The organism is Marinobacter sp. 1-3A (assembly GCF_016597775.1).
Lineage (GTDB): Bacteria > Pseudomonadota > Gammaproteobacteria > Pseudomonadales > Oleiphilaceae > Marinobacter > Marinobacter xiaoshiensis.
Window position 1 is genome coordinate 230687 of record NZ_VCGZ01000005.1, and the last position, 113618, is coordinate 344304.

Here is a 113618-nt window from a genome sequence, read left to right on the forward strand (position 1 = left end):
AGGGGGCGATGTGCGCAACGGTTATGTCCTGGCACTGGGCATTGGCATTCAGAATATTCCGGAAGGCCTTGCCGTTGCATTTTCGCTGATTGCCATCCAATACTCGCGAGTTCGCGCCTTTACTATCGCTCTTTTAACAGGATTGGCCGAACCTATCGGTGGTCTGTTCGGTGCTGCACTGGTGTCGCTGGCAGAACCGATAATGCCCTGGACTCTGGGTTTCGCCGCCGGTGCCATGCTGTTCATTATCAGCAACGAAATCATTCCCGAAACCCATCGAAGCCGCTACAAGGCCCAGACCACCTTCGCACTGCTAATCGGTTTTGTGGTGATGATGTTCCTGGATGTCACCCTGGGCTGAGGCGCCTGCCAGCGCAACAATATCCTCATACTGGCGAACCTGAACAACCTGCTCGGCAACCGGTTTGGCCGCCAGGCTGCAGGCCTCGTTAACCATGGCAGATGCAACGGTTTGTGCCTCGATTGCCCGGTACTTTTCCAACGGCCCCAACAACATGCGGTTAATCAGCGGCATGGCCTTGGCACCTATGGCTTCTCCCAAACGGTGATCCGGCCTGTCGCCCAGCAGCAGGCTAGGGTGATATATCGACAAATAAGGGTAACCAAGGCCTTTCACTGCATCTTCCAGTTCGCCTTTAACCCGGTTGTAGAAAATTGTTGAAGAAGATGACGATCCAATGGCAGACATCAAGATGAACGCACCAGCACCACCTGCACGCCCAAGTTCAGCTGCTTCCAGGCAGTAATCGTAATCTACCTTTCTGAATTGTTCCTGAGAGCCTGCCTTTTTAATGGTCGTGCCCAGGCAACAGATAATGACATCCACCTTAAAAAGCTCAGCATGGTCTGCCATGCGGTCAAAATCCATTTCCTGCTGCTGCAGCTTGCCGTGAACAGATTCCAGCGCTTTCCGAACAGGCACTACCACCAGTTCAACCTCGTCACGGGCCAAAAGGCCAGTGAGAACCAATCCACCGGTCAATCCGGTGGCACCCAGCAATAACACTTTCATAAAGTTCTCTTTATTTTGCGAATACTCTACAAATCCTTCAGGTAGTGTAGCCCGGATAGCTGATCCATTTGCCCCCTAATCCAGAAAATACGATCCCGCACATAGGGCGACGGCGAGGTCACACTCAACACTTTCGGATTAGGCAAAACGGCAGCCAGCCGTGCAGACTGGCTGGCCGATAACTGCCGGGCAGATATACCGAAATACGCCTTGCTCGCAGCCTCAACGCCGTAAATTCCGGGACCAAACTCGGCTATATTCAAATACACCTCAAGAATTCGGCGTTTTGGCCAAAGCCCGTCAACCGCGAGCGCAAGCCCGGCCTCCAGAGTTTTACGGACAAAACTTCGGCCATTCCATAGAAACAGGTTTTTTGCGGTTTGCTGTGTGATGGTACTGGCGCCCCTGAGCCCGTCACCTGCATGATACTCAGCCAAGGCTTTGCGAATCGCGACAAAATCAACACCCCAATGATCGGGAAACCGCTGATCCTCGCTGGCCACCACCGCAAGTGGCATCCAGGGCGAGATGTCCGAAAAACTAACCCATTGCTGCTGCACTTCTTTGTGCGGATGAGCAAAGCTGTAACCAAGCATGAACGCCGAGGTGGGTGGATTTACATACCGGAACAAGAGCAGCACCGACAGAAACAGCAGTACCAGCGTAACCAATACCCATGCAACGCTACGAAACAGTCGCTTCGAGAGTGATTTACGAGCCATTTACACCCCCGCTCGCAACTTTTCCAGCCTCACCTGTACGCACTACGGATGCGCCGATCACCCGGAGACAGTGTTTACGACATACAACGTGAAGCGGTGTTTTTCCCGCTTCATCTCCGTCCACCGTAACGATTTTCGGTTTTGACGTATAAATATCGCAGCGCTTGCCCTTCAGGTGCACCACCGTGCTGGTGCGATCAGGAGACTTTCCACTCAGCCGCACCAGCAGGAAGGTAAGCAGCAACTGCAGCAAAGGGCGTGGCTTCACCGCAATAATATCAAGTAGCCCGTCATCCGCTGTTGCTTGCGGAATCTCATTCCCTCCCCCAAAAAATGCGCCGCTGGACACAGCAATCGACAACCAGCGACCCCGCACAAACGCCTTGTCGCATGATATTTCCGCATGAAAACCGCGCTTGGCACTCACCTGCTTCAACAAAGCCACGCCATAGCTGAAACGACCAAAGAATTTTTTGGCTGCACCTTCCGCTTCCCGGGCTGCTACCGCTCCCAGGCCAATGTGCGCGACATTGAGAAAAATCCCATCTCCAAATTCTGCCACATCCACTTTTTGCGTGACCCCTCGCTGAACAAGCTCACACACAGCGGCAGGGTCTTCCGGCAGGGCCAGGTTTCGGGCGAAATCATTGGCTGTACCAGACGGCAACACCGCAAGCACTGCTTTGTGTTCCAGGCATATCTGGGCAACGGCATTAACTGATCCATCACCTCCGGCCACCATCACTATGTCGCCAGGTTGTACCTGCGCAGTCCAACTCTTATCCTGAAGGTCACAACACTCCGGGCCTGTAATACCTGCGCTCGCAAGCCTTTCACGCCAGAACTCCCGCCCTTTCTGGCCATTGCCTGCGCCAGGATTTGCTACCAGCCAATGAGTCATAGCATCACACTCGCTTTAACAACATCAAAAAGCTCCTGAAACCTTAAACCACCAAAGATACCTCATACATGCCATTGTGGTCGTTACCATACGGACACAGGAACTTCTTCCAACTGCTATATTGTCCGACTATAGTTAGCCACTGAACTAAACATCACTATCCGGAAACCTGCAATGATTACAGACCTGATCACGCCAGTGCGCTCCAAAGCGCAACTTGCAGCCCTGAAGCTAATAACAAAACTCATTCCAAGCCAGACTCCCAACATGTTTCTGGGGGCGCAATCCCGGCTAAGGCTGGCTGATCACATGGCGCACTTCGACTTCAAGCGGGTTCTGCTTGTGACAGATGACGTGCTCTTTCAGCTTGGCGTTATCAGTCCAATTGAGGAGCACCTGAACAAGCTGGGGATTAAAACGATTGTGTTCAGCGGTGTAACGCCAGACCCGGGATTTCTGGTTGTAGAACAGGGTCTGGAAGTACTTCAGCAAAATGGCTGTGACGCTGTATTGGCTATTGGGGGAGGTTCTTCTATTGACGCTGCAAAAGTGATGGCACTGGCAGCCACGAACAACAAAACACCCAGAGAGCTGGTTGGCATTCTCAAAGCTCGAAAGTCATCTCTGCCACTGTTTGTTATTCCCACTACCGCAGGTACCGGCTCAGAAGTCACTATAGGGGCGGTTATATCGGATGAAACCACTCACGTAAAACATCTCGTGATCGAGCCAAAGGTGGTCCCTTTGGCGGCCGCGCTGGATCCCGAAATCATGGCCGGCATGCCCAAGTCGGTAACCGCAGACACGGGCATTGATGCGCTAACCCACTGCCTGGAATCCTGGATCAGTGATTTCTCATCACCTGAAACCGAGCTGTACTCCGGTGCCGGCGTGAAACTCGTATTCAAATACCTGGAAAAGGCCTGCGAAAACGGACAAGACTACGAAGCCCGTGACGCCATGGCTCTGGCTGCAAACTACGGTGGCATGGCACTGAACAAAACGGGTCTGGGCTACGTGCACGCCATTGCTCACCAGCTTGGTACCCAATATGGCGTTCCTCACGGCCGGGCCAACGCCATTGTTCTACCGCACATTCTTGAGGTAAACAGGCACAGCGCAAAAACCCGGATGGCAAAATTGGCCAGACTGTGTGGCCTTGCCACAGATGCAGAGGAAGATTCACTGGCAACCGACAAGTTGATCCAGCGTGTTAATACGCTACTTGCAACCTTGCCCATAGCCCGTGAGGTGAAGGGTATTGATGAGAAGCACTTTAACGTCATGGCGCAAGCTGCCATGAAAGAAGCTCACGGAACCTACGCCGTGCCCAAATACCTGAATAAAAGCGAGATAATTCAGGTACTCCGCGTTATAAGCGGACAAACGGCATAACCGGTGCACCTAGGCCCCGTCAGAGCGCCCCTTAACCGGGGCGTTTCTGCGAAACCACCAGAGCAACGCCCGTAATGGAAATGATTCCTCCGGTAATGGCCAATACGCCCAGGCGCTCATCAAACAGCCAAAAGGCTTCCAGAGCGGTTACCGGGGGCACGAGATAGAACAGGCTTGCCACCTGGGAAGCAGCACCCTGGCGAATCAACCACATCAAAAGCAGAATCGCGCCAATAGAAACCCCCAAAACCAGCCAGGCCATAGAAAGTTGGAGTTGCAACGACCAGACTACTTCACGGGTTTCCAGAAGCAGCGCGCCAGCGGCGAAAAACAAGGCTGCGGCGCCGTATTGAATGATGGTGCCAGTCACCAAGTCTGCACCAGTACCGTGGCGTTTCTGATACACCGTACCCAGTGAAATTCCGGCCAACGCCAGCAGTGCCCATATCAGTGTCCACAATGGAAATGCTGCTCCCGGGTTGCCTGCTCCGCCAAACTTTTCCAGCAAAACCAGGGTGACACCCACCAAGCCAAGCCCCAAACCCAGCCACTGCCGCCATGAAATGGCTTCTTTCAATACAAGAACCGCGACACCCGCGGTAACCAGCGGCTGCAAACCCACCACCAGCGACACTATTCCGGAGGGCATACCATCCTGAATGGCATAGTACACACCGCCAAGATAGCAGCCGTGGACCAGCAGGCCTGTAACAGCAAGGTGCCCAGCCGAGCGCCAGCCCGGCCAGCGGGCTTTGAGGAGGCCTGCCAGCACCATAAGCAAACCCAGAGTGAGAAGCATGCGGATAAGCAGGAGGGTGAACGGCTCGGCATAGGGCAGGCCGTATTTTGCGCCGATAAAGCCCGTGCTCCACAGCCAAACAAACAGGGCAGGTACAAAAAACGAATAAAAGAAAGAGCGCATAAACAGCTGCCGGGGTCAGGTATCTGGAACAACGTTCAGTCTAGAGCCTGGTTCGTATACAAAACAGATACAGGCACCCAGCAATGCCACCATTACAGGTGGCATTGAGGGATCAGTCAGAGGCGGTTATGTCGTGAGGATAGACTGCAGTTTCTGTGTCAGCTCGACTGCCTCACTACCCATAGGAGTGAGGTAGCCTCCGTCATCCCGCGTTATCAGGCCTTTGGCAAACAGACGCTCCGCTGCCTGCACGGTCTCGGGTGAGGCACCGCTTTTGTGAACCTTGATTCCAGCCTGCCCTGAAGAGGATTCAAACTGCGACAACAGATTTAGCTCGGCAATAGTGTCTGGAGAAAATGGCATGGTATTTCCTTGTCTGGTTTAGTGGTCAGATGCTTTGATTACGTTTTTCCTGATCAAGGGTCAAATCCCGCTCAGTTTCACTCCACTGCTCGGAAAGTGCATCATAGGCATCGGAGAAACCTTTTTTAGCTCGCTCCCATGCCGATGCCGAACTGGCTTTGAGTTCGTTATACCAGGCTTGCACCCGCTCACGCTGCTCACGCAAGGAGGCCAAACTCTCCTGTGAGCGTTCGCGCGCGACGCTGCTCATGTCGTCCCAGTTTTCTGAAAGCTCTTCCTCCAGTTCTGCAATTCGTTCGTCGAGCGCAGTCAGTGCTCGATTTATGGAGTCTTCCGCTTGGTCCTTCTGGTCGGCACCATATTTCTGTAGCGTTTCGCCAAGCTCCCGGGTTTCTCGCTTGAGCTCATCAACGGTTGAATCTGCTGGTTCAGCATGGAGAGGCCCCACAAGCATAAAGGAAGCTGTAACAAGCAAAGCACCGACACTGTGTTTCAAAGTCATAAATTACTCCAGGACCCGGTTCATAAAGAATAGCAGTAGCGCCACCATAACAATATCCCGACGGCCAGCTTATCTTATAAAAGCTTAATGAGCCGGCAACAAACCCTGTTTAAATCAATAAAAACATAACTTTGAACCCGGAAAATATAGGTAAAAAGCACACAGAAAGGATTCTGCCGCTGCTTGATATTTGTGCCTCCCCCAAACCTGTGTCACTTTTAAGTGGAAGCCAAACAAAGAGGAATGATTATGCTTTATTGGGCTGTAATCTGTCTCATCATAGCCATTATTGCCGGTGTCCTTGGTTTTGGGGGTATCGCGGGTACAGCGGCAGGTATTGCAAAAATTCTGTTCTTTATCTTTCTCATACTTCTGGTGATCTCTCTTGTTGCCAATGCTGTTCGCGGGCGGGGACCAAAGATCTAGCATTCCGGATGAATCTGATCAGAGTTTCGGCCCGGGCAACTGCAGCACGCCCGGGCTTTCTGCCTCTTCCGGTAACATTTCACCGACAAGACGTAATATCATTTCTGCCCGGTAGCGCCGTATAATCTTTAATCTGCCTGATTTAATATAACGAACAGTAAGATTACTGATTACGCTTTCCGTGAGCAGCTGATGATAAGTCCCAAACAATGCATCCTACCCGCACTTATCGCTTTAATCTGGCTCTCTGCACCCGTTGCAGCAGACTCCATCAAGCGTATTGTGCATCCGGATGGAAGAGTTGAGTTTACCAACGTAAAAAGTAACAGCCCCGGGCGAGCTTCAAGCAAAAGCGAAACTGTATTCCGCTACACAGACGACAATGGCGTCGTTGCCTACACCAGTACCCGGCCTTCAGTGGCAGATTTCGATGTTATCAGCTTCCACTGCTACGCCTGCGACCCGGATTCTCATGTGAACTGGCGCACTACCCCACTGTTCGCTGGTCGCTACGAAACAGAAATCAAAACAGCTGCTAAAGAATATGGTGTTGACCCGGCACTGGTGCGTGCGGTGATTCATGCGGAGTCTGCGTTCAATGAAAAGGCAATCTCACCCGTGGGTGCCCAAGGGCTTATGCAATTGATGCCAGGCACAGCTCTGGAGGTGGGCGTGCAGAATGCCATGGTGGCAGCAGATAACATCCGCGGTGGTGTTACCTACCTCGCAAAAATGCTGGAACGCTTTAAGGGTGATACCAGGTTAGCCACTGCGGCATATAATGCCGGCCCAGGTGCCGTAAGCCGTTACGGAGGGGTTCCTCCCTATGCTGAAACCAAGGCTTACGTTGAGCGGGTCGGCATATTACGCGAGCGCTATGCCAGTAATTGATCAGATCACCGGAAGCCCCCTCCCTGAGAGCTTCCGGCCCCATCCTGAGTTTACTCAGACGCCGCAATCAGGCTGGCGTTGCCACCGGCTGCGGTTGTATCCACGCAAAGGTGACGCTCAATCACAAAACGCTGATCGAGTGTGTGCTCGGTGATCAGAGGGATCAATGCGCCATCGCGCTTGGCCAGAGCCTGGCGATACTTGCGCAACAGAGCCTGATTGGCACAGCTCACAACCGCCTCAAAGCCAACAGCGTTTACCAGCACTTCCGGATCCAGAAGCCCGTCAACGCCCACTAACGGCAACCCGGCCGGAGCGGCACGAGCCACAACATCTTCAACACCTGGGGCAATGACCACCACCTTGTTGCCCTGTGACAGTGCCATGGCAGCTTGTGCCAATGCCGTTTCCTTGTCTGGCCCCAAACACAGAACGGTTCCACGGGCGTGATTGGAAAGGCGGTTAAGCTCCCCGGTTGGCCCTGGCAGCTCTTCCGGGTAGGCATCCAGAGGCTCTGGCAACTTACCGAAAATGGGTTCCATGGCCTCAATTCTGGCTTTCGGAGCAGCAACGGAAAGCTTGCCCAGACTGCTGACCAGACCATCCAGTTTCTTACCATCAATGGTTTTCGCACCTGGCTCTGCCGGGCGTTCAACATTGGCACCTTTCAGGAAGCGTCGAACGTACTGTGGACCGCCGGCTTTGGGGCCGGTTCCGGAAAGACCTTCGCCCCCAAATGGCTGGGAGCCAACAATTGCGCCAATCTGGTTACGGTTAACGTAGGTATTGCCAACCTTGATGCGCGCGACAATCTGATCAACACGGTTATCAACCCGGCTGTGGATGCCAAATGTCAGCCCATAGCCTTTGGCGTTTATGGCATCGACAACCTTGTCGATATCTTTGGCTTCAAATGTAGCCACGTGCAGGATCGGACCGAAGATTTCTTCTTCAAGCTCTTCGATCCCGCTGACTCTGAGCACAGCCGGTGAAACATACAGGCCCTTTTCAGGCACCGGAAGTTTTTTCAGCATGCGGCCTTCGCGCTCAAATTTATCGCAGTGATCTATAATTTTCTTGCGGGCTGCCTCATCAATAACCGGCCCTACATCGGTAGAAAGCGCCCAGGGATCGCCTATACCCAATTCTTCCATAGCGCCGTAGAGCATCTCCAGCAGGTTGTCGGCTATGTCCTTCTGCACATACAGCATGCGCAGTGCGGAGCAGCGCTGGCCAGCACTCTGGAACGACGATGCCAGAACATCACGAACCACCTGTTCCGGCAGCGCTGTTGAATCCACAATCATGGCGTTAAGGCCTCCGGTTTCCGCCACCAGCGGTGCGTCCGGCGCCATGTTTTCCGTCATCACTTTATTGATGCGCTGCGCGGTTGCAGTGGAACCAGTAAAGCAGACGCCTGCAACTCTGGAATCAGACGTGAGGGCCGTACCCACGGTAGCACCCGTGCCAGGAAGAAGCTGAATGGCATCTCTTGGAATGCCGGCTTCGTACATCATTTCAACCACACGAACCGCCAATAGCGATGTTTGCTCCGCTGGTTTGGCAACGACTACGTTACCTGCCGCCAGGTTTGCAAGAACCTGCCCTGCGAAGATGGCCACAGGGAAGTTCCAGGGCGAAATGCAGCAAATAATGCCACGAGCTTCGCCATTATCTTTGTTGCGAAGTCCCTCGTTAGCGTAGAACTGAGCAAAATCCACTGCCTCGCGAATTTCAGCAACACCATCCAGCAATGATTTACCGGCTTCCCGGGTCGTCAGCGCAAACAGTTCGTGCGCGTTTTCTTCCAGCAAGTCACCTACTTTGCGCACACACGCAGCGCGATCTTCCGCAGATGTGGCCGACCAACCAGTAAAGCCTTGCTCAGCCGCGGCAATGGCAGCGTTAACATCAGCCTCATTGGCATGGGTAATGTGCCCAACCAGATCTTCCGGGTTGGCCGGGTTTTTGACCTCCAGCACCTCTGTGCCAGTAGTGTCAGCCGCAATCAGCGGGCCACCCACCCATAGATGGGTGCGGAATGCTCCGCGACCGTCATTAATACGGGCAACGGTCACCGGGTCGGTTATATCCCAACCTTTTGAGTTGCGACGTTTGGCTCCGAACAATTCCGTTGGGCGTAAAATTGCCTGGCTGGACAGATTTTTCCCAAGCTTCTGGACCACATCAATCGGGTCCCTCGCAATTTCTTCGGGGGTAATGCTGGTATCCACAATCTGGTTAACAAAGGAACTGTTGGCGCCATTTTCAAGAAGCCGACGTACAAGGTAAGCGAGCAGGTCGCTGTGTTTGCCTACAGGCGCATAGATTCTGCAGGGTACGCCACTTTCGCTGAGAACCTGGTTGTGCAGAGATTCACCCATGCCGTGCAAGCGCTGGAACTCATAGCTCTTCAGGCCCGCAGAGCTGGCCAATTCACGGACAGCCGACACAGAGTGTGCGTTATGGGTGGCAAACTGCGAATAGATGCGGTCACTCATCCCCACCAGTTTTTTGGCGCAGGCTATATAGGCAACGTCACTGCACGCTTTGCGTGTGAACACGGGGAAATCCGTCAGGCCCATAACCTGGGCACGCTTGATCTCCGCATCCCAATAAGCGCCTTTAACCAGGCGCACCATGATACGGCGATCAAGCTTTACAGAGAGCGCGTACAGCCAATCAAGTGTGTGACCCGCACGCTTGGCAAAGGCTTGAACCACAACGCCGAAACCTTCCCAGTTAGCAAGCGTTGGGTCGGACATTATGGCTTCGATAACATCCAGAGAAAGATCCAGCCTGTCCTGTTCTTCAGCATCAATATTGAAGCCCATATTGGCAGCGGCCGCCTTTTTGGCCAACTCAAGGGCGCGGGGGACCAACTCATTCATTACCCGCTCTTTTTGGCCATATTCGTAACGGGCCAGCAGCGCAGAGAGTTTGACCGAGATACCGGGGTTTTTACGCACATCGCCCTTACAGTTTTTGGCAATGCTGTCGATGGCTTGTGAGTAGGACTCGAAATAGCGACGGGCATCGGCATCCGTACGCGCGGCTTCGCCAAGCATGTCGTAGGAGTAGGTGTACCCCTTAGCCATGTAGGATTCGGCTTCACTCTGTGCTTCTTCAATGTCGCGGCCCAAAACAAACTGGCGCCCCATTTCCTTCATGGCCTGGCCAGCAACGGTGCGAACGACGGGTTCACCGAGGCGCTTAACCAACTTGCGCAGCGTGTCACCTACCGTATGGCGATCAGAATCCTTCAACAGGTTACTGGTCATCAACAGCGCAACAGTGGTGGAGTTGATAAATGCCGAGGTAGCTTTGCCTACGTGCGCCCCCCAGTTACCAGAGACAATCTTGTCTTCAATGAGCGCATTAATGGTTGTGTTATCGGGCACTCGCAACAGCGCTTCTGCCAGGCACATAAGCGCAACACCCTCTTTGGTGGTGAGGCCGTATTGCGCAAGGAATTTTTCCATAATGGTGGATTTCGCGCTCTTCCGAACACTACGCACCAAATCAGCCGCTCGGGCAGAAATCATTTTGCGATCGGCTTCAGACAACTGAGCGTCAGCAATCATCTCGTGGATCACTTTGTACTCATCTTCGAGATAGTAATCGCGAACTGCCTGCCGGCTGTTGGCTAGCTCGGGAGCCAATGATTGCTGCGATATCATAGTTGTACCCTCTCAGTTGTTTGTCTTTACCGCATTCTACCGACAACAGCATAGACTGTTTGACTGTAAGCGACGGAATGACCCGCCACTATGGCCATATTTATCGCCATAAATGTATTAATTCTCTGGTATGAAATACAATTTCAGCCAATTCGACCTTAATGGCTGCATTGAAATAGTCCAGAACCCTTGCGGTATATGCCATTCATAGCCTACAGCATAGTGCCCTTGTTCAAGACTTGCCCAAAAGTCGCGGATTTACGTTTGTAGAGGACAGAACAACATGAACGAGCTGGACCGAATAGATCATTCCATCATTCGAGAACTGCAGAAAAATGCGCGTATTACGGTTACTGAGCTTGCGTCGAAGGTGGGTTTATCCAAAACCCCGTGTCAGGTACGCATGCGCCGGCTTGAAGAGCAGGGTTTTATTGCGGGCTACACCGTGCTGGTGGACCAGTCCAAGTTGGGGCAGAGCCATATCGCCTTCGCCCAGGTTACCTTGAACGACACCAGCAGCGAAGCATTGAAAGCGTTCAACACCGCCGTCAAAAAGATATCCGCCATTGAGCAATGCCACATGATTGCCGCCAATTTTGATTACCTGATGAAAGTACGGACCCGCAACATGGCGGAGTACCGGCAGGTATTGGGAGAGCAAATTTCAGCCCTGCCCCATGTGCTGCAAACCAGCACCTTTGTGGTAATGGAGACTGTAAAGGATGCCGGGCTCTAAACGCCCTACTTGTTGACTCTGGCCAAGCCCAGTGCAGACACGGTCAGGCCCAGTTCTCCGCGATACATCGCATTGCCGATACCCAGCACGATGTTCTCCACGGTAAAGTTGGAGGATACAGCACTGGCACCACCGGGCGAGCGTGATTCCAGAACAAGCACCAGACGCAGGAGATCCAGAAGGCGGATAACCAAATCGAGAGTGCCAAAATCTTCCGGGGCCTCGTCGATCTGAGACATTACGTGGGCTTTGGCAGACTCCACAACGAAGGCTTCGTTGTCGGTTAAGTGCTCTATGCCAAGGTATTTGATGGATTCTACACGCTGCTGCCGCTCACGCCTGATTGCCTCCATGCACACCTGCCCGGAGTTTTCCGGCAAATTCCCCTGTCGCAGGATGCGGGCAAGCCGGAAGTCCACCTTGCCCTCGCTCCGCATCTGTTCGTATTCGTTTTTCAGCTTCTCTTTGGCGTGGGGGTAATATCGGCGAACCGCCGTTTCCCGCGCACGCTCCAGGTCTTCAGTTGTGGCCAGGTTCACCAGTGAACTCATCACTCGCACGCAGTGGAGCAAGTGCTCCCAAATAGCTGGTTCAATGGATTCGGGATTATCGGGAAGAACCCGTTTGATAGACACAAACTCGAAATAAAGAGCCGTCACCTTCTGCTCCGAGAAGTCAGAAGTGCGGATAATTCTGCGCAGCCCCAGCTTTTCAATATCGCCCAGCAGGCTGGGAATCAGCATCAGAACGTAATGTTTCGCGCCTTCCGAAATGGGCATGTCCTACAACTACTCCACTTTGATTCTGTCCTTACCATAGCACCATGCCCCCACAACCGCTGCTTCGATTTCGCCATACCCAACCCCTACTCAACTGCCTGGTCGCTCAGTTTTAATAGCCTTTGGCGACCGACATCAGTTAATTTGGCTGTCAGGAATTGTCCCGGACGCAATGCCAGACGGTCAGATGACTCATTCAATGACAAAAAAAGCGACTTATACAACACTCGCCGCATGGCCCTTGGCTATCTGTCAGGCTCTTGAGGCCAGAGGTATCCCGCCTGGCCCCCTTCTCGCAGCTGCACAACTGAACCGGGAAGAGTTCGTCAGTCATCCAGAGGGGCGCCTGGATGTGAGGCTAATGACCCGGTTTTGGGAGGTTGTCCTCGAAGCAACCGGAGATGAAGCGTTCGGGCTGTCCGTTGCTCAGTATGTTCAGCCGATGAATTTTCGCGCTCTCGGTTTACTGATGCATACAGCCGGAAACCTCGAGCAGGCGTTCCTCAAGCTGGGACAATACTCTGCCCTGGTGAGCAACTCGGCCAGCATACGCATCGAACAGACACCTCAAAACCTGGTTTTCTGTATTGACCCCATTCCAGGTGTGACCATCAGTACCATGGCAATCGACAGCTTTTTGGCCACTCTTACACGATTTGCAGATCAACTGGGGGCCGCAAGGCCATTCGTAGACAAAGTAGAGTTCTTGCAGCCCTCCCCACGGCGCCCGGAAGCCTGGTCCCGGTTCTTCGGTGCTCCCGTCGCCTTTGGCGCTGCCCAAAACGCGGTCTGGCTGAACCGTTTACAACTAAAGCGCGCGGAGGTTATGGGTGATTTACAGATGTCGGCCTACAGCGAGTCCCTCGTGCAGTCTTACGTCGGAGGTCTTGGAGACGTACCGCTTACCCACCAGGTGAAGCAACTATTAAACGCGCAACTCGAAAAGAGCGAGCCGAACATTTCCGTGATTGCTCAGAGGCTCAACCTGACAGAACGCAGCCTGCGCCGCCGCTTGAAAGACGAAAACACAACCTACCGGGATCTCGTCCAGCAATGTCGCATGGAGCTGGCCGAACACTATCTGACACACACGAGCCTGAGCATCACTGACATCGCCCTACGGGTCGGTTTCACCGATACCGGCAACTTCTCCAGAGCTTTTACCCGACACTTCGGAAAAACTCCGTCTGGGTTTCGGAATAAAACCTCTCCCCACTGATCAGCGAGGCAGGTCACTGCGGATATGCAAATGTCCGCTCAAGACAAGCGGTGGAACCTGACGACGCTACACTTTCATGATCCGTCCCGCTAATAACAACAGGCCCATCATGAAATCAAAACTCTTTTATCCAAAGCGCATCATTCTGCCAGTGATCGTTGTTGTTCTGAGCATCACTGGTTGCGACTCCGGACCAATCCAAGAGACCGGTGCCAGTGCCACAGGCCATACAGCACCAACAGACATTACCAACCGAATTAACAAGGAAGTGCTTGAACAGCGCCCCTTCAGCAATCGCGAAGACTTCGAGAACGCGCGCCGTGGCCTGATTGCTCAGGATCCAGATCTAATTGTTCAGGGCCAGAACAATAAGGCGATCTGGAATATGCCTGAATATGCGTTTATTGATGAGGATGGCAAAAATGCGCCCGCATCTGTCAATCCAAGCCTGTGGCGTCAGGCTTCGCTCAATAACATCCATGGCCTATTCAAGGTCACCGATGGCCTGTACCAGGTCCGCGGCTACGACCTGGCCAATATGTCGATCATTGAGAGCGACACCGGCTGGATTCTGGTGGATCCGCTGACCTCACGCGAAACCGCAAGCAAGGCGTTTTTGTTCGCGCAGGAACACCTCGGCAAGAAACCACTGAAAGCCATCGTCTTCACCCACAGCCACATCGATCACTTTGGCGGAGTGCAGGGTGTTCTCCAGCATCTTTCCGAAGAAGAAACGCGCGAGCTGAGAATTATCGCACCGGAAGGTTTTGAGGAAGAGGCCACCAGCGAAAACATCATCGCCGGCCCTGCAATGACGCGGCGAGCCATATACATGTATGGGAAGCGGCTCGATCGTGACGAGCGAGGTCACGTGGGGACAGGCCTCGGCAAGGGCCCTGCTTTCGGCAACTTCGGATTTGCCCAACCAACCCAGCTGGTCAGCAAGACAGGCAGTGAACTGACCGTTGATGGTGTCCAAATGATCTTCCAGATCGTCTCCGGCTCCGAAGCCCCCTCTGAGTTCACTTTCTATCTACCCGAATTCAAGGCTTTCTGCGGTGCCGAACTTGTCAGCCGGAACATGCACAACCTTTATACCCTGCGAGGCGCAAAGGTTCGCGATGCCCGCATCTGGAGCGCCTTCATTGATGAGGCCAGAAACCAGTTTTCCGACGCAGACATCTACTTTGCCAGCCATCATTGGCCATTGTGGGGACAAGACAAGATTCAGGACTTCCTGATCAAACAGCGGGACACCTATAAGTTCATTCATGACCAAAGCGTTCGCCTCATGAACCGTGGTTTCACTCCCAACGAAATCGCCGACAGCCTCAAGCTCCCGGCCACTCTAAATGAAGACTTTCACAATCAAGGCTACTACGGAACCCTCTCCCACAATTCAAAAGCGGTGTATCAGCACTATATGGGATGGTTTACCGCCAATCCCGCAAAGCTGGATCCTTTACCGGAGACAGAAGCTGCTGAGCGTTACGTCGAGATGATGGGAGGCGCTGACAGCATCCTGGAAAAGGCACAGGGCAACTTTGACGCGGCAGCTGATATGAACACGAGCGAAGGCAAGAAGACCTATCGTTGGCTGGCAGAACTACTGAATCATGTTGTTTTTGCTCAACCAAACAATGAGCAGGCCACAGCCTTGCTGGCAAAGGTTTACGATCAACTCGGGTATCAGGCCGAATCAGCACCCTGGCGCAATTTTTACCTTACTGGGGCTTATGAGCTACGCCATGGAGGACCTACTGAGGGTATCAAGCCTGTCGCAATGAAAGACGTCTTGCTCAATACGCCGGTTTCGCTGTTCTTCGACAGTATGGCAGTACGCCTGAAAGCAGACGATGCTGAAGGCGAGTCTATGAGCATCAAGGTTACCTTCACTGACCTTAACGAAAGCTACCTGTTAACTCTGGACAACTCGGTTCTGCACAACAGAAGGACTGACAGTGATACGCCCGCAGACGCAACTCTGAAACTGACTCAGCCATTGTTTGTGGACATTCTGATTGGCGAGGCGGGATTGAAAGATATGTTGTTCAGCGACGAGATCAGTTTTGAAGGTAGCAAGCTGGACCTCCTCCGGTTCTTCAGCATGCTGGACAAGCCAGAGGGTAAATTCAACATAGTGACCCCCTGAGCATAGCGCTGGTCCTGCTCGTGTTGACGGCCAGGACCAGCATCAGTCAAATCACGCCCGGCTCAAAAACTTCCGCTCTTCCACGTTGACCTTGATGCGATCACCGGTGGATATGTGCTCAGGAACCTGGATAACCAGACCTGTAGCCATTCTTGCAGGCTTGGTGCGAGCCGTTGCTGACCCACCCTTTACCGACGGGTCCGTCTCCTCGATATCAAGCTCAACGATTGGCGGCAGCACCAGCGCAACCGGCGCATCACTGATCAGAATCACCATAATGCCCTGAGTGTCTTCAGTGATATACAGCAGCTCGTCGACAATCGCTTCCCGGTTCAGGCTGTACTGGGTAAAGTCTTCGCTATCCATGAAGACGTATTCTTCGCCATCGGAATAGGAGAAGGTAGCTGGCCTGCGTACAAGATCGGCAAGGTTCAGCATGTCGGTGTCTTTGAACGTCTCGTCGATCTTGTTACCCGTTACCACATCGTACATACGCATGCGGTAGAGACTGCCGCCAGCACGGCCCTGGGGAACAGAGCGATCAATATCCTTGACGAAATAAACCCGACCTTCGTATTCAACTGCAGAGTTCTTCTTGATTTCACTTGCTCTAGGCATATTTTAAAGCTCCAAAACAGTCTCTAAACGCTTCTATATCAGACCTGAGTCTGCGTGTGTTCCACTCGGTAATTCTACCCGTAGACCCAGCCTGCCGATACAAAACAAGCCAATACTATAAGCCATTCGAAAAAAAAGCTTCTTGAGGCTGCAATCAGATTCACATCAGAAATGGCAATTTGATGTAAGCTGTACAGCATTTGTAGCCAGTGCCTTTGCCCGTTCCGGCATATTAAGGCCTATGCATCGTGTATGGTTAGCCCGCTTACTGCAAAACTGAAAGGTGTTATGAAAGTACCCAAGAGATTACAGCCTCTGGTCGACGACGGCCTGGTGGACGAAGTGCTTTACCAGCTTATGAGCGGAAAAGAAGCGCAGGTTTACGTAGTGCGCAGTGGCGAGCATATTCGCTGCGCCAAGGTATACAAGGAAGCAAAAAAGCGGAGCTTCAAGCAGGCCGTTGAGTATCAGGAAGGCAGAAAGGTGCGCAACACCCGCCGGGCACGGGCCATGAGCAAAAAGACACGCTACGGCCAGAAAGAACAGGAAGACGCATGGCTTAACGCCGAAGTGGATGCCCTGTACCGGCTTGCGGAAGCCGGCGTGCGCGTTCCGGAACCAAAAGGCTTTGTAGACGGCGTGTTGCTGATGGAACTGATTGCCGATGCTGACGGCAAAGCGGCTCCACGACTGGACGACGTAACCCTCACTGCGGAAGAAGCAAGGGACTACCACGGCCGGATTATCGCAGAGATTGTGCGGATGCTGAGTGCCGGGCTGATCCACGGTGACTTGTCAGAATTCAACGTGCTGGTCGACAGCAATGGCCCGGTGATTATTGATCTTCCCCAGGCGGTTAACGCAGCAGGCAACAACAACGCCGAGCGCATGCTGGAGCGGGATGTGGATAACATGCGCCGCTATTTTGCCAAGTTCGCCCCCGATTTGCTTGTGACCGATTATGGCAAAGAAATCTGGGCGCTTTACGAGCGTGGAGATTTGCAGCCCGACAGCAAACTGACGGGATGCTTCGAGCACGACACCGCCAGCGCTGATGTAGAAGAGCTTATGGCTGTAATTGAAGCCGCCAAAGAAGAAGAAAGAGATCGATTGGAGCGCATGCAACTGGACGACGAGGACTAGTTCTCGTCGTCCAGTCATTCACCAGGCAAGCCAGATAACATGCTTTGCGCCTTTGCCAGGACGGTGGGCGCGAACGGTGACTGCCTCTGCCGACAACCCGGCTCGTTTCAAACGCTCCGTAAACGCAGGATCTTGCCCGGCTGACCAATAGGCCAGAATACCCTCAGGCCGCAGGGCTTCCTGCGCGGCAGCAATGCCCGCAGCAGAATACAACCAGTCATTTTCCTTACGAGTTAGCCCTTCAGGGCCATTATCGATGTCCAGCAGGATAGCATCGTAACTGGCAGGCGAATCCTTGATCAGTTGCACCACATCACCGATGTGCACCTTCGCGCGGGGGTCTTGAAGCGGGTAGCCTGAAGCGCTGCCCAAAGGGCCAAGATTCCACTGCTCGACCTCCGGCACCAGTTCGGCAACGGTGACTACTGCGGTGTCACCCAGCGACTGCAAGGCCGCTGCGAGGGTGAAGCCCATACCAAGCCCGCCTATAAGCACTTTTGGTGCAGGATGGTCTGCAATACGCTCACAGGCCAGAGTTGCCAAAGCATCTTCAGAGCCGTGCAAGCGAGTGTTCATCAGCTCACCGCTTGTGCCGGCAATGCGGATAGAGAATTCATCGTTGCGCTGCAGTAGCCGCAACTGGGTGCCCTTACCAGGAATAATTGCAGTGCCTAGCAACTCAAAGCGAGCCATAAAAACCTCTGAAATGGATTCAGGCGCGCTCACCAAGGCGACGCCCAACCCATGAATGATACAGCCTCGCCAGCGTAGGCCGGATCAAGGGTAAGGAAATTAGCCATGCCAAAGGTTTCAGCAAAAAAACTCGCGACATAAGCAGTATGTAGGCATCCATCTCACGGTGAATTTCACCCTGATCATCTTTTACATGCAGCTCGCGGAGCGCCTTGTAGGGGTCTACCCCCTGCTGGCGCAGTTCCTCATCACGGCCGGTGATATCCAGCCATTCAACTGAGTCTCCGGTTCTTCCTGCCAGCTTTTCATACCAGCGCCGATCCCTGACACAAACGGGACATGAGCCGTCATAGAAAACAATCAGTTTACTTTGCGACTTACTCATAAGTGCCCTCCAGTCATAAAGAAAGCCTGGAAGGTACTCTATCACATCAACAGACCCGGCTTTGCTCAGGCGGCAGATTCCGCTCCTGAAGCCGCTGGATCATCCTGGTATTTGCTTTCACTCCGCGCAACGATTGCGGTACCCACCAGGTCTCCGGTCACGTTCAGCCCGGTCGCGCCCATGCCAACCAATGCATCAATGGATACCAGGAGCGCCACGGTTTCAATTGGCAAACCCACTTGGGCAAAAACCGTTGCAATCATTACGATGCCTGCGCCTGGAACTCCCGCTGTACCTATAGACGTAAGCGTACCAATGAGCACTATTTCAGCCATGGTCACCAGATCCAGAGGAATGCCAACCACATTGGCCGCAAACACCGCAGAAATCGCGATACGGATTGCTGCCCCATCCATATTTATGGTGGCACCCAGCGGCAGACTGAAACCGTAAATTCGCTTGGGTATGCCCAGACGTCTTGCAGCATCCAGCGTCAGTGGTAGCGTACCGGAACTGCTCTGAGTGGCGAACGCCGTAGCCATAGGTGTGCGAGCTGCCCGGAAAAACTCGCGAATACCCACGCCATAAAACCGCATCAAAATGCAGTAAACAACCAGATGCACAGCCAGCGCAATATAAAGCACCATCACCATATCGCCCAGAGCCAATATGGTAGATATACCCTGCTCACCCGCCGTCTTGGCTACAATCGCGAATACACCGATGGGGACGTACTGAAGTACGCCAGCCATGACCTTCAAAGTGATCTCGTTAAGCCCTTCAACAACTTTATAAAGATGCTCGCCAAGCTCTGCATGTGCCTCACTCTCTCGCAGCTTCAGGAGCGCAATGCCAAACACAATGGCAGTGAAGATGATTCCCAAAAGGTTCAGCTCGGTGAACGCCGTAAAAATATTGTCGGGCACAATTCTCAGCAGCACACTCACAAACCCGGGGTTGTCCGGTACGTTTACTTCAGCGTTTTCGTCCAGAGCAATGCCGCTTCCCGGCTCAAGCAGAGTTGCCACCACCAAACCGACCACAATGGCCAAGGCTGACGTCATCACGTAGAACCCGAACAACTTTCTCCCAACCCGGCCCATGCTGCCAATATTGGCTTGATTGATGCCAACCATAAGCGTGAACAGTACGATAGGCACAATAAGAAACTTGAGCAGACGCAGCAGAAGCTCCCCGAAAGGCGCCAGCCAATCAGCTGCTTGCTGGCCACCGATCAGGCCCACGGCCACGCCCAACACCAACGCTATGCTTACGCGAAGAATGAGTGAGGAATTCAGGTATTTATTAAAGAGGGCTCTCATCAGATCGCCTTGGGTGAGGTTGATGAGTAGATCAGCATAGTATGAGCTCCTTATCGGGGATGGCGCCGATTGTGGTGGAAATCGTCCGGCGGGTAAACCACAGACCTACGCCTGCAGTTGCCGCACATCCGCCAGAAACTGATCAACCACTGCCGGGGTAGTGGCCCAGGAACACATGAGACGAGCACAACCTCCGATAAAGTTGTAGAAGCGCCACCCTTTTGCCCGCAAAGCCGCCTGCAAAGGCTCGGGCATTTCTACAAAAACACCATTTATTTGCCGTGGGTAGCGGAGCTTGATGCCCGGCAACCCCGCCAGCCCGTCAGCCAGCCTTTTCGCACTGGCATTCGCATGGCGGGCATTGTCCAGCCACACGTTGTTCTCCAGCAAACCACACCAGGGCGCAGAGATATACCGCATTTTGGAGGCCAGCTGCCCTGCCTGCTTGCAGCGCCATTCAAAGTCCTCGGCCAGTGCCTTGTTAAAGAAAACCACCGCTTCGCCAAGGGCCAAACCATTCTTGGTCCCGGAGAAACACAGCACATCAACACCCACCTTCCAGGTGATTTCTGACGGATGCACATCCAGCGCCGCCACCGCATTCGCAAAGCGTGCACCGTCCATGTGGATATTCAGCTTGTATTGATCCGCCAGCATGCGGATCTCCCGAAGCTCATCCGGGGTGTAGATTGTGCCCACTTCCGTTGCCTGAGTGAGGCTTAGTGCCTTGGGTTTGGGGTAGTGAATGTCTGTGCGTTTGGTCACCAGGTGCTCAATGCTTTCGGGGGTCAGCTTTCCGTTTTCGCCCTGCCCCAGTAATAGCTTGGCACCATTGGAGGCGTATTCCGGCCCGCCGCACTCATCAGTTTCAATATGCGCCAACTCATGGCAGATCACGCTATGGAAGGATTGCCCTATGGACGCCAATGCCAACGAGTTGGCAGCCGTACCGTTAAATACAAAGTAGACATCGCAATCTGTATCAAACAAAGATCGCAAACCATCGGCCGCCCGCTGTGTCCAACTGTCCTCACCGTAGGCTGGTTCGTCTACCCGGTTTGCCGCTTCCATGGCCTTCCATGCCTGCGGACAAACACCACTGTAATTATCGCTGGCAAACTGTTCTGACCGTGACACGGCAGCACTCCTTCATCGGATGGCTAAACACTCTGGCTTTTGGTTTCGGCAATACCTTTGGCGGTTCGTTCAAAGGTCAGCGCTATACGCTCGAACATGCCCTCAACGGTTGACGTTTGTGCATCGGGTTCCCTGGCCGAGTGGATCGCCGCCAACAGTTCCGCACTCACCTCTCTGAACCGGGGGTTCTTTTTTCCTTGGGAACTCACAAGGTAGGTATCTGCAAGTACCTGCTGCCACTCGGCGAGTTTCGCATCTACCTCGGCACTTCGATGGTTCTCGATGCGCCTCCTCAGGCGAATGGACATGTGGCCTATGTTCAGACCGGTGAAGCCCAGGTCTGTCATATGGCGACTGGGGTTACCCGACCCTTGATCGTAATTGGCTAACCGCAACAGGCGCTCCCCCATACGCCCGTTAAGCCAGTTCTCCGGCCGATTTTGATAATCAATGCTGGTCAGGTCGCGGGCGGTTGCTTTCAGCAATCGCCGCTGCATGAACTGCCCATCCAACGGGGTGATCAGCTTGAACACCCAGTAGAGAATGCTGATTCCCACAAACAGCCCCAGAGCATTGCTGGTGGCTGTATCGGCATTGAATGCCATGTGGTTGCCAGGCTGAACAATAAGCGTGAAGGGGATACAAATGCCTAAGCCATAAGGCAGGGTCGGGCGTTCGGCAAGGGCAAGCAGGCCGATGAAAAATGGCCCGGCAAGCACCAGCACCAATATCTCGAAATCCCCACTGCTTTTGGCAAGCAACCCCAACCCATAAACCAGTGCCACGAGAATCGCCACCACCACACTGAGTAACAGGCGCCGCAGCATGTTAATCAACACCGCCAGTGAAAACCGGGCAAACACAATAGAAAACACAACCGGCATGATCATCAGCATTATGGCTGCAGGGCTACCTGTGCTCATCCACACCCCTGCCCCAATTGCGAACACCACGGCTGTCCTGAAGCCATTTACTACGCCTATCAGGGGATCCCTGTGGGTTTTCAGCTTGGACGCTTTGAGCAGTGTCTGGTCGCGATTTTCCAGCGCATTATACGCTCGCAGTACCATAACCAGGTCCGCCACCAATTCCACTGCGGTTTGGGTGAGGCGTATAACGATGGCAGATTCGTTTACATAGGCCGCCTTGTGCTCCAGAAGCGCGCGCCTGAGTTCCTGAGCCTGGTTGTAGGATTCTTCGTAACTGGGCGCCTCTGCAATAGCAATGAACAACATCCGCATATCCTTGAGCAGCACACCAAACGCGGGCGAAACCAGTTCCGGATGGTTGCGGGGAAAGCGCCCCATTATCTGTGTGACCGCAAGCAGCGACATCACCTTGTTAACTAACAGGTGTGCTGCCCGGCTGCGTCCCGGCCCTTCGGGCCCTTCATAGGCCACTGCACTGGAGTCATCGTTCAGTACAATCAGCGTTTCCAGAATCTCATCCGCATGCTGGTGGCGCTGTTCATGGGTACTCTTAGGGTCCAGCTCCAGCGAGAGGTATTCAAGCGTTTTGTTGATGACATTCCGGGCGTGATTTCGAAGGCTTTCCTTGACTGTGACCGGCCACAACAGGCGGCTGACCAACATGGCACAGAGGGCCCCCACACTGATTTCGCTGATACGGGACTGGGCAATATCAAAGACCGCACGGCCATCGTTCGCATTGGGGTCCGCCACAACCATAATTACAACAAGGCCAGCCGTCATTCCCGACATGGCAAAGGCGTAGATAAAGTTGGCGTTATGCACCATAGACGAGGCTGCAGAGTTGAGGCCTATCCAGAGAGTGAGGCACGCAAGCGCCAGCAACGGGTATGGCATAAACAGCGCCAGTATTAAAATCCCCGCGCCGCCACCGACCACTGATCCGGAAATCTGGCACAGGGCTTTTTCAATCACCAATCCGCTCTCGGGGCGAATCTGCAGAAAGACAGCAGACACCACCGCCCAGTAGGGCCGATCAAGCTGCAAATACATGGATACAAACAACGCCAGCGCCATGGATATGACCCCTTTCAGGGCGAATATCACCGTGCGCCGGTTTGGGGTAAACAGCTGTGTCGCAAGTTGTGGGAGCGCCAAGGATGCCACGTTGCTACTCTTCTTCCGGAGTGTTTTCCGTGTCTGTTTCCAGATAGATGGAAACCGTCATGCCCGCACTGATATTGAGATTGTCAGGGAATGGGTCAAGTGCAATATCAACAGGTATACGCTGAGCCAGCCGCACCCAGTTAAACGCTGCCTGCACTTTCGGCAACATAAGGCTGTCGCTGGTGGTGTTTGAATCTGCAATTCCGCGGGTAATACTGACCACTTCACCACTCAGCTTTTCCCCGCCAGAAAGCAGAGTAATTCGGGCCTTTTGCCCAACATGCACTTGCTGCAACTTGGTTTCTTCAAAATACCCCGTCACATAAAAGGAGTCATTGTTGATAAGCGATAAAACCGCCTCCCCCCGGGCCACATAGTTGCCTCGCCGCAGGCTGAGGTTATTCACGATACCGCTTTCCGGCGCCAGCACTTGTGTTCGCTCCAAGTCGATTCTGGCCGTATCAAGTTCCGCTTGTGCAAGCTGGTAGCTGGCTTTCGCCGCCTCGGCACGAATACGATAAGCCTCAAGACTTTCCTCACTGATAGACTGAAGGTCAGCCATGCGCTGCCGGCGCTCATACTGATGCCTGGCCAAGTCCCAACCCGTACGCTCTTGAGCAAGCCGCGCATTGCTCTCGGCAAATTTTGCCCGGTAACGGGTGTCGTCAATTGTGAACAGAGGGTCACCCTTATTCACAAGTCGGTTATTTTTAACGCTCAACTCGGTTACCCAGCCCGACACATCGGGAGCGATCGTGATGACGTCTGCGCGAATTCGCCCGTCCCGTGTCCAGGGCGAATAGAGATAGTGATCCCATACCCAGGTTCCGGCAACAACCGCCGCAGCCACCACAAGCAATGTCAGTCCAATACGCCCTAGCCTTCCCATGAGAGCCCTTTAATTCGCAAAAAGATAAACAATAGCAGCCAACCAGCAGACGAACGTTGCCACGTCGAACCAGGCTTTCTTCCAGATGTAGGTGCGCAGGCCTGTATAGTGCAAAACGCCCCGGGTGATGGCCGCCATAACAAATGCAAAGGGCACCAGCACCACAAACGGACTAAACAACATTCCACCAATACTCATCTCGTGAAGCATGTCATCCCTATTACTGCTGCTCTGCCATCGTTTTTTTGCAATCAAGTGTCTGATGATAGGTGCGATTCAAGCTATCAGCCAACTAGCGTATGCTAGCAACGTGATGATTTCTCCGCAGCCTGAATTTGCTCTGCCAAACACGAATGGTTTGAGATTACAGCAAACAGCCGGCACATACGCACGAAGCGAGCTTAAGAACATGTCGTCAGCATCTGTATTTGCACTATTCTCCGCAGCTCTCATTGCACTGGCTGTTTTCTATCTGTTCTTCTACCGCACCTGGCGGCGTGAAAGAGAACTGAAACAGCCCTTCCCAAAAGCCTGGCGAAAACACCTCCAAACAACGGTACCCCTGTATCGCCAATTGCCAACACCACTGCAGAAAACTCTAAGGGATCAGGTTCAGCTCTTCATCGCAGAAAAGAACTTTTACGGATGCGACGGATTTGAAATAGACGATCGCGTTCGGGTAGCCATTGCCGGGCACGCATGCCTTCTCACGGTGAAGCGCTCATATGGGGATTTTGATGACGTTCGCAGCATCCTTGTATACCCGGATGTATACCGGGTGCAGGCATCCGAGCGTGATGGCATGGTGGTTGGCGTGAGCGATCAGATCAGGGCCGGAGAAGCATCCTCACTAGGCCAGGTAGTGTTAGCTTGGTCAGAGTGTGAAAGCGGGGCTATGCGTGCGGGCAGCGAGCACAATGTAATTCTTCACGAATTTGCCCACCAGCTTGATTACCTGGATGGCTCTGCAGACGGCGCTCCGCCTCTTGGTAGCGAGCAAGCAAAAGAATGGCAGGAGATTATGACTACTGCCTTTAACAACCTAAGGCACTCGCTCATGCATCGGAGCACAAGTTGGCTCGATCCTTATGGCGCAACAAAGCCGGCTGAGTTCTTTGCTGTGCTGACAGAAACCTTCTATCAGCAACCGCAACACCTGAAAGAACAACAGCCGGCAGTGTATGATCTGCTTCGGGACTTCTACAGAGTGGATCCTGGAGAGCTGGCCCCGAGCTAGCCCCGCAAGATTGGCGGTTTAACCGTTAAGGCCGAGGCTCTGCGCATCCATCTCGATGCTGCGATCCAGCAACTCAAGATAACCCGCTTTGGTTTTCACCTTGGTTTGGGCGTGGGCTCTCATGTTCAGTTTACGGAAGCCCTGGGCGAGTTCATTCGCACGGCTCATAAGCTGTTCCGGAGCAACCACTTCATCCAGGTATCCTGCAACTACAGCGCCTTCAGGGCTGTATATTTCTGCATTGATCACCGACCGGTAAAAATGTGCCGGCGCCAGACGGTGGCGGGCAATCTCAATGCCTGCATGGTGCATGGTCATGCCGATAGCCACTTCGTTCAGTCCCAGCTTGAAACTGCCCTCAACACCTACACGGTAATCTACAGAGAGCAGAACAAACGCTGCTTTTGCAAGTGCATGGCCGCTGCATGCTCCGATAATCGGATACGGAAATGCGGCCAGACGGCGGGTGAACTTTGAGCCAACAGTCACCAGGGCAGCGGCTTCCTTCATTCCCTTTTGCATTTCTTTCAGATCGTAGCCGCCGGAGAAAATACCAGGTTGCCCGGTCAGGATAACCACTGCTTTATCCTGTTCTGCCTGATCGAGAGCTTTGTGCAACTGTTCAAACACTTCATGGCTCAGGGCATTCACCTTGCCGTTGTTGAGCACTACGGTCGCAACACCGTCATTGAGTGAGTAGCTTACTAGGTCGGTCACCGGCGTTTCCTCTTGGTGGAGATAGGTCTGATTTCGCAGAACTTTGCCAGCTTATGCCTGCAGCCACAAATCATTATTCACCAGGAACCCGTTTCTTGTCTGATTTGTCAGCTTCTACGCCGGAGTTTCACCTGCAATTGGGCCTTGAAACCCTTCTTTGACGCCAGGGGGATCAGATAGTTGTCACCATCCTGCTCGGCCTTACTGCCACCGCGCTCGCTCCACTGTTCATCCGTGGTGACATAACGCAGATTCCATCCGTCTTCAGTGGGCGTCATTTTCAACGTGAGTGTATCCCGATACAGGTATTCCCCTTCCACCCGGTGCTCTGTCCAAGGGGCTCCATCTACAAAATAATCGGTGGCAGAAACGGCAAGCTCGACAGTCATCACCATGGTTCGACCCCGATCAACCGTAATTTTTGAACTATCGAGAAATGCGGAGAACAGCATTGGAGAACGCGCAGAGTCCAGCCCTGCCCGCTTTGGTTTCATCATTTCGTCGAATTTTCGCAATACTGCGCTGAAGGTTTCTTTACGCCTTTCTGTGAGCCTAAAACTGCGAGCGCCCCGGGGGGAAACAGTCGCTTCAAAATAATAGGACGCGCGAACCCGACGACCTTCTTTTCTGGCCTTTTCTACCGAAGGCGGCAGTGGCAAGGATTCCACATTCATCACCCCGTCTACGCGCACATCACCAAACAGAAAGCGTACCAGGTTCTGGTAGCCGTCTTCGGAATTAACAATGCCGTAGGGGCCGCTGTGGCTGCGATATACAAAAGCTCTGGGCGCACCCTGAACGGCCGCATTCTCGATCGCAACCAGCCCATCGCTCATCTTGCCCGCAAGCCACTTGGACACGCCTTTGGCGGCACCATAGTCTTGCTGGTTTGTTCCCACCAGGCAGAAAAACCGGTCCGGATCGAATTTGCCATCCAGGGAATCCACTCTGGAAGGCTTGCCGTCAAACCCAAGATAGTCTGCCATGACTGACCGGTTGAAGTTGTTGATATCCCAAAGCCCGAGAAACTCCGGCACGTTGATACCGGCCATTTCAATACCATTGTGCGGGGTGGCATAGGTAAACACCTTGTCCACTACCTGCCGAACGGCCGGGCTGCTGATTCCACCATTCTGTAAAAGACACCGACACACCAGGCCACCCATGGAGTGCGCCACCAGATTCACCCGGAACTCTGCCCGGCGATCCATATCGTCTCCGCATAGCTGGTCGCGGATATTCAGAATCAAATCACCCAATTGCAGAGCTGCCGCGGGAATTGAAAGTGGCTTTCCTTCGCCGAAATCCCGGTCTGCCTGATCGTAGTAGCGGTATATAACAACGGTTTTAGGCGTGATGTCGCGGTCGACCTCGGCACCATCGGAAAACGCATCTGTGTAGCCGTAGTCTTTCATCAGGCGCATCATGGGCGATTCGAAGACCTGTTTATAAATACTTCCGTCCCAGGATTGACGCACTTTGGTCGCGCCCAGATTGAAGCCCATATAGGGCATGGAAACGGTATCGGCAATTTCGCTGGCGGTCATGGCGTAGCCACGAACGTAGATAATGGGGTGGAACTGGCTCATGAGTCGTGCATCCTTTCAGGCTGATCCTGCATTGATGCATGCGATATTCGTTCCGGAAGATTAATTCTCTGGTAGAGGCGAGGACTTGCGCCCTATCGGCCCAACTGGCTTTGAGGAATGTGTAAAGAAGACTGACGAGGCCGGGCCCAAAAATGCTCTCAGGAAAAGTAGTACCGAACCATTTGGGCAACGATCAAGAGCGCCACCAGCGGAAAGATAAAACGCGTTATGTTGCCATAGTTTCCCGTTTCGTCTTTTGGCGCATATTTCTCGGCCAAAGGCAGAATAATAATCAACGCAATGAACAAAACGGCAAGTATTGTTAGCAGTACGCCCATAAAATACTCCTTAGCTAGCCGACCTTGATGCAATTCCGGCCACTATCCTTGGCAAGATAGAGTGCCCGGTCGGCTCGGTTAAACACCATTTCTTCGGTATCATCGGGGCCAAAGCTTGCCAGACCACCAGAGAACGTAATCGTCAGCCGCTCCCCGCCAAAATGAAATGGCAAAGCACTGACATGGGCTCGAATTTTATCCAGCACAGCATGTGCCTCGTCGGGAAGCGTTTCCGGAAACAGTACGACAAACTCCTCGCCACCAAAGCGGGCCGCAAAATCGGTGGTGCGCACGCGTTTTTTTATCTCCCGGGCTACGACCTGAAGCACTTTGTCGCCAGCCTTGTGGCCATATGAGTCGTTCACGCGTTTGAACAAATCTATATCAAGAATGCTGAGTGTCAGTGGATACTGATAGCGCTGCCAGCGATTCAGCTCAAAGGCCATCCTTTCCCGCCATGCTTCACGATTGGGAAGTTGGGTAAGCTGGTCCGTCATGGCACGCTCGCGTTCCTTACGAACCTGGCCCTGCATCTGACCCGAGTAGGCCTCCATCAGAGCCACCTTCTCACGCATTGCCGCCAGCTCTTGGGATAGCGCTTTTTCCCGTTCGGATTCCTGAGCCTGGAACCGACTAACTACCATGCCGATACCTTCCAGATGGCGGCCAACTGAATCTTTCAATTCCTGCAGATCATCACTGGCTTCGATATGCTGGCTAACCAGCTCGATCTCTTCACGAATTTCCCGCTCAAGGGCTTCTGCAGCTGCCTGACGGCCGGTTTGAGCACTCGACTGAACCGAAAAATGCTGCTTCAGCGCCTCGAGTCGCTCATCCAGACGCTTCAGGAAGCTCTCGAATTCGCGCTGGCCACGGGTGACTGCTGCTATCACCAGATCTGCCACCTGGTTTAGCCCTTCCCTCAACTCTTCCCAGCTGTCACTGGTCAGAAGCGATCTTTGCAAATTCCTTGCATGCGTCTCTGCTTCCGCCTCTAAAGAAACCTGGCTGAGCAGCTGACCAATCAGATGTCCAACACGCCGGGCGATCAAAAGTCGCTGCCTATTTTCTACTTCAGTGGCAGTTTCGGTAGATGGCTCGCTGCGGTTTCTGGAAGTACGGGGAGCAGCAGCATCCAACTGAGCAACCTGACGATCGATCTGTGCCTGCAAATCTTCCCAGATAGTTACATCAACGCTGTTCTTGAGGAGGTCAGATCGGACTCTGGCAAGCAAGCGATCCAGCTCCTGCGTCTGTCCTTCAGAGGCCAGGCTGATGCACACCAGCATGCGCTCAAGTGCATTGCGCTCGATCTTCCAGCGCTCTTCTCTATGCTTTACAGACTCCAGCTCATGAAAATATTTTTCTTTCCAGGACTGATCCGATGTCATATGTAGTTTCTTCCTGTCTGGGGCAGGTAATAATGACCATGCGCTTCGATACGGCGCACCTTGAGTTGGCTCCGGTCGTAAATCCAAGCCGATTTCTGGTAACCAAAATCAGTATAGACCCTTTTGGCGACTGTGTCCGAGCGGCCAATAACATCCATAAGAGCCCCTCTGAATTCAAATGAACGCCGTCATTTACCGAGAAGCTGACATAGTTTTAAGTATACCCACAAAATCTGTGGATAACTTTGTGAAAAGGCGCGGGACAAGCCTGCTCAGGCCAGTTAAAACGGGCGTTCGACAAACATGACCGTTAACTGATCAGATCATTTACTGCTCAGCGATATCTTGTTGAATCGTCAAACAATATGGACGCTCTAACGCCGAACGCACATCGCCCATAGAGAAGACTCTGGAAAACTCGGCGAAGCGTTGCCCCTGAAACCAGAGGTGAATGACTGGCAGTGAAAAAATGCCCCGCGAGGCACACACTGGTGCAGACGCCTGGCAATCTACATACGCCATAATCAGCTCAGGAAATTCCTCCCTGGCCATGCGCTCCAGCTGTGGTTTCACCGACTGGCACACGCCACAGCTTGCACCACCGTACAGCACAAGGGCTGCAGAACTCGTATTAACAAGCTCTACCAGTGCGTCTTCACTATCAATCACCCTCATGCTGCCACCCATCTTCAGCAACCGTTACTCTTCAACCACTGATCAATCTGGCCCTGGTTCATTGCACCACTTTGCCGTGCAAGCTCGCGGCCATTGCGGAACAGTATCAAGGTAGGGATGCTGCGAATATTGTACTGGCCTGCCGGTGCAGGGTGCTCTTCGGTATTGAGCTTGGCAAAACGTACTTTGCCCTTCCAGCCCTGAGCCGCCTGCTCAAACTGGGGTGCCATCATTTTGCAGGGGCCACACCAACTTGCCCAGAAATCTACCAGTACAGGCACATCGCTGCGCCCGGTGTGGGGAGCAAAATTTTGCCCCGTCAGCTCAAGCACTTCGCCCGGCCATAATGGCTGCTTGCAGGCTCCACAGTTACCGCCAGATGCCAGCCGCTCAGCCGGCACACGGTTCAACTTGTCGCAATGTGGACAAACAACATGTTTAAGATCGTCAGTCATGCATTCACCTCTTCACACTTATAATGTCAGTTTGGCTATCTATACATCAGAAACTGGACAGTTCATCTTGCAGGTCTTTTTTCAGCTCATCTGCTTCTGTTATCCACAGAGTTTTATCGGCCCCCGGGAATACACCCACTTGCAGGCCGTCTTTCGATAATCCAGGTACCCATTTCTTGAAAAAATCTGGCAGCGAGATACTTTTCGGGGTCAAACCATCTGCGCCCTTGGCATATTCAACGGCAAATTCGGAGCTGGGCCAAACCGGCAAATGTGCTACACCGTCATCCTCCGACACTATGGACAGGAAGCGGCTCTCCGAATTAACGAGTATCCAGATCTCCCGCTCTTCCAATACTTCGCTCAGGAAGTAGTCGTATCTCTCTTCACCATCCATTTCGAGTACGCTGGCTAGTTCTTCGCTATTCATAAATCTGAATCTCTGTTTAATGAATCAGGCTCAGGGTTAACTCCCTGAGCTTTTCGGTACATCCATGCAAGACCCAGGAGAGCGAGCCCCAACCCCATAAAGGCCGCGACCCGCCAGAACCCTTGCAGGCCGGCCATATCAATAAGGAAGATCTTGCCAATCACAAGCCCCAGCAAGGCCATGCCCACCTTGTACAAGATGATATGGGTACTTTTTGCGGAATAAACAGTGGAGTAGAGGATTGCCACTATGGCGTAAAGCATGCCGACTACCGAATAGGTATACAGCTCGCCCTCTGTCATGCCATGCCACAACGCCATATCACTACCCTGCCAAAGCTGGCGAATCTCAAGAGCCGTAAATAAAAGGAATCCCGCCCCTGCAACACTCAGCGACCAGAGCCTGGGCACAATCTGCGGGAAACGGCTGATAACAAAGGCCAGCAATACCGGGCCACCAAATGCAGGCAGCAATATATTGAAGATGGGCGTGCTGCCAATGACGGCGTCACTCCACCAGGGGTTGTGTAACGTGAGCAACGTGAGATAGCTGAGGGCAGAGAGTGCCAGCAGAACCCATGAGAATAACCGATACAGCCACCTCAGCGATTGACTGGCTTTGCCGCGAACTGCATAAGTCACACTGAGCGCACCCCAGAGCAGCGTGTTCATGGTCGCTTCGATCAGGCTGTATTCGTGAACAAAGATGTCGCCATCGTACAGCCAGTAACGCAGCTCAGCGCCCAGGAACAGCACCAGCAAATGCAGGGTTGCGCCTTCCAGCCAGGGGCGAATCGGATGTTCCTTCTCTGAAAGCCTGGTAGCAACCGCCGCCAGCAGCGTGGCTCCGCCATAGGTCCACAATGTCCAGTGCACACTGGCATCGTAACCTTGTATCCAGGGATTGAAAGTGAGCCGCGCAACCACCAGCGCCAATACGCACTTCAGCATCAGGTACAGCTCTGGCATCTGATAGCGCCGAGCCAGCCAGGTAAGGCTGACGAACTGAACCGATAAGGCCAGGGTGAGTGATGCTTCACGGAAAGCCATCACTGCGGCCAGTGAGTAACTGACGTGCGCCGCCATCAAGGCCCAGACCACGCCGTTCCCATAGCGAGCCAGCCCTTCCATCCGCCAGGCCAGAACGCCGTATACTGCCCCAAGCACCAAGGTGGCAACCGCCCACACAACCGAAGTTTCGCCATAGCCTTGCAGCAACAGCCAGCCAAGCACCAGCCATACCAGCGGCGAAAGCAGGGTTAACGAGGCCCATCGCCGCTGGTCGGCATAGCGCCCCCACAGCCAGAGGCCCAAACCAGTGGTGGTGATGGCAGCGGCAATCAGGTAGCTGACAAAACCAGCCTGCTGCGCCAGGGGAATCTGCATCAAGTAAAACAGATCGCCATCCATTCGACCCATATACAGCAACCAACCGGCAGCACTGGCTAACACGGCACCCCAAGGCAAAAACCACAGCGTACCCCGGCTCTGAGGAATCAGGGATGCGACCGGCAGAATGAGCAGCCAACTCCACAACGACGGGTTATCAACAGATTGATGTGCAATCGAAATACCCCAAATCGCCAACAACGGCAGAAGCGCCTCACGCAAACGTGAAGGTGCGGCCTGCTCTTCGCCCGGCAAGAATGCAAAAGCAACAAACAAGGCGGCCAAATACATCGCCGTTGCCAACTCAGCAGGGGCTGCAGCCACGGTGGCTGCCCACCAAAGCAAGGCACCGGCCAGTGTGGCGTACCAGAGCCAATCACGGAAAACATAACGCATTAATAGCAGCGAACTGATCGTAATCAGAAAGCTGTACGAGAGCACAAAGGCGACGCTGCCGTCCTCGCCACCAATAAGCAAAGGCACGATATAGGCGCCACTCAGCCCCATAATGGCCAGCAGTGGGCCATGCACCAGAGCCAAAGCCATGGTAGCCAGAGACACAGCCGCAAGCAGGATTAACCCGACAACCGGGCTGATTAGCTGGTAGTGGTGAACTCCGGCAAGCAATGCGGCGTATAGCGTGATACTGCCCCCGCCCGCCAAGGCGGCAAACACCTGATCTGTGCTCATGTGCCGCCTGCGCAGGTATTCCGCGCCTGCGTGCAGGGCAAGGCCCGTAACCAGAGCGAGTAACAGTTGCTGTACAGGGCCAATCAGCCCGGCGCTGATGGAGTGGCTGACCATGAATATCCCCGCCAGAGCCACACTCAGGCCACCCAGCCAGACCATCCAGTTTTCTTTCAGGGCCTTTTTGATGCCTGAATAATCACGACCCGGTGCAACTGAATCCAGCCAATCACCTGCCCCAACGCCAGGCTCTTCGGCCCATTCAGTCTTCGCTGCAACAGGAACCGGTGCTGGCTCTGGCGCCGGCGGCTGGACATAGGCCAAGCCTTCGGCTGCAGGCAGAGAACCATCTGGCTGTTGCTTATTTGATCCACCAGAGCTTCGGAGAATCTCAATTTCCCGGCGCAGCTCCGAGACCTCCTGACCCAGGGATTCAATGCGTGCAGAGTGTGCATTCCGCTGCTGAAAAGCCATGAAGCCCAGAACAGAGCCCACGGGTATGAACAGTGCCAGGCCCACGCCAAGCAAAATGAGCATTGCTTCCAAATCCCTTTATCCTTTCGAAGTTTCCATCTGGTGCAGCGCGAGTCGCTGGTGCAGTGTGCAGTCTAACTTCTCTGAAGCAATAGCTCACCCGTAAAGGACACTACCCAAAGCTCGCACTTTACGTTAAGGTCAACTTTGTCCTGTTTAATCCGGTTTTATCCAAACCGGGCGAACTGGCAATAAGAGCCATATTGCAACACCGGCAGGGTTGCTCAATGCGTTCTATACTCTGGAAAATCACCGGCAAATAGAACAAGGCTCCATAACTTAACGAGGCCCCCACAAGGGGCATTTTGTTCCTCAAGCCATCACCCCAGGAAGAGGATTATGACAACAACAAAGTACAAATCCGTTTACACCCCTGTCTTTACAGACGGCTCGGAATATCACATTCCGACACTCAAACTCCTGAAACAGGACGGCTCGCTCTACAAAGGCAGCAAAGCGCCTGTCATCGACAAAGACAAAGCGCTACGAATTTACCGCGCCATGGTCACCACCCGCATTCTGGATGAACGCATGCTGGGCGCCCAACGACAAGGCCGCCTAAGCTTCTACATGCAATGCACCGGTGAAGAGGCTTCCGTTATCGGCAGCGCTGCGGCCCTGAACGACGCTGACATGATCATGGCCCAGTACCGTGAGCAAGGTGCTTTGGCCTATCGCGGCTTCACTATTGATGAGTTCATGAACCAGCTGTTCGGTAATGAGCGGGACTACGGCAAAGGCCGCCAGATGCCGGTTCATTATGGTTCCAGCAAACTCAATTACATGACTGTTTCATCCCCCCTTGCCACTCAGATCCCCCAGGCCACCGGCTATGCCTATGGCCAGAAAATGGCCGGCGACGGCCATTGCACCATTGTTTACTTTGGTGAGGGCGCAGCTTCGGAAGGCGACTTCCACGCGGGCCTTAACATGGCCGCCGTACACCGTGTGCCCGCTATTTTCTTCTGCCGTAACAATGGTTACGCCATTTCCACCCCCGCGAATGAACAGTTTGCCGCCGACGGCATAGCGCCTCGTGGGTTCGGCTATAAAATGGATACCATTCGTGTCGACGGCAACGACATACTGGCCGTTTATCAGGCCACCGAAGCCGCCCGCAAACTGGCCGTGGAAGAGAACCGCCCGGTACTCATCGAAGCCATGACCTATCGCCTGGCGGCGCATTCCTCATCCGATGATCCCTCCGGCTACCGCAGCAAAGATGAAGAGGCCGTGTGGCGTGAAAAAGATCCTATCTTGCGCATGCAAAACTGGCTCACCAGGAAAAAATGGTGGAGCGAGAGCGAAGAAAAAGAGCTGCAGGAACGTATGCGCCGTGAAGTGCTGGAAACCATGAAGCGAGCCCAAAAGCTCCCCCCTCCTCCTTTGGAAACCCTGGTAACGGATGTTTACGACGAAGTGCCCCCGCTGCTGAACGCGCAGTTCGAAAAGCTGAAAGCACACATTCGCAAATATCCCGATGAGTATCCCAAGTCGGCTATCCACGTTCAGGGAGGGGCATAGCATGGCCAAGATGAACATGCTGCAAGCCATCAACGACGCCCTTGATCTGGCGATGGCTGCAAACGAAAAGGTTATGTGTTTCGGTGAAGATGTGGGTGTCTTTGGCGGTGTTTTCCGGGCCACCAGCAACCTGCAACAGAAATACGGTAAAGATCGCTGCTTCAACACGCCTCTGGTGGAGCAAGGCATTATCGGCTTTGCCAACGGGCTGGCCGCTCAGGGTTCCTTCCCGGTAGCCGAGATTCAGTTCGCCGATTACATATTCCCGGCCTTTGATCAGATTGTTAACGAGTCCGCCAAGTTCCGGTACCGCTCGGGCAACCTGTTCAATGTGGGCAACATGACCATTCGCACGCCCTACGGCGGCGGAATTGCCGGCGGCTTGTACCACTCCCAGTCACCAGAAGCCTACTTCGCCCACACTCCAGGCTTGAAGATTGTGGTGCCACGCAACCCGCACCAAGCGAAAGGGCTGTTGCTGGCCTCCATCAATGACCCCAACCCGACGATCTTCTTTGAGCCAAAACGCTTGTATCGAGCCTCTGTTGGCGAGGTGCCTGAGGGGGAATACCAATTACCACTGGGCGAAGCCGAAGTTCTCAAGGAAGGCACCGATGTAACGGTATTGGGCTGGGGTGCTCAAATGGAAGTCATCGATAAAGCCGTCGAAATGGCAGAAAAAGACGGCTTCTCCTGCGAAGTGATTGATTTGCGCACCATCCTGCCCTGGGATGTGGACACCGTTGCCGAATCGGTGCTTAAAACCGGGCGCCTGGTGATCACTCACGAAGCGCCGCTTACGGGTGGTTTTGCGGGCGAGATTGCCGCCACCATTCAGGAACGCTGCTTCCTCTATCTGGAATCGCCGATCGCTCGGGTGACCGGGATGGACACCCCCTTCCCGCTGGTGCTCGAAAAAGAGCACTTCCCCAACCACCTGAAGGTCTATGAGGCCATTCGGGAAAGCGTCGAATTCTAAGCAGATATCCGGACAGGAGAACAATTATGAGCGATTTTATACTGCCCGATATCGGCGAAGGTATCGTGGAATGTGAGCTGGTCAAATGGCTGGTAAGTGAAGGCGATCTGATCGAAGAAGATCAGCCGGTTGCAGAAGTAATGACCGACAAGGCGCTGGTGGAAATACCTGCCCCCTATGCAGGGCGCGTTACCAAGCTGTACTGGAAAGAAGGCGACATAGCCAAGGTACATGCGCCACTGTTTGAACTGGTGGATGAAAGCGGTGAAGCTTCGGGAGAACAACCCAAAGCCAGCGACGAAGGCAAACACGCCGAGCCAGAGGCCAGGCAAGCAGAACCTGAAAAAAGCCCTGATCACGCCGAAACTGTCGCCTCAGCCGCTCCTTCAGCGCGGAAAGACGGGGAGCGGACGCCCGCCAGCCCAGCGGTGCGCCGCTTGGTTCGCGAGAACGACCTGGCGTTGGAGAATATTCAGGGATCGGGCAAGGATGGCCGCGTACTCAAAGCCGATGTGCTGTCCCATTTGGAGCAACCTGCATCCGGCGGCTCATTCGTCTCAGCAGGCAGTAGTCCAAGAGCTGAAGCGCAAAACCAGGAAGTCCGCATAGAGCCCATCAAAGGCATGCAGGCTGTCATGGCCAAACGCATGGTGGCATCGGCCTCCACCATTCCCCACTTCAACTTCAGTGAAGACATTGATGTGACGGAATTGCTCGCCCTGCGCCAGCAGCTCAAGCCGGAAGCCGAAGCACGTGGTTCCCGCCTCACGCTCATGCCGTTCATCATGAAGGCTATTGCACTGGCGGTGCGCGAATACCCGGTGCTTAACAGTCAGATCAATGAGGATGTAACCGAAATCCACTACCAGCCACAGTGCAACATCGGCATGGCCGTGGACAGCAAAATAGGACTGCTCGTACCCAACGTGAAAAACGTGGGCCAGCTCACTCTGCTGGAGATCGCCGACGAAGTCACCCGCCTCACCGAATCTGCCAGAGAAGGCAGGGTTAGCCAGGCGGATCTCAAAGGCGGCACCATTACCATTTCCAACATTGGTGCACTGGGCGGCACTTACGCCTCACCCATTATCAATGCTCCGGAAGTGGCAATCGTGGCTTTGGGGCGCACCCAGAAACTGCCAAGATTTGATGCCAATGGGCAAGTGGTAGAACGCTCCATCATGACCGTCAGCTGGGCGGGCGACCACCGCATTATTGATGGCGGCACCATTGCCCGTTTCAATAACCTGTGGAAAAGCTATCTGGAGTCACCACAATCCATGCTTCTGCACATGAGCTGACAGGTATGGCGCCGCCGAACCAATCATTGCCGATGCCGCAACAGGCCCAGCTTCAGCAATTCTACATCCCGGAAGAGCAGTCGATTTATCTGCTCAGTCACGACGATGCCAAGAAGCTGAAAAACTGGGTTGAGCTGTGCACAGATCAGCTCAGGCAAATGGGCTACGCGGACATAGCAATGATTGGCAAGGGCGCCTTTGGTTTTGTCTTTGCCGGCCGGTTGCCGCTGGAGGGTGCGCGGGACCTTGAGCATGTATTCAAGTTCACCCGCATCACCCTACCCCAGCACCTGCATGACCGGCTGGAAGACGAAGCCTATATTCTGGAACAGGTGGAGCACCCCCGGGTGCCCGCCCTGGTTGCCTACCACCGCGCTGGCAGCCAACCGATTCTGGTGATGGAGCGCGCACCGGGCTTTAATCTGGAAGAGGTCTCTCTCCGGCAAGGCCGCCTGAGCCCGCGCCTGATCATCCGCATTGCCGATCAATTAGCCGACATTCTGCGCAATCTGCGACGTGAAACCGATAGCGGGAGGCGCCCAATTGTGCACGGAGATATCAAACCGTCCAATCTGGTGTTTGATGCAGAAACCGAGAACATCGCCCTGATCGACTGGGGCTCCTCGGTCTTCGCTCAACTGGATGCTAACCAGCAGTTCCTCAGCCCCAGCGTAATGGAGCTGATGTCCGACAACCTGCAACAAACCAATGCCCGTTTGGGCGATGTGTACTTTATTGGTGAAGAGCAACTCTACGGCGGGCTCTCATCACCACGATTTGATGAACAAGGCGCGGCGGCCACGCTTTATGCTTTGGCCTCCGGGCAGTCTTGCCGCTTCGGCCATCTGGCCATTCCTGCAACATCGCTCGGCTTGCCCATGGAATTTGCCCGCATGCTCGATGGGATGCTGGACCCGGATCCAGCCATGCGCATGCGAGCCGGCGATCATTACCTGAACGAGATGCCGCGTATGGCGCGCACAGTGATGATTGATTTACCGGAACCGCCTCCTACGCCATTGGTGCCCATCTGGACACGTATTTCAGATCGAGAAATCGACACCGTAGTTTACAGCTCCCGAAAGGCTTTCTTGCGCCAAGAGGGTTCGGACCAGTCGCTGAGTGATGTAGACGACGTACAGTTGGATCGCTACTACAAAAATTTCATGCAAGGCATGGGGGACACTGAAAAAGCTTTCCTGGCCGCTGTCAGCCGGTTGGGCCGTTATCCGGTAGAGGGCGGGCTCGCAGTTCGCTGGGAGCCCGACGGCGTTTACGTCGATACTTCCCTGAACCTGCACGACCCTGAGCTACGCACATCCTTTACCACTGCTGTGAACAACATGGTGAACCTGGCTCAGGCTATCTATCGCCAAGGCATCTTCAAAAGCTGTCTGTTCAACGCCCGGGACACTTTGCATATTGAGCGGGAAGAACAAGACCAGCCATTCGTAGCGCCGCCGGAAATGCGGCTACCGTATCAGGTGAGTTCCGCGCCGGAAGTGGAAGATCGCTCACGAATACACTCCTACTTTGAGGATGGCCCAGACCCGGAAGAGTTTCTGGTGCTGCCGGAACCCATTATCAAATCCCTCGAAGCACTCAACAGCATTCGCCATACCGGCATGATTATCTTTGAGGCTCTTCCCCTTCACCTCAAAATCCACAGCCAGTACCGGCTGCTGGATCCGGAGAAGGAAGATGAGTTCCGCCAGAGGCTGGATGAAATTCTGGCAGCTGTAGATCAGATTACCGGGCTGGGCGTATCCGGCTTTATGAAAATGCCCTATAAAGACGCGCGCTTTTTCCCTTATATCGAGCGGTTACCAGAACGTTATTACCCCCGAAATCCAAGGCTGGAAGCTACGGAGGCGAGCTAGCTCCAAGCCACCCATTTATCCGCTTCGCAAACACAGCGGATTGGTTTACGATGCGCCGCCACACACTGTTCCAGCTAATAGCTTCTAATACCATCAGGCCGCCATGTCCTCCAATTACCTGTATACCGATTTATCCATCTATTACGACCTGATGTGTGCGGACATCGACTACCGAATGCAAAGTAACGGCGCCCGCCGACTGCACCAGCTTTTCGGTAACGAGGGCAGCAATCACCTGGACCTGGCCTGCGGAACCGGGCCCCACGTGCGCCACCTTATCGATTTTGGCTATCAAAGCAGTGGCCTGGACATTAACCAGCCCATGCTGGAGCAAGCGAAAACCCGCTGCCCGGAAGCCCGATTTTTATTGGGGGATATGTGCGATTTCCAGGTGGATGAGCCTCTGGATTTGATTACCTGCTTCCTGTACTCCATCCACTACAGCGATGGCATCGGAAATCTCAGGCAGTGCATTGCCAGCGCCCACCGCGCCCTGAAACCGGGCGGCGTATTTTGCTTCAATTCCGTTGATAAAAACAAAATCGACAACACCCTGTCTGAGCGCCATACCGTCACTCAGGGGGATAGCCGGTTCACTTTCAGCTCCGCGTGGCATTACCGTGGTGAAGGCGAGAAACAGGGGCTCAGGCTGAGCATTACCAAAACAACCGATGGCATCACCCAATCCTGGGATGACGAGCACCCCATGGTCGCTACTGGTTTTGAGGAACTGATCGATCTTCTGCAGCCCTTTTTTGATGTGCATGTCCTTGAGCACGATTACGAAAAAATCCTGCCCTGGAACAAAACATCCGGGAACGCGATCTTTGTTTGCGTGAAACCCTAGACTGGCCACTGGATTTTAAAGCCCATCGCTGGTAACTTTCTGCCCAGATTTATCCACAGATAAACATACCTTCAAGGATTGAAGATATGCCTCAGGCAAACGGATTGCAGTTCACCGCGCGTGTTGGTGAACTTCCCTCAGATGTATTTTCTGTCGTCAGCTTTGCACTTACCGAGGGGCTATCGGAGCTTTTTCATGGCCGCCTGATACTGGCAAGCACTGACCCCGATCTTCAGGCGTCGGAAATTCTGGAACAAGCCGTAGACTTGGTGGTTTGGCAAGACGGCATGCCCCTTCGCCGCTTCACCGGTGTGGTGAACGAGTTTGCCCGAGGCGACACCGGCCACCGCCGCACCTGTTACGAACTGATCATCCAGCCACCCCTGTGGCGCTTGGGTTTAATGCACAACAGCCGCATCTTCCAGACCCAAACCACAGACACCATTGTGCGCACCCTGCTGGAAGAGCGGGGCATTGTAGATTCGGTATTTAATCTCAAGCAAGCACCACAGGAACGGGAATACTGTGTACAGCACAGGGAAAGCGACCTGGCCTTTATCGAACGCCTGGCCGCCGAAGAAGGCTGGCACTACCGCTACCAACACGGAAGCGTGGATGGAACAGAACAGCCCGGCCTGATGATTGCTGACCACCACGGCGACGCGCCAAGACTGGAGCCTGTTGAATACAACGGCAAAGCCGGCGGTAGCACCAAACAACCTGCGGTATTCCGCTTCCGCCACGAAGAGCGAGTTCGTGCCGCCTCGGTAGCCACCAAAGACTACACCTTCAAAAACCCGGCCTATGGGCTGATGCATGAAAGCGCAGCTTCCGCTGAGAACCAACGGCAGGATTACCAACACTTCGATTACCCGGGCCGTTTCAAGGCCGACGCCAGCGGCCAGCCCTTTACTGAAGCCAGACTGGACGCCCTCAGAAACGACGCCAACACCGCCAATGGTGAAAGTAACCGCCCGGATTTCACCTGCGGTGCCAAGGTGGAACTCACCAGCCACGACAGCGCGAGACTAAACCGCGACTGGCTGTTGACCGCCGTCACACACACAGGCAAACAGCCCCAGGCGCTGGCAGAGGAAGGCGGCACCGGGCCAACCACCTACCACAACCTGTTCAGCGCCGTTCCCGCCAACAAAACCTGGCGGCCTCTGTGTGCCCACCGCCCACTAATGGACGGCCCACAGATAGCCATAGTTACTGGCCCTGAAGGCGAAGAAATCCACTGCGATGAATACGGCCGCGTAAAGGCACGTTTCCCCTGGGACCGATACTCCGAAAACAACGAGCACAGCAGCGCCTGGCTGCGCGTAAGCCAGGGCTGGGCAGGCGGACAGTATGGGTTCATGGCGCTGCCAAGAATCGGCCACGAAGTGATTGTCTCCTTCCTGGATGGCGACCCGGACCAGCCTATCATCACAGGACGAACACACCACGCCACCAACACATCGCCCTACTCGCTGCCGGAACATAAAACCCGCACCACCCTGAAAACCCAAACCCACAAGGGTGAAGGCAGCAACGAACTGCGGTTTGAAGACGAAGCGGATAAAGAACAGATTTACGTCCACGCACAAAAAGATCTGGACCTGCTCACCGAAAACAACCGCACCGAAGTGATCAAAAAAGACAGCCACCTGACCGTGGAAAATGACCGCTTCAGCCAGGTAAAAGCCAACCACCACTCAACCGTAGACGGCGAACACCGGGAAAAGATTGGTGGTGATTACAGCCTCACCGTTAACGGCAGCCACCACAGCAAACTTGGCAAAGCCCAGCTTGTGGAAGCGGGGAATGAGATTCATCACAAGGCGGGTATGAAGATTGTTATTGAGGCTGGGGCGGAAGTGACGCTTAAAGCCGGTGGCAGCTTTGTGAAGGTTGATCCGAGTGGTGTGACGATTTCTGGGCCGCTGGTAAGGATGAATTCCGGGGGTGGGCCGGGGAGTGGGAGTTCGACTGGGGCGACTAGTCCAGAGCTACCTGCAAAACTCTTGGAACTGGCAACAGAAACTAGTGGTCGGGATGCACTAGCTCTCTCTGAAGAACGTTCGTCAGCGAGTTCTGAAAGCTGGTCTCCAGAAGGGTTGACCACAGTAGTCCCTCCTACCTCCGCTTTTGAAAAGGCAAGTGATAAGGGAGCTCTTATAGTAAGCGGCTGCGCCCTTGACGATGACGGTAGGTGCAAGGTCCACGACCATGGCTGAGCAAAAGGCTACACAGGCCATCCTGGAACTTGCTCCCAGTGTTCCATTTGTGATTCTGGATCTCGCTTACCACCCATCAGTTCTGGCGTGGATCTATGAGGAGATTGAGGCCCGGAGCCCCGGGAGCTGGAGACCGTTACTGTTTGGGACGGCTTTTCAGGAGCGCTGGCAAATGGGTCCTGCCCTAATTGACCTTCGCAGCGTTCCTGGTGCTCAGGACGCTCTGATTAACAAATACAAAGACAGGTTCCCGGGCGTCTTTCTGGCACACCCAACAGGAAACCTGGATGAACTGGCCGTTTGGCTCCAACAATTTTTGCTCATGTCGCAAGGGGCGCAACAGAGCTTGATGCGAATATATGACGGACGGGTATTACGCTCGTTTCTGTCGGTGCTTGACCAGCAACAGTACAAACATTTTGTGCCATCTGAAGCCTGCTGGTATTGGCAGAACGATGCGCAATGGTGGAAGACATCGTCAGATGACGAAATGGTTAAACCAGATAAGCCGAACGCATTCACGTGGCATTTTCGTGACTCGCAAGTTGATGAATTCACCGCTGAACGAAACCGTGCATTTATTGATGCGCTTACAAATAAATACGGGAAGTTCACTCCTTCTGAGAACCCCAGAAATTATGTGGACAATGCAGCGAAGCTTGCAGATGCAATTGGGCTGGATTCCAAAGCTGATATTGAGAAAGTTCTTCGGCTTCTGATTCAGCAAAAGAATCAACCTGATGCCCCCTTCTACTCATCACTAATTAAGAGAGTGGATCTAACCGCTTACCAAAAACTGGACGCCATTGAAAACGGAGCGAGCTGATCATGGATGATGTTCAAGCCCCAAACACTGCAGGTGATACAGCAGAACTGCCAGAACCTGCCTTTGAATGCTCGGAAGAATCGACCAGTTCTGAGGCCAGTGAATGCAGCAGTGCCGCTTATGCTTCGATCATTTACATTACCGGTCAGCGCTGTTTCTGGCTGCTTACCGATAATGCCGTCAACGCTATACAAAAAAGCAGCGCCAGCTTGTCGAAAGTTATCAAGTCGGAACAAGTCTCTAAACGAATAGAGGGCATCAAGGCTGCCGGAATATCAGACCTTTTTGTACCCGCTCACCCTCGAACATTTCTACCCAAAATATTGCAGGATGAATGGCGGGGCTCTGAGCGAGAGATAGAGCGGCTTGAGGCTGAGGCGGCGCAGCTTGTGGGTTCTTTCGAAGACCTTAGTGACGAACACGCGCGCCTGTATGACGAAGTTCACAACGCCCCTGATGTTACACCGTCCACAAAGCAACAATACAGCGATGTGGCAAACGCTCAACACCTGGCGAAACAGAATGTACCAAAGAAACATCGGGAGCTTAGGGCAAGCATATTCAAATGCACGAAACGTATCGAAGAACTCCGGGAAATGGGCTTTTCGGCTGCGGAATCAGTAGGCTTCGTAATTCAGAACGAGACCCTTTATTCACCTCACCAGCAAAAGGTTTCTGAACTTTTACGGGGATACAAAAAGGCAAAAGCTGATTTTCTCCGCCACGAACTGCCGGACGAGGCAAAGTATCATTCATTTATGCGGATGTGCCGTTATCACAAACGAAGTGTTGAATGCCAACTGTCTCCAACTAAAGAGAACCTGGTAGAAATTGAAGAATTCCTGGAGGAATATTACGGGTTCTTTAGTTACGTTGGGCCTTACCTGAAAAAGGCCATTGAATTGGCCTCCAATGGAGTGGCCGTTGCAGAGTATGTGCTCGCGAATCATGGTGACATTCGCTCGGGACTGGAAAAATTGGCCGGGTATCACCAAATGGAGCGCGACTACCAGCAGGTCGAGACGGATCTCGAAAATGCTGTTGTGGACTGGGCCAAGGTTCTTGGCAGAAATGGTCCGATTCCGAACGTCGAGATCGAGCACTACCGCAAGCTTCTTGATAAGCACAGCGCCAGAATGTACCGGTTTCAGAAGCAAACAGAAGCACTTTCGAGAACGATGGAGCCAGCACGGCTGTTCGTCTGGGATCCTGAAGACTTTACGGCAAAACCGTCCAAAGTTCTTATCAAACCAGGTATGCCACTGCGCGAATATACTCAGATAGGCAACGAGAGTGATTTGGACCATTTTTGCCTAAATGACCTACCAGGGGTTGGGAGATATCTGGATGGCAAGCACCCTCTTCCAGACCATGATATCTACAGCCAGGAAACAGCTAAACAGATCGCACTGTCATTGAAAAAAGCTCAGCGGCCCGAACAAGACGAGATCCTGGAAAAGGTTCTGACAGGTCTGGGGTGTGTGAAGCTGAACATGGATCTGGCCTGGTTTAGTGATCACGGAGTATTCCAGCCTAATCTCTTCTACAAGCAGGTTCAATCAGACTATTCGGTTTCAGCGCTGCAGTCAGACGACGAAAAAGAGCAGTGGGGCATCAATTTGCGAAGCGTGTTGTTTGAAAAAGACGCACGAAAGCACCTGATGCTCTTCGATGATAGCTACATGGCTCAGTTTTCCCGTTATGTACTGGGCGGCATCGACCGTGACGTTTCAGAGTACGTTAGAGAGAACGTCAGAGTGACTGCACTCTCCTCGATGTCCGGTCCAGACTCCGGTGCTGAGGGTTCGGCTACCATTGTGAAAAATAATGAATCAAGCGACAAAAAGACACTCAGTTACGGGTTGGCTAACGCCACCATTGGTGGAAAGCTGACCGTAATGCAGGGAGACCTGGATCTCCTGGATGTCAAACTGCCAGAGCCGAGTGAAACCAAGCCATTTAGACTTCCCTATTGGACAGATAAAGGCGAGGGCGAAATGAATATAGGGCGCTTTTACTGTGAGCTGAACGCGAAACTTAGCGGCTATGTTGGCGCCAACGTAATATTGAGCGGGGGGCTCGGAGTCGATCTTGAGAAAGGGAAAGGTCTAACCTTGTCAGGGATCAGTAACGGTATGCCTGAAGGGCAACTGGATGCCTTTGCAGGAGCAAAGGTTAGTGTAACCGCCACAACCAGCCTGTACTGGGACCTGCCGGCCGAGGCGCGAAAGAAAGTTAATTTTATGAGAGCCCACGACCCTGTAGAGAAATGGGCATGTGTTGGAACGCTTAACCTTGGGCTTACTGCAAGCTGGGGGGTAGGATATAGCCGGTCGTTCCAGCTGGGCATGAAGAATGGCAAGCTGATATTTATCAGTGACGCAGGGCTCACGACCGGACTTGGCCTGAAAGGGAAGCTGGCATTTGAGATTGATTTCAAAGCAGTATCCTACTGGATAGCTATGATTCAAAACGAACTCCACAAGAACGATTACCGTCACATCGATTGGGTAGCGCCAGATGCGTTCGGCTTTTTATGCAAGATCAGTTTCCTACAGCTTATCACGGCACTTGATGCGACCTTTTTTGCGGCTCGCCAATATAGTTTTGTGCAAGAAGTGTTCGACTCGATTAATCAGAGCGAAAGAGCCGGATTGGTGGCTTTGAAGATAGCCCAGGCAGCAGAAGAGGCAGCAGAAGCTGAAAAAGTTAAAGATCGTGAAAAGGTCGCGGGCTATCAGCAGTGGTTCCGTGGACTGCAGCCGGAGGCGATTGGACCGCTGTTGCATAATCTCGTTTCGGAGCCTGCCCGGTTTGAAGGAGGTAATGGCAGTAAACCGAAAGCCGCGGAAGAAATGCTGCGAGTACAACAAGCAGCGATCCTCCAATGCCTTGAGTGGATGAGCGACGGAGAAGATACATTGACTGTACCTTATAGAGGAACTGAACCGAATCGTGCACAGCGCCAGTTTGAAGAGTCAGTAACGCGGATGAATGCACATGGTAAAAAGCCGTCAGGGAATCCCATCTTAGTGGCGCGAAATAATGTGGCGAGGTTGGATGAGTTTATGGGCAAGGCGCTATCCGGTATTACGGTCAAACACACGAAGGTTTACCAAAGCTATAGTGCACTGAGGAAAAAACTAAGCTACCACCTCTGGAGTCAATCGTAAATGACCCAACATTCGTTATTTTCCCAAATATCTAGCTGCGTATTGTGCATTCTTTGCACATTTGTTGCTTACGCCAAAGAGGCTGATGATACCGCTGAAAAACTGTTCCGAGAAGGTTTTGTGCTTTACCAACAGCAGTCCAGCGCACGATCGCTTGAGAAATTCAAGTCAGCGGCAGAGCTTGGCCACATTGAGGCGGCCTATTATGCAGGGAACATCATCCGCCAAGATTACACCTACATCACAAAAGAATCTGAGCATTTTTACCGTCAAGCTGCAGAGGGCGGTGATGTATATGCCATGTTACGCCTTGGTCAAAATGATAGTGTTTGCGGAATCTTAAGAGACTGTGCTTATGACCAAGATGCGTGGGTCGACAAAGCGCTAAACACCGCACTTCCCAGGGCTGAGGCTGGCGACAGTGAGGCGATGATGGAACTTTTCTCTGTCTATTGGCAGAGCGGGGAAAAGTCTGAGGCCTTCGCTTGGACTAAGAAAGCAGCTACGCATGGGAATGCTTTTGCACAGTATTGGTTAGCTGTGGGGTTATTGGGTGAGCGAGAGATGGGGTTCTACTGGACTAAAGCTGGCCGCCGCGAAGATATATTACGATGGCTCCGAGCATCGGCGGAGCATGGGTACCCAAAGGCAATGTTAAAATTGGCTCTCGAGCTTCGAACTCTTGGTGAGTACCAGGAAGCCCAGCACTGGGTTGAAGAAATGGGCAAAACGGACTACTACGACGCTATTCTTGAATCCGGTACTGCGATCATGCTTGGACCAAATATTGCGACACTTTATGGCGAGCGATCCGATTATGGCTTTGCAGAAGCGAGGCCCGTGAAAGGTGCAGCCCTTTTGCTAGCACTTCATAGACAAACCAATAAAGACGATCCGCTTGAAATGATCGAGGACTATCAAGCTTACTTAACACCTGAAATGATGGCTGACGCCGAAGCATTATCGAAGGAACTACTGGTCGACACACCCATTCTCCACTACCTCCCCAAGTTCGGAATTTAACACCGTACACTTTCAATCAACCACACAAAACAAGTTTTCAAGGAGGAAAACATGCAAACTTCAAACACTAACTACCCCAAACAAAAGAACCGCCTGATAACCCTGGTTCTCGCTATGTTCCTCGGGATCTTCGGCGTGGACCGCTTCTACCTCGGCAAGTGGAAGTCCGGTATCGCCAAAGGCCTCACGATTGGCGGCCTGGGCATCTGGTGGTTCATCGATGGCGCGATGGTTTTGACTGACGCTTTCTTGCACTCACTCGGAAAAGACACCGGTTTCGTCAAAGATGCGCGCGGCCAGGATCTTCGGCTTGGGCTTTCCATGTATCGCTTAAAAGACGGCCGTATTCAGCGCGACTGGTTCTCCAACTAAGCTGCTATCAGGCTAGCCAAGAAACAGGATTACAAAAAGTAGGGTTTGATTGAGCGCTAGTTAGCCTTATGGCAACAATCGCTGCCCTGAAAAATCACCAAGGATGGATGTACCCCGTGCTTACTCGAAAAAAGCTCACCAGCGTTCTGGATACGTTAAATGAGGTGGGTATGGCAGCCCGAACAAAAGCCGAAATCGATGAGTTAGGCGCGCACCTTGCCGATAATAAAATTGTGCTGCGTTATAGCTTCGGGAAGCAAATAGCGCTTGGTGTTGGTGTGTTCGTATTGACGTATTTCGGCGCTGTGCTTTTTGACAGCTCACTCGTTTTCATCGTCGGTACGGGGGCGGCAATTGCCATTGTATTGGACGCCATTCGACTTCGCGCCAGAGTTGGCATCTTGTGTGGCCAACTGGTAGAGCGCTCTGTACAGCTGGACTATGGACTGGTGCCGGTCGAGCCCGAGCCTATCAGGGCCCGAGCCGCCAAACTGGAAGAGATAGACAAAGACAGCTCAGTCCGGCGTATTTGGCATACGATGCAAGCCCGCTATCAGGGAACAGACGTTGGGTTTTCATACATCACATGCCACTTCGAGCGTGCCGACATCGCGAAAAACACCTCTCAACCGTCACAGCAAATGGCACTCTCTGCTGACATTCAGTTCTTTCCTTTCAGGATTAGGCCGAAACTACGGGCCAAGAAAAAGGATAGCATCGTCCCGCGTAGCGGAATCCTGGCTGAGTTCCCCTACGCCTCTGGTTTACGGATATCGTCCACGGGTCGTAGCAGTCTCTACCCAAAAGAATATGAGCCTGCTTCATACGACTTTCGAAGATTATTTTCGTGCAACGGTAACAACGATGCCGGCCTTGCGCGCTTTCTGAATCCAGCGACCGTAGATGCCATATTAAGAGCATCGCGGGCTGTTGAAGGTCTGGTTGTAGAGGTAAGCAAGGACAACCTGCTTTACCTTTCCACTTCAAGCGGAAACGTTACTGACATCGAATTGCCGGACTACGGCAATGAACGCCTGGATCCTGCAAAAACTTCTGAGGCGTTGCAAAGACTTCTGCAAATGGAAAGACCAATGCAGCGCTTGGATGCCCTGCTAAAGCTAGCTCATGAACTTGTAAAATATCACGACTCAAATTTCGTAGTGAATGAAGATATCTCGTCTTCAGTGTCGGCCTAGAGGGAGTAGATAAATGGAACTTTTGTTGTTGGTTTTAGCCGGGATGGTTGTATTGGCGGTGCCCGTTTACAACGGCATTGTTAATCGAAAAAATGCGGTTCAAAGCGCCTGGGCAAGCGTGCTCGTTCAAGAGCGTCAGAAAATGAAGATACTGCCCGCACTAGAGAAAGCAGTGAGTGAATACTCTGAGTTTGAAAAGGGACTGCTCACACAAATCACTCAACTCAGAGAGCATTTAAACGGACTGGAGGAGGAGGCCCCAAACACCGAGCGCCTCAACCAATCTGAAGCGCTTACCAACGAAATCATGAAGTCTGTCAACTTGACTGTTGAAGCCTATCCGGATCTGAAATCGGAAGGTCTGGTCAGGAACATGATGCAGGAAATCAGCGAACAACAGGAGCAAATTGGCGCGGCGCTGAGATTGTTCAATAGCAATGTCCAGGTTTTCAACAGTTACATTCAAAACTTCCCGAACAACCTTGTGAACTCGATACTGAATAAGGAACCACCCGTGCGGGTGTTTACGGATTCCAAAGCCTCAAGCAACTTCGAGTATCGGCCCAATCTTTAAAGACATAATGAGGGCCGTCAGCACTACGCAGCCCCCTCGAGGCTGGCGGGCTGAACGTCACTCGTGCTTTTAAACAACTGCAGTCGCTACATTAAAGGATAGATAGAGCGTGATTGATAGCGCAAAGAAACTCCTCGATGCGGTTACCGACAAGCTTGGTGACCCATCAAAAACGCGACTTTTGAAAGGGGGCTTCAATAGCGGCTCTTACCCATCTTTGCCAGGCCTGCTCGAAACCCAAAATGAGGTCTTTTTGTCGTTACGGACTGCAAGTTCAGATAGTAAAGGCATGCTGACAGGCATGGGCTTTTTCTTGGGCAGCATCTTCATGTTAACTTTTTTATTGCTCCTCTTGTCCGGAGACGTCTCCACCAGCCGCTGGTGGATTTTGTTTATGGCAGTTGTGTCAATCACCGCACCGATTATTTGGGAAACAAGACGCCCTGCCATGTTACCGATTATTTTTAACCGTCGTACTCAGGAAATTTATTATGACCTGAAGGGCCAACTCTACCATGCAATATGGGATGACATTGAGGCGGTGGCCTATGAATATATGATGGTGAACCCGAATTCGGGAGCGATCCCGCACGGTAGCCTGGAAATCATTCTTCAAAAATTTGGTGAGCCAAAAACCCGCATTGCGCTAAATCTCTCAGGCATGCCCGCAGGCAAGCGCTTACCAACATTGGTTTCCATGTGGGAATACCTTAGACGCTATATGATAAATGGGCCCTGGTTTGATGAAGCAGGTAGGCAAACCGCCAAAAAAAGCGAATTCGTTGAGAAGACCCTGAAAGCTGGTCAGGAATCCTTTCTTGATCAGGTACGATCAGAGCGACTGTATCTGGCTCACGAACGTCAAGAAGGTAATGGCATATCGGGAACAGCTGTTTTCTTGTGGCTGGGCTCTTTTGTCTTGCTTCCTATGGCATATGGGATGGAGTGTATTCAGCGCATAGATAGAAGAAAGAGCAGGAGTGAGTGGCCCGACGTTGTTCGTCAACGATTGGAACGGGATGGGCCAAGAACGCGCTTGACCGATATAGAGGAAAGTTATTTAGCACAGAAGGAAAAAGAGGAACAGCAGAAACAGCGAGACCTGGAGGAGCTTCATGAACGAATGCGCAGAGTTCTGCCCAAGTAGCGTTAACTGATCGGCTGTAGAGTCAATCTTTAAAACTAGCTGCTTTTCATCGCAATTCGGTCTCCACCAACCCATAAGCTTACAATTGTGTGCAATATGAACATAAAATCCGCAACCGACCGCTCACTTCTGTGGACAGCAATAAAAGACAATCTTGATATCTTCTTTTTGATGCTGGGCATAGGCCTGATTTGTGCAGTTGTGGGGGGAGGTGTTTTCTACCTGGGCTTTGGCCAATGGGGCGCGATGGTGTTCGGAGGTTTCTTTGCCCTGATAGGTGGATTCTTTTCCGTATACTCGTTCATTGCTACCTACTCGAGCATCAGCTATTACTACGAACAAGCCTTGCTGCGCAAACATGACGTAGAAGTGGATGGTGTACTGACTCAGAAATCAGTGGACTGTCAGTTATATCAAGATTACGACCATAACAGACGGCCACTTGGCGAGGGGTACAACCTGTGCACAACGTACGCGAGCGCCGCTTGGCAAATATGCTCAAGGGGCGCGAGCCACAAACGCCCTCTCTCGTTCCGGAGGGAGCGGAAATCAGCCAGCTGATGTAAATGCTTTACCTAACCCGCCAACTTGGGCAAAAACGAAGTATCCACCCAATATCTCTTCAAATTCCCCTCATCCACCAACACAGGAACTTTCTCCTGGCTAACGTGGTCGGTCGGATCAAACCACAGATTATCGCTACGAAAAACATGAAGCTCGCGGGTCTGCGGGTGCTGCCACTGGCATACGATCCTGAAGGGGTTGCGGCCGTTTACGGTCAGGCTGGTGTTTTGCTCCACCCCTTGAAACGAGGCGTGAATTTCAACGCCATTTTGCTGAAGGTAGGCTTTTGAGCGGCCTTTCATCACGCCAAAAGCGATCATCCCACCACCAATCAACCCGAACACTGCGCCCATGCCACCAATTATTAACGGTGCACCCCAAAGAGAGAAGAAGCCGTCGATCATGGCGCCTTCAGGATTAGCAGGCTCATAAAACACGGTTACCTGTTCGCCCCGGGTGTATGAAGGCGGGTTAGAACCCGAGTTGGATTGGAACTCAATGTCGCGACCACCGGCGGCTCTGAATTGAACAACAGGGAAATAACTGGTGGAGTCACTGGAACGCGAACGTATCAGCTCAACGACGGTGCCCTGTGCAGTTTCGGAACGTTCCAAAAATGAGGTGGTGTTGTTGTACAAAGCAAAGGCACCGACCAGCATGGCGGCACCAACAATGGCAAAAACGTATTTGATTACATTCAGAGTCTTCAACGAAATCTTCCTTTTTAAGCGTTGAGTTTTGGTGTGCAGCGCCCCTACCTTGGGGCGCTCAAACTGCGCGCAGAATTATACCCTCAAATTACTGCAAAATCCTGTACGGTAGCCGCTCACATCCTGATAAGCGGCGAGTCGTCATCACTGCCCAGCCTGCGCACTTCACGCAGCAGTTCATCCCCATCCGCCAGCCCCAACTGCAACACGTTACGGAAGCTCTGGGTGATGCGCACAGAGTAGCCTAGATCGTGCATGAGCGAGCTAGCTTGCAGGTTGTTGAGCTGGCCTTTACGCACATCCGTGAAAATTCGGTGGCGGAAGCCAGCATCAAACTTTGCCGCTTCGCTGTCCACCCAATCCAGCCGGTTGCGCCAAACTTCATCAGGAACCTCCAGCCTGCTGATTTCACGCACCTGCCTTAACACCCACAGCAGATGCCGGCGCAGCTCCATGTAGTGTTCGTGAGCAAGTGAGCGTTCGTCGCGCAGATATCGGCCAAGGTTTTTCTGCAGGGCTTTTGCATCCTTAACTGCATCCACCAGTTGCAGCGCTGTCATCTGGCAGGTCATCCAGAATTGCTGGTGCTCCTCTTCTTTCGTGGTGTCCAGCCGGCTCATAAAGCCCAGCAGATCGGAATAGACAACTTTGATATGGCGCCGATAAAGGTCCTCCGTATCCAGCCCCTCAGACTCATCCGGCCTCGCATTCAAGCGCGCCTCATCCACTTCACGGGAGATCAATTGCTCTACAGGCTGATACAGCGCATGGCAGATGACCTCAAGGCTAAGCCGCCCAAGGTGCTGCAATTCCTGGACTACCGCCCGGGAGGCCGTATCAACAGAGGCCAGCGCGGCTTCGTTCAGGTAGCGTGCATGGCTTTCAGGCAGTTCCCGCTGTTCCACAGGGTTGCGCGGGCCAGTGGTAGCATCGGTAATCAAAACTGCTGGCTCTGCCTTGTCAGGCAATACTCTGCGCAACCCGCGCTCCAGCTGTTTTTGCCAAGGCCAGAACAGCAGCACACCAATTACGTTGAACAGGGTCTGAAACATGGCCAGTTGCAAGAGCGTATTTTCTCCAGCGCCAAACACGGCCATCAGCATTTGGGATAGCCAGGTGAGTGGCGACAAAAGCAGGAAGGTAACCACACCCGTGAGGATGTTGAACAAGGCATGCACCAAGGCAAGCCGCTGGCCACTGCGGTTGCCCCCCAACCACCCCACAATGGCCGTGGTTACGCTACTACCAATGTTGCCACCGATTGCGATAGCAATGCCCTGCCACAGCTCGATCTGCCCCCCGGCCAAAGCAGCCAGAACCAACATCAAGGTGGCGTGGCTCGACTGCAGAACCGCTGTTAGCAGCAGGCCAATCGCAACAAAACTAAGCTGAACCAAAAAGCTGCTGTCCACGGAGCCGGCAAAATCAATGGCACCGCCAAACTCGCTGAACCCGTTTTTGATCTGGTCGATTCCCAGAAAGATAAAGGCAATGCCCAACACAATGCGGCCAAATGCCTTGCCTTTTGGGGAGCTGAAGCCGGCGAGTACACCAAACACCAACAACGGCAATGCCAGAGGGCTCAGGCTGAAATTCTGCCCCGCCGCGGCCAGCAGCCAGATGCCTCCGCTGGTTCCCAGATTAATACCCAGAAGAATGGAGATACCGCCCGCCAGATGGATCAGCCCGGTACTTATGAACGCAATGGTCAAGAGGGACATCAAGGTGGTAGATTGCAGAATCATCGTGCCGCCCACACCGAACATCAATCCTTTGAAGGGTGTAGCCGTACTGCGCTCCAATAACTGCTCCAACCGGCCACCGGCGAGTTCTTTCAAGCCTTCTTCAAGGCATTGCATGCCAAACAGAAACAGCGCCAAACCTGCACAAAGTTGCAGCCAGCCGGAGCTGTACCAGAAACTGGTCGACAATATCACCAGCGCAAGTGTTGGCAGCACAAACGATTTCATTCTAGTCATCTACACTAAATCCGGAAGTTGGCATCAGCGCGGTAGCATTCTGATTACGATAGCAGATAAGTAGCAAATCCAACTCTCTGAGTTCACGCTAGACTGGTAGGTATAAACATCCGAAGCCCGCGAGAGATTCTTTGAAAAAACTGCTCCTGATTTTTGCAATGGCTCTGCTTATGGCAGGGATTTTTACCGCTTTCGCCAAGCCTGTGCCCATTGAGCATAAGCTGATTAACCTTCATGCCGCAGACGTACTCGGCGACTTTCCCGGCATTGATCAGGAAACTGTTGAGATTCAGGCAATACTGCTGGATATGTCCGATGACCCTCTCCTGCTTTTAAAGGCTCAGGCTGCCTTCATGCGCTACCCTGAGATGGCTCGGAACCTGTTTCCGCTTTACGCTGAAGAGCCGGGGTTCAGGGATATTCTGCGCCGGTATGGTGAAGATGTTCTCCCCCCTATTCAGCACTTTGTAAGCCAGCCCATCAGCACCATTGAATGGATCAATAAAGCATCTCGTCAGTACCAGGCTGCCAAACGCTACTTTGCCGGCACTCCGGCACCAACAGAGTTACCGGAGCCCGACACCCAAGCATCCAACGAGCGCAAAGATCTCACGCCGGAAGAACGAGGCTGGTATGCCGTCAACTTTATTGAAAGTGAAGGCCACGATTTTCTTGGCCAGTTTATTGTCGATAACCAAGGCAAGACTCAATGGATAGGCACCGAAAGGGTGCTTGAAGGGCTGAATCAGTTTTTTGCCAGCGGCATTCGTGATCTGGAGCGAAACTACCGCTCTGGAACTGAGATCACAGCCAGCGACGTTGGGTGGGCTTCGGTGGACATGCTGATCTTTGCCAGTGCAGTCAAAGTGCTCCAGGCTGGCCGTGTTGCAGCCGTCACCACAAAGAGTGCAAGCCGGGGCACTCGCTCCGCCGCTTTGGCCGCACGGGTTACCCGCAGCGGGAAAATGGTGCTAAACAGCGCCCGGTATGCCAAATGGCCCCTGGCTGTCGGTGCGGGCTACCTCGTTATTACCCACCCCAGTCTGATAAATGACCTATTGGCAGGTGTGGCGGATGTACTCGGGTACCCGGTATTGGCCGTTCAGTTCGCCGGTTGGTTGCTGCTACTGATCCCTGCGCTCTATATCGGCAGCTGGCTGCTATGGTTGCTGGCGCCAGTGCTGATGGTGCTGTTCCGTGCCTTGAGCCTTTTGGTGGCTGCGCTGAGCGGCAGGCGGCATCGCCAATCCGGATACGGTAAGCTATAAGGCAACTTTCAAGCCTTAGCCCCCGGAACCACTGACAATGGCACTCCCCTACTTCCTTGGCTGCCCTCAGTGGCAACACACCGCCTGGAACAGTCTGCTGCCGCCAGATACGAGCCCGCTGCGCCGTTACAGCCAAGTATTTAACTGTGTTGAGGGCAATACAACCTTTTACGCGACACCCAGTCAGGAACAATGCCAGCAATGGCGTTTTCAGGTGCCAGACGACTTTCGCTTTCTGCTCAAATTTCCCCGCGCCATCACCCACGACCGGCTGTTATCCGGCGTAGACGCAGACATGCGAGACTTCCTGAATATTATTGCGCCACTGGAAGATGTGCTCGGCCCTTTTCTACTGCAACTTCCAGCCGCCTTTGGCCCAATGCACCTGAATAATCTCTGGCAATTTATTGATGCACTCCCTACCCCGTTAAGGTGCGCCGTAGAAGTGAGGCATAGTGCGTTTTTCAGCAAGGGCGAGGCCGAAAAAGCACTAAACCGGGGCCTTCGTGAGCGCAACATCGCGCGGGTGTGTATGGATACCCGGGCACTATTTTCAGCGGTGCCGGATAACGACATCACAATTGAAGCCCAACGCAAGAAACCCCAAGTGCCTGTGCACCTGCTTCCCGGCGATGCAGCACCGGTCATTCGCTACATCGGTCACCCGAGCCTGGAAGCCAACCGCCGTTTTCTGGCGCCCTGGGTTGAGCGCGTAGCCACATGGATTGCGGATAATCGGCGCCCATGGTTTTTCCTGCACATGCCGGATATTGGCGACGCGCTTGCCCTCACCGAACTATGGACAGAGCTTTTAAGCGAGCGTGTGGACGGATTAGAAGCCGTCCGGTTCAATGAAAAACAGCCCCAGATGGGGCTGTTTTAGAACTGCGCAGTTTGCGAGGCGGCTACCTGGGCGCTCTGGCAAGCCGGAACAACAGCTCCGGCGAGAGCCGCTTGACCCAGAGGGCCGCCATTTCCTTGCCTTTACCTACCGCGATCTCACGTTTTTTGCTGTTCAAGCCCTTAACCACCACCTCAGCACAGTCGGTCACATCCATACCATTGATGATATCTTCATCTTCCATATCTGAGGTTTTGCCATCACCGTCCAGCGCACTGCGGGCAATGTCCGTTCGGATAAAGCCAGGCACGATTGTGGAAATATGAATGCCCTGGCCTTCTACTTCTGTCCGTAAAGAGTCGAAGAAGCCCATAACTGCATGCTTGGCGGCACAATAGCCAGTGCGCAGAGGTGCACCAACCTTGCCAGCCACACTGGCTGTTACAGCAATGTGGCCGGCACCACGCGCAAGCATGTGAGGCAACACCGCCTTGGTAAGAGCAATCTGCCCCAACACGTCCACGTCCAGCAACTGGCGGTATACCGACATATCTGTATCCACACACAGCGAACGCTGGGATACACCGGCATTGTTGATCAACAGGTCAATTTGGCCAAACTGGTCGAGCACTGTTTGTACCGCACCTGGCAAGGCATCCCAATCTGTGACATCCAGAGGTAGAACCAGAACCTGATCTGCGCTCAAGCCTTTATTACGGCAACGTTCCGCCACTCGCGCCAACTCACTTTCACGACGAGCAGAAAGCACAAGGTTGGCACCCTCCTGTGCAAATCGGGCAGCCAGCGCCTCGCCAATGCCTGAGGATGCGCCGGTAATCCAGATAGTTCTGTCAGACATTGCTGTTTACTCCGAAATGGTTGATAAAAAAACCTGTTCGCCATGATTACATAATTCACAAGTCTATTTAAAATCTCCGCCTACACGAACACTCTCGGCGAGAGTTGCTGATGTAAACATTCGGTGCCAAGCTTTCAGCACGAGTCAGAAACTCACACAGATAAGGATAATGACATGGGAAGTTCGAAACTCGTTGGTATCGTTTTGCTCGTAGTAGGCATCGCGCTGCTGTTTTTTGGTTATCAATCAACCCAATCTGTTGGCGACCAGATAAGTGAAACGCTTACCGGGCGTTTTACTGACGACACCATGTGGTATCTCATCGGTGGTGCTGCGCTGATCGCCGCCGGTGGATTTCTTTCATTCTTTAAAAAATAGTTATTGAGGACAGTTATGACCATTCACCTGGAACTCGCCCCGCTCATCAGTTTAGGGGCAGGCATTGGCGTTCTGGTATTTCCCCGTTTGCTCAACTATATCGTTGCAGGCTATCTGATTACTCTTGGCGTTCTTGGGCTTTTGGGGCACTCGCTATAACATATCGTTTTCCTCAATATGGCTCGAACCTACGCGCCCTGTAGGAAATGTCTCACAAGCCAATGAGCCAATCTCCCGTGGCCCACAAATACCTCCTCGCTACAATAGGCAGTGTCAGGGATGACAAGCCAGCAAGGAACGTTGGCACAGGGAATGAGTACTCCACGGAGTTGGAGCGCCCAAATGGATTTGGGACGATCAAAGGGATATTGAACGGTCAAAAGGATTTGGAACTGCCCAAAGGATAGGGGCTTTCAAGGACGACCAGGGATGAAGCGCTCAGGAAGAGTGCAGCCTGAAGGAACAGGCGGGGGTCAGCCACGGTACAGAGGATTACATGGAATGTAGTCCTTGTCCGTGCACTGCACTTTTAAAGCAATTTATCCCAACTTTCTTCGCACTTTAATCTTTCCCCGTAATAAGCCAGAACACCTGCTTTTGCTGCATTGCACCCTGACTCACATTCATAACAACACTCGTTATTCTCAGGAGTCATTTGCATGAAGCACACCTCTTTTTTCGCCACACTCGTACTGTTGTTCAGCCTGGCAACCGGATTTGCCTATGCAGACCAGCCAACTATTAACATCAATAGCGCAGACGCAGCAACTCTCGCCAGCCTCGACGGTATTGGCGCAAGCAAGGCCGAAGCCATAGTTGCGTATCGTGACACCAACGGCCCGTTCCAAACACCAGAGGAACTGTCCAAGGTTAAAGGCATTGGCGCACGCACTGTTGAAAAGAACGCTGAGCGGTTAACTGTAAAGTAAGCTCCGCGCTATAGCGTTCCAGACGGCGGCCTTCAGCCGCCGTTTGTTCACCCCCCGCTCTCCCCTCAATATCTGCTTACACAAAAGTCGTCTGGCAAGGGCCCGGCCACCACTCTATGATTGCTGGATAACAACAACGCTAACCAGCTCGAGTGGCACGTCATGGTAGATCCCATCAAGGTATACCCGCCAAAACCAACCCACGTCTATTTTTACGCAACCTGCCTGATAGACATGTTCTACCCGGACGCGGGAATGGCCGGCATACAATTGCTCGAGCGTGAAGGCATCAAGGTCTGCTTTCCCGAAGATCAAACCTGCTGCGGCCAACCGGCGTACACTTCCGGGTACCATGATGAGGCTCGGGTAGTCGCCAAAGCTCAGCTCGATCTATTCCCGGAAAACTGGCCCATCGTTGTACCCTCCGGGTCCTGTGGCGGAATGATTCGAAAGCATTACCCAGACCTGTTCAAGCACACCGGCCAGGAGGCGAAAGCTTCTGAAATTGCCGCCAGAACCTGGGAGCTGACGGATTTCCTTTTGAACGTTTGTCACATAAAGCTCCGGGACTTAGGCCAACCCACTACCCTTGCCATGCATACGTCCTGCTCGGCTCGTCGGGAGATGGGTATTGCGGAGGTTGGGCCAAAGCTTCTTGGTCAGCTCTCCAACGTAAACCTGGTTGAGCAGGTGCGGGCAGAAGAGTGCTGTGGTTTTGGTGGCACCTTTGCCGTGCGCCACCCGGAAATTTCCGGGGCCATGGTCAGCGAGAAGGTAGACACCCTCACCGATACAGGCGCAAGTGAGTTTGTGACAACGGATTGTGGCTGCCTTATGAATATTGCCGGGTACGCAGAGAAGAATCGCAAGCCCCTGGCTGGCCAACATATTTTGAGTTTTCTTTGGGAACGCACAGACTCGGGCAAAGGGGGCAAGTCATGAGCCAAACGCCTTCAGAAAACTCACATCACATTGATGTGAAAGAATTTCACCCCCGAGCCCGTGCAGCGATTGCCGACCCTAAAATTCGCCAGAACTTCCGTAAGGCGATGGATGGGTTAATCAGCAAGCGTAAAAATGCCTTTGAGGGCATGGATCTGGAAGCCCTGAGAGAGCTTGGCGCCAACATCCGCCTAAGGGCACTGGCCAACCTGCCTGACCTGCTTGAACAACTTGAGGCAAAGCTCACCGAAAACGGCGTCAAAGTGCACTGGGCCATTGATAGCGACGAAGCCTGCCGGATTGTGCGCAATATCTGTGTCGCCAGAAACGCCAAGACGGTGATCAAAGGCAAATCCATGGTGTCCGAGGAGATGGAGCTTAATCATTACCTCGAAGAGCGCGGTATTGAAGCCCTGGAATCGGATCTGGGTGAATATATTGTTCAGCTTGCCGACGAAACACCCTCTCATATCATCATGCCTGCGATTCACAAGAACACCGGTGAAATTTCCGAGCTGATGCATGAGAAAACCGGCACCGACCTTTCCAATGATGTGGAATATCTCACCGCCAGCGCCCGCCAGCAGTTGCGTGAAAAGTTTATGAATGCCGATGTGGGCGTGTCTGGCGTTAATTTCGCGGTGGCCGAAACCGGCACCCTTTGCCTGGTGGAGAATGAAGGCAACGGCCGCATGACCACCACGGTACCGCCATGTCACATTGCCGTTACTGGCATAGAGAAAGTCGTGGGCAACCTGGAAGACGTGGTTCCACTACTCGCCCTGCTAACCCGGTCCGCTACCGGGCAACACATCACCACCTACTTCAATATGATCTCCGGCCCGCGCAAGCCAGATGAGCTGGACGGCCCGGAAGAAGTTCACCTCGTACTGGTGGATAACGGCCGCTCAACTATCTATCAGGATGATCAGCTACTGGACACCCTGCGTTGCATTCGCTGCGGCGCCTGCATGAACCACTGCCCGGTATATACCCGCGTGGGTGGTCATACTTATGGCACCACCTACCCCGGCCCCATCGGCAAGATTCTGATGCCGCATCTGATTGGCCTGGATGAAGGCAGGCACCTACCAACGGCTTCAAGCCTGTGTGGTGCCTGCGGTGAAGTGTGCCCGGTTAAGATTCCGATCCCGGATTTACTGGTACGACTGCGCCAGGAATCTGTAGATGGCGACAAACTGAACCCCGCCAAAGTGCGCGGCCATGGCGCAAAACGCGGCACTCTGGAAGCATTGATATGGAAAGGCTGGAGCTGGATGCATGCACGGCCTGGCGTTTATCGGTTCGGCACAGCTGTGGCTGCGCGCCTGCGCAAACTGCAACCCGGAAAGCTTGGCGATTGGACAAAATATCGCACAGCCCCAAAGCTCGCCAACAAAACTCTCCATGAAAGAATGAAGGAGCGCGGCGAATGAGCTCCCGAGACACCATTTTACAACGCCTGCGTAACCGTAGCGGGGGCGAACTGAGTGTTCCAGAGTGTGATTTCTCAGTATTGCAGCGGCCTGTGTCGTCTGTGGCTGAGAGGGTTGAACAGTTCCAGAAAACCATTGAATCCGTGCATGGGGAAGTACACAGATGCGCGCGGGACTCCTGGATTGATCAGCTTGCCAGCATCCTGGCTTCCCGCGGTGCCCGCAGCCTGCTGATTCCGTCTGAGCACCAGATCGGCCGAGCCCTGCGTGAATCGGCAGAGAATGGCCTGCCAGAACTGCTGATCTATGACGAGCCCATCGAAAGCTGGCAGCCCCACCTGTTCAACGAAGTCGATGCAGGCATCACCTCCACCCGGGGCGGAATTGCCGAAACGGGAACATTGATCCTGTGGCCAACACCGGACGAACCCCGCTTGATGAGCCTGGTGCCGCCTATCCATATTGCAGTACTGGAAGCCTCAGAACTCTACACAACCTTCCATGAGGCGATGCTCGCTCAGAACTGGGCAGCTGGCATGCCCACAAACGCTCTGCTAGTCTCCGGGCCATCCAAAACCGCTGACATTGAGCAAACTCTGGCTTACGGTGTTCACGGCCCAAAAGAACTTATTGTGCTGGTTATAGAATGATTCGAGGTGCCCTGTTAATCGCCCTGGCTGCCCTGCTCTGGGCGACCACGGGAATCGTCGCCAAATTCCTGTTTACCGAGACCGACCTGCAAGCCACCACCCTGGCCTTTCTCAGGCTGGCGGTTGCCTTGCCGTTCTTCTGGATTCTGATGCGCAGAGAGCAGCGACAGCTTCATAAAATCGACCCCAATGCTCCAGGCAGTTCACTGCGGCATTTAAGTCTGAAGTCCCTCGCGCCACTGGCAGCACTCGGGCTCTTCCAGGCCATTTACCAGGGCAGCTACCTACTGGCCGTGAATCTCACCGGCGCAGGTATCGCCACACTGATAGCCCTGTGTCTGCCCCCGGTACTGGTCGCACTACTAGCTGCGCCCTTACTGGGAGAAAAACCAAGCCTGATCACCATTATGGCGTTGATCACCGCAGTGATCGGCACCTTCATGCTGGTGATCAGCGACATGGATACCAGCGGTACTCTGCGTCTTGCGGGTATTCTCATGGCGCTTCTGGCAGCGCTTGTGTACACCGGTTTCACGCTTACAAGCCGATACAGCTCCACTGGCACGCCAGTTTTCACCACGGCATTTATATGCTTTTTCACAGCAGCGCTCATTCTGCTGCCCTTGGTGCTGCTCAGCGGTGGCTTTGAAGGGCTTGAAGAACTGAAACTGCGGCATTGGCTGATGGTTGCGGTTATCGGGATTGTACCCACCTGCATTGGCTACGTGAGCTTCTTTGCCGGCATGAAAACAACTCCGGCCACACTTTCCAGCATCATCGTTACGCTGGAACCTTTGTTTGTCGCCTTGCTCGCGTGGATCTTTCTGGAAGAGGTTCTGGGGCCGGTTGGCATTGCAGGCGCGTTCATACTCACCGCCGCGGTGATTGTGGCTTCGCGCTATAGCGGGAAATCCGGTGCCGTCACGAACGACGACACCGGCACTTCAGCCTGATCAGTTGTTCTTGCGCTGTTTCTCCAGCATGTTGGGCTGCAGAATCTCAATCCAGTAGCCATCGGGGTCCTTGATAAAGGCCAGGCCTTTCATCTTGCCATCGTCGGGCTTCTTGACGAAATCAACCCCCAACTTCTCGAAGCGCTCGGCTGCCGCGTAGACGTCTGGCACTGCAATACCAATGTGGCCAAAACCCTGCGGCTGATCGTTGCCGTTGTGGTAGGCAAAGTCCGCGTCGTTTTCAGTTCCCCAGTTGTGGGTCAACTCCAGCATCGCCTCGCGCCCGAACGTGTAAGTGGTTCGATGCCCATCGTCTGCAGGCACATAGTTGGCTTGGCGGTCATCAAGGTAAGCAAGAAAATAGAGCGTAAACTTCATTTCCGGGAAATTGAGCTTACGCACCAACCGCATTCCCAGCACACGGGTATAGAAGTCCATTGAGCGCTCTGGATCTTTGATGCGCAGCATGGTTTGGTTAAATACGTAGCCTTCCGTTTCCGGAACGGGCTCTTCATATAATCCGGGGGCTTGTTCAAAGTGCTTGGGCATGGGGCTTCCCTTTTTAGCTATCGAAAATTCAGGGGCTATATCTGTGTCCTCTTCTGCACAATTTCAAGGGGTGGTTATCCTGCAACGCAGATGAAAAGCGGCGTTCAAGCTATGTTAAACTTGCGCCCATAACCTATCCCGCTGGTTTCGTGTCTGTTTCCGGACTGCCAGCCTTCAGACTGTGGTAAGAGAACCTGTATGGATTTCAAGGTGCCTAATACTCTGGCGGAGCAGATTGCCAACTACCTGGCAGAGCGCATCATGACCGGGCAGATCCAGCCTGGTAAGCGCATCCAGGAGGCCACACTGGCTACTGAGCTAAAAGTCAGCCGCGCGTCCGTGAAAGAGGCTCTGTATACCCTTGAGCGCTGGCACCTTGTAGAAATCACCCCCAGAAAAGGCGCATCTGCCTCGAAGCTTGATGCTAATCATGCGTCTGAGCTATACGACGTTTACATGCATTTGCTAATGATGCTTGCGGCACGGCTGTGCGAACGCTGGCAAGAAAGTGACCGGGAGCGAGTACTGGCCGTGGTTACTCAAGCGGTGGAGCAAATGCGAGCGCCCTCGGCAGACATTACGGCAGTGGTGGAAGCCAGCTTTGAGGTGATGGAGGCTTGCTGTGATTTAGTAGGCAACACGTATCTCACTGAGGCTCTTTCAAACTTCAAGCCAGCAGTCAGTCGCGCGTACTATTTGAGTGCCGAACGTTATCGCCACGGTTTAACCCAGACAAGCCACTTTTTCACCCGCCTCCCGCAGGCTGTTTTGGCGCGGGATGTGGAGCAGGCTCAAACTCTTATTCGGGAGTTTGCGGAGCACCAGAAAGTAATGATTCAAAGGGCCCTGAGCTCCAGTTAGAGGCGGCAGTTCAGCAGGCAGGCCTATTCAAAACCGTGCGGAGCCATGGAGGGCGGAGCCGAGCGTACAGGGAGGTATTCACAGCGTGTTTTGAATAGGCCTGTCTGCTGGGCTGTCCATACTCCAAGCTAACCCACCAACTGTGACCAAACGCACAGACATATCGCTGCCCCCCACTTATCGTAACAACATGTAACAAAACTTTATTCCCGCTGCATTGGTTATGCTGTCCCCTGCGGCCCGGGAGTCTGAGAAAGGCTCCCTGCTAACAACAACAAATCAAACCATGAAGCCGGGGCCGTCATGATTCATCCGCACACCTGTCGCCGCACCACGCGATCAACAGCGCTTTCATTCTGGGTGCTTGCACTTTCCCTACCCTCTACTGCCATGGCCGAATTTCAGCCATTGGATGACAGCACACTGTCGGGTGTATCAGGCCAGGCCGGCATTACCATTGAGCTGGAAACCAAAATCAACATTGATCGCCTGTCGTGGACGGATGAAGGCACACTGAGTGTGAACAACATGCGGCTTTCCGGGCACAACGACACCACACTGGATAACCTGAAACTAACAGTGGATATCGCTGGCACAGGTGAAGTTCTTGAGCACGGCTTCTCAGAGATAGCACGCCGGGCAAATGCCGGGCTCCTTAGTACCAGCGATCCCGATGTAGCAGATGCTTTGGCGAAATATTCCGTAAACGGCGAGTTTGGCAAGCAATTCAATAGCGGCGATCTGGTTATTCACTTGGGTGCAACCAACTACGGCGCCGAAACCAGCCTGACCGACTACCTTCAAGCGATAGATTTTGAGCTCGCCGTAGGAAGCCTCACAACCACTGGCACAGAGGGTTCTGCCACTCTGTTTTCTGATGTATTACTGCAAGGCTATGTAGGCCCTACAGATCTGGTTATCCGAAACGATAGTGCTACTACCCGCACTCTGGCCAATGGCAACCAGGTATCCGGAGCGGAATTACAACTGGACACCCACTTTGAAGTAACCAACGGCAGCCTGAACTGGGAAGCAGCGGATTTAATCTTCCTGTTTAACTTTGCAGCCGTGAGAATTGAAGGCCTGCAAATTCATAACCGGCGCGGCAACGACACGCTGGGCCACTTCGGAATGGCGAGCGCAACGGCAAAAATCTCCCGGGGCACCAGCGCCGCTACTGGAAAAGACGGCCTTTCGATTCACGACGTCGAATTCCGGGCTGATATCGACATGCCCATATTCAAAGTGGGCCAGGCCAGTATTGGCAGCGTTAGTTTCACCGATTTCGCCATTACAGATACCACCATGATGGTTTACGGTCACTAGAGTCTTGTAAACTGCCCGTCCATCTTTGACGGGCAGTCCATGAACGACCACATTAATACCAACGATCAGCATCCAGCTTCTGCAAAACGCCTCGCACTGTTCAGCCTGCTCTTCATCGCGCTCACGGCGGCAGGGCTTTTCGCTGTGTACGATCAGTTCGCAGGGCAGAACATCAGTTTCGATACCCGGTTGATTGCACCACAAACGCTGACCGCACTCACTGGGTTGATGCTGGTATATTTCGTTTCTGATGGCTTACGTTTGCATTTCACGCTGCGTGCGCTCGGCCACGATTTATCCTTTCCCGTTATTTTCCGTCTGGTTTTTATCAACTTGTTCTTTTCCAACGTCACGCCTATGGCCACCGGTGGTGGCTTCGCTCAGATATGGTATCTGCATCGCCATGGGGTGCCGGTAGGCAGAGCCACGGCTGCAACCACCATCAGAACCGTGCTGGCGGTGCTTTTCATTTTCTCCCTAACGCCTGTCTTTCTGCTGACTCTGGATGCATTTAATGGCCAGAGCATCACGGGTGATCTGGGTCTGGCATTAGCAATATTCATCCTTATATATCTGGGCTTTTTCGTCATTTTGCTGTTCCGAACACGCTGGCTTATCGGGCCGCTCAGCGGACTACTCAGGGCTCTTAACCGCTGGAAACTCTTAACCGATACCCGCCATATGCACTGGCAGTTCAAGGCTAAGCGAGAGATGCTGCGCTTTTCCCACAGCTTTGGTGACTACCTCCAGGGCAGGCCGCTCTTTGTAATGCTTTCCGTTCTATTTACAGCCATATTCCTGCTGAGCCTGTTCAGTTTCCCTGCTCTGCTGATTCATAGCCTGGGGTACGATGTCGACTACCTGATGTCGCTGGGGCTGCTGGTTGTAACAACATTTATAATGTATTTTTCACCAACCCCGGGCGCATCGGGCATTTCAGAAGGTGTATTCGGAAGTTTCTTCAGCGGCATTCTCTCAGGAAGCCATCTGATTCTGGTTATTGTGAGTTGGCGCCTGCTGACTATCTATCTCGGCATGTTCATCGGCCTGGCCGTGCTGCAAAAAGAACTCATTAAACGCCGCAGGAAATCCGGATAATGTTTCGAAATCCACTCAAGTTACTATTCTATCTCTGCCTGCTGACCGTCATTCTTCTCTTGGGTTACAAAACCTACCTGAACGTATTTCTGGAAGATTTTGCGGGCGTGCATACTACCCAGGTGGAACAAATTCAGCGCAAAGTCACAACCGACCAAGCCTTCAGTTTTGCTGTGCTGGGAAACATCAACAACTCTGTCGGGGTTTTCGAAGATCGCATTATTCCGGAGCTAAACGCCTCGGGAACGGACTTTCTGGTTTCTGCCGGCAACGCAGTAAGCGGCGGCGGCGAGGACAAGTATCGCGCGCTCTATGGAAGTCTCAGCCATCTCGACATTCCCTACCTCCTCACATTCGGCGCCCATGAATTCAACAACTTTGGCAGCTTCCGTTTTTATGACCACTTTGGTCCGCACTTCTATAGCATTCAGGTGGGCAACAGCCGGCTTATCTTTCTCGACAGCACTGGAAAGACACCCTGGGAATGGCAGGTGCGTTGGCTGGAAGACCTCCTGAACCAAGACGCCTCAAAGGCACGAATCCTGTTTATTGGTCACCCGCTATTAAAGCCCGAAGAAGATGTCTTGCTCGATCAGCCCGAAGATTATCTTCAGCCGCCGGAGTTCAGGGATGCACTCCTGAAGATGGTTGAAAAACACAATATTAAATTCGTGTTCTCCTCCAACCTCTCGCTGTATTCAGAAAAACAGTTGGGCAACACGCTGTTCGTCACCACAGGGGGAGCCGGTGGCTTAATACTGAACAACAACACCAGCTTTTATCACTACGTGCACGTCAGCGTCAGCCCTACGGGCGAAGTCAGCCACACGCTCCGGAAACTGGAAGTTGGCCAGCACCCTATACTCAAACAACTCGAAAGCCTCTGGTTCTTTGTGTATTCACTGTTCTATGCCGGCTACCTTAATTTCATTCTTATAGTGGCAGTGTTTGCCGCCATCACCATCAAACTCTACGCCATGATTTTCATTGGCAAGGACTACTACCCCGACTACAACCTGGACCCCACTCCCTGGCTGAACAAACCATTAAGGGTGGCCATGTTCACCAATAACTATCTACCCTTCATCGGCGGTGTGCCAATTTCCATTGCACGACTAAAAAAGGGGCTGGAGCAGCTTGGCGACAAGCTTCTGGTAGTCGCACCGCGTTACAAAGATCAACCCGCTGTAGAAGAACATGCGCTGCGGGTACCTTCACTGCTTGCCATGGGGGAGAAGCGGGAGTTCCGTCTGGCCAACATATTTCTTGGTCGTATCCGCAAACGTGTGCGCGCCTTTCATCCAGATATAATCCACCTGCACCACCCTTTCTGGCTGGGCTCGCTCGGGTTATTCATGGCGCGCCGTCTTAAGGTGCCAGCCATTTATACCTACCACACCCGGCTTGAGCACTACGCCCACTTCGTACCCTTGCCGGGGCTTATTTTCCGCAATCTGATATCTCACGCTCTTATCAAACGCTTCGCCAATAAATGCGATGGCGTTATCGTACCCACCTATTCCACTGAGGAGTATCTGCGGATGATTGGGGTGAAAACACCCACCTTTGTGCAGCCTACGGGCATTGAGTACACCCGATTTCAAGCGGTAGCGGATGAGGAGATCACAGAACTCCGACAGGCTCTGAACCTTAAAAGCGAAACGGTTTTCATCAGCGTGTCGCGATTGTCGAACGAGAAAAACATCGATTTCATGATCGAAGCCATCGGCAGGCTACATCAGGAGTCGACCAAACCCTTTCACTTTCTGATGATCGGCGAAGGCCACCAAAAAGAGCGCCTACAAAACAAAATTCAAGAACTGGGACTGGAAGATCAGATCACTTTGGTTGGTGCCGTGCCGCCGGAGAAAATGGCAACGTGGTATCGTTTGGGTGACGCCTTTTTGTTTGCCTCCAAATCTGAAACTCAGGGCATGGTCATTCTGGAGGCTATGGCTGCTGGTTTGCCTGTGGTTGCGGTGCGTTCCAGTGGTATCGACGACGTTGTGCGACACGGTATAAATGGCTTCAAAACTCCCGAAAGGCAAGATCTATGGTGTGCTCAGGTAAAACAATTGCTGGAGGATGAGGAATTGAGAAACACTCTTTCAGAGCAAGCTCTGGCATTTTCGAAAGACTTTTCCGTTGAACAATTTGCCTCGAATGTTCGCGAGATCTACGCTACCACTTTGGCAGTCAGCGAGAAGCGTCAACTAAAACGGAGAAATGCATGAGCGGCATCCCTGTAGGTATCAGCACGTGTCTGTTAGGCAAAGAAGTCCGTCATGATGGTGGCCACAAGCATTCCCGCTATTGCACTGAGGTGCTTTCACGGCATTTTGATTTCCGTCCAATTTGTCCTGAACTGGAGGCTGGCCTGGGTGTCCCCCGCCCCGCCATTCATCTGCGCGAATACCCGGAAGGCATGCGCCTGACAGAAACCAAAGGCACTGCTGACCACACCGGTGCCATGCAGGACTTCACCAGCGGGATCATGCCAGAACTGGCCAATTTGCGCGGTTACATTCTGATGGCCAAATCCCCTAGCTGCGGCATGGCGCGCATCAAAGTTCACAACCCGGAAGGCCAGGTAGTGCGACGTGATGGGCAAGGAATGTTCGCCGATGCACTGATGCGCGCATACCCGCTGATGCCAGTTGAAGAAGAAGGCCGGCTGAATGATGACGCGCTGCGGGAAAACTTCATTGAGCGGGTATTTGCCTATGACGACTGGATGCAAAATGTTGCCGGCGAAAACCTCACCGCAAAAGCGCTGATCGAGTTCCATACCCGCCACAAGTTCCAGCTACTGGCGCACTCGGAAAAGATCTACCGGCAACTCGGTCCCATGTTGAGCGACCTTAAATCAGATGCTTTGGAAACTATTGCCAACCGCTATATCCAGGGCTTTATGGAAGCCATGACCCGAAAAGTAAGTCGCGGCTCACATATAAACGTGATGCAGCACCTGATGGGGTATCTGAGGGATGCAATGGAGGGCGAGGATCGCAAGGTTCTGATCGAGCAAATTGAAGCCTACGGTCGCGGCGAAGTGCCGCTCATTGTCCCCATGACACTGCTGAGAATGGCGCAGCGCAGGGAACCGGCCGATTACCTGTTACTGCAGCAGTACCTGAGCCCTTACCCGGATGAGCTGGGGCTCAGAAACAAGGTGTAGCACAGGCGGGGCCAGCCTCAGAAACCGTAGAGCAAGGTGATCGCAGTTTCGGTATCCGTGGACTCTGCACCCGCTGGGGGGTGAGAAACATGCTTCCACCGATAGGCTGCCTTCATCGACAGGTTACCCACCAGGTTAGCCTTGATGGCGGTCTCTGACTGACTGATCACGTTGTTCTCATCTAATCCGATTTCCGTACTCAGCTTCTGATGAAACAACGCATTTTCTGAAAGGGCGTAGTTGAATTGGGCCGCAAGCCGCGCAATCGCTTCTTTTTCAACATCTTCACCGTCAGAGTTCACAACTTCCAGCTTGTTGTAGCGGTAACCAGCACCCGCTGAGAGATCAAGGAACGAGCGTTCGCCCCGCTGCCAAATACGGTTTCCATAACCGGTGGTAGCCGTGGATTCAAAATCATACCCTGAAAAGCGGTCTTTCTCGTATGTGCCGCGCAGAAACCAATACTGGCTTTCATCAAACTTATAGTTGGTTTCCAGAGCCGCTTTATACTTCTCGGCTGTGGTTTGATCGGCGCCGGTGGTGTCATTTTGAGATTCAGAGTAGTTGGAACTGAAATCAGCAATATTGCGCCAGTCTACTACCTCATGCACGAGCCCCAGGCGCCCGTTAATATTGGTTTCTTCAGTATTACCAGAAGTCATAAGTACACCGAGCTCTGCCTCGCCTTCCCAGTTTTTGGCATCCTGGCCGTAGGCCAGTGGTGCAGCTGTGATGGCGATGATGGCAACGGTTTTCTTAAAACTCATGAAAGCTCCTTGAATAGTCGGTTCAAGCGCATGAACTAATATTAACGAGCGGGGGCGTTCTGACGCTCACCTTTCAAGCTTTTTTGGGCCTGGCGCTCACGTTCTGATTTCTTGCGCGCTTTACGTTCAGCAATAACACGGGCGGCATCTCCACCCACATGTGCCTCTCCCCGGGCCTCGGCCAGTCGCATCTGAAGCTCTCGCTCCGCGAAGCGCGCCTTCTGCTCTTCACTCAGGGAATCAATACACCTATGGCAGCTCACACCCTGCGCATAGCTCGGATGTCCCTTATCAGCCTCGGTGATTGGCCGCCGGCAGGCATGACACTGGTCATAGCCGCCGCGCTCCAAACGATGATTGACCGTAACCCTGTCGTCAAATACAAAACATTCACCTTTCCACAGGCTCTGCTCTTCTGGCACTTCTTCCAGATACTTCAGGATGCCGCCTTTAAGGTGATAAACCTCTTCAAAGCCTTGCTCTCTAAGGTAAGCCGTGGACTTTTCACAACGAATGCCGCCGGTACAGAACATGGCGACTTTTTTATGTTTCGCAGGGTCGAGGTTTTGTTTTACGTATTCGGGAAATTCACGAAACGTATCCGTGGCGGGGTTAATGGCGTGCTCGAAGGTGCCAATTTCAACTTCGTACTGGTTACGGGTATCAACAAGAAGCACGTCCGGGTCTGAGATCAACGCGTTCCATTCCGCGGGCTCAACGTAAGTACCCACGATGCGCCTGGGGTCAATACCATCGACGCCCATGGTGACAATCTCTTTTTTGAGTTTCACCTTGGTACGTTTGAATGGCTGGATATCTACGAAGGACTCTTTGTAATCAATTCCATCAAAACGTTCATCCGCGTTCAACCATGCCTGTACGGCATCGATCCCGCTTCGGCTCCCGGCAATGGTGCCGTTGATGCCTTCACGGGCCAGCAACAAGGTGCCGTGCACACCGTTGGACTGCATGATATCCAGCAGTGGTTGGCGAAGGGTTTTGTAATCATTCAGAACGGCGAACTTATAGAGCGCGCACACAACAACGCTGTTGCTCATGGGGATATCTCCTGCAGGCCGGATCGTAAATCCGGAGCATCGGTTTGTTTTATCTGGAAGGTTAAAGCCAGAGAGGGCGCAGATTCTAACCCACTCAGGCTTTTGTTCAAGTCAGGGCTGGCCGAAGCCAGCATAGGCAGTTACTTTCCAGCGCTGGAGAGCTCACGCTCAACAATCGCCGAAAGCTGGCCCCAACCCGGACGAGTAAGGCGAATGTTATCCACAAGCACGGTTGGCGTGCTTGTCACCTGCAACTGCATGGCAACGCGACGGCTAGCCTCAACAGCTTCTCTGTGCAGCTCTGTGGTCATGCAGCGACGAAAGCGACGCTCCTCCAGGCCCAAATCCTTGCCGTAACGGGTAAATGTGGCAACCGGGTCATTCGATCCACTCCATTCCGTTTGCGAATCATAAAGGCGTTCGTGCATTTCCCAATAGGCACCTTGGTCGCCAGCACAGCGGGCAGCCTGCGCTGCCGGGAATGCATTCTGGTGCTGTTGCAAGGGCAGATCGAAATACACGAAGCGAACTTTCCCTGCCTCTACATATTCCTGCTTCAAGCGCTTGCTGGCTGAGGCAAAAAGGCCACAAGCCGGGCATTGGTAATCTGCAAACTCCCGCACAACCACTGGCGCCTCGGCAGCACCAACGGAAACACCGTACTGGTCCAGGTCCGCCGGGAAGGCCTCTGCATTTGGTGCGGCAACCGGCAACTCATCAGATGAGGGTGTCGGGGCGGCGGTCAGGAAAAAAGCGCCGATAACAATAGCAGCGAGAACCAACACGCTCACCACGATCACCAGAGGTTTTTTCGACTGGGCTTGCCGGGGTGGCGGTGCACCGGTTTCTTTACGACGTTTTGCTTCACCCATTTTTGACTCCTTTTATTTTGCAGAGGTAACCTGATAATTGTTAGCAGGCGAACATTCCCACAATCGCTCAGGCAGGCTAAGATCCTCTATATCCTACATAAGTTCCAATACAAATTAAGGAGATCTCATGCCACTTCCAGCCTTTCGCGCAGATTCTTTAAGCTTGCCACTGATTGCAGCTCCCATGTTTCTTATTTCTGGACCTGAGTTGGCACTTGCATGCTGTCGGGAGGGCATTGTTGGGAGCTTCCCGGCCCTGAACCAGCGCACAAGTGAAGGCTTTGAAGAGTGGCTGATCAAGATGAACGAGGGTCTTGGCAAACTGAAAGAAGCACACCCGGAAGCCAATATTGCGCCTTATGCTGTCAACCTGATCGTACATCGCTCCAACCCCCGCTGGCTGGCAGATCTGGAACTTTGCGTCAAGCATCAGGTGCCCATCATCATTACGTCACTAGGGGCCGCCAGCCAGGTGGTAGAAGCCGTGCATAGCTATGGTGGTGTAGTGTTCCACGATGTAACCAACCAAAAGCATGCTCGCAAAGCAGCCGAGGCCGGCGTGGACGGTGTTATTGCCGTATCCGCCGGCGCTGGCGGGCATGCGGGCACAATCAACCCGTTTGTGCTGGTTCACGAAATCCGCGAAGTGTTTGATGGCACTATTTTGCTGGCTGGCGGGCTCACCCATGGTGAAGATATTTTGGCAGCTCAAGCCTTGGGTGCAGACCTGGCCTATATGGGCACGCGTTTTATCAACACCACTGAATCCCGAGCAGAAGATGCCTACCGCAACATGATTATCGAATCTGAATCCAGTGACATCATTCATACGCCAGCGGTATCTGGCGTTCCTGCCAGTTTCATGAGGCAAAGTCTGGAAGCTGCCGGATTCGATATGGCCAAACTAAACCAGGCGGGCGAAATCAATTACGGTGAAAAGCTGAAACCAATGGATGATGAAGCCAAAGCCTGGAAGACCGTTTGGTCCGCCGGCCAGGGTGTGAGCCAGATTAACGATGTGGTCAGCGTAGAGGCTCTGGTGTCAAGATTGAAGCAGGAATATCAAAGCGCGCGTGCACGGCTTTGCACTTAAAGCATCTTTGTAATGCTCCCGGTTCCGTTAAACACGGAACTGGGATGCATTGCTCTGAAGGGCCACCAGCAGCTCGCTGATTTCATGGCTGGCCTTATCGGAACGCTGGATGGCCTCCACGGTCACCTCAGCTGTGTGCGCAATACCTTCAACACTCACACTCACTCTTTGTGCCTGTCGGCCCTCTTGCTCAGCGACAGAGGCGATGCTCAATGCCTGCTTCTGCAAGCTGCTGAGCAACTGACTGATTTGTTCAAAATGCTCATCGGCACGGCGAAACTCTGCAGACGATTCCACAACCTCCTCTGATACGGTGCCAATCACCGAAACAGCCTGTTTGCTACCCAGTTGCAGTTGCGCGATGATGGCTTCAATCTCGGTGGTGGAAGCCTGTGTGCGGCTTGCCAGGGTTCTTACTTCATCAGCAACAACGGCAAACCCACGGCCCGACTCGCCCGCTCTGGCAGCCTCTATCGCCGCGTTAAGCGCCAGCAAGTTTGTCTGCTCTGCAATAGCTCCGATTACCGACAAAACCGAGGTAATTTGTGTACTTTGTTTATCCAGTGCACTGACCGCTTCTACGGCCTTCTGTACATTGAGCACGACATCATCGAGGCGCTTCAGGACATCCCGCGAGATAGCCGCTGTTGCATCACTCTCTGTGCTAACACTTTGCACTGCGCCAGCCACTTCCTGAATGTTCTGTGCAACCCCTTCAATGCTGTGGGACATGGCCGCCATGGTTTCTGATACGTCCACAACTTCCTGCTGCTGTGTACTGACTGCGGCAACCGCATCCCGGCTGACCTCACCCTGTGCCCGGGCTTTCCCGGCAGCGTCCTCAGCAGAGTTTTTAACATCGGTAACCAGCCCCTGAATTCGGGTGATAAACTGATTAACACCTCGAGCCATCTCCGTCAGCTCATCATTGCCTTTCAGGTTAACCCGCCGAGTGAGATCCGCCTCGCCATCGGCAATGCCGCGGATGGCCGAATTCAGGCGCAGAACCCTGGGCAACACGCTACCTCCAAGTACCGCTGCCACCAAAATCAAAAGAATAACCATGGAGCTAACAGCAACCCATGAAAGGCTCGACGACAAGCCTGCCGCTTCGAGGCGGAGGGCATCAACTGTCTTGCTGATATGAGATTGCGTTGCAGCTCCAATTTCTGTCAGCTGTTGCTGAAGGCGCTGATTAACCTGATCGGTTTCAGTTTCAAGGGTTTGCCTTGACGCATCAATACTGCTCGCAAGGGCGGCACTGAACTCTTCTTTTAAATCCGTCAGGTCGCGATTAATACCATCCAGTGACAACCCGATCTTCAGCTGCCCAATCGATGAGCCTTTTGGCTTGATATCTGCCGTTATAATGACAACATTCGAGTCACGGCTTGCAGCGTCCAGCACCCTATTGGCCGCGCCGCCCCCTTCCCCTTGTTCCATCAACGCGAGCACCCGCTCGTCGGTACGGTCAACGTAGCGGGTCAGACGCTCACCGTACTGATCAAAATAGATCGCGAAGAGCACAGACTCCCGTGCGTCTGCCAGTTCCACAAGATCGGTCAACCGCGGAATATCCCTGTCCCAGATCAAGGGTGCAGCGACCGCCGCCAGCACGTCTGCCAACCCTTGCGCTTCTGCCATAACCGCAGTGCGAACATTCTCGGCCACGCGCTCCTGCTGCTGGCTTTGCTTGAGCGTAAGCTCTTCAGCCAGCTCCCTGACACTTTCCTCACGCATGGTTTGCAAGCGCAGCCGAACATCATCGCGGGTAGTTCCAAAGGACTCGCTGAGCTGATCGCTGCTGGCTTCAAGTGCTGAACTGGCAGTGCTTATCAAGCGTTCAACCTGGTCTGTGATCAGCCATTGACTGATAAAAACCTGAGCCAGACCGGCAAACACGAGCACGATAAAAACTGGCCGAAACAACCTGCTGGAGATCAGGTTTTTCAGGAAACGAGAGGCCATAAAACAATCCCCCAACCTGCTACCCCGGCAATCGGGGTAACTGTTCTTTTTGTAATCTGAATGCTTCTTTATACTAGTTGTAGCAAAGCACGCGACAAAGGGGGACTTCTTTATGCAGGGATTTGTTGCAGAGGGTTAAGCTGGTCGGTATCAATCCAGCTCCACACTGAGCGCTTCGTACTGGTCAACGGTATCGGCCTTTCGTCTATATTCAACTTCGAGGACAACCTGCTCCCCTTCATCAAACAATATTTCCAGCTCAGCCCTGTCAGCGTCATCGAGCACGGCAGCGCTGGTAATAAGCGTTAGTCCAAGAACCCTGACCGTAGTAGAGGTCAGGTCTTGCCTGGTTACAACACCTTTAACCTCGTACTCGCCCGTGTTACCTGAAGGCTCTCGCTCGATTTGAGTGGCTTCCATGTATACGTTGCCGTTATGGCCTCTTTTCTGCAGCCCGGCAACTTCTACATAAACGTCGTCCACACCAGGCACCAAATCTGAAATCGTTAACGGCTCATCAGCATCATCATCCGTAATGATCGTTCTGGATGTTATGGCAACTCGTATACCACCTATCATCAAACTGTTCGAGCTCAGCTCTACTGAATCAACAGCGCCAGTAATTTCAGCATCGCCATCCCGGGCTTCGATCTCCGTGGCCCGAACCAGATCACCCGAAACAAACTCGCCTTCAACTTGCACAAGCAAGCCAGCCTTGAGGTCATCGAGAGTTATATCATCCAGCTCTGTAGCGCTCGTTACCTGGATCGTCAAACCGTTCAGTCCGAACGTATTGTCGGTTCTGTTGTAATCTGAGGACACAGGACCGGCTATCTCAATATCTTCACCTACCGGGCGATAGCGGCGGAAATCATCAAGCTGAATTCGTGTCGCGACAATCGCGCCTCCCGCCAACTCTTTGTACCCTTCCACTTCAAAATAGGCACCAGGCTTCAGATCTTCAGCTGATATTCCTTCCGCAAAGCTGTCATCACCAAACTTGATCACAGCACCGTTCATAGTGAACTGGTCAGCTTCAACAGAACCCGCATCAACCGGGCCTTCGAGTTCTATAGGATCAGCACCGTAAAACACTGGGTTGAAGCCAATATAGCTGGCACGGTATCTGCCATCTGGCTGCCGCCAGGCACTGACTCGTACAAAATCATTGTTGGCCAAGGTTGCAAGCGTCCTTCCTTTCAAGACGGTTTGCCTGTCTGCGACAACTTGTTGTCCGTATATTTCAAACCTGACTGGCTCTCCAGGCGCGCCACGGACCAAGTTGGACAGGTCACCGCGCAAGGTGTCGTCATACTCCATGGAATCCGCTGCACCGGTGCCGTCGATGCGCCACTGCCCTTCAATTCGGAGAATCATGCCTTCGTTGAGATCGCCTTCTGTATCAATCCCATCGTTACTTTCTACTTTCTCGTTAAGAATTGAATCCGTAAAAAACTCGACCCCATTCACAAAAACACTGCCAAACCCCGATACCGGTCCCACGCTCGACCCGGTGCCACGAATGCCCCCATCTGCTACCTGAGATTCACCACCACAGGCTGAAAAAAGGCCTAGAAGCAGGACCGTCGCGAGCGCAGTCAAAGGACGTTTTCGGGATATCAGTTTCATTGTGCTCACCATGTAGGATTGGCCCGCGGCATCATATTTTGGGTCCCCAAATCAAAAATCATCGCTGTGCCGGCGTCCCGCGCTGCCGTCGGATCTGTGCTTTCGGCGCCTAACCCCGGGTGAAACCTCAAAGCTGGGCACATCGTGTATGTAGGTGCTGCGCCTTAGTAAGATTTGCCCGTTCTCCAACTGCTCAACCACGCCTTTGCGCAGCAGTTCGTTTAGAACCACAGAAGTGGAAAAACCGGGATTAACCGCCTGGACAAGCTGGTCCAACGACGGTTCTTTCTGATCATTCATCGACAAAAGAACCGGGTGCAGGTTTTCATCAAGAAACCCAATCTCACTGATCCAATGTCTAACAACTTCGCGGCTTGGAGCAGACAACAGGGTGCTGGCAAGCTCGGTAGGTTCCCAGCGACTCACAAACTTTGGCTGGCTGCCGGATTTCATAGTACTTTCTCTCTTTTGGAGCCGAGTGGGGATGTTTCTGCAGCAGTAGCTTCTTCGAAATAGAAAATACTGATGCCCGTTCTGTAAGAGTCCTGGGGTGAGGCGGCCGTCTGGCTGCCCGTGACATCCCGGTCTTTTGGCCCCAGCCAGGAGTCCAACTGCTCCAGCAGTTTCTGGGATTGCTCCGCCGCGTGGCTGCGCCACGCTTCCATAACTTCCGGTGGAATGTTGTTATACGTCAGTGTGCGCTGGAACAACGGCCGCTGCCTGCCAGCATCGCAGACCAGGTTATGGTCTATTGTCGCTATAAGATCTGATACATCCTCACCAAAGATCTGGAGCATTTCCTGGCTATCTCCAGCGGGCACATAGGCTCTTTTCATCAGTGCGAGCTTACCGGTATCGCTATCTACAGACACCACACCAACCCTTAACAGCTCATCCAGTACAGAGCGTGGCGGCATATCTCCACTGTACTTTTTTGCCAGTTCGCTGAAACTCAACGCCCCGTCAAAGGTAAGTATAGCTGGCTCTCCGGAAGGGCTCTGGAATAGAGCATCGTGCACCCAGCCAGACACAACGCGAGAAGCACGATTAGCGTGCAGCACGTCGGATTTTCCTATGTGCTGGCCCGCAAGAATCTCTCGCTGGCGCTTAACTTCTTTGCGCGTCAACCCCGTCATAACAGCCGCCCCGGAGTCGGTAGGTTTGCGCCGATCACCGGGGAAGTCCTCCAGTGCCGCTTCCACATAGGCTCGCTTGACCAGCTCGGCGAACTCACCAAATGGAATTCCGTTCCGCAGCAGCAACCTCGCAAGAGGTCGCAGAATGCGGAACAGGGCCTGGTGCAATGGGTTGGTATTGGACTCGCTCATGGTTGGGATTATATTCCCATATTGGCGCTAATAGCCATAAACACAGTTGGGGACCTACGGCTCAGGGCTGCCACTCAAATCGTACTCGCCAGCGCCTGTTGGGCAATACTTAAGCTCAACCTCTTCATCGAGATCCAAACCAGCAAGGCTGTATGCGCCTGGTAGAATTTCCAGGTTCATAACGCGGATTGAACCCAGATCAGTCACAGAGACACGGGCTTCCAGTTCTGCGCAGCCACTTGGGTCTCCACTTTCATACTTCACGCTCACTGCTTCCAGATAGCCGCCATCGTCGCTGCGCTGGTAGCCTTCCACTTCCAGAAAATCCTCTGCCTTGAAGCTTTGAATATCCCGAACCCGACTGCGCCGCTCGTTGTCATCGCCTTCGTCGATCAGAGTGCTGGTGGTGAGCTGAACCTTCACCCCACTGACCATGAGTGTTTCATTCTCAAGATCGATGGACTCAACAAAACCTTCAAGCTCAACATCTACTTCCTGGCCTTCGATTTCCTCAGCATACAAAACGCCATCGCGGTACTCGCCCTCAACCTCCACGTGCACACCGTTTTTCAGGTCGGATTTGCGAATATCGTCAAACTCGGTATTGGTGGTTATCTGCACCAACACGCCGTTGATGTAGAACAGCTGGCCTGCTTCGTCGTAGTCATAAAGTTCACCGGAAATCTCTACGTCGTCATCTTCACCGCCAAGCCAATCGCTTTCATCACTAATTTCAGTTGCCAGAAGCGTTTTATTATCAGCAGATAAGGCACCTTCTACTTCCACAACCATGCCGTTGGCCAGATCTTCCAAAGCGAAACCGTCTTCCGGCTTCGCACGCTCGTAGTCGATTAAAAAGCCGTTGATGGTGAAGGTTTGAGCAGATGTATCGAGATCTTTCACAACCCCTTCTATTTCAACATCATTGGCGCCATCAAATTCCACACCATCGGCCCTTGCGCCCACAAAACTTGCGCGGAATTCACCTTCTGCGGTGCGCCAGCCACTAATGCGAACCCGATACCCGGTGGCGTTATTTTCCAGAAAGCCCGGCGTTGCGCCCCGAAATACCGTGCGGCCATCCACAACGACCGTCTGACCAAGCACTACGATTTTACCTGTGCGACTAGCAGCAACCCAGGTCATAGAGGTAACCGGTCCACGCAAGGTGTCATCGTAGGAGACAGTTCTTGCTTTACCCTCACCATGGCCGCTCCAATCACCCCGAACTTTCAGGATCATGCCCTTCTCTAGCTGATCTTCACGCTCAATGCCGTCATTGCTCTTGACAGTGCCATCGGTACTGAACTTTGTTCCATTTACGAATACGCTTCCAAAGCCGGAAACCGGGCCAACACTGGTGCCGGATGATACGCCGGCAGAATCCGAGCCGCCTGAGCTACCACCGCAGGCTGCAAGTGAGCCCGCGAGGGCTCCGGTCAGAACTAACTTTACGGCGGTCGCTAATAAGTTGTGTTTCATCGTACTTCTCCGGGCTGCTTATAGGCTCTGGCAATCAATTTTCAATCGCCCAATCAATTAATGGGATTATTTTCCCAAACTTATAATTGGGAATTTAATCCCATTAATCAATTTTGTCCAGCAACAGACACGGATAATTTATGAACTTTCAGACAGAATCTGCGTAAAGTTATGACCACGAACCAGAAAAGCGAGACGGGAAAATGCTGGGATTTTTAAAAGGTGATCCGAGGAAAAAGCTGCAGAAGGCGTATGAAGCCAAGTTGACCAAAGCGCTGCATGCGCAGCGCAATGGGGACTTAAGGAGCCATGGCACCCTGACAGAGGAGGCAGAAAGGATTTACGCCGAGATCAGGGCTCTCGACGAAAACCGGTAATCCAGAGTTTATAAACGCACCACACTATTCCTCCGTCAGCTGCTGCAACTGTCGGCTGAGGCGCTCTACTTCGCGTCGCATCTCCTGAACCTCATCAAGGAGTTCCAGTGACATCGCAAGGCCCGGCAGGTTCATCTTCAGATCACGCTGCAAACGCCTGGCTTTATGCAGCCGGGCGAGTGCCGCCACATCAAACAGCCATTGGCGCGCCTCTGCCGCTGGCTCCACCGGCGCAATAATGCCGTAGCTCACCAGTTTGATGACAAACTCAGCGTGACACTCACCTCGCTCGCACACTTCGTGAAGGGTAAAGGTGCTGCCATCGGAGTCCATTACTTCAACAGTCAGAATACTGCTTCTATCACTCATCCTTTACTCTCCCCTTCACAGATGGAGTTTGCTGCGTGGGTTGAATGCTTTTTCCGCCTCGGCAAGCTGCTCGTATAGCTTTTCAGCCTCTGCAGAATGCTGTTCCGGTATCACAATCTGCAGAATAATAATCTGATCGCCCGGATGCTTGCCTGGCAGCCCCTTGCCTTTCAGGCGGAGCTTTCGCCCCGAGGAGGTTCCCTTGGGCACTTTCACATTCACCTTTGAGCCTACAGTGGGCACAGTGATTGTAGCACCGAGCGCCGCTTCCCATGGTGCCACCGGCACAGTTACAACAACATCCCGCCCCTCAACGCTGAACAGTGGGTGCGGAGCCAATTCAATCTCTATCAGCAAGTCACCAGGTGCTGCACCACCAAAGCCAGGGGACCCTTGGCCTTTCAGGCGCAAATGCTGCCCTTCGCGCATTCCGGCGGGGATTTTTACATTCAGTGTTTTCTGTCGCGCTATAACACGGCCGTGCTCGTCGGCTTCATGCACTGCAAAGGAAACCTGCTTTTCGGTTCCATTAAACACTTCCTCAAGGAACAGCGCCAACCGTGCATGAACGTCCTCACCACGCATGCGCATGTTCTGCCGGAAACCTCCAGCACCAGGGCCAGGCCCACCGCCAAACATCTGCTCAAAAAAATCGCTGAACTGTCGGGAGTCGGCATCAGTGTATCCACCACCACCAAACCCCGAGGCACTCTGCCAACCGGGAGGTGGCTGGAAAGAGCCATCGGCCTGCGCGCCGTATTTTCGCAGCTGGTCGTACTCCGCGCGCTTTTCCGGGTCTTTCAGTACTTCGTAGGCTTCGCCAAGATCTTTGAACTTCTCGTCGGCGTTGTCTTCTTTACTGACATCCGGGTGATATTTCCGGGCCAGTTTCCGGTAGGATTTTTTGATTTCCTCGGGGGAGGCAGACTCGCTCACACCAAGCACGGCGTAATAGTCTTTGAAGTCCATTGAACTCCTCGCATCTGATTAAACGTTGTTCTCTGGTTATATATGATTGGCGCAAACGCTGGAAATACAAGCTCAGCCCCGCGCTTTCGTAAAGGGTGTAGTACCCTTATGAATAGCCTCACTATAAACCTTAGCTTAATACCATTATCGAGAAAGGATCTTATGCCTGACAAGCCATCCAAGCCCGTATCTGCTTCTGCCATTGAGAAGCACGTGTACAAGGTTTTCCCCAATGACATGAACTCCCACGAAACCGTATTCGGCGGAATGATCATGGCAAAATGCGACCGCCTGGCTCTGGTGGTTGCCGAGCGTCATTCAACCTGTGTTTGTGTGACCGCAGCGGTGGACTCCATCCACTTCCGCGCCCCGGCGAAAGGCAACGATACCTTGCTGTTCAGTTTAGCTCTGAATCGCAGTTGGGGCTCATCTATGGAAATCGGCGCCAAGGTTGTGGCGGAGAACAGTTACACCGGCGAAACACGACATATCCTCTCTGCCTTTTTCACCTTCGTAGCCCTCGACGAGAACGACAGGCCCGCAGATGTTCCTGCCGTTATTCCGGAAACCGCTAAACAGCGACAGCGTTTTGAGAACGCCGAGATTCGCCGCGAGGGGCGGCTGAAGACCCGAGCCGAGCTGGCGAAAGTAACCGATGACGATAGGGATTAACCGGGCTGAGATTCTGTAGAGCGCTGGGCTATGATAGGGTCTCGCAGATTCAAACCCACCCCTACCCATTTTACTTAGGAGAACTCCATGATCTGGACTGTGTATCTCTCTGGCGAAATTCACACTGATTGGCGTGAACAAATTCAGGCTGGGGCAGAAGCTGCCGGGTTGCCGGTGGAATTTACTGCGCCTGTTACCAACCACGAAGCCAGCGATGCAGCCGGCGACATGCTGGGCAAGCCGGAAGTGGCATTCTGGCGTGATCACCAGTCATCCAAGGTAAACGGCATTCGCACCAAAACGCTGCTGGAGCAGTGCGATTTGGCGGTGATTCGTTTTGGTGACAAGTACAAGCAATGGAACGCAGCCTTTGATGCCGGCTTCTGCGCGGCTATGGGCACGCCCTACGTTACTCTTCACAACGACGACATTATCCACCCGCTGAAGGAAGTAGACGCATCCGCCATGGCGTGGGCGCAAACTCCCGAGCAGGTGGTCGAGATTCTGAAGTACGTTACAACTGCACAGTAATTGCCTGAAGCATCCGGCGAAGTATAAAGAACCTGGTTACTTCGCCAGATGCCCTACATAAGCCGCAACAAATGCGGCTTCCTGGAACACCTTCAAGCCTGTTGCTGCAAAAGGAATGGGCATCGGCTTGGCAGACAGTGTCGCTTTGATGGTTGCAGATGAAAGCAACTCCACCTCAACATCCGCCTCCGACATCAACTGAAGAGCCGCTTCCATTTTGAAACTGATGGCACCACCGGCAAACTTGCCTTTGGGCATGCGCTCTTTGATAGCCACTTTTTTCACATCGTGCTCTGCCAGAAATTTCGCAAAAGACGCCTGAAATTCCTGCAGATCCCTGCGAGTGTGGTTCTTCTTCAGGGTGATCCTGCGAACATTGCTCTCAGGCAGGGTGAACTGCCCACCATCCAGACTCAGCAAACACACAACGGCGTCGCTTCCACTGAGCTCAACACCACAAATAAGCATGGGCACTCCTTTTTCGGTAGCTAAAGTTATCTGTGTATCAGGCACAGCACTTTTTGAACTTTTTCCCACTGCCGCAACTGCAGGGATCATTCCGAGACGGCATCTTGGGCTGAGTTACGGTACCACCCTTATTCAGGATAGCGGTAAGCTCGGCTATGGATTCGACAGCACCTTCGCGGGAATCGATGGTAATGTTCGCATGCAGCTGCGCTTCTGCCACCAGCGCCTCAACCTCTTGCTTGCGCGCCTCGCTGGTTACAACCAGCTGCAGAGGAAACTTCTTGCTTCCGCTTTTTTGACTGGCGTTGGTTTTGAAGCCGCCATAGGCCGTGTGATGCTGCCGTGCATCCTGCCGGCCTTTGAAGAAAAACTTGTCAGACATGCTGAAACCCTGATGAATTAATAGAGGGGCTATTCGCTCTTGAGCAAGGCCGCCACCGAGACGGCCATCTTTTAGCATGCTTGCAAGACAGGTTATATAGCGGATTAGAGAAATACTGAAACTTAAACCGCCTGCGTGCCATGCCATACAGGCAGCGCCATATCTTCCGGCTCCTCGTTAGGCCCACCGGTTCGGCTTTTGAAAGCTCCCTCTTCAATGGGCACACGAAACAGCGCGGTGGCTTTACGCTCTTTAACACTGGGCGCGCGAACCTGGTCCCAACGCCCTGGCGAAAGCTGGTTGATAATAGCCTTGAACGCCTCGTCGAATGCCGCCTCATCCAGCACCCGCTGGGCCTTTCCGAACAGCACCAGCGATGAGTAGTTTGCGCTATGGTGATAGGCCGATTTACTCATCACCCACTCCTCGGTTACCGCAAACGAAAAACACAGCTGCGCACCGGATTCCAGCTGCTTGCACAAGCGACCACCGTTCAAGCTATGGAGATAAAGATCATCTCCCAGCCGCCAGGCCGTAAGTGGAATAATTCTGGGCTCTCCCTCCTCCACAAACCCAACATGGGCCGTCTTTAAGCGGTCGATCAGAGCGTAAGCTTCCGAGCGCTCATAGCTCGCACGTTTCGCAGCGCGCTTCACCTGGCTGCGCGGGCAACAGGAAAGGGAAGACATTACGGCGGGGTCGGTTTCCTTCAAAGACATCACAGGTTCCTTTCGTTAAGTACCCCGCTATTAAAGAAAACATCTGATACCATCAAAAGATCCACATTATGATTTTCAATAGGGCCAGTTAAAGTGATAAACGATATTCAGCTGGATTCAGCCACACCGTTGCAACAACAGCTCTATCGACAACTGTCCCAACGCATCATAGACCAGCGCTACCTTCCCGGCAGCCAACTGCCATCAAGCAGGCAGCTGGCAACAGATATCGGGGTGAGCAGAAACACCGTGAATGCGGTTTACGACCAGCTTAAATCAGAAGGCTTTCTGCTGAGCCGTCCGGGCAAAGGGGTGTTCGTTAACGATGACATCCGCGCCAGCCTGAACAAGCCCGACCAGGCGGTCTCGCACTTACCATGCAATGCTGAGCCGTTGCCACCGCTACCCATCGTGCCGAGACACAGTATGCGACTAGGGGAAGACGCCAACCTACCCTTCCAGCCGGGCCTGCCAGATCTGGACGCCTTCCCGATCCGCAGCTGGAACCGGATCCTGCATCATCAGGAAAGCCGCAGACTGCTCAGAGGGTACGACTGCATTCAAGGCTACCAACCTCTGAGGCAAGCTGTCGCAGACTATGTGCGGGAGTCTCGCGGGGTGCGCTGCCATGAGCATCAAATCATCATTACCAACGGTGCGCAGCAGGCACTGTCTTTGATTGCAGATGTACTGCTTCAAGTTGGTGACCGCGTTTTCTGTGAGAACCCAGGCTATCGCGGCGCCCGTTATGCCCTGGGGCGTTATGGCAATCCGTTATTGCCCGTGCCCTTGAAAGGCCAAGTGCTGGATGTGGAGGCACTTGCGGATATGGGCTCAGCCAAATTGTTGTTCTGCACCCCTACCCACCAATATCCCATGGGCGGAATTCTGGATATTGCGCAGCGTATGGCCCTGGTTCAGTGGGCACAGTGTAATCAGACCTGGATTATCGAAGACGACTACGACAGCGAATTCCACTTCCACAACAAACCCTTCGCCGCCATTCAGGGGCTCTTCGACAACACCCCCGTTTTGTACGTTGGCAGCTTCAGTAAAACCCTGCTTCCTGGCCTCAGAGTCGGCTATCTGGTTGTGCCCGAATCCATGGTGGAGGCGTTCCTGTGGGCCAAACGGGTTACCGGCGGTGAAACACCGCTGCTCACCCAGGCGACCATTGCGGAATTCATTACAAGCGGGCAGTTCACCCGCCACCTGCGCCGCATGAGACAGCTCTACAAGGAGAAATGGACGTACTTCCAAAAGCTTGTGCTAGAGCAACTGGATGGGTTGGTAACGCCTGTAGCGGAGAGTGCCGGCATGCACCTGGTTCTGGAGGGCGACTTCGACGACGCCGACATCAGCCAACAACTCAGAGCCAAGGGGTTTGGCAGCACACCGTTGAGCGTTCATTTTATCGGGGAGGACACGAGAAGCGGTCTGGTGATGGGCTTTGCCAGCGCCAGCGAGCGCGAGATCAAAGCCGCTGTGTTGGCACTGAAGTCACTCCTGCAAACACAGTGATAATTTTGGCCGTTAGCCCACGCAGGTTTCCTGCAATTGGCGCAGCGCCTGGCTGCTCTTGTCCTTTCGCATTTTTGATTTGAGCAATTGCGGGTATGCTGAGCAGGCAAGCTATTGTTGATGGAAAAGGAGTCAATATGACAGACCACATGCCGGATGATTTGTCCGCAGCTGGCCGTGATTTGAGGGCCTACACCGATGAACTGCGCCCCAAACATCCTGTCGTGCGAAACATCAAAGGCGAATGGGTGCTGCTAAGGCATGCCGACGTTTTGGCCGCTGCTCTGGATCATGAGCGATTTTCCAGCCGGGTGTCTCGCTACCTGCAAGTTCCGAACGGGCTTGATGGAGAGGAACACACGCTCTACCGAAACGTGATCGAGCGGTATCTTACCCGGGAAGCGGTGGAGCCATTCGTGCCCGTTTTCACACGCGTCGCTCGTCAGCTAGTGGCGGAGTTACCCAAGGGTAAAGTGCTGGATGCTGTAAACGACATAGGCGCTGTGTTTGCCGTTCGTGCCCAGTGCGCTTGGCTGGGATGGCCTGCAGAACTGGAACCAAAACTGCTGGCCTGGATGAAGGAAAACCATGCCGCTACCCGCTCTGGCGACAATACATTAATGGCAGAAGTAGCCGAACAGTTTGATGAGATTATTCGTTCGGTTATCCAGCCGCGGCGTGCTGCCGGTGCAAGCGCCCCGGACGATCTGACTACAAGATTGTGCCGCGAGACGGTAAATGGGCGCCCACTGACAGAGCCAGAACTGGTATCAATTCTGCGCAACTGGACAGGCGGAGATCTGGGTTCGATCGCTCTGTGTGTTGGCGTACTCATCGCCCACCTGGCCCAACAACCCGATCTTGTTGAGAGGATACGAGGAGCTTCCAATACAGAAGCAGAAGCGATCATCGATGAAATACTTCGCCTCGACAACCCGTTTGTATCCAACCGGAGAGTAACCACCTGCCCCGTTCATATCGGTGGCCGGGATATCCCCGCCGGCGCCCGGGTAAAACTGAACTGGACCTCCGCCAACCGCGATGAATCTGTCTTCGACAACAGCCGGTTTGATCCTCAAGGCAACGCAGCAAATAACCTGCTCTACGGAGCCGGCAAGCACGTGTGCCCAGGCAGACTGCTAGCGACCTGGGAATTGCGCATCGCGCTGCAAACCATACTCACATCAGTACAGGCAATAGACTTGGTGCCAGGCGAGCCACCAGAACGGGAAGTGGCGCCAGTGGGTGGATACCACCGAGTGCCGGTGGTGCTAAGGTGACGCATCCTGAACAAGGCAGTTAATCAGCGTAATCGACACATCCCGAAAAGCGACCTCTGACGCTACAACGCCCGGAAAGCCGTCGTAAATGCTACGCCGGCATGTTGAGGTGCGTGTTTTTGCCTGCTTAACACAGCTGGCGTTGGCGTCAGTTCCCTCAGCCTTGCCTGTCGCTTGCTCACACAGCGAAGGCAGCTGGGTAATCAGCCAATCCACGGTTGTGCTGAGTTTTACGGGATTCGCCTGAAGGTTGGTAAACCGGCTGGCATCAACAGCTTGTGGTTGCTCGCGGGTTTGATCCCACAAAACGAATAGCAGCGCTGCTGAAACCAGGGTTACGGTAACGATCGGAAATTTCATTGTAGCCAACTCACCAGTACCCCAGCAGTTTCCACCAAAGCCCGCCAACCACCACCCAGATGGTCAGATTCACCAGGCTCATTACGAACCCGGCTTTCCACCATTCGCTCAGGCTCACATAACCGGAACCGAATATAACCGGTGATGTACCAGTAGCGTAATGGGTCAGGGTCATCATGATGGAGGAAGTAGCAGCCATCATCAGAACAAAGGCCATGGGCGGCGCGCCGAGGCCCAGGCCAACCACCAGAAAGGCCCCCATCATGGCAGTGATATGAGCCGTGGTGCTGGCAAAAAAGTAGTGGGAATACAGAAACACCAGGACCAGAATCGCGGTAGAGGCCGGCCAAGCCAGGCCGGTGCTGACTATGCCCTCCTGAATTTCCTCAGAGAACCACGCAATAACACCCAGTTCGTTCAACTGGGTGGCCATCATCACCAAAGCACCAAACCAGACCAGCGTATCCCAGGCGCTCTTTTCAGATAGCGCATCCTTCCAGTTCAATACGCCGGTGACCAAAAGAATCGACAGCCCCACGAAAGCAGTGGTGGTTGCGTTCAGCTTGAACGCGGCACCGAAAATCAAGGCCGGTATGTCTGCCCACAGCAACAGCAAAATAACAAAAACCCCCAGCATTATGCCTTCATCGCGGGTCAATTTACCGAGCCGCGCCAAGCGCTCCCGGGCGAAACTGACTGCGTCGGGAGTGGCCTTGATCTCTGGCGGGTACATCAGATAGATAACCAGGGGCATTAACGCGATGGCGACGAGGCCAGGCAGCAACATGGCCAGCGCCCAGGTTGTCCAGCTCAGGCTGATTGCAGAACCGGTAGCATCGGCAATCAACTTGACCGTCAGCGGGTTGGGCGCAGTAGCAGTAATAAACATTGCGGAAGTGATGGGGTTGCCGTGGTAATTGACCAATGCCAGGTACTTGCCAATCTTATTGGTATTTTCCTTGTCTGGCGTACAGCCATAGCTCTGAGCAATGGACAACATGATCGGGTGAATAATCGCGCCCCCCCTTGCGGTATTGCTGGGCGTAACCGGTGCGATCACCAATTCCGAAAGGGCCAGTCCGTAACCAATACCAAGGGTTCTTTTGCCAAAAACGGCAATAAAATAGTAACCAATACGCTCGCCCAGCCCGGTTTTTATCAACCCCCGAGAAATCATGATGGCTATGGCTATCAACCAGATCAGCGAATTACTGAAGCTGCCCAAGGCATTGCGCATCGACGTGCCGGGGTTGTCGCTGGTAACGCCGCTAACGGCCACGACCGTAATTGCAACGATTGAAATGGCGCCAATAGGCATGGCCTTGCCGATAATGGCTGCAATCGTTGCTACAAATATGGCCAGCATAAGCCAGCCCTGAGCCGAAACGCCTTCCGGCGTTGGGATAAACCAGATTGCAATCCCGATAGCAATCGCGACAAGGGCGGGCAACCGATTGAAATCGGATGTGGAAGAGGGCATCACGAAGGTTCCTTTGGTGATGTGTATTGTCAGGTTTCGCAAGCATGCGGCAGTGAGCGTATATTACCGGCATGCCATTTCTCAGGAGCATTTTATGCCCGATAAAATTCACTTCTACGAACCATCTAACGGGCACGGCCTTGCTCATGACCCATTCAACGCTCTGGTAGCACCGCGCCCCATAGGCTGGATATCGTCCAGGAGCCGTGATGGGGTGCTAAATCTTGCACCCTACAGCTTTTTCAACGCCTTCAACTACCATCCGCCCATCGTCGGTTTTTCCAGCATCGGTTACAAGGACTCTGTCCGTAATGCTGAAGATACCCGCGAGTTTTGCTGGAACCTGGTTACCCTTCAGCTAAGCGAAGCCATGAACCAGAGCTGCGCGGCTGTCGGGCCGGAAGTGGATGAGTTTGCGCTTTCCGGCCTCACGCCAAAGCCTTCCAGGATTATCTCGGTGCCTCGTTTGGCAGAAAGCCCGGTATCTCTTGAATGCCGGGTCACTCAGGTGGTTCAGCTTGCCGGTGTCGATGGCGAAAAAGTCGAAACCTGGATGGTTTTCGGTGAAGTGGTCGGCGTGCATATCGCGCAGCATCTGCTGATAAATGGCATTTACGATACCGCTGCCGCAGAACCGGTCATGCGTGGCGGAGGGCCAGCAGACTACTTTACCGTTGGCGCTGCGAACAAGTTTCAGATGCACCGGCCCAAATAGGCCAAAGCTTCAAGCGTTAATCAGTGATGTTCAGGCGGGACCCAGACCGGGACATCCTCAGGCTTTGGCGCCTGCCAATCCCGGTGCATGGTATTGCTTAACGCCTCTTCAAGCTTCATGAACAACTCACCGTAGCGCGGGCTGAAGTTAATCCCCTGCTCGATTTCTTTCCATGCCTCAAATAACTCAGCTTCGTGGGCCTTTTCATTTTCCACAAATGCCCAGGTCATCTGCTTGGCTCGCATCGGGTGCACCCCCATAGCTGTAAGAGCATGACCACCAAGCTCCAGAGCAGAATAGTAAGTCTCGCTCATCACATCATCAGCACCCGCTACCCGAAGCTGATATCCGTGGCCGCGATCAAAAGCGCGGGCCAGCACCCAGACTCCCGGGAAATACTTTTTTACATGCTCTACCATCTGCACCGCGCGATCCCTGTCATCAATTGCCACCACTAACAAGCGCGCCTGTTCGATACCGGCTTTTTCCAGCAAATCCGGGCGACTGGCATCGCCAAAAAAACTCTTCATGTTGATCTGGCGAACATTTTCAATCTGTTCAAGTTCGTGATCGAGCACCACAATGGGAACATTGTTAGCCCGCAGCAACCGGCAGACAATCTGCCCGAACCGCCCTACCCCAGCCACAATCACAGGAGCTTGCTCATCTATGGTGTCTGCGTCCTGTTCATTGTTACTGGAGCGTCTGTACCGTGGCAGAACAATGCGGTCGTACACGATAAACAGCAAGGGCGTAAGGAACATGGAAAGCGCAACTACCAGCGAGAGAACCTGAGAAATATCTGGCGGAATCACATGGTTTTGCACGCTATAGGTGAGTAACACAAACCCGAATTCACCCGCCTGCGCCAACCCGAGCGTAAACAACCAGCCGTTGCTGCTGCGAATTCCGAATATTTGTGCAAGCAGAAGCAGGATAAGTGCCTTGATGGCAATTACGGCCACGCCCAGAGAAACAACGGTGCCCCATTCTGCAGCTAACACTTCGAAGTTGATTCCTGCTCCCACAGTGATAAAGAACAGACCCAACAACAAGCCCTTGAACGGTTCGATATTGGCTTCCAGCTCATGGCGAAACTCGCTATTGGCCAGCACCACTCCAGCCAGAAAGGCACCCAGGGCCGGCGAGAGGTTTACAACACTCATGAGTGCCGCAATACCAATAACCAGCATCAATGCCGTGGCGGTGAACACTTCACGCATCCCGGACTTCACCACATAACGAAATAGCGGGCGGCTCAGGTAGTAACCGCCAACAATAACCGCAGCAACGGCAGCCACAACAACCAGAGCATGCGCCCAGCCCGGCAACCCAGCCACCAGGCTAAGGCCAGCATCAGTGTCCAACGAAGTGCCGGTATCACCCTTCAGGCCGGACAACGCCAGAAGCGGGATCAAGGCCAGCATGGGAATTACCGCAATGTCCTGGAACAGCAATACTGAAAAAGCATTGCGCCCACCTTCGGTCTTCGACAAACCCTTCTCTTCGAGGGTTTGCAGCACAATGGCTGTCGACGACACTGAGAAAATAAGACCCACCGTCAACGCTGTCTGCCAAGGAAGCCCAAGCCACCAGGCCACAGCCATGCCAGCTGCTGCCGTCAGTAGTACCTGCAGACCGCCAAGCCCCAAAAGGCGCACTCTCATGGCCCAAAGTGCCTTCGGGTCAATCTCCATTCCAATCAGGAACAACATCATCACAACGCCAAATTCGGCAAAATGCTGAATGGTGCTGGTTTCCTGCCCCACGAGCCCCATAACCGGACCAATCATCACGCCGGCAACCAGATAACCCAGTACCGACCCCAAACCAAAGCGTTTTGCTAATGGCACTGCGATTACGGCTGCCAGGAGATAGATAAATGCCTGAATGAAATATAAGGTCATAGGAGTAAAAGCTCGTTGGATCAGCCCATGGAAAAGAAACGAATATTGTTCCTGCCCATGCTTTTGGCGGCATACATGGCGGTATCGGCATTTCTGATGAGATCTATAGCCGTGTGGCCATCCGCAGGGAAAATGGCAACCCCTATGGACACACCTATCTGGAATGTCTTTCCTTGAACCTCTATCGGTGCACTGATTGAGCTGACAATCCGGCTGGCAACATCGGAGATTTCACTTTCTTGCTGTGGGCTGTTGAGGATAAATATAAACTCATCACCGCCAACACGGGCCACGGTATCGGATCTACGGACCAGCGCAAGCAGCTTTTTGGCGACATCTTTTAACAGGTCGTCGCCCGCGTTGTGCCCAAGCTGATCGTTAACCAGCTTAAACCCGTCAAGATCCAGAAACATCAACGCAAAATGGTTCTTGTCCCTTTCAGCATGGAGTAGCTTTTGATCGATTCGATCTATCAGCAACGTGCGATTCGGCAGGTCTGTCAAGGCGTCGTGAAAAGCCAGATGTTTGATGTGCTCATCTTTGCGCCAAAGCGCAGTAATGTCAACGAATACAGACACATAGCGTATGGGCTCACCAGTTGTATCGGGCACCATGCTAATCGTCATGCGCTGCAGGTAAAGCTCGCCATCTTTGCGGCGGTTCCATACTTCCCCATGCCAGCGTCCATCTGCCTTTATCGCCTCCCACATGGCGGCATAAAAGGCCTGGTCGTGACGTTTTGACTGCAGAATGTGAGGCGTCTGGCCAACAGCTTCTTCAGCTGTATAGCCCGTAATTTCAATAAAACCCGGGTTTACAGACAAGATGGTTCCATGCACATCCGTAATCAGGACCCCATCCGGCATGCTCTCGAACACACAGGCTGCCAGTTTGAGTTTCGCCTCAACCTCCTTGAGTACCGTGACTTCACTGGCCTGAATGGAAAATCCTTTAACCTCGCCCGCGTCATCAAAATCAGGAATATAGTGGCCAATGATATGGCCAAGGCTGCCATCTGCCTTCTTGAGGGTGCGCTCAAAACGCTGGGGTTGGCCAGCCAGTACGGATCGGATATGAGGTTCATTCAGCGCATACAGCTGCTCGCTGACCAAATCCTGAAAGCGCATGCCAATCACGTCGTTTGGCGGTATTCCATACCACTCGCTGAAGGCATTATTGGCATAGCGGCAGCGTAAATCAGCGCCCCAATAGCCCATCATATTGGGCGTGCTGTCCACAACAATTTTTAGATATTGGTCGCTCGCCATAGCAACCGGACTGGCGCTTTGCCCTTTATCGCTTTTCTTTCTCATGGGCTACCGCTGAGCATGACTATTTGCGTTCCGAGGAGGTTGGCAGTTATGCATTTTGTTGTGTCTTTAAATTTAACACAGTCTGGCAGATTTCCCTCACTGGCCAAAACGCTCCAGCTGCATTTCTGTCAGGCGACTCAATGTGCGCCGGAACGGAAAAGCGAGCGCCCCTTGGCTATAGAGTTCCTCCAAAGGCACAGCAGCATCAAGATACAGCGGAACGCCCCGGTCGTAACATTCGTCGACCAAAGCGATGAATCGTCGTGCACCATCATCCTGGTGCGTTAGTGCAGCCAGCTTGCGATCCCCAGCCGTTACCTGGGTTACACCATCTTCGGTGCCACGAGCAATGGCGGCTTGCAGAGTGCCTCCGGCGAGCTGTGGAACCTCACTTAAAAAGACGTGGGAGAACCGATCACACAGATCGATAAAATCCTGGGATGCCAGTTTCTCTTCGCACAGATCGTCATAACGACACCACAACAGATGCTCACTGCGCAGCACTACCTCGATCTCGCGGTGCCCAAGAACAACAGGCTCTTTGATGGGCGGCTCATTCTCACCCAGCAACTCCATGAATGCCGCTTCCAGAGCCTGGGGCTGGTTAACCCAATAGCGTTGCTGAAGTTCTCCGGGATGGAGGCGGTGGTCTTCACCTCCGTCAACACTCAGCACCTGCACATGCTTCTTGATTGCCTCAATGGCAGGCAGCAAGCGCTCACGGTTAAAGCCATCCTTATACAAATCGTCGGGCGGCTGGTTGGACGTAGCCACCAGCACCAAACCTTGCGCAAAGAGATGCTGAAACAGACCTCCAAGCAACACCGCATCACCTATATCGCTGACAAACAGCTCGTCAAAGCACAATACCCGGGTTTCTTCAGCCAATTCCTGTGCGAGCAGACGAAGAGGATCCTCCTGCCCGGTCAACTGAAACAGGCGCTGATGCACCCAGCGCATAAAATGGTGGAAGTGCTGCCTCCGGGCAGGCACGGTTAAGGCCTGATAGAAGCGATCCATCAACCAGGTTTTGCCGCGCCCCACCGGCCCCCAAAGATACACACCCAGAATATTGGGCTCACCTGCCTGCAACTGCTCATAGCAGCGCTGCAAACTCACGGCGGCCCGGTCCTGGGCAGGATCGTTTTTAAATCCGGAAGCCAGTGCTTTCTGATAGGCAGCGTAGGGGGAAAGGTTGTCAGGAATGGGGTTGCCCGCCTTTAACGTGCTGCCGGTACCAGCGGCGCCCCAGCATTCCGTGCAGATGCCATGAAAATGCCGGGATCAGCCCACGCCGACGCAACCAGAAGCGATCAGGTACTGGCTCCGCAGGCTCAACTGCCTGCATACAGATGTCAGCTAGCACAACCCCCGGGCCTTGCTCGTATGTTCGGTGGGCAATAAGCTTGCCATGGCCATCAATAACGGCGGCCTGGCCTTCGAGATGCCCGCGATAAGTTAAGGGTAACCCCGGCATGGGGCAGCTGAAGTCGTTACAGTGCGACCCATGAATAACCGGCGCCCCCACAAGGCGAGCGGTGTCTTGCACTGTTTTCAGGCTATTCTCACGATTGGCTGGTTCCAGCCATGAATAGATGATCGGCCAGTTTTCAGGAATGCTCCACCAATGGGAGCCACCAATGATGGCGTCCACCTTGCCTCGCAAACGCCTGGAGGTTGCTGTACGCAAAAACTCCCAACACACGGCCGTGCCTACTCGAACACCATCAATTACACCAAGCTCACCAGTATCTCCGGCATCACCGCCTTCGTAAAAGGCGCTCTCCCACATGGTTGGATAATCCTTATCGTGATACCCGACTAGCTCACCGCGGTTATAACACTGGTATCGGTTGCGTACACTGCCATCCTTTAGCCGACACAAAAAAGAACCTCCCAGCACAAGGTTGTGCCGGGAGGAAAGAGTTTGCAGTAAGTGTGCAGAGGGGCCGTTTTCACCCTCAATTGCGCTAACAAGTGAGGGCTGCCAGGACACGCCGGTATTAAAGAACTCCGGCAATGCAATCCACTGGGCTCCAGCCTGGCAGGCCTCTTCAACCAAGGCCTTACAGCGTGTCAGGTTGTACTGCGTGTCACCTATGCGAGTGTCTACCTGCAACGCTGCAACCCGGGTTGTCGAAACATCCTTCATAAAAACATCAAATCGGATAGCGTGAAATTACCGCCAGATCGTGGCGGCCCGGAATATCGTCCTTACGCACTGCCATCACCTTGGCACCTGAACGAAGTGTCCGGCCAGCAATTTCGTCAATTATCCCATAGCTGGTGGCGTCTTCGTGAGAGCCAAAATCAACTTCACCGGTTTCATCATCAACAAAACCATCGACCACACTGTCAATATCAATGAGCAAACGGTCAATTCCACCAAACGTTGCCAACCGGGCTGCATCGGAGATGTCCGTGGTTGATCGGTTCTGCCCGGCACGCTCCTCAAACAAGCGGTGGAAATCCTTTATCTGACCTGCATAGTGGGCATCCAATACTGGCCTTGCAGCTGCTGCCAACTCCGCATTGCTCAAGTGTTCAGGGTTACCAGCAATGGCATCAGGCAGGGCCGGAATGGCACTCAAAGAGCGAAACAGTGCCTCCAGCGGTTTTGCAGCGGCCAGAATGAGCGGGCGGTCCGAGCGCATAAGCACGGGGCGCAACACACTGTTAATCCTGCGCACATAGCGCGCCAGATAAGAGCCGTGCTCTTGGGCGCCATGCCTGTGTCCGGTACCTGTGTAATTCTTGATGGTCGCATCACCCACTACCGCTGTGAGATCTTCCGGCATGTCCGCCACGGTAACTTCTCTCGCCGGTAAGTCTGCTGACACTTCGATCAGTCTCACCGCATTCTCGGAAAGGGCGAGGATATGTGCCGTATGCGGGAAAGTAACTGCGCGCAGCAATGGCTTTAGATGGAAACGGTCAGATACCTCAACGATATCTTTTAGCTTGTTGGCCATCCGGTAGGTATGCAGTGACTCCGGCGTAGCGAGAATCGCCAGACTGTTTGCCTGATGGCTCCAGAAATCCAGATCGGCCGCCAAATCGTCAAACTGTTCCTGTAACAGCGCAATGCGTCGCTTATCAAGGCCTTTGGCTTCCAGTTGACCCAACGCTTTTTTCACCAGGTTGCCGAGATTGATTCGGCTGGCTTCAACTTCACGACTGAGCGGCGTGGTCGGCAGGTAAATCGAGATGGCCGCATCAGTGCGAACCAGGTTGAGATCACCAATTTCCTTGGCGCTTGGCATGTCTACGTAGTACATATAAAAACCTCCTGCAAGTTCAAAACGCTGGCCGGGCGGGGTCGCCCGTACCAGTTCGAACAATCCATTCGGATCTTTACTGAGCGGTTACCCCGCCATCCACTACAAACTCAGAGCCTGTGGAGTAGCTTGACTCATCTGATGCCAAATACAGTACCAGGCTTGAGACTTCTTCAGACTTGGCCAAGCGTTTTAAGGGAATAGACTTCGCAAATTCTTCAACAGCCGCTTTTGTATCGCCCTGCATAATCATCGGAGTTTCAATTACGCCCGGGTGCACAGAATTCACTCTGATTCCAAAGCATGCGCACTCCAGGGCAGCAGCTTTAGTCATACCACGGACAGCAAACTTGGAATCCGTATAACCAATGGCTCCGCCCACCAAACCATTTATTGAAGACACATTGACGATAGAGCCACCGCCTGCCTTTTGCATTGAGGGAACAACCGTTTTCATCCCCAAGAACACAGATACCTGGTTAATATCCAGAATGCTGCGGTAATCTTCCAGAGATGTATCCAAAAGGGATTTCGCCATTGTTATGCCGGCATTATTCACCAGGATATCAACTGGTCCAAAGTGTTCCTCGGTTGCTCTGACAACCTCTGCCCAATCCGACTCGCTGGTTACATTCTGCTTCACGAACAGAGCATTTTTGCCCAGTTCCGATGCGAGGGCCTGCCCCTTGTCTTCATTCAAATCGGTCAAAACAACTCTTGCGCCCTCTCTTATAAAAACACGGGCGTGGGACGCTCCCATTCCTTGGGCTGCACCAGTAACAATAGCGACCTTACCTTTTAGTCGATCCATCTTAATCTCCCAATTTTCAGTAACTTAATTCACAAGAGCCAGTTACTCCAATATAGCAGACGGAGGTAAATGTCGCGTCGGTATTATCCATGACCAGTCAGGTGCTGCTGAAAAGGGGAGTTAACCTTTGACGACCGCCAATGGGCGCAGTTCGATTTGCACTTCAACAAGGCCGGTCTGATTTCTCATCACTTCATCAATATCCTTATATGAACCAGGCGCCTCATCCAGATCTTTACGATTGCGAATAGCATGCAAGATCCCGCGATCCTTGAGGGCCTTTACTTCCTCTTTCAGATCAAGCGTTTTGCGGGCTTGTGACCGACTCATGATTCTGCCAGCGCCATGGGAGCAGGATTCGAAGGACATTGGCTCCCCTTTGCCTTTTACCAGAAACGAACGGGTGCCCTGCGATCCCGGAATCATGCCCCACTCGCCTTTTCGGGCCCGTGTCGCACCTTTGCGGTGCACGATAACTGTCTCACCAAAGTGTTCTTCTTCAGAAGCGAAGTTATGGGGCTTGTTGATGAAATCGGCAAACTCCACCTCGGGCAGAACCTCCATGAAAGCTGCCTCGACCCGCTCCATCATGAGTTTTCTGTTGGCAAGCGCAAATTCAAGGCAGTAGTTCATTTCGCGCCAATACAGATCAAAATACTCTGATGATTCCGGGAGGAAGGCCAAGCCCCGGGATACATCCTCGCCAGCGTCCCGATTCAGGCGCTGCGCCACATCGTCGTAATGATTGGCGACGGTGAAGCCGAGGTTGCGAGAGCCGGAGTGGACCATAATCCAGATATAGCCATCCGATCCCTTCTGTATTTCTATGAAGTGGTTGCCGCTTCCCAGAGTGCCAATCTGATACAAGGCGCTTTCGTACTCTTGTGCGACAATGGGAAGCTCGCCCTTTCTCTCGGGCATCCAGGCTTCGTCTTGGCGCTCAGTGTGATGATTGAAGCCCACGGGTACGGTATCGCGGATGATTTTGATGACCTCTTTCAGGTCGTCTGTTGCGATATCTGTCAGGCTGGTTCGTAAAGCGCACATACCACAGCCGATATCGACACCAACAGCGTTGGGTATGATGGCGCCCTGAGTGGCAAGAACGGCACCAATCGGCATGCCATACCCTTGGTGAGTGTCGGGCATAATGGCAATATGACTGAAGGCAAAAGGCAGGTTGGCAAGGTTGCGTGCCTGTTCCAGCGCACCCTCCTCCATCTGGCCTTCATCAAGCCACAATTTGATGGGCAGCTTTTCTGTTTTGATCACAGCATTTACACCAGCTTTCATACCATCTCCATGGTTCACTGCGACCACTCTTATGCCAACAGCCGCCCAATCATATTACCCACCTGCATATCATTTACCCGTCCCAGCTGAGTAAAGCGGATAGTGCCGTCCTTATCAATCAACACCAGCGACGGTGTGCCCTGCAGGTTGAGCTTTTGCATCATCACAGGAACAGGCCCCGAGTCTGACGGCAAATCAATGGCTATGGGAAATTTCAGTCGATACTCGTGAACAAACACCTTGAGCGCATCGGGCGTCATCACATGGTGATGCTCGAACACTGAATGCAGGCCAATCACCTGTACTTCATCACTGCGATACAGTTCATGAATCGCGGCGGCTTGTGGCAGGCCGTGGGTCACACAGCCCGGGCACAGCATCTGGAACGCATGCAGCACAACCACCTGCCCCCGCAATTTTTCCAGCTGCAAGGGTTCGTCTGTATTCAGCCAGCCGGCCACGGTTAATTCCGGGGCCTTGACTCCTCTGCTAATCATACCAGCGCTCCATTTACCATCGCCCGCAACTCCTGCCGGATTGGGTAGGTCGATGAGGGGATCAGTTGCGTCATGAAAATCATCACCAACTCTTCAACCGGGTCTACAAAAAAGCTGGTGCTCGCCAATCCACCCCAGCCGTATTCGCCGACCGATCCGTTTGCATGGGACTTTGCAACATCGGTTTTTACCGAAAAGCCAAGACCAAAACCCGTTCCGGCATAAGGTGCTTCGCTGAACGAGCCGACGGCAAAGCTTGGCAGGTCCTGATTGCCCGGCAGGTGGTTGCTGCGCATGAACTCCAGGGTTTTGCGACCAATAATCCGCCGCCCCCGGAACTCCCCACCCTGACAAAGGGCTTGGGCAAAATGGAAATAATCATCAATCGTGGAAACCAGCCCACCACCGCCAGACAGAAACCGCCCCTCACGCCTGAAAGGCGATGTTTCCGGATCGTCCTGAAGTTTGAGTTGGTCACCTGGCTGGTACTGGTAGCAGGCAGCAAATCGATCAAGCTGATTGTCACGCACGTGAAAGCCCGTATCGGGCATGTCCAAGGGATCAAGAACATTCTCGCGCAGGTACTCATCAAAAGGCTGATCCGCCAGCAACTGCACCAGATAGCCCAGCACATCGGTGCTGACGGAATAGTTCCAGGCAGTGCCCGGCGAGAATTCAAGAGGGAGTTCTGCCAGTTGATTGACCAGGGCTTCCATTGTCAGATCCCGACTGCCATCAAGCCCCAGCTCGCGATAGGCGGCATCCACGTTAGTGCGATTCATAAACCCGTAAGTCAGGCCAGACATATGGGTAAAAAGATCGCGAATCGTCATGGTGCTGGTTGCGGGCACAGTCAAAAAATGAGGATAGACGCCGCTTTTATAAACTCGCCGACTCTTCCAGGCTGGAATGTACTTGTGCACTGGATCGTCCAGCAAAAATCGCCCTTGCTCATAAAGCTGCATCATGGCGATAGACGTAATCGGCTTGGTCATGGAGTAAATGCGGAAAATAGTATCCCGACAGACTGGCTTGTTACGCTCCACATCCATCAGCCCCTGGGGCTTTACATAGGCCACCTCTCCCCTTCGGGCTACCAGTGTCAGCGCCCCTGGCAACTTGCCGGACTGGATATAGCGGCGGTCGAGGTGGCGCTCAATATTGAGAAGTCGATCCGGTGCGAGACCGGCAATCTGCCTTGTATCTGTCATGGGGTAGCCGCCTTTATCTGTCTGATGTCTCGATTATTGCACCACTCAGCGAGAATCTGCAGCACGCTCTTGCGTGCTCCCAAAATACAATAATAATTTACCCTGCAATTATCTTGAACTTTACACAAAAAGACTGAACACTCTTGAAACGACTAATGATCAAGTCCTGGCCACAGCGAGTAGCTCTTTGACTACACCACCGGATAACGAGGCCAACCCAGAAAACACACGCCCGGACACAAGCAATGTGACCGTGGGCGCATCGGAGAATGCGCATATTTACAGACTGACTGGTTTATACCGGGCTCTGAGTGAAATGAACCAGGCCATCAATCGAATGGGTGGCGAGGAAGAGCTGTTCCCGCTCGCCTGCAGATCGGCTGTCGATTTCGCCGGCATAAGCATGGCCTGGATTGGGGTTTATGATCCGGAATCAAAGCGCATTGTCCCGGTAGAAAGCTATGGTGCCGAAACGGATTATCTGGAGAGTTTGAACACTTCAGTGCAACCAGGCACATCAGCCCCCCCCGACCCTTCAGCAGCCGCTTATTGCAACAATCACTCCGTAGTAACCAATGACTGGGCGAACAACCCGGGATCAGCATTCTCGCTCGAACATTCAGGCCATCATCGCTGGGGTAGCAGCGGCAGCTTCCCCATCCAGAGGGATGAAAAACCTTTTGCAGTGTTTACGGTTTATCACCTTGCAAAAGACTTTTTTGACGACGAAATCACTGATCTATTCAACGAACTTGCCCGCGACATCACCTTCGCTCTCGGCAACCTTGATCGGGAAAGGCAGCGCCGCGATGCGGTGGAAGCGCTCCGTATCAGTGAACAACATTTCCGGGCATATTTCGAACGTTCAATGTTCGGGATGGCGACTACCAGCCCGGATAGAGGCTGGATAGAAGTAAATCAGGCGCTGTGTGACATGCTCGGCTATACAGAACAGGAGCTTCTGACGGCAAAGTGGACTGACCTGATTCATCCTGAAGACCTGGAAATTGGCCAGGCTCAGTATCAGCAACTGATTGACGGCACAGTGGATGAGCGATCGGTTGAAAGACGGTTTATCCATAAATCCGGTAACTCCATCGACACTCATCTTTCCTTGCGCGCTATTCGAAATACTGACCACAGCTTTGCATACGTGGTGTCGCTCATCGAAGACATCACATCCCGGAAGATGGCAGAGCGCCGCGAACAAATGCGGCAGGAAACCCTGGAACTGGTTGCCAAAGGCGGCTCTTTGGAAGAAATTCTGGCGCAGGTTATTGCATCGGCCGAATCCATTCTTTCCAATTCCATGTGCTCGATTCTTCTCATGGACGACGAAGGAAAACACCTCCTGAGTGGCTCTGCCCCGAGCTTGCCGGGCTTTTTCTCCAAGGCTATCAGTGGCGTTGAGATCGGCATGGGCGTTGGGTCCTGCGGAACCGCAGCCTATACGGGAGAGCGCGTTGTAGTCGAAAACATCGCCTCCCACCCTTACTGGGCAAACTTTAAAGATCTGGCGGCCTCAGCTGGGCTGGAATCCTGCTGGTCGGAGCCCATTCATTCGTCATCAGGCAAGGTCTTAGGCACTTTTGCCATTTATCGCACTCAACCGAGCACCCCTGATGAACAGGAAATTGTACTGATTGAGAGGGCGGCAAATCTGGTCAGTATTGCCATCGAGAGGTTTCATGCAGAAGAAGAACTCCACCTTGCCTCATCCATCTACAAAAACACGGCAGAAGCTCTACTGGTTACCGATGCCAGCAACAGGATTACGGCACTCAACCCCGCGTTTACCCGGATAACCGGTTACACCCTTGACGACCTTCGAGGTAGAGACACATCTGTTCTTCATTCCGGTCGTCACAGCGCCGATTTCTACCAGACCATATGGGAAAATGTCGCCCTGAAAGGCTTTTGGCAGGGTGAGGTCTGGAATCGTCGTAAAAACGGCGAAGCCTTTCCCTCGTGGCTCACTGTAAGTGTGATTCACAATGACAAAGGTGATATCCAGCGTCATGTCATTATGGGTTCTGATATAACCGACAAGGTTCGCACCGACGAACTGGTTTGGCGCCAGGCAAACTACGACTTCCTGACCAACCTGCCCAACCGCTACATGTTTCAGGATCGACTGGAACAGGAAATCCGGGCCTCTCTAAGCCACGGTTCACTGCTGGCATTATTGTTTATTGATCTTGACCGTTTCAAAGATGTTAATGATTCCCTGGGACACCCGGTGGGCGACCAACTGCTGATAAAAGCCGCAGGGCGTATCAGCGATTGTGTGAGAGACTCAGATACCGTGGCCCGCATGGGCGGCGACGAGTTCACTGTTATCCTTCCCCGGCTCACAAACACGACCGATGGCGAAAAAGTGGCCGAGCAAATCATCAGTGCGCTGGCGGAGCCATACACCTTCAATGGAGAGTCCATCTATGTCCAGGCCAGCATTGGCATTACCTTTTGCCCCGACGACGCTTCAAATGTTGATCAGCTAATCAGTAACGCCGATCAGGCCATGTATGCTTCGAAAACATCAGGGCGAAACCGCCTGAGTTATTTCACACAGTCCCTGCACGATGAAGCTCGAAAGCGGCTGTTGCTAATCAATGACATGCGCTCGGCTGTCGAAAACGGGCAGTTCGAACTTCATTTCCAGCCCATCGTTGATCTCGCAACGGGCAAGGCCAGCAGGGCAGAAGCTCTGATTCGCTGGAATCACCCGAAACACGGAATGATTAGCCCGGCCGAGTTTATCCCATTGGCGGAAGAGACCGGATTAATCGTCGGGATCGGCGACTGGGTATTTCGGGAAGCTGGCTTCCAGGCAAAGCGCTGGTGTGATTTGTTCGGTACCGGTATTCAGGTGTCCGTGAACATGTCACCGATACAGTTTCAAAGTAACGCCCTGAACATCTCAGACTGGCTGGATTACCTGAAAACACTCGAGCTGGATGCAAAACACCTGAGCATCGAAATCACCGAAGGCCTGCTACTGAATGCCAGTGATGACGTTAAAGAAAAGCTACTCCGCTTCCGGGATGCAGGGATACAAGTGGCCATCGATGACTTTGGCGTTGGCTACTCTGCGCTGTCCTACCTGAAGCGGTTTGACATCGATTACCTCAAGATTGATCAGTCTTTTATTCAAAACCTTGAAACGGATCAAAATGATCTGGTGCTTTCAGAGGCCATAGTCATTATGGCTCACAGGCTCGGCCTGAACGTCATCGCAGAAGGCGTCGAAACCCAGGCGCAGCGCCAACTGTTGCTGGAAATCGGGTGTGACTACGGGCAGGGTTATCTCTTCTCCCGCCCGCTGCCCGTCAGAGCGTTTGAAGACTTCCTCACGAAAACCCTAGAGCCAGACTGATACAGAATAAAACTTCTTTCCCAATGCGCCACTAGTGCCTAACATGCATCTAAAGGATTCCTATCTTTTCTTTAATCAGGGCACCAGGCTTATGAACCGCACACTACGGATAGCGTTCTACGCTATTGCCACGATCTTCCTTATCGGCTGCAGTGAGTCAAAGGAAACCACTTTTCACCCTGTAATTCAGCCAGTCAAAGTGATGACGATCGGAAGTGAAGATGCGACCCTGGCCCGTGAGTTTCCCGGCACTGTCAGAGCAAGCCAGCGGGTTACGATGGCCTTTCAGGTGCCCGGCCGATTAATCGAGTTTCCAGTACAAGAAGGCATGATCGTCAAAGAAGGCACCCTGCTCGGCAAACTGGACCCATCGGATTACAACAGCAACCTGGCGGCGGCACGCACACAGCTGCAAACGCTAGAGGCAAACTTTAATCGCGCCAAAGACCTGATCAAGAAAAAATACGTCTCTCAGGCTGAGTACGACAAGATCGAATCCAGTTATAACGTTGCCCAAACCGAACTTGAAAAGGCCCAGAAAGCCGTAAACGAAACCAGTCTGATTGCGCCCTTCGAAGGTGTCATTGCTCGCAAATTTGTCGACAATTTTCAGGAAGTACAAGCCAAAGAGCCAGTCTTGAATCTGCACAACAATCTCGCACTGGAAGTCGTTGTTGATATACCGGAAAACCTGATCGTGCGTTACAGCAACCAGGGCACAGCGGTCGACCTGAGCGCACGGTTCGACGGCATACCGAATCGCACTTTCCCACTCTCCGTAAAGGAGCATGCCACCGAGGCCAACTCCGACACACAGACGTTTCAGTATGTGCTTTCCATAGAAGACACCGCGGGCCAAAACCTGTTACCAGGAATGACAGCCATTGTTCGCGCACAACAAAAACCGGACAACAGTATTAGTGAGACACTTATAGCAGTGCCGCTCTCAGCCGTGGTTGCTGACAGCAAGCAACAGAAAATAGTCTGGATCGTCAATGACGACGGCACAGTCAGCAAACGCCCTGTTGAGACCGGTGACTTGGTAGGCTCGAGCAGCATTCTGATCACCTCCGGGCTGAAAACAGGCGACACCCTTGCCGTTGCCGGTGCGTCGTCGCTTAAGGAAGGCATGCAAGTAAAGCCCATCGACAAAGTGGAGTTCTGATCCACTATGAACATTGCCGCATGGAGCATTAAAAACAGCACCATCACCTGGATCGTTGTTCTTGTCATGGTGGCGATGGGCTACCATTCTTTCAATAATCTCAGTCGCCTTGAAGACCCCGAATTCACCATCAAGGAAGCCAAAGTCGTCACGCCATATCCAGGGGCAACGGCCAGTGAGGTTGAAGAAGAAGTCAGCAACCTCATAGAACAGACTGCTCAAAAGATGGGGCAGTTGTTCTATGTGGAATCTCACTCTTATCGCGACAAATCCATTGTCTCGGTAAAAATACTCGATCAGTACGACAAGTCACGCTTACCGCAAGTCTGGGATGAGCTTCGTCACAAAATCAGCGACGTGCAATCCCAGCTCCCCCCGGGAGCCGGGCCATCTCAGGTCATTGATGATTTTGGGGACGTCTATGGCGTGTACCTGGCCATCACCGGCGACGGATACAACCAGAACGAGCTCTACGAGTTCGCAAAATTCCTGAAGCGCGAATTGTTGCTGGTTGACGGCGTCAAAAGCATTGCGCTTTATGGCGAACCACAGGAAACCATTTACGTAGAGCCCTACACGGAAAAAATGTCGGCATTGGGTATTCCCCCCGCTGCGATATTCAACGTGCTGGGCGACAAAAACACTGTTGCGTACGCCGGATACGCCCGCGCTGGCGATGCCCGCCTTGCCGTACAGGTGTCTGGTGAACTGGATTCTGCAGAACAGTTCAAATCGCTGATGATTGCAAGCCGGGGCAGTAGTAGCAGCCAAATCGTGCTCGGAGATATTGCCAATGTGTACCGAGGGCAACAGGAACCAGCCACAAACGTGCTGCGCTTTGATGGCGAGCAGGCTATCGGCTTGGCCATTTCAGCCCGCTCCGGAAGCAATGTCATCACCATGGGCGAGGGCCTCGACGCCAGGCTGGAGCAGCTGAAGCCCCAGATTCCACTGGGCATGACCTTAAACCCTATATCGATCCAATCCGATGCTGTATCAGAGGCAATCAGCGGTTTTACCGTCAGCCTGCTACAAGCAGTGGCCATCGTGGTATTGGTCTTGCTGGTGTTTATGGGCCTGCGCAGTGGATTGATTATCGGCGCGGTACTGCTGATCACCATCATGGGCACGTTCATTTTCATGAACATTTACGCCATCAACCTCGAACGCATTTCGCTGGGCGCACTTATCATTGCCCTGGGCATGCTGGTGGACAATGCCATTGTGGTCACAGATGGTATTCGTATGCGCATGCAGCAAGGGGAAGACGCCCTCTCCGCTGCCAGCAAAGTTGTCAGCCAGACAGCCATTCCCTTGCTGGGCGCCACGGCCATTGCAGTTACAGCTTTTGCTGCCATCGGGACATCTGAAGACTCTACCGGCGAGTACACTCGCTCCCTGTTTTCGGTCATCCTGATTTCGCTGTCCCTGAGTTGGTTCACCGCAGTAACTGTAACGCCTTTACTGTGTCACAAGTTCTTGAAAACGACCGCGGCAGACAATGACCAGCAAGCCTACTCATCGGGTTTTTATCGCAAGTATCAGGGCATGCTTCACAAAGCCATTCAGCACCGCTGGCTGACTATCGGCATCACAGCAATTTTATTTGTTGCAGCCGCGGTGGGCTTTGGCTCGGTCAAACAAAGTTTCTTCCCCGACTCTACCCGCCCGCAGTTTTACGTGGACCTCTGGTTCCCGGGTGATGCCGATATCAGCACAACATCCGAGGGTTCGAGAGCGTTTGAGGATATTTTGGCCGATTATGAAGGCGTCACCCGGGTGACTACGCAAGTGGGTGGTAGCTCACCCCGGTTCCTGCTGACGTATTCGCCGGAACAGCCAAGCCCCAACTTTGCTCGAATTCTGGTAGATGTTGAGAACTACGAGACTCTGGCCAAACTGACTGAGCAAGCCCAGCAAGAGCTTGAAACGCTGCGCCCAGGCGTTGGTGTGAACGTTAAAAAGTTTGTGCTCGGGCCCGCAACCGGTGGCAAGATTCAGCTACGCATTTCCGGGCCAGACCCCGAAGCCTTGCGACAATTGGCTGACAAAGCCAGGCAAGTATTGGCCGCACACCCCAACGTAAAAGGACTACGTGATGAATGGGGTGATCTGGTAAAGGTGATCAAACCGGAAATTGCAGACGCTCAGGCCCAGAAACTCGGGCTGGTGCGCGCGGACATTGCCCAGGCAACGGCGTTTGCTGTTGATGGCGTGCGCGTAGGCACCTACCGCGAAGGCGATGAGTTGCTACCGATCATTGCGCGGGCGCCGCTGGGCGAACGCATGAGCCTGAATAATCTTGATCAGGTGTCCATCTGGAGCCCGGCCGCTCAAAGCATGGTTCCGCTGGGCCAGGCAGTCTCTGACTTTCATATTGGTTTTGAGAACGCCCATATCTGGAGACAGGATCGCATCACAATGCTGCGCTTGCACTTCGATCAGCGCCACGGACTATCCTCAGAGCTACTGGCTGATATCAAAGCCGATGTAGAGAAGGCACTGAATGCCGACGTACGCGAGTATCTCGGGTTATCCGACGGTGCAGATGTCGAGCACACCGACAAAACGATCCCTCTGCGATACCGTGACCGAATTCCGGTTGCAGACATGACCGGCTACTATTTTGCGTGGGGCGGTGAGAATGAAGACTCGATCAAGGGCTCAACGTCTATTGCCGAGTCTATTCCGGTGTTCTTCGGGCTGATGGTGTTCATCGTGATTGCCCTGTTCAACTCCATTCGCAAAACGCTTGTGATCTGGCTGGTAGTGCCTCTTGCCATTGTTGGGGTAACCGCAGGGCTCCTGCTGTTCAACCAGCCCTTTGGTTTTATGGCACTGCTGGGTTTCATGAGCCTCGCGGGAATGCTGATTAAAAATGCCATCGTGCTGGTTGATCAGATTGACGTCGAACTGGCCAGCGGAAAGGCGCCCATTGAGGCGATTGTTGATTCCGGAACCAGTCGTTTGATTCCCGTAGCCATGGCTGCATTAACGACGATTCTGGGCATGCTGCCTTTGCTGACAGATGCTTTCTTCGTCGCCATGGCCGTCACCATCATGTTCGGACTTGGTTTTGCAACGATCCTCACACTCGTGGTGGTACCGGTTCTGTACGCAACCTTGTTCCGGTTTCGCAACTAACGTTTGTAAAGAGCAGTCCGACTGAAACACGTTGTGTTCAGTCGGACTCTGCACCAATCTCCTGAAATGCCTGAACCAGCGTCTCAGGCTCCTGAGCTCCAGAGATAAGATATTTTCCGTTGACTACATAGGCCGGCACACCCGTAACACCCGCCTGCTGATATTTGGCTTCATCTTCTCGCACCGCCGCCGCGTATTGGTCAGACTCCAGTACTGCTTTGGCTTTTGCGGAATCCAACCCCAGAGACTCCACGCACTTGATCAGAATATCGTGGTCGGAGACGTTCTCTGCCTTACCGAAATAGGCAGTGAACAGCGCTTGTTTCATAGCGGTCTGCTGGCCCTGTTCGCCGGCCCATTTCACCAGTCGGTGTGCATCGAAGGTATTGCACACCAGGCGCTCCTGAATCTTCTCAAAGTTAAGGCCAAGATCCGTCGCGACAGTCATCATCTGGTTCTGAGTGGCGCGCAACTCATCTTCACTCCGGCCATACTTGCGGGCGAGCGCCGGCAAAATTGGCTCGCCATCTCCGCTGCTATCCGGGTTCAGCTCAAAAGCATGCCACTGAACCTCAAACTCATACTCTGGTGCCAACTGTTCCATGGCTCGCTCCAAACGGGCGTAGCCAATGGCACACCAAGGACAAGCGATGTCGGAAACAATATCAATACTCATCTTGTTCATAGCGGATCCTGTTAATTGCCTGGGCCAACCAAAAGCCCCAATAGGTTCAAAAACTACCTTATGATTTCATCATAGTGCTCGTTTGACTCTGGAGCTGTCCAATTTGGGCGCTGCCGGGCAACCAATGAAATCTGTTAGAATCGCCCCTAATCAACACCACCCCTGACACATTAACAGGCCACCCTGCATGAAGCTCAATCCCTTTAACACCCGCATCGGCCTCGCTCTCGGAGGCGGTGCTGCCAAAGGCATTGCTCACATTGGTGTTCTGAAAGCGTTTGAAGAAGAGGGCATCCGGATTCACTGCATTTCAGGTACCAGTGTGGGTGCGCTGGTTGCCAGCTATTACGCCTTCGGTCGCCCGGTTGAATCCATACTTTCCATTGGTTCAACGCTAAATCTTTCAAAGATCCTGAACTTTACCTTTGAACGCGGAGGTCTGTTCAGTACGCAAGCCATTCGCGAGATGATCGAGCGGGATCTGGGGGACTGCCTCATTGAAGACGCCAATATCCCTCTCGCAATCTGTGCAACGGATATCGAAACCGGCAAGCAGTTGATATTCAGGTCAGGAAATCTGGCAGACGCTGTTTGTGCGTCCATGGCCGTACCAGGCTTGTTTGTTCCAATGGAGGTAGGTGGACGGATTCTGGTAGACGGTGGGCTGGTTGAAAACGTTCCGATTTCTCCTTTGGCCAAAATGGGCGCGGGTATCACCGTCGCCATTGATCTGAGCCATGTCAGCCAGTACCAGAAGCCGGAAGACACCTTCGATGTGATCAGCAACGCCATCAATATTGCGATCGACTTTAATACTCGCGAGCAACTTAAAAAGGCGGACATTGTGGTGCCGCTGAATTTAAGCGGTTACAGCCTCACCAACAATGCCAAACATGTGCAAGAGCTTTACATGGAAGGCTACCACCCGATGAAAAAGAAGATTCAGCGGGTGCTCTGGTACAAACGGGCAAATGTTTTTATGTATATTTTCAAAGGCATCAGAAAGCTACTCCCTCTGAAAGTGCCCGAGATTATTAAAGATCTGAAAAACCACTTATTGGCCTTTCGCAATCGAATCTAACAATTTAAACAGTAATGGCAGTGATCCAAAAACGCGTATACAGACTACTCTGTAAACCTGCCTATTGTTTGAAGCTAACGGAGTTTTCCGCATGATTACAGTCCACCACCTCAACAACTCTCGTTCACAACGCATTCTCTGGATGCTGGAAGAACTGGGAGTGCCTTACGAGATCCAGCGCTACGAGCGTGATGCCAAAACCATGTTGGCGCCGGCAAGCCTCAAAAAAATACACCCGCTGGGTAAATCACCGGTGATCACTGACGGCGACCTGGTGGTGGCGGAGTCTGGCGCTATTATTGAGTATCTGGCACACACCTATGGTAAAGACACCATGCTGCCAGAAACCGGCGGTCAGGCGTGGCTGGATTACACCTACTGGATGCATTACGCCGAAGGCTCACTGATGCCACCACTGGTGATGCGACTGGTTTTTGAAAAGGTAAAAACCAGTCCTATGTCATTTTTTATCAAACCTGTGGCAAAAGGCATTGCCGATAAAACCAATGAGGTTTTCATCGGCCCCATGATTAAAACTCACCTGGACTTTGTTGAAGCCCACCTGGCGAAAAACGTCTGGTTTCTTGGGAATGAACTCAGCGCCGCAGATATCCAGATGAGTTTTCCACTGGAAGCCTCAGTCGCCAGAGGAATCACAGGCAAGAACCGGCCTCACATCAGTGCCTGGGTTGAGCGCATACACGCCAGGCCGGCTTACCAGGCTGCCCTTGAAAAGGGCGGAGAATACGACTTCGCCTGACGGAAAGTTAAGCCCCCAGCGCCGCCCTCACCTTTTTACCCAAGTGGCCCATATCAACACGGCCGACTACTTGAGGGCGCAGCGCACCCATTACTGAGCCCATGTCTTGCATGCCGTTGGCATCGACCGAGCTGATTGCCTCACGGATCAGCTCATCCAGCTCATCCTCAGTAAGAGCAACCGGCATGAATTCCTCGATGATCGCCATTTCCGCTCGTTCGATGTCGCCCAACTCCTTGCGGCCGGCGTTATCGTATTGGCTGGCAGAATCGCGTCGCTGCTTGAGCATTTTATCCAATACCTTCAGAACGTCATCGTCATTCAGGTCGCGGCGCTCGTCAATTTCGATCTGTTTGATAGCAGCCTGTGCCATACGCAGTGTGACGAGCCGGATTTTGTCCTTGTTCCGCATGGCGTCTTTTACTGCGTTGCTTAGTTGTTCTTTGAGTGATAATTCAGACATTACCGGTCTCCTGCTGCATGGGTTAGGGGCTGTAAGTTTGCATTATGCAAAAGGGCAGATCTAGTGAAGAATCAATGCCCGGTTTTCTGGATAGCCAACCGGGAAAAGTAGATCTGTCTTTTAGTGCGGCACTTTTATTCTGCCCCTTCACCCCAATATAAAAACAGACATTTGAAGTACACTCTCCACAGGCCCCGACAATGAACGACATCCTGAAAAAATTCCTTTTTGTTTCCAGCATCTACCTGCTAGCACCGACCGCTGGCGCTTTCAGCCTGAACGACACCATTGCCAGTGGCACCCAGGCACTGTCCGCCACCAACGAAGCCAGTGCTGAAGCGCAGCAACTGCTCGGGCTGCTGGAAGACCAACTCGGTGTCACTGAAACTCAAGCTGTTGGCGGCACCAGTGCTTTACTGCAACTGGCGAAAAATGATCTGGGTGCTGACGCCATGAGCGCTCTCACAAACAAGGCGCCGGGGCTAACCAGCTTGCTCGGGGCTGGCGGCATGAGCCAAGGGCTGCTCTCTGGTATTTCATCTATGGACGGCGTGCAATCGGCCTTCTCAGCCCTGGGCATGGACAGCGCCATGATTCAGCAGTTTGTTCCAATCCTTATGGGCTTCCTGGGGGACCAAGGCGTTGGGTCTTCATTGCTGGGACAACTGCAGAGTCTTTGGACGCCTGCGAGCTGAGTAGTTAACCTTGCTACGATTAAGGGCGATGTGGGACCGGTCGCTGGCCCTCCGCCCCCAAAAGATCCCTTTCCGACGCCGCCTTGCGCGAGCGTCCGTTGCTTTGATTTACCGGCAAACTGACGACGGTGAAACGGAGCTACTGTTCATCCAGCGGGCCCACCGGAAAGGAGATCCCTGGTCTGGCGACATGGCCTTTCCCGGGGGCCGTATGGAATCGGCAGACCCATCGCCAAGGGCGGCGGCCGAACGGGAAACCCTGGAAGAAACCGGTGTCGATCTGGCCAATCACGGTCGCTTTCAATTCAGACTGTCAGACCTGATTACCCGCCAGCACAGCCGCTGGCGGCCAATGATCGTCACCCCCTATGTTTACGAGTGGCAGGGACCGCAAACAGAGTCGCCTAATTACGAAGTGGCACAGATGGTGTGGATATCCCTCAAATACCTCGCCGCCAAAGAAAATCAAAGCAAACTCCCTTGGCGCACCCCGCTTGGCACCGTAAAAATGCCCTGCTGTCGGTATCAGGATTACTGTATCTGGGGCCTTAGCTACAGCATGCTTCAGGAGTTGCTGAAGCTGGATTTTGAGCCTGGGCGGTTTGCTCCTAAAGCGACTGACGCACCACGTTTTCTATGATTTCTGTTGGTAGCACAACAGGATTGGCCTTCATGGACGAGGCTCCGACGGCAGCTTGTGTCGCTGAGAGTATGTGCTCTTCCGTCACACCAATAGACGCCAGTCCCGGCAAGCCATTCTGAGCAATCCACTCACGAAAATACTGCAGAGCCTGACCTTCCGATACCTCAAACACTTCAGCAATCCAGCGAATTACGTCATCGACACGAGCTTTATGACCAGCCTCGACTACGTTATCGCGGTTCGCTGCAATGCCCGCAGGCAATAGAGCACCGCAGATGGCTCCGTGGGGCGCACCGCACAAACTGCCTAGCGGGCCAGCAATGCCATGCACAACTCCCAACCCGGAGTTCGCAAGAGCGAGCCCACCAAAGAGACTTACCTGAGCCAAAGCATCACGAGCGCCTTTGGTCTCCCCTTCCATCAGTTGCTTCAAAGCAAGAAGCCCCTTCGGGATCGCCTCTTTGCACAACATATCGGTGAACAGATTTGATCGTGATGAAAGGTAAGGCTCAATGACCTGGGTGACCGCATCCAAACCTGAGTAAAGGCTAACTTGTTTGGGGCAATTATCGGTGAGCGCCGGGTCTACCAGCGCAAGATCCGGGAGCAACTGGTTATCCCTCAGGCTCACCTTACGCTGGGCCTCGACCACGTCGATAACCGCATTTCGAGTCACCTCCGCCCCTGTACCCGAGGTGGTTGGCACAAGTATCAGCGGTAAGCGTCTGGCGGATAGTGGCAGCCCGCTACCCACTACCTCCAGATGGCTTAACAGATCCGTGTGGCTTGGCAGCATGGCCGCAAGCACCTTTGCTGAATCCATAACCGAACCACCGCCGATACCAAGTACCAGATCGACCCCGAGTGATTTACCTTGGTCAATGGCGGCTGTAAGCGTGTTCAAATCAGGCTCTTTTTCAATGGTCAGCGTCTGGACGATATCGATAGACGTGAGTGACTCAAACACTGCCGAGAGCCTGCCCGGGCTTTTGCCGTGCACAATCAATGCTCGCGAACCCAGTTTTGCAGCCCTGTCGTTCAACTGGACAACAAAGCCGCGCCCGAACAGAATCTCGGTTGGGGTTACCAAGCTAAATGTGCCTAACATAAAAAATATCGTCCTGAAGATTAAAAGGGAGACCTGTTTAGTAGAACCTCAGCGTACCTTTTCCTTTATCATTCGGGAATGTGCGATTTTCGATTCAATGCACCACTCATTCGGCATGATCAAATCGGGTCTACTTTAGTTATTCGTCAACCCGGAGCGTTTCAAGCAGATTATTTATGTCTGCTTTAAGTTCCTTATCGTCAATTTTATTCGCGTTAGCTTTTGCCTCCTGAAGGTTTTTGATGGCGGCATCCGTTTGGCCCAACTCAATTTGCAAGGTGGCCATGGAAAACGCGATCGACGACATATGATCTTTTGCCTTGATTGCCACGGCTTTTTCCATGGCCTTGTCGTAGCCTGCCAAAGCCTCTTCCAGGTCTTCTGTAAAGTCGGCAAGCGTTTCCCATTGTTCCGGGTGGTCTTTGTCGGTATTTTCGTTATCGGTGCATACAGATTTCAGCTCTGCATAGAGCGAATCAAATGCTGCTTTATCATCGTTTTTGTCAGCTTCCATCAGCTTTTCAGCCAAGCTATGGACGGACTTGTATATTTTGGTATTAATCATTACTCATCACCTTATTAGCCCGTTTTATGTCGAAGAATCTGCGGGGCGATCAGCGCGCCGGGCCGCAGCATAGCTCAAAGAGGATACCCCAAACAGCGTTTGCCGATATCACCAACAGTAGTTCCAATTTCTGATCGCAAGGAAACAAGACACATGACACAGCAACTCCCGGTCATCCTCGTAACCGGCGGTGCCCAAGGCATTGGCAAGGGTATCGCCGCCTACTTCCTGAACAAGGGCTGGCGCGTTGTAGTGTTGGACCGGGATGCAGAGGCCGAAGCCGTGAAATGGGGTGGGCACGCAATGGTCAGTAATGCGGGAATCGCGGATCCGGACACAGCCCCTATCGGCCTCTGACCATAATCAGCATGTAGTGGTCAACTAATCCCGGACAGTATTTTAAGGTTTTCCTCTGCTGCAACGGGAGAAATACCACCGTTGAACGTATGAGGTCTTTGCCGGTTGTAGTAGTCCATCAGATAGCCACCAACATCTTTTTTGGCCTCAGGCAGATTCCGATATCCCAGGGCCGGTACCCACTCAGATTTCAGGC

The 113618-nt window shown here is 53.2% G+C and carries 108 protein-coding genes (1 of these 108 cut by a window edge); 52 read left to right on the forward strand and 56 right to left on the reverse strand.

Annotated features, from left to right (window positions below; genetic code table 11):
* On the forward strand, positions 1-361 hold the 3' portion of the coding sequence (locus tag FE848_RS10100; RefSeq protein WP_200202676.1) for a ZIP family metal transporter. Its footprint begins 425 nt before the window's first position; the window shows 361 of its 786 coding nt (coding positions 426-786); its start codon lies off the left edge, out of view; its stop codon occupies positions 359-361.
* On the opposite strand, the gene FE848_RS10105 is transcribed toward FE848_RS10100, so the two are convergent.
* The 3 genes from FE848_RS10105 to FE848_RS10115 are packed head-to-tail and all read right to left on the reverse strand — an operon-like array spanning position 314 to position 2656.
* Positions 314-1033 carry an NAD(P)H-binding protein gene (locus FE848_RS10105; protein ID WP_200202677.1) on the reverse strand — a complete coding sequence of 240 codons (720 nt, stop codon included), beginning with the start codon at positions 1031-1033 and terminating at the stop codon, positions 314-316. The genes FE848_RS10100 and FE848_RS10105 overlap by 48 nt on opposite strands.
* A 26-nt stretch (positions 1034-1059) precedes the next feature.
* Positions 1060-1755, reverse strand: coding sequence for a monofunctional biosynthetic peptidoglycan transglycosylase (mtgA, locus tag FE848_RS10110; RefSeq protein ID WP_200202678.1), 696 nt, complete (start codon positions 1753-1755; stop codon positions 1060-1062).
* Positions 1745-2656: a diacylglycerol/lipid kinase family protein gene (locus tag FE848_RS10115; RefSeq protein WP_200202679.1), complete on the reverse strand. Its 912-nt coding sequence runs from the start codon at positions 2654-2656 to the stop codon at positions 1745-1747. Before FE848_RS10115 ends, mtgA begins: the two co-directional genes overlap by 11 nt.
* 174 nt (positions 2657-2830) lie before the next feature.
* Between FE848_RS10115 and FE848_RS10120 the strand changes: the two genes are divergently transcribed.
* Positions 2831-4051: an iron-containing alcohol dehydrogenase gene (locus FE848_RS10120; RefSeq protein WP_200202680.1), complete on the forward strand. Its 1221-nt coding sequence runs from the start codon at positions 2831-2833 to the stop codon at positions 4049-4051.
* A gap of 31 nt (positions 4052-4082) precedes the next feature.
* On the opposite strand, the gene FE848_RS10125 is transcribed toward FE848_RS10120, so the two are convergent.
* The 3 genes from FE848_RS10125 to FE848_RS10135 all read right to left on the reverse strand — a co-directional run bounded on the left by FE848_RS10125 (position 4083) and on the right by FE848_RS10135 (position 5838).
* Positions 4083-4973, reverse strand: a complete 891-nt coding sequence (locus FE848_RS10125; RefSeq protein WP_200202681.1) for a DMT family transporter — start codon at positions 4971-4973, stop codon at positions 4083-4085.
* Positions 4974-5099: 126 nt separating this feature from the next.
* On the reverse strand, positions 5100-5336 hold the full coding sequence (locus tag FE848_RS10130) for a TIGR02647 family protein (protein ID WP_200202682.1): 237 nt from the start codon (positions 5334-5336) through the stop codon (positions 5100-5102).
* Between the two features lie 25 nt (positions 5337-5361).
* Positions 5362-5838 carry a hypothetical protein gene (locus FE848_RS10135; protein WP_200202683.1) on the reverse strand — a complete coding sequence of 159 codons (477 nt, stop codon included), beginning with the start codon at positions 5836-5838 and terminating at the stop codon, positions 5362-5364.
* 249 nt (positions 5839-6087) lie between these two features.
* Here FE848_RS10135 and FE848_RS10140 point away from each other — a divergent pair, with 249 nt between their 5' ends.
* Both FE848_RS10140 and FE848_RS10145 read left to right on the forward strand, forming a co-directional pair.
* On the forward strand, positions 6088-6264 hold the full coding sequence (locus FE848_RS10140) for a DUF1328 domain-containing protein (protein WP_200202786.1): 177 nt from the start codon (positions 6088-6090) through the stop codon (positions 6262-6264).
* Between the two features lie 192 nt (positions 6265-6456).
* Positions 6457-7155: a lytic transglycosylase domain-containing protein gene (locus FE848_RS10145; protein ID WP_200202684.1), complete on the forward strand. Its 699-nt coding sequence runs from the start codon at positions 6457-6459 to the stop codon at positions 7153-7155.
* A 50-nt stretch (positions 7156-7205) separates the two neighbouring features.
* On the opposite strand, the gene putA is transcribed toward FE848_RS10145, so the two are convergent.
* Positions 7206-10835 (reverse strand): bifunctional proline dehydrogenase/L-glutamate gamma-semialdehyde dehydrogenase PutA, encoded by a 3630-nt coding sequence (gene putA / locus FE848_RS10150; RefSeq protein WP_200202685.1) that lies wholly within the window; start codon positions 10833-10835, stop codon positions 7206-7208.
* 283 nt (positions 10836-11118) lie between these two features.
* Between putA and FE848_RS10155 the strand changes: the two genes are divergently transcribed.
* Positions 11119-11571 (forward strand): Lrp/AsnC ligand binding domain-containing protein, encoded by a 453-nt coding sequence (locus tag FE848_RS10155; protein ID WP_200202686.1) that lies wholly within the window; start codon positions 11119-11121, stop codon positions 11569-11571.
* A 5-nt stretch (positions 11572-11576) separates the two neighbouring features.
* Here the strand turns inward: FE848_RS10155 and FE848_RS10160 are convergent, their stop codons facing one another.
* Positions 11577-12350, reverse strand: a complete 774-nt coding sequence (locus tag FE848_RS10160; protein WP_200202687.1) for a hypothetical protein — start codon at positions 12348-12350, stop codon at positions 11577-11579.
* Positions 12351-12549: 199 nt separating this feature from the next.
* Here FE848_RS10160 and FE848_RS10165 point away from each other — a divergent pair, with 199 nt between their 5' ends.
* The gene (locus FE848_RS10165; protein WP_200202688.1) at positions 12550-13569 is read left to right on the forward strand and encodes an AraC family transcriptional regulator; all 1020 of its coding nucleotides are present in this window, start codon (positions 12550-12552) and stop codon (positions 13567-13569) included.
* A 109-nt stretch (positions 13570-13678) separates the two neighbouring features.
* Entirely contained in the window at positions 13679-15721 is a 2043-nt protein-coding gene (locus FE848_RS10170; protein ID WP_200202689.1) for an alkyl/aryl-sulfatase, read from the forward strand.
* A gap of 51 nt (positions 15722-15772) precedes the next feature.
* On the opposite strand, the gene yeiP is transcribed toward FE848_RS10170, so the two are convergent.
* Positions 15773-16339: an elongation factor P-like protein YeiP gene (gene yeiP / locus FE848_RS10175; RefSeq protein WP_200202690.1), complete on the reverse strand. Its 567-nt coding sequence runs from the start codon at positions 16337-16339 to the stop codon at positions 15773-15775.
* A 288-nt stretch (positions 16340-16627) separates the two neighbouring features.
* Between yeiP and FE848_RS10180 the strand changes: the two genes are divergently transcribed.
* The gene (locus FE848_RS10180; RefSeq protein ID WP_200202691.1) at positions 16628-17482 is read left to right on the forward strand and encodes a PA4780 family RIO1-like protein kinase; all 855 of its coding nucleotides are present in this window, start codon (positions 16628-16630) and stop codon (positions 17480-17482) included.
* 18 nt (positions 17483-17500) lie between these two features.
* Here FE848_RS10180 and FE848_RS10185 read toward each other — a convergent pair whose 3' ends face one another.
* The 7 genes from FE848_RS10185 to FE848_RS10215 form a co-directional block, all read right to left on the reverse strand.
* On the reverse strand, positions 17501-18175 hold the full coding sequence (locus FE848_RS10185) for a hypothetical protein (RefSeq protein WP_200202787.1): 675 nt from the start codon (positions 18173-18175) through the stop codon (positions 17501-17503).
* A 19-nt stretch (positions 18176-18194) separates the two neighbouring features.
* Complete coding sequence (locus tag FE848_RS10190; RefSeq protein WP_200202692.1) at positions 18195-18560, reverse strand: thiol-disulfide oxidoreductase DCC family protein; 366 nt, start codon at positions 18558-18560, stop codon at positions 18195-18197.
* A 65-nt stretch (positions 18561-18625) separates the two neighbouring features.
* On the reverse strand, positions 18626-19882 hold the full coding sequence (locus tag FE848_RS10195; protein ID WP_200202693.1) for a dicarboxylate/amino acid:cation symporter: 1257 nt from the start codon (positions 19880-19882) through the stop codon (positions 18626-18628).
* A 105-nt stretch (positions 19883-19987) separates the two neighbouring features.
* Positions 19988-21019: a threonine aldolase family protein gene (locus tag FE848_RS10200; protein WP_200202694.1), complete on the reverse strand. Its 1032-nt coding sequence runs from the start codon at positions 21017-21019 to the stop codon at positions 19988-19990.
* Between the two features lie 23 nt (positions 21020-21042).
* Positions 21043-23115, reverse strand: coding sequence for an FUSC family protein (locus tag FE848_RS10205; RefSeq protein WP_320159512.1), 2073 nt, complete (start codon positions 23113-23115; stop codon positions 21043-21045).
* A 4-nt stretch (positions 23116-23119) separates the two neighbouring features.
* Positions 23120-24004, reverse strand: a complete 885-nt coding sequence (locus tag FE848_RS10210) for an HlyD family secretion protein (protein WP_200202695.1) — start codon at positions 24002-24004, stop codon at positions 23120-23122.
* A 9-nt stretch (positions 24005-24013) separates the two neighbouring features.
* Entirely contained in the window at positions 24014-24214 is a 201-nt protein-coding gene (locus FE848_RS10215; RefSeq protein ID WP_200202696.1) for a DUF1656 domain-containing protein, read from the reverse strand.
* A gap of 199 nt (positions 24215-24413) precedes the next feature.
* Here FE848_RS10215 and FE848_RS10220 point away from each other — a divergent pair, with 199 nt between their 5' ends.
* Positions 24414-25241: a M90 family metallopeptidase gene (locus FE848_RS10220; RefSeq protein WP_200202697.1), complete on the forward strand. Its 828-nt coding sequence runs from the start codon at positions 24414-24416 to the stop codon at positions 25239-25241.
* Between the two features lie 18 nt (positions 25242-25259).
* On the opposite strand, the gene FE848_RS10225 is transcribed toward FE848_RS10220, so the two are convergent.
* The 8 genes from FE848_RS10225 to FE848_RS10260 form a co-directional block, all read right to left on the reverse strand.
* Positions 25260-25958, reverse strand: a complete 699-nt coding sequence (locus FE848_RS10225; protein WP_200202698.1) for a crotonase/enoyl-CoA hydratase family protein — start codon at positions 25956-25958, stop codon at positions 25260-25262.
* 107 nt (positions 25959-26065) lie between these two features.
* Positions 26066-27547: an esterase/lipase family protein gene (locus FE848_RS10230; protein WP_200202699.1), complete on the reverse strand. Its 1482-nt coding sequence runs from the start codon at positions 27545-27547 to the stop codon at positions 26066-26068.
* Between the two features lie 158 nt (positions 27548-27705).
* Positions 27706-27885, reverse strand: coding sequence for a hypothetical protein (locus FE848_RS10235; RefSeq protein WP_200202700.1), 180 nt, complete (start codon positions 27883-27885; stop codon positions 27706-27708).
* Between the two features lie 14 nt (positions 27886-27899).
* Complete coding sequence (locus FE848_RS10240; RefSeq protein WP_200202701.1) at positions 27900-29276, reverse strand: GGDEF domain-containing protein; 1377 nt, start codon at positions 29274-29276, stop codon at positions 27900-27902.
* Positions 29277-29603: 327 nt separating this feature from the next.
* A complete protein-coding gene (locus FE848_RS10245; RefSeq protein ID WP_227714539.1) occupies positions 29604-29963 on the reverse strand; it encodes a thioredoxin family protein in 360 nt (119 codons plus the stop codon).
* Between the two features lie 2 nt (positions 29964-29965).
* Positions 29966-30406 carry a thioredoxin TrxC gene (gene trxC, locus FE848_RS10250; RefSeq protein ID WP_200202702.1) on the reverse strand — a complete coding sequence of 147 codons (441 nt, stop codon included), beginning with the start codon at positions 30404-30406 and terminating at the stop codon, positions 29966-29968.
* Positions 30407-30452: 46 nt separating this feature from the next.
* Positions 30453-30836 carry a DUF2750 domain-containing protein gene (locus FE848_RS10255; protein ID WP_200202703.1) on the reverse strand — a complete coding sequence of 128 codons (384 nt, stop codon included), beginning with the start codon at positions 30834-30836 and terminating at the stop codon, positions 30453-30455.
* Positions 30833-33448 (reverse strand): DUF2339 domain-containing protein, encoded by a 2616-nt coding sequence (locus tag FE848_RS10260; protein WP_227715275.1) that lies wholly within the window; start codon positions 33446-33448, stop codon positions 30833-30835. The genes FE848_RS10255 and FE848_RS10260 overlap by 4 nt, the downstream gene beginning before the upstream one ends.
* 336 nt (positions 33449-33784) lie before the next feature.
* Here FE848_RS10260 and FE848_RS10265 point away from each other — a divergent pair, with 336 nt between their 5' ends.
* The 14 genes from FE848_RS10265 to FE848_RS10330 all read left to right on the forward strand — a co-directional run bounded on the left by FE848_RS10265 (position 33785) and on the right by FE848_RS10330 (position 51070).
* Positions 33785-34969: a thiamine pyrophosphate-dependent dehydrogenase E1 component subunit alpha gene (locus tag FE848_RS10265; RefSeq protein WP_200202705.1), complete on the forward strand. Its 1185-nt coding sequence runs from the start codon at positions 33785-33787 to the stop codon at positions 34967-34969.
* Position 34970: 1 nt separating this feature from the next.
* Positions 34971-35948, forward strand: coding sequence for an alpha-ketoacid dehydrogenase subunit beta (locus FE848_RS10270; protein ID WP_200202706.1), 978 nt, complete (start codon positions 34971-34973; stop codon positions 35946-35948).
* Positions 35949-35974: 26 nt separating this feature from the next.
* Entirely contained in the window at positions 35975-37249 is a 1275-nt protein-coding gene (locus FE848_RS10275) for a 2-oxo acid dehydrogenase subunit E2 (protein ID WP_200202707.1), read from the forward strand.
* A gap of 32 nt (positions 37250-37281) precedes the next feature.
* Positions 37282-39129 carry a protein kinase domain-containing protein gene (locus FE848_RS10280; RefSeq protein ID WP_200202790.1) on the forward strand — a complete coding sequence of 616 codons (1848 nt, stop codon included), beginning with the start codon at positions 37282-37284 and terminating at the stop codon, positions 39127-39129.
* 103 nt (positions 39130-39232) lie between these two features.
* Entirely contained in the window at positions 39233-39976 is a 744-nt protein-coding gene (locus FE848_RS10285) for a class I SAM-dependent DNA methyltransferase (RefSeq protein ID WP_200202708.1), read from the forward strand.
* Between the two features lie 86 nt (positions 39977-40062).
* Positions 40063-42198 carry a type VI secretion system Vgr family protein gene (locus FE848_RS10290; protein ID WP_200202709.1) on the forward strand — a complete coding sequence of 712 codons (2136 nt, stop codon included), beginning with the start codon at positions 40063-40065 and terminating at the stop codon, positions 42196-42198.
* Complete coding sequence (locus FE848_RS10295) at positions 42191-43024, forward strand: DUF4123 domain-containing protein (protein WP_200202710.1); 834 nt, start codon at positions 42191-42193, stop codon at positions 43022-43024. Before FE848_RS10290 ends, FE848_RS10295 begins: the two co-directional genes overlap by 8 nt.
* Positions 43025-43026: 2 nt before the next feature.
* On the forward strand, positions 43027-46197 hold the full coding sequence (locus FE848_RS10300) for a hypothetical protein (protein WP_200202711.1): 3171 nt from the start codon (positions 43027-43029) through the stop codon (positions 46195-46197).
* Positions 46198-47220 (forward strand): tetratricopeptide repeat protein, encoded by a 1023-nt coding sequence (locus tag FE848_RS10305; RefSeq protein WP_200202712.1) that lies wholly within the window; start codon positions 46198-46200, stop codon positions 47218-47220.
* Positions 47221-47271: 51 nt separating this feature from the next.
* Positions 47272-47592, forward strand: coding sequence for a TM2 domain-containing protein (locus FE848_RS10310; RefSeq protein ID WP_200202713.1), 321 nt, complete (start codon positions 47272-47274; stop codon positions 47590-47592).
* A gap of 68 nt (positions 47593-47660) precedes the next feature.
* Entirely contained in the window at positions 47661-48788 is a 1128-nt protein-coding gene (locus tag FE848_RS10315) for a hypothetical protein (RefSeq protein ID WP_200202714.1), read from the forward strand.
* A 13-nt stretch (positions 48789-48801) separates the two neighbouring features.
* Positions 48802-49362 carry a LemA family protein gene (locus FE848_RS10320; protein ID WP_200202715.1) on the forward strand — a complete coding sequence of 187 codons (561 nt, stop codon included), beginning with the start codon at positions 48802-48804 and terminating at the stop codon, positions 49360-49362.
* Between the two features lie 109 nt (positions 49363-49471).
* Positions 49472-50509 (forward strand): DUF6708 domain-containing protein, encoded by a 1038-nt coding sequence (locus FE848_RS10325; protein WP_200202716.1) that lies wholly within the window; start codon positions 49472-49474, stop codon positions 50507-50509.
* 96 nt (positions 50510-50605) lie between these two features.
* Positions 50606-51070 (forward strand): hypothetical protein, encoded by a 465-nt coding sequence (locus FE848_RS10330; RefSeq protein ID WP_227715277.1) that lies wholly within the window; start codon positions 50606-50608, stop codon positions 51068-51070.
* 14 nt (positions 51071-51084) lie between these two features.
* On the opposite strand, the gene FE848_RS10335 is transcribed toward FE848_RS10330, so the two are convergent.
* Together FE848_RS10335 and FE848_RS10340 are read right to left on the reverse strand one after the other, a co-directional pair.
* Positions 51085-51783 carry a DUF3592 domain-containing protein gene (locus tag FE848_RS10335; protein ID WP_200202717.1) on the reverse strand — a complete coding sequence of 233 codons (699 nt, stop codon included), beginning with the start codon at positions 51781-51783 and terminating at the stop codon, positions 51085-51087.
* 116 nt (positions 51784-51899) lie between these two features.
* Positions 51900-53753 (reverse strand): Na/Pi cotransporter family protein, encoded by a 1854-nt coding sequence (locus FE848_RS10340; RefSeq protein WP_227715292.1) that lies wholly within the window; start codon positions 53751-53753, stop codon positions 51900-51902.
* 140 nt (positions 53754-53893) lie between these two features.
* Here FE848_RS10340 and FE848_RS10345 point away from each other — a divergent pair, with 140 nt between their 5' ends.
* Complete coding sequence (locus FE848_RS10345; RefSeq protein ID WP_200202719.1) at positions 53894-55030, forward strand: hypothetical protein; 1137 nt, start codon at positions 53894-53896, stop codon at positions 55028-55030.
* A 37-nt stretch (positions 55031-55067) separates the two neighbouring features.
* Positions 55068-55913, forward strand: a complete 846-nt coding sequence (locus FE848_RS10350; protein ID WP_200202720.1) for a DUF72 domain-containing protein — start codon at positions 55068-55070, stop codon at positions 55911-55913.
* Positions 55914-55935: 22 nt separating this feature from the next.
* Here FE848_RS10350 and FE848_RS10355 read toward each other — a convergent pair whose 3' ends face one another.
* On the reverse strand, positions 55936-56730 hold the full coding sequence (locus tag FE848_RS10355; protein ID WP_200202721.1) for an SDR family oxidoreductase: 795 nt from the start codon (positions 56728-56730) through the stop codon (positions 55936-55938).
* Positions 56731-56904: 174 nt separating this feature from the next.
* Between FE848_RS10355 and FE848_RS10360 the strand changes: the two genes are divergently transcribed.
* From FE848_RS10360 to FE848_RS10390, 7 genes are all read left to right on the forward strand, one after another.
* On the forward strand, positions 56905-57108 hold the full coding sequence (locus FE848_RS10360; RefSeq protein WP_200202722.1) for a DUF3185 family protein: 204 nt from the start codon (positions 56905-56907) through the stop codon (positions 57106-57108).
* 15 nt (positions 57109-57123) lie between these two features.
* Complete coding sequence (locus FE848_RS10365; RefSeq protein ID WP_100638438.1) at positions 57124-57267, forward strand: DUF3096 domain-containing protein; 144 nt, start codon at positions 57124-57126, stop codon at positions 57265-57267.
* Positions 57268-57767: 500 nt separating this feature from the next.
* A complete protein-coding gene (locus FE848_RS10370; protein ID WP_200202723.1) occupies positions 57768-58037 on the forward strand; it encodes a ComEA family DNA-binding protein in 270 nt (89 codons plus the stop codon).
* 162 nt (positions 58038-58199) lie between these two features.
* Positions 58200-58979 carry a (Fe-S)-binding protein gene (locus FE848_RS10375; protein WP_200202724.1) on the forward strand — a complete coding sequence of 260 codons (780 nt, stop codon included), beginning with the start codon at positions 58200-58202 and terminating at the stop codon, positions 58977-58979.
* Positions 58976-60415: a LutB/LldF family L-lactate oxidation iron-sulfur protein gene (locus FE848_RS10380; protein ID WP_200202725.1), complete on the forward strand. Its 1440-nt coding sequence runs from the start codon at positions 58976-58978 to the stop codon at positions 60413-60415. The genes FE848_RS10375 and FE848_RS10380 overlap by 4 nt, the downstream gene beginning before the upstream one ends.
* Positions 60412-61065 carry a LutC/YkgG family protein gene (locus FE848_RS10385; RefSeq protein ID WP_200202726.1) on the forward strand — a complete coding sequence of 218 codons (654 nt, stop codon included), beginning with the start codon at positions 60412-60414 and terminating at the stop codon, positions 61063-61065. Before FE848_RS10380 ends, FE848_RS10385 begins: the two co-directional genes overlap by 4 nt.
* Positions 61062-62018 (forward strand): DMT family transporter, encoded by a 957-nt coding sequence (locus tag FE848_RS10390; protein ID WP_200202727.1) that lies wholly within the window; start codon positions 61062-61064, stop codon positions 62016-62018. The genes FE848_RS10385 and FE848_RS10390 overlap by 4 nt, the downstream gene beginning before the upstream one ends.
* Here FE848_RS10390 and gloA read toward each other — a convergent pair whose 3' ends face one another.
* On the reverse strand, positions 62019-62567 hold the full coding sequence (gene gloA, locus FE848_RS10395; protein WP_200202728.1) for a lactoylglutathione lyase: 549 nt from the start codon (positions 62565-62567) through the stop codon (positions 62019-62021).
* Positions 62568-62765: 198 nt separating this feature from the next.
* Here gloA and FE848_RS10400 point away from each other — a divergent pair, with 198 nt between their 5' ends.
* From FE848_RS10400 to FE848_RS10420, 5 genes are all read left to right on the forward strand, one after another.
* Positions 62766-63428, forward strand: a complete 663-nt coding sequence (locus tag FE848_RS10400) for a GntR family transcriptional regulator (RefSeq protein WP_200202729.1) — start codon at positions 62766-62768, stop codon at positions 63426-63428.
* A gap of 303 nt (positions 63429-63731) precedes the next feature.
* A complete protein-coding gene (locus tag FE848_RS10405; protein ID WP_227714537.1) occupies positions 63732-64754 on the forward strand; it encodes a DUF6160 family protein in 1023 nt (340 codons plus the stop codon).
* Between the two features lie 39 nt (positions 64755-64793).
* Positions 64794-65852, forward strand: coding sequence for a lysylphosphatidylglycerol synthase transmembrane domain-containing protein (locus tag FE848_RS10410; protein ID WP_200202730.1), 1059 nt, complete (start codon positions 64794-64796; stop codon positions 65850-65852).
* Complete coding sequence (locus tag FE848_RS10415) at positions 65849-68086, forward strand: glycosyltransferase (RefSeq protein ID WP_200202792.1); 2238 nt, start codon at positions 65849-65851, stop codon at positions 68084-68086. Before FE848_RS10410 ends, FE848_RS10415 begins: the two co-directional genes overlap by 4 nt.
* Complete coding sequence (locus FE848_RS10420; RefSeq protein WP_200202731.1) at positions 68083-69030, forward strand: YbgA family protein; 948 nt, start codon at positions 68083-68085, stop codon at positions 69028-69030. The genes FE848_RS10415 and FE848_RS10420 overlap by 4 nt, the downstream gene beginning before the upstream one ends.
* A 17-nt stretch (positions 69031-69047) precedes the next feature.
* On the opposite strand, the gene FE848_RS10425 is transcribed toward FE848_RS10420, so the two are convergent.
* From FE848_RS10425 to FE848_RS10435, 3 genes are all read right to left on the reverse strand, one after another.
* Positions 69048-69797, reverse strand: coding sequence for a YdiY family protein (locus FE848_RS10425; RefSeq protein WP_200202732.1), 750 nt, complete (start codon positions 69795-69797; stop codon positions 69048-69050).
* 41 nt (positions 69798-69838) lie between these two features.
* On the reverse strand, positions 69839-70855 hold the full coding sequence (locus FE848_RS10430; protein ID WP_200202733.1) for a rhodanese-related sulfurtransferase: 1017 nt from the start codon (positions 70853-70855) through the stop codon (positions 69839-69841).
* 140 nt (positions 70856-70995) lie between these two features.
* Positions 70996-71727 carry a DsbA family protein gene (locus tag FE848_RS10435; RefSeq protein ID WP_200202734.1) on the reverse strand — a complete coding sequence of 244 codons (732 nt, stop codon included), beginning with the start codon at positions 71725-71727 and terminating at the stop codon, positions 70996-70998.
* Positions 71728-71854: 127 nt separating this feature from the next.
* Between FE848_RS10435 and FE848_RS10440 the strand changes: the two genes are divergently transcribed.
* Entirely contained in the window at positions 71855-72820 is a 966-nt protein-coding gene (locus FE848_RS10440) for an NAD(P)H-dependent flavin oxidoreductase (RefSeq protein ID WP_200202735.1), read from the forward strand.
* A gap of 27 nt (positions 72821-72847) precedes the next feature.
* Here FE848_RS10440 and FE848_RS10445 read toward each other — a convergent pair whose 3' ends face one another.
* From FE848_RS10445 to FE848_RS10465, 5 genes are all read right to left on the reverse strand, one after another.
* Positions 72848-74788 carry a methyl-accepting chemotaxis protein gene (locus tag FE848_RS10445; RefSeq protein WP_200202736.1) on the reverse strand — a complete coding sequence of 647 codons (1941 nt, stop codon included), beginning with the start codon at positions 74786-74788 and terminating at the stop codon, positions 72848-72850.
* Positions 74789-74938: 150 nt separating this feature from the next.
* Positions 74939-76417, reverse strand: coding sequence for a DUF5666 domain-containing protein (locus tag FE848_RS10450; protein WP_200202737.1), 1479 nt, complete (start codon positions 76415-76417; stop codon positions 74939-74941).
* A gap of 51 nt (positions 76418-76468) precedes the next feature.
* On the reverse strand, positions 76469-76870 hold the full coding sequence (locus FE848_RS10455) for a DUF6502 family protein (protein WP_200202738.1): 402 nt from the start codon (positions 76868-76870) through the stop codon (positions 76469-76471).
* Positions 76867-77745, reverse strand: coding sequence for a DUF6502 family protein (locus tag FE848_RS10460; RefSeq protein WP_200202739.1), 879 nt, complete (start codon positions 77743-77745; stop codon positions 76867-76869). Before FE848_RS10460 ends, FE848_RS10455 begins: the two co-directional genes overlap by 4 nt.
* A 54-nt stretch (positions 77746-77799) precedes the next feature.
* Positions 77800-79227, reverse strand: coding sequence for a DUF5666 domain-containing protein (locus tag FE848_RS10465; RefSeq protein WP_200202740.1), 1428 nt, complete (start codon positions 79225-79227; stop codon positions 77800-77802).
* A 203-nt stretch (positions 79228-79430) separates the two neighbouring features.
* On the opposite strand from FE848_RS10465, the gene FE848_RS10470 reads away from it, so the two are divergent.
* Positions 79431-79604 carry a DUF6435 family protein gene (locus FE848_RS10470; RefSeq protein WP_200202741.1) on the forward strand — a complete coding sequence of 58 codons (174 nt, stop codon included), beginning with the start codon at positions 79431-79433 and terminating at the stop codon, positions 79602-79604.
* A 24-nt stretch (positions 79605-79628) separates the two neighbouring features.
* On the opposite strand, the gene FE848_RS10475 is transcribed toward FE848_RS10470, so the two are convergent.
* On the reverse strand, positions 79629-79973 hold the full coding sequence (locus FE848_RS10475) for a chaperone modulator CbpM (protein ID WP_200202742.1): 345 nt from the start codon (positions 79971-79973) through the stop codon (positions 79629-79631).
* Positions 79974-79988: 15 nt separating this feature from the next.
* Positions 79989-80942: a DnaJ C-terminal domain-containing protein gene (locus FE848_RS10480; protein WP_200202743.1), complete on the reverse strand. Its 954-nt coding sequence runs from the start codon at positions 80940-80942 to the stop codon at positions 79989-79991.
* Positions 80943-81104: 162 nt separating this feature from the next.
* Between FE848_RS10480 and FE848_RS10485 the strand changes: the two genes are divergently transcribed.
* Positions 81105-81614, forward strand: coding sequence for an acyl-CoA thioesterase (locus tag FE848_RS10485; protein WP_200202744.1), 510 nt, complete (start codon positions 81105-81107; stop codon positions 81612-81614).
* A gap of 87 nt (positions 81615-81701) precedes the next feature.
* Positions 81702-82145 (forward strand): YtoQ family protein, encoded by a 444-nt coding sequence (locus FE848_RS10490; RefSeq protein WP_144775306.1) that lies wholly within the window; start codon positions 81702-81704, stop codon positions 82143-82145.
* A 36-nt stretch (positions 82146-82181) separates the two neighbouring features.
* On the opposite strand, the gene FE848_RS10495 is transcribed toward FE848_RS10490, so the two are convergent.
* From FE848_RS10495 to FE848_RS10505, 3 genes are all read right to left on the reverse strand, one after another.
* Positions 82182-82613 (reverse strand): DUF3010 family protein, encoded by a 432-nt coding sequence (locus FE848_RS10495; protein ID WP_200202745.1) that lies wholly within the window; start codon positions 82611-82613, stop codon positions 82182-82184.
* Between the two features lie 37 nt (positions 82614-82650).
* Positions 82651-82995: a PBPRA1643 family SWIM/SEC-C metal-binding motif protein gene (locus FE848_RS10500; RefSeq protein ID WP_200202746.1), complete on the reverse strand. Its 345-nt coding sequence runs from the start codon at positions 82993-82995 to the stop codon at positions 82651-82653.
* Between the two features lie 122 nt (positions 82996-83117).
* Positions 83118-83714, reverse strand: coding sequence for a pyridoxamine 5'-phosphate oxidase family protein (locus FE848_RS10505; RefSeq protein ID WP_200202747.1), 597 nt, complete (start codon positions 83712-83714; stop codon positions 83118-83120).
* A 93-nt stretch (positions 83715-83807) separates the two neighbouring features.
* On the opposite strand from FE848_RS10505, the gene FE848_RS10510 reads away from it, so the two are divergent.
* The gene (locus tag FE848_RS10510) at positions 83808-85235 is read left to right on the forward strand and encodes a PLP-dependent aminotransferase family protein (RefSeq protein ID WP_200202748.1); all 1428 of its coding nucleotides are present in this window, start codon (positions 83808-83810) and stop codon (positions 85233-85235) included.
* Positions 85236-85372: 137 nt separating this feature from the next.
* Positions 85373-86515 (forward strand): cytochrome P450, encoded by a 1143-nt coding sequence (locus FE848_RS10515; RefSeq protein ID WP_200202749.1) that lies wholly within the window; start codon positions 85373-85375, stop codon positions 86513-86515.
* Here the strand turns inward: FE848_RS10515 and FE848_RS10520 are convergent.
* Both FE848_RS10520 and FE848_RS10525 read right to left on the reverse strand, forming a co-directional pair.
* Entirely contained in the window at positions 86507-86875 is a 369-nt protein-coding gene (locus FE848_RS10520; protein WP_200202750.1) for a hypothetical protein, read from the reverse strand. The genes FE848_RS10515 and FE848_RS10520 overlap by 9 nt on opposite strands.
* A 10-nt stretch (positions 86876-86885) precedes the next feature.
* Positions 86886-88355, reverse strand: a complete 1470-nt coding sequence (locus tag FE848_RS10525) for an anion permease (protein ID WP_200202751.1) — start codon at positions 88353-88355, stop codon at positions 86886-86888.
* A 94-nt stretch (positions 88356-88449) separates the two neighbouring features.
* Between FE848_RS10525 and FE848_RS10530 the strand changes: the two genes are divergently transcribed.
* Positions 88450-89070, forward strand: a complete 621-nt coding sequence (locus FE848_RS10530) for a flavin reductase family protein (RefSeq protein WP_200202752.1) — start codon at positions 88450-88452, stop codon at positions 89068-89070.
* Positions 89071-89090: 20 nt separating this feature from the next.
* On the opposite strand, the gene FE848_RS10535 is transcribed toward FE848_RS10530, so the two are convergent.
* From FE848_RS10535 to FE848_RS10575, 9 genes are all read right to left on the reverse strand, one after another.
* The gene (locus FE848_RS10535) at positions 89091-90977 is read right to left on the reverse strand and encodes a monovalent cation:proton antiporter-2 (CPA2) family protein (protein ID WP_200202753.1); all 1887 of its coding nucleotides are present in this window, start codon (positions 90975-90977) and stop codon (positions 89091-89093) included.
* Between the two features lie 20 nt (positions 90978-90997).
* Positions 90998-92290, reverse strand: coding sequence for a sensor domain-containing diguanylate cyclase (locus FE848_RS10540; RefSeq protein ID WP_200202754.1), 1293 nt, complete (start codon positions 92288-92290; stop codon positions 90998-91000).
* A 96-nt stretch (positions 92291-92386) separates the two neighbouring features.
* Entirely contained in the window at positions 92387-93496 is a 1110-nt protein-coding gene (zapE, locus tag FE848_RS10545; protein ID WP_200202793.1) for a cell division protein ZapE, read from the reverse strand.
* Entirely contained in the window at positions 93489-94442 is a 954-nt protein-coding gene (locus FE848_RS10550) for a carbon-nitrogen hydrolase family protein (protein WP_200202755.1), read from the reverse strand. The genes zapE and FE848_RS10550 overlap by 8 nt, the downstream gene beginning before the upstream one ends.
* 7 nt (positions 94443-94449) lie before the next feature.
* The gene (locus tag FE848_RS10555) at positions 94450-95568 is read right to left on the reverse strand and encodes a hypothetical protein (RefSeq protein ID WP_200202756.1); all 1119 of its coding nucleotides are present in this window, start codon (positions 95566-95568) and stop codon (positions 94450-94452) included.
* Positions 95569-95644: 76 nt separating this feature from the next.
* Positions 95645-96379, reverse strand: a complete 735-nt coding sequence (locus FE848_RS10560; protein ID WP_200202757.1) for a glucose 1-dehydrogenase — start codon at positions 96377-96379, stop codon at positions 95645-95647.
* Between the two features lie 120 nt (positions 96380-96499).
* Positions 96500-97672 carry an RtcB family protein gene (locus FE848_RS10565; RefSeq protein ID WP_200202758.1) on the reverse strand — a complete coding sequence of 391 codons (1173 nt, stop codon included), beginning with the start codon at positions 97670-97672 and terminating at the stop codon, positions 96500-96502.
* Between the two features lie 29 nt (positions 97673-97701).
* Complete coding sequence (locus FE848_RS10570) at positions 97702-98169, reverse strand: redoxin family protein (protein WP_200202759.1); 468 nt, start codon at positions 98167-98169, stop codon at positions 97702-97704.
* On the reverse strand, positions 98166-99380 hold the full coding sequence (locus tag FE848_RS10575; RefSeq protein WP_200202760.1) for a serine hydrolase domain-containing protein: 1215 nt from the start codon (positions 99378-99380) through the stop codon (positions 98166-98168). The genes FE848_RS10570 and FE848_RS10575 overlap by 4 nt, the downstream gene beginning before the upstream one ends.
* A gap of 187 nt (positions 99381-99567) precedes the next feature.
* Between FE848_RS10575 and FE848_RS10580 the strand changes: the two genes are divergently transcribed.
* The 3 genes from FE848_RS10580 to FE848_RS18705 all read left to right on the forward strand — a co-directional run bounded on the left by FE848_RS10580 (position 99568) and on the right by FE848_RS18705 (position 107065).
* The gene (locus FE848_RS10580; RefSeq protein ID WP_200202761.1) at positions 99568-102756 is read left to right on the forward strand and encodes an EAL domain-containing protein; all 3189 of its coding nucleotides are present in this window, start codon (positions 99568-99570) and stop codon (positions 102754-102756) included.
* A gap of 91 nt (positions 102757-102847) precedes the next feature.
* A complete protein-coding gene (locus FE848_RS10585) occupies positions 102848-103921 on the forward strand; it encodes an efflux RND transporter periplasmic adaptor subunit (RefSeq protein WP_200202762.1) in 1074 nt (357 codons plus the stop codon).
* Positions 103922-103927: 6 nt separating this feature from the next.
* Positions 103928-107065 (forward strand): efflux RND transporter permease subunit, encoded by a 3138-nt coding sequence (locus FE848_RS18705; protein WP_227715279.1) that lies wholly within the window; start codon positions 103928-103930, stop codon positions 107063-107065.
* A 37-nt stretch (positions 107066-107102) separates the two neighbouring features.
* On the opposite strand, the gene FE848_RS10595 is transcribed toward FE848_RS18705, so the two are convergent.
* The gene (locus FE848_RS10595) at positions 107103-107750 is read right to left on the reverse strand and encodes a DsbA family oxidoreductase (RefSeq protein WP_200202763.1); all 648 of its coding nucleotides are present in this window, start codon (positions 107748-107750) and stop codon (positions 107103-107105) included.
* A 187-nt stretch (positions 107751-107937) separates the two neighbouring features.
* Here FE848_RS10595 and FE848_RS10600 point away from each other — a divergent pair, with 187 nt between their 5' ends.
* Both FE848_RS10600 and FE848_RS10605 read left to right on the forward strand, forming a co-directional pair.
* Positions 107938-108831, forward strand: a complete 894-nt coding sequence (locus tag FE848_RS10600) for a patatin-like phospholipase family protein (protein ID WP_200202764.1) — start codon at positions 107938-107940, stop codon at positions 108829-108831.
* Between the two features lie 91 nt (positions 108832-108922).
* Positions 108923-109591, forward strand: a complete 669-nt coding sequence (locus FE848_RS10605; protein WP_200202765.1) for a glutathione S-transferase family protein — start codon at positions 108923-108925, stop codon at positions 109589-109591.
* Between the two features lie 7 nt (positions 109592-109598).
* On the opposite strand, the gene FE848_RS10610 is transcribed toward FE848_RS10605, so the two are convergent.
* Entirely contained in the window at positions 109599-110054 is a 456-nt protein-coding gene (locus FE848_RS10610) for a GatB/YqeY domain-containing protein (RefSeq protein WP_200202766.1), read from the reverse strand.
* A gap of 200 nt (positions 110055-110254) precedes the next feature.
* Between FE848_RS10610 and FE848_RS10615 the strand changes: the two genes are divergently transcribed.
* Both FE848_RS10615 and FE848_RS10620 read left to right on the forward strand, forming a co-directional pair.
* A complete protein-coding gene (locus FE848_RS10615) occupies positions 110255-110749 on the forward strand; it encodes a DUF2780 domain-containing protein (RefSeq protein ID WP_200202767.1) in 495 nt (164 codons plus the stop codon).
* A gap of 103 nt (positions 110750-110852) precedes the next feature.
* Entirely contained in the window at positions 110853-111389 is a 537-nt protein-coding gene (locus FE848_RS10620) for an NUDIX hydrolase (RefSeq protein WP_265091912.1), read from the forward strand.
* Here FE848_RS10620 and FE848_RS10625 read toward each other — a convergent pair.
* Together FE848_RS10625 and FE848_RS10630 are read right to left on the reverse strand one after the other, a co-directional pair.
* Positions 111358-112500 carry an iron-containing alcohol dehydrogenase gene (locus tag FE848_RS10625; protein ID WP_200202769.1) on the reverse strand — a complete coding sequence of 381 codons (1143 nt, stop codon included), beginning with the start codon at positions 112498-112500 and terminating at the stop codon, positions 111358-111360. The two genes, FE848_RS10620 and FE848_RS10625, sit on opposite strands and share 32 nt — an antisense overlap.
* A 139-nt stretch (positions 112501-112639) precedes the next feature.
* Positions 112640-113065, reverse strand: a complete 426-nt coding sequence (locus FE848_RS10630; RefSeq protein WP_200202770.1) for a tetratricopeptide repeat protein — start codon at positions 113063-113065, stop codon at positions 112640-112642.
* Positions 113066-113218: 153 nt separating this feature from the next.
* Between FE848_RS10630 and FE848_RS18880 the strand changes: the two genes are divergently transcribed.
* Entirely contained in the window at positions 113219-113422 is a 204-nt protein-coding gene (locus FE848_RS18880; protein WP_200202771.1) for an SDR family NAD(P)-dependent oxidoreductase, read from the forward strand.
* Positions 113423-113618 lie beyond the last annotated feature (196 nt).

Coding starts and splice junctions, on each gene's coding strand:
- FE848_RS10105 (WP_200202677.1), bottom strand. CDS start 1,033: ATGAAAGTGTTATTGCTGGGTGCCACCGGATTGACCGGTGGATTGGTT.
- mtgA (WP_200202678.1), bottom strand. CDS start 1,755: ATGGCTCGTAAATCACTCTCGAAGCGACTGTTTCGTAGCGTTGCATGG.
- FE848_RS10115 (WP_200202679.1), bottom strand. CDS start 2,656: ATGACTCATTGGCTGGTAGCAAATCCTGGCGCAGGCAATGGCCAGAAA.
- FE848_RS10120 (WP_200202680.1), top strand. CDS start 2,831: ATGATTACAGACCTGATCACGCCAGTGCGCTCCAAAGCGCAACTTGCA.
- FE848_RS10125 (WP_200202681.1), bottom strand. CDS start 4,973: ATGCGCTCTTTCTTTTATTCGTTTTTTGTACCTGCCCTGTTTGTTTGG.
- FE848_RS10130 (WP_200202682.1), bottom strand. CDS start 5,336: ATGCCATTTTCTCCAGACACTATTGCCGAGCTAAATCTGTTGTCGCAG.
- FE848_RS10135 (WP_200202683.1), bottom strand. CDS start 5,838: ATGACTTTGAAACACAGTGTCGGTGCTTTGCTTGTTACAGCTTCCTTT.
- FE848_RS10140 (WP_200202786.1), top strand. CDS start 6,088: ATGCTTTATTGGGCTGTAATCTGTCTCATCATAGCCATTATTGCCGGT.
- FE848_RS10145 (WP_200202684.1), top strand. CDS start 6,457: ATGATAAGTCCCAAACAATGCATCCTACCCGCACTTATCGCTTTAATC.
- putA (WP_200202685.1), bottom strand. CDS start 10,835: ATGATATCGCAGCAATCATTGGCTCCCGAGCTAGCCAACAGCCGGCAG.
- FE848_RS10155 (WP_200202686.1), top strand. CDS start 11,119: ATGAACGAGCTGGACCGAATAGATCATTCCATCATTCGAGAACTGCAG.
- FE848_RS10160 (WP_200202687.1), bottom strand. CDS start 12,350: ATGCCCATTTCGGAAGGCGCGAAACATTACGTTCTGATGCTGATTCCC.
- FE848_RS10165 (WP_200202688.1), top strand. CDS start 12,550: ATGACAAAAAAAGCGACTTATACAACACTCGCCGCATGGCCCTTGGCT.
- FE848_RS10170 (WP_200202689.1), top strand. CDS start 13,679: ATGAAATCAAAACTCTTTTATCCAAAGCGCATCATTCTGCCAGTGATC.
- yeiP (WP_200202690.1), bottom strand. CDS start 16,339: ATGCCTAGAGCAAGTGAAATCAAGAAGAACTCTGCAGTTGAATACGAA.
- FE848_RS10180 (WP_200202691.1), top strand. CDS start 16,628: ATGAAAGTACCCAAGAGATTACAGCCTCTGGTCGACGACGGCCTGGTG.
- FE848_RS10185 (WP_200202787.1), bottom strand. CDS start 18,175: ATGGCTCGCTTTGAGTTGCTAGGCACTGCAATTATTCCTGGTAAGGGC.
- FE848_RS10190 (WP_200202692.1), bottom strand. CDS start 18,560: ATGAGTAAGTCGCAAAGTAAACTGATTGTTTTCTATGACGGCTCATGT.
- FE848_RS10195 (WP_200202693.1), bottom strand. CDS start 19,882: ATGAGAGCCCTCTTTAATAAATACCTGAATTCCTCACTCATTCTTCGC.
- FE848_RS10210 (WP_200202695.1), bottom strand. CDS start 24,004: ATGGGAAGGCTAGGGCGTATTGGACTGACATTGCTTGTGGTGGCTGCG.
- FE848_RS10215 (WP_200202696.1), bottom strand. CDS start 24,214: ATGCTTCACGAGATGAGTATTGGTGGAATGTTGTTTAGTCCGTTTGTG.
- FE848_RS10220 (WP_200202697.1), top strand. CDS start 24,414: ATGTCGTCAGCATCTGTATTTGCACTATTCTCCGCAGCTCTCATTGCA.
- FE848_RS10230 (WP_200202699.1), bottom strand. CDS start 27,547: ATGAGCCAGTTCCACCCCATTATCTACGTTCGTGGCTACGCCATGACC.
- FE848_RS10235 (WP_200202700.1), bottom strand. CDS start 27,885: ATGGGCGTACTGCTAACAATACTTGCCGTTTTGTTCATTGCGTTGATT.
- FE848_RS10240 (WP_200202701.1), bottom strand. CDS start 29,276: ATGACATCGGATCAGTCCTGGAAAGAAAAATATTTTCATGAGCTGGAG.
- FE848_RS10245 (WP_227714539.1), bottom strand. CDS start 29,963: ATGGGTGGCAGCATGAGGGTGATTGATAGTGAAGACGCACTGGTAGAG.
- trxC (WP_200202702.1), bottom strand. CDS start 30,406: ATGACTGACGATCTTAAACATGTTGTTTGTCCACATTGCGACAAGTTG.
- FE848_RS10255 (WP_200202703.1), bottom strand. CDS start 30,836: ATGAATAGCGAAGAACTAGCCAGCGTACTCGAAATGGATGGTGAAGAG.
- FE848_RS10260 (WP_227715275.1), bottom strand. CDS start 33,448: ATGCTCATTTTGCTTGGCGTGGGCCTGGCACTGTTCATACCCGTGGGC.
- FE848_RS10265 (WP_200202705.1), top strand. CDS start 33,785: ATGACAACAACAAAGTACAAATCCGTTTACACCCCTGTCTTTACAGAC.
- FE848_RS10270 (WP_200202706.1), top strand. CDS start 34,971: ATGGCCAAGATGAACATGCTGCAAGCCATCAACGACGCCCTTGATCTG.
- FE848_RS10275 (WP_200202707.1), top strand. CDS start 35,975: ATGAGCGATTTTATACTGCCCGATATCGGCGAAGGTATCGTGGAATGT.
- FE848_RS10280 (WP_200202790.1), top strand. CDS start 37,282: ATGCCGCAACAGGCCCAGCTTCAGCAATTCTACATCCCGGAAGAGCAG.
- FE848_RS10285 (WP_200202708.1), top strand. CDS start 39,233: ATGTCCTCCAATTACCTGTATACCGATTTATCCATCTATTACGACCTG.
- FE848_RS10290 (WP_200202709.1), top strand. CDS start 40,063: ATGCCTCAGGCAAACGGATTGCAGTTCACCGCGCGTGTTGGTGAACTT.
- FE848_RS10295 (WP_200202710.1), top strand. CDS start 42,191: ATGGCTGAGCAAAAGGCTACACAGGCCATCCTGGAACTTGCTCCCAGT.
- FE848_RS10300 (WP_200202711.1), top strand. CDS start 43,027: ATGGATGATGTTCAAGCCCCAAACACTGCAGGTGATACAGCAGAACTG.
- FE848_RS10305 (WP_200202712.1), top strand. CDS start 46,198: ATGACCCAACATTCGTTATTTTCCCAAATATCTAGCTGCGTATTGTGC.
- FE848_RS10310 (WP_200202713.1), top strand. CDS start 47,272: ATGCAAACTTCAAACACTAACTACCCCAAACAAAAGAACCGCCTGATA.
- FE848_RS10315 (WP_200202714.1), top strand. CDS start 47,661: ATGGCAACAATCGCTGCCCTGAAAAATCACCAAGGATGGATGTACCCC.
- FE848_RS10320 (WP_200202715.1), top strand. CDS start 48,802: ATGGAACTTTTGTTGTTGGTTTTAGCCGGGATGGTTGTATTGGCGGTG.
- FE848_RS10330 (WP_227715277.1), top strand. CDS start 50,606: ATGAACATAAAATCCGCAACCGACCGCTCACTTCTGTGGACAGCAATA.
- FE848_RS10340 (WP_227715292.1), bottom strand. CDS start 53,753: ATGAAATCGTTTGTGCTGCCAACACTTGCGCTGGTGATATTGTCGACC.
- FE848_RS10350 (WP_200202720.1), top strand. CDS start 55,068: ATGGCACTCCCCTACTTCCTTGGCTGCCCTCAGTGGCAACACACCGCC.
- FE848_RS10355 (WP_200202721.1), bottom strand. CDS start 56,730: ATGTCTGACAGAACTATCTGGATTACCGGCGCATCCTCAGGCATTGGC.
- FE848_RS10360 (WP_200202722.1), top strand. CDS start 56,905: ATGGGAAGTTCGAAACTCGTTGGTATCGTTTTGCTCGTAGTAGGCATC.
- FE848_RS10365 (WP_100638438.1), top strand. CDS start 57,124: ATGACCATTCACCTGGAACTCGCCCCGCTCATCAGTTTAGGGGCAGGC.
- FE848_RS10370 (WP_200202723.1), top strand. CDS start 57,768: ATGAAGCACACCTCTTTTTTCGCCACACTCGTACTGTTGTTCAGCCTG.
- FE848_RS10375 (WP_200202724.1), top strand. CDS start 58,200: ATGGTAGATCCCATCAAGGTATACCCGCCAAAACCAACCCACGTCTAT.
- FE848_RS10380 (WP_200202725.1), top strand. CDS start 58,976: ATGAGCCAAACGCCTTCAGAAAACTCACATCACATTGATGTGAAAGAA.
- FE848_RS10385 (WP_200202726.1), top strand. CDS start 60,412: ATGAGCTCCCGAGACACCATTTTACAACGCCTGCGTAACCGTAGCGGG.
- FE848_RS10390 (WP_200202727.1), top strand. CDS start 61,062: ATGATTCGAGGTGCCCTGTTAATCGCCCTGGCTGCCCTGCTCTGGGCG.
- gloA (WP_200202728.1), bottom strand. CDS start 62,567: ATGCCCAAGCACTTTGAACAAGCCCCCGGATTATATGAAGAGCCCGTT.
- FE848_RS10400 (WP_200202729.1), top strand. CDS start 62,766: ATGGATTTCAAGGTGCCTAATACTCTGGCGGAGCAGATTGCCAACTAC.
- FE848_RS10405 (WP_227714537.1), top strand. CDS start 63,732: ATGATTCATCCGCACACCTGTCGCCGCACCACGCGATCAACAGCGCTT.
- FE848_RS10410 (WP_200202730.1), top strand. CDS start 64,794: ATGAACGACCACATTAATACCAACGATCAGCATCCAGCTTCTGCAAAA.
- FE848_RS10420 (WP_200202731.1), top strand. CDS start 68,083: ATGAGCGGCATCCCTGTAGGTATCAGCACGTGTCTGTTAGGCAAAGAA.
- FE848_RS10425 (WP_200202732.1), bottom strand. CDS start 69,797: ATGAGTTTTAAGAAAACCGTTGCCATCATCGCCATCACAGCTGCACCA.
- FE848_RS10430 (WP_200202733.1), bottom strand. CDS start 70,855: ATGAGCAACAGCGTTGTTGTGTGCGCGCTCTATAAGTTCGCCGTTCTG.
- FE848_RS10435 (WP_200202734.1), bottom strand. CDS start 71,727: ATGGGTGAAGCAAAACGTCGTAAAGAAACCGGTGCACCGCCACCCCGG.
- FE848_RS10440 (WP_200202735.1), top strand. CDS start 71,855: ATGCCACTTCCAGCCTTTCGCGCAGATTCTTTAAGCTTGCCACTGATT.
- FE848_RS10445 (WP_200202736.1), bottom strand. CDS start 74,788: ATGGCCTCTCGTTTCCTGAAAAACCTGATCTCCAGCAGGTTGTTTCGG.
- FE848_RS10450 (WP_200202737.1), bottom strand. CDS start 76,417: ATGAAACTGATATCCCGAAAACGTCCTTTGACTGCGCTCGCGACGGTC.
- FE848_RS10455 (WP_200202738.1), bottom strand. CDS start 76,870: ATGAAATCCGGCAGCCAGCCAAAGTTTGTGAGTCGCTGGGAACCTACC.
- FE848_RS10460 (WP_200202739.1), bottom strand. CDS start 77,745: ATGAGCGAGTCCAATACCAACCCATTGCACCAGGCCCTGTTCCGCATT.
- FE848_RS10465 (WP_200202740.1), bottom strand. CDS start 79,227: ATGAAACACAACTTATTAGCGACCGCCGTAAAGTTAGTTCTGACCGGA.
- FE848_RS10470 (WP_200202741.1), top strand. CDS start 79,431: ATGCTGGGATTTTTAAAAGGTGATCCGAGGAAAAAGCTGCAGAAGGCG.
- FE848_RS10475 (WP_200202742.1), bottom strand. CDS start 79,973: ATGAGTGATAGAAGCAGTATTCTGACTGTTGAAGTAATGGACTCCGAT.
- FE848_RS10480 (WP_200202743.1), bottom strand. CDS start 80,942: ATGGACTTCAAAGACTATTACGCCGTGCTTGGTGTGAGCGAGTCTGCC.
- FE848_RS10485 (WP_200202744.1), top strand. CDS start 81,105: ATGCCTGACAAGCCATCCAAGCCCGTATCTGCTTCTGCCATTGAGAAG.
- FE848_RS10490 (WP_144775306.1), top strand. CDS start 81,702: ATGATCTGGACTGTGTATCTCTCTGGCGAAATTCACACTGATTGGCGT.
- FE848_RS10495 (WP_200202745.1), bottom strand. CDS start 82,613: ATGCTTATTTGTGGTGTTGAGCTCAGTGGAAGCGACGCCGTTGTGTGT.
- FE848_RS10500 (WP_200202746.1), bottom strand. CDS start 82,995: ATGTCTGACAAGTTTTTCTTCAAAGGCCGGCAGGATGCACGGCAGCAT.
- FE848_RS10505 (WP_200202747.1), bottom strand. CDS start 83,714: ATGTCTTTGAAGGAAACCGACCCCGCCGTAATGTCTTCCCTTTCCTGT.
- FE848_RS10515 (WP_200202749.1), top strand. CDS start 85,373: ATGACAGACCACATGCCGGATGATTTGTCCGCAGCTGGCCGTGATTTG.
- FE848_RS10520 (WP_200202750.1), bottom strand. CDS start 86,875: ATGAAATTTCCGATCGTTACCGTAACCCTGGTTTCAGCAGCGCTGCTA.
- FE848_RS10525 (WP_200202751.1), bottom strand. CDS start 88,355: ATGCCCTCTTCCACATCCGATTTCAATCGGTTGCCCGCCCTTGTCGCG.
- FE848_RS10530 (WP_200202752.1), top strand. CDS start 88,450: ATGCCCGATAAAATTCACTTCTACGAACCATCTAACGGGCACGGCCTT.
- FE848_RS10535 (WP_200202753.1), bottom strand. CDS start 90,977: ATGACCTTATATTTCATTCAGGCATTTATCTATCTCCTGGCAGCCGTA.
- FE848_RS10540 (WP_200202754.1), bottom strand. CDS start 92,290: ATGAGAAAGAAAAGCGATAAAGGGCAAAGCGCCAGTCCGGTTGCTATG.
- FE848_RS10550 (WP_200202755.1), bottom strand. CDS start 94,442: ATGAAGGATGTTTCGACAACCCGGGTTGCAGCGTTGCAGGTAGACACT.
- FE848_RS10555 (WP_200202756.1), bottom strand. CDS start 95,568: ATGTACTACGTAGACATGCCAAGCGCCAAGGAAATTGGTGATCTCAAC.
- FE848_RS10560 (WP_200202757.1), bottom strand. CDS start 96,379: ATGGATCGACTAAAAGGTAAGGTCGCTATTGTTACTGGTGCAGCCCAA.
- FE848_RS10565 (WP_200202758.1), bottom strand. CDS start 97,672: ATGAAAGCTGGTGTAAATGCTGTGATCAAAACAGAAAAGCTGCCCATC.
- FE848_RS10570 (WP_200202759.1), bottom strand. CDS start 98,169: ATGATTAGCAGAGGAGTCAAGGCCCCGGAATTAACCGTGGCCGGCTGG.
- FE848_RS10575 (WP_200202760.1), bottom strand. CDS start 99,380: ATGACAGATACAAGGCAGATTGCCGGTCTCGCACCGGATCGACTTCTC.
- FE848_RS10585 (WP_200202762.1), top strand. CDS start 102,848: ATGAACCGCACACTACGGATAGCGTTCTACGCTATTGCCACGATCTTC.
- FE848_RS18705 (WP_227715279.1), top strand. CDS start 103,928: ATGAACATTGCCGCATGGAGCATTAAAAACAGCACCATCACCTGGATC.
- FE848_RS10595 (WP_200202763.1), bottom strand. CDS start 107,750: ATGAACAAGATGAGTATTGATATTGTTTCCGACATCGCTTGTCCTTGG.
- FE848_RS10600 (WP_200202764.1), top strand. CDS start 107,938: ATGAAGCTCAATCCCTTTAACACCCGCATCGGCCTCGCTCTCGGAGGC.
- FE848_RS10605 (WP_200202765.1), top strand. CDS start 108,923: ATGATTACAGTCCACCACCTCAACAACTCTCGTTCACAACGCATTCTC.
- FE848_RS10610 (WP_200202766.1), bottom strand. CDS start 110,054: ATGTCTGAATTATCACTCAAAGAACAACTAAGCAACGCAGTAAAAGAC.
- FE848_RS10615 (WP_200202767.1), top strand. CDS start 110,255: ATGAACGACATCCTGAAAAAATTCCTTTTTGTTTCCAGCATCTACCTG.
- FE848_RS10625 (WP_200202769.1), bottom strand. CDS start 112,500: ATGTTAGGCACATTTAGCTTGGTAACCCCAACCGAGATTCTGTTCGGG.
- FE848_RS10630 (WP_200202770.1), bottom strand. CDS start 113,065: ATGATTAATACCAAAATATACAAGTCCGTCCATAGCTTGGCTGAAAAG.
- FE848_RS18880 (WP_200202771.1), top strand. CDS start 113,219: ATGACACAGCAACTCCCGGTCATCCTCGTAACCGGCGGTGCCCAAGGC.